Raw genomic sequence first — 89,288 nt, 5'->3', positions numbered from 1 at the left:
AAGTTATTCATCTGCTGCGGAGTACGCGCCAGTCCTACGGCAGGCACGGCGGTAGCCGGGTTCGAGATTATCTCCTTTGTGCCGTTAGCATAGCGAATCAGGAACACCTGCGTAGCCACTAGGTGCAGCGTGTCGGTGCTGGGCGGCTCGGTGGTGGGCACGTAGGCCACATCGGTGGGCGTGATGGCCAGCACGCGGGCTTTCACCTCGTCGCCATCGGTGCGCAGAATAGTGTCTTGGGCCTGCACACTCAGCGAGGCGCCCAGTAAGAAAAAACCAAGTAGAAAGGAGCGCATAGTGGTAAGTAGTAAGTAGATGAGGAGAGAGCTGCGCACTTAGCGCCGCCGTGAGTTGAAGCCGATCAGCAGGCTGAACCGGGCTCCGCCATTGCCGGGAACTACCGCGAAGTTCACCGGGAAGTTGATCCCATTGGACCGAAAAGAAGTCCCGACGGCCAGCGCCACGCCCGCACTTATAGGCGTCAGATTGGGGCCTACTCCAAATTCAAGTCCTTTGGGGCCGCGAATACCAATTAGCGCATTCAGGCTCGGAATAAATTTGCCCTGCTCCAGACCTCCTATGAGCGGCACAACTTCCAGCAAACCCGCCGTGCCGTTGGGCAGCCTAAAGATGCGGGTTTCAAACTGCCAGCCAAATTGGGTGATAAAAGGATTTAAATCGTGCAGGCCATCATTTCTCCGCGCTTTGTTCAGGACGCCCGATGAGAGTACCGTGAACCCGACGCGTGGGCCATTCAGATGCACTTCATCATAAGCCGACTCTTCGTCGCCGGGCACTATGGGGCCAGGCGGCGGAGAGGGTACGGCCGCGGCCTGGGGGGCATTTTGGTTGGGTCCAAACACTTCCTTCGTGCCCGAAGCGTAGCGAATCATAAAAACGTCGGTGCGGCGCACACTGATGAGCGGGCCGTCGGGATTATCAGTGCGCTTGTAGCGTACTTCGGTGGGCGTAATCTCCAGGACTTTAACCTGAAGCTCCTCGCCATTTTGCTTGGTGAGCAGGTCCTGGGCCTGCGCTGCAACGACCGCGAAGGCCAACATCAGCAGGGAAAGTAGAAAGCGTTTCATATAAGTAGGCTGTAAGGTGAAATCCTGTCCGAAGGTGCTCACTTCCCCACCAAAAACACGAACCACTTTTTTAGTTTTTCAGACTTTTATGCTTCTTATTTTAGCGATATAAGTTATTGATTTATAGACAAATTAGATATCATATTCTTAGACTTTATAAATTACCCCCAAGTCCCTATATTTAGCTTTATATCTATTCTTATGGATGACCTACGCACGACACTAACCACTTTCTCGCCCGAGGACCGCAAAGAGTTTGGCCGCTTTGTGCAGCGACAGCGCAAAAAAGTGAATGGCCGCATGGATCTGCGCCTCTTTGAGCTGCTCCTACATTCCAAAATCTATTCTACTGAGGAGCTGCTGACCAAACTTTACCCTGATGAGCCGAACGCGGTGGCTTACTATGCCTTGCGCAAGCGCCTTATGCGCCACCTTACCGATTATCTGCTGCTGCGCCAGCGCCAGCTCGATCCTACCACGGCTTCCTCGGTGCGCGGCCAGCTGACGCTGGCCCAATACCTTTTCGATGCGGGCGTGCCTCGCCTGGCCTGGAATATTCTGCGCAAGGCCGAAAAGCTGGCCCATCAAAACGAGCAATATGAGTTGCTAAACACTATTTATAATCTTCAGATTGCCCAGGCTGGCAGTGAGTACGCCGATGAGCTAACCGACATTATTCGCCGCCGCAACCACAATAAAAAGGCCGCCGACGAAGAGGAGCGCGCCGGTATTGCCGACAGCCTCATTCGGGAGCGGCTGCGCCAGGCCCGCGGCCGGGGGCGGGCGGGCGAGGCCTTCGATGGTATTATGCGCGAAGTGCTGCGCGAATATGACTTGCAGGAAGCCTTCGCGCGCAGCCCGTCGGTGCTCTACCGCCTCATGTCGATGGCCCGCAGCGCCATGCTGGTGCGCCGCGATTTTGTGTCGTTTGCGCCGTTCGTGCGCCGCTGCTATACGCTCATGGAGAAGCGCCACGGCTTCCGGCCCGCCCACCGCTACTACCAGCTGGGCCTGCTCTACATGATTGCCCATGCCCTGTACCGCTCGCGCCGCTTCACCGAGTCGGTGGCGTATCTGGAGCAGCTGCGGACTGCACTTTACGCGGGCTCGCGCAGCTACATGGCCGATTTTTATCCCAAATACATCTTCCTGCTGGCCGCTAACTATTCTTTTCTGCGCCGCAACTCGGACAGTATCAGCCTGCTGGAGAACCTCTTGCAGGGCCGCGAGGTAACCTTATCAGCCGCTGATCAACTCACGGCGCGGCTGGGACTGGGCTTTCATTACTTCGCCCAAAATCAGTTTGCCAAAACCAACCAGGTTCTCATCGGCATTGGCCGCTCCGACCATTGGTGCGAGCAGAAAATGGGCGTGGAATGGGTTTTTAATAAGAATATGGGCGAGATGCTGGTGCAGGTGGAACTTGGTAACCCTGACCTGGCCCTGAACCGCCTGCGCGCCATTGAGCGCGGCTTCCGCGAGCGGTTTGGCGAGGGTGGTGCCTATCAGTACGTGCTCTGCTATCTGAACCTAGTGCGCGAAATTCTGGACGACCCCACCGCCGCCAGCCATCCCAGCTTCCTGGAACGAGTCAGCCAGATGGCGGATGCGGTGCCCCTGGATAGCGAGCGGGAAGACCTGCACGCCATGAGCTTCTACGCCTGGCTCAAGGCCCGCGCCTTGGGCCGGCCCTACTACGAGGTGCTCCTGACGCTGGCCGGCGCTGGCCAGGCGGAGGAGAAAGAAATAATATAAGCACCAAAAAGCCCCCCAGACTTATTCTGGGGGGCTTTTCTAGGATACCCTAAGACGCAGAACTAGTTCTGCTTGGCTGGCACCTCTTCTACAAGCTTGTCAGCTTCCTTGTTCCGGACTACGGCGGTGTCGCCGGGCTCACGCTTCATATCGGCGTTCATGTCGGCAGCGGCATTGTCGGTAGCGTTCTCAACGGCGTCACCAGCGTTTTCAACGTTGTTGGCAGCATCGGTAGCAGCGCCTTCGGCGGTAGCTTCGGCATTCTTCTCCGTGCTCTCCGAGCAAGAAGCCAGAGCGAAAGGAGCGAAAGCGGCTAGAACGAGCAAGGATTTGAAAGTGGTTTTCATGGCTTGAAAGTATGGTGGTCGTGAGAGTAGATAATGGCTTCATACCGCTTTCTATAAAAAGTAACCCGCCTTTGCTCTAAAATTTCTAAAAAAGTGAACAGAAGTAGCAGCCAGCTTGCCCAAAAAAGCCAGTGGTAAAGCCAGCGGTAAAGCCACACGATTATTGGCTTAACTTTTAGGCGCTGATGCCAGTATAGCAAGAACGTTCTTTCCTGACTTGCCTCTCTGACCTATGGATTCCACCGCCCAAACTCCCCAAACGCCCCCCGCGCCTACCATTCCGCTGGACGTGACCGATCAGCAGAACGCAGCCCTGCTCGACGATACCCTGAAGCTGCTTAATGGCGGGGTACCCGACCAAAACGATAAGCACGGCTTAGCCGAAATTGACCGTTGGATCGAAGTGCTGCGTGCGTCTGAGCGCACTGGTCTGGCCAAAATACTGCAAGAGCTGAATACGCTCCGCAACCAGCTTGGCGAGGCGGACACAGAGCCCCACGCCATTGCCGAAACGCTGGCTATACTGGGTGCCGAAACCAATAAAGTAGCGGATGAGAGTAATAACCACTTCACCGCTTCTCTCAATCATTTAGGTAAAGTATTAATCAAATTGGGCTCGTCGCTGTCGCGCTAGGCTTAATTCAAGGCATAAAAAAGCCCCCCGGAGTGATTCTGGGGGGCTTTTTGTTTGCGCTGGTTTACGCGGCGGCCTCTGCCTAGAAGGGAAGAGCCGCTGAAGCAGCAAGACAAGAGCCAGCGCCTATTTTTGTAGCATCTATTCTGCTCTTGCCCTATGCCCACCACCACACCGCCTGACCTCACGCTTTACGATCCTTTTGCTCAGATGCAGTTTGGCGATCAACACTGCTTTTTGTGTGGCTCGTCCACCGATCCGGCTATTGATTCGGTGCCAGTGTTTGCGGATTGGCTGCAGGAGCGCTACGGCCTGGCGGAGCGACAGATTTTACTACTCGACCAAAGCATCCATTTCTATAAAGAGCTACTGATCCCGTGCTGCGCGCGGTGTCGTACGCAGTATGTTGAGCCCCTGGAGGCACAAATGGAGGAGACAAATAGGCTAGGGTTAAAGGGCTGGCAGGCGCTGCCCGAAAAAACGCTGTTTTTGTGGCTGGGCAAGATGTTTTACGGCATTCTGACCACCGAGCTGCTCACTGAGCTCGACCCGTTGGTGAAGCCGCGCTATCCGCTCGCCGAAAACGCGCAGATGTTCCGCCGCTTTCAGGCGTTTTTCCAAACGTTTCAGGCCCTGCGCGTGCCCATCGAGTTTGAGGACTTTACGCCGGCCTCCATCTTTATCCTGAAAACTGCCCCGTACGAAGACACCATCGCTTTTGAGTACGACGACGACCTGACCACCATGGTGTTCAGTATTAAGCTCGATAATGTGGTGCTGATGGCTTGCCTGATGGATAATGGCATCATTCAGCAGGCCATGCGCCAAGTGTACGCCGACGCGCAGCGTCCGCTTCATCCTATTCAGGTGGCCGAGTTCAAAGCGCGTGTGTACTACGCGGCCTATCTGTTCGGCGTTATACCCGATTACTTCGTGCGCCCGCAGCGGCCCGGCGACCAGCACCTGACCTACGATACGCTCATCGACGATGTGACGGGGGGCATTTTCGCGCCCTGGCTGAACTCGGCCTACGCCCAGTCGCTGCAGGAAATGTGGAAGCGCTGGCAACTACCCTACACTGCTGTTCTGAGCGACGCAGATGAGCCGTTAAGCTTTCTGTATCAGCCCGATGGGAAGCCCTACGAGATGACAATTTATACGCCTGAGCCGGAATAGAAAAAGGTGGTCTGGGGGGCAAAAAGAGTAGTCGCGGGCAACTTAGCTAGCCTGCCATTGCAGTTCAGGCTTGGCCACGCGGCTGATGCGCACGTTGTCCCATTTGCCGTAAAGCTTTTCGTTTTTGTTCACCAATAAATCAACGGTGCGTCGCAGACGACGGTTCATGGTGTCGTGCAGCACATACACGCCATCGAGAGTAGGCGAAATACCGCTCACTTCTACTAAGTCGCCGTACTTAAACCTGCCGCCATTCTGCTTAAGCATGTCCCGCGAGAGGGCTATCCAGCGGTCTTTGCTCGAATGATTGCGCTTGATACGAGAATTATCGGCCGTGATTAGCGGCTCGGAGTCGGTTTGTCCGGGTTCAGCCCAATACACGGTGGCCGTTACTTTATAACCGGGTAAGCGACGGGGCAACACAGCGGCGACGGGCGTTGGTGAGTCGAATAGTATGTGCCGGGGTGTCAGGTTGGCAACAACAGGAGTAAGCGGAAGCGGAGCGGAGGTACTGGTTTGCGGGGGAAAAAGGAGGGTTAGGATGAATAAGGCGATAGACATGACGGTTGATCTGGTGACTCTTCTACTCGCCCGAAGAGGATGGGCCGACTGCGCGTTAGCGCGGACGAAAAGGTCTAACCCTAAGTTATTGTAAAAGGTTGCTACAGGTTTTGGTTAATAGATGAACAGGCGTTTAGGGGGGATAAAATGGCTATTTTTGGTAGTAAACAAATTAATAATTGTCTTTATTTAATATTTAAGCTAAATATTATGATAAAAGGTTTTATCCAGTGCTTTAAGTATAGAAGTGGATCTAAGCTATCGGTGGATCGGATTTGCTGCCATTAAAAGGCTTGCGGCCTTAAAAATCTGACTAAGGTTAGCCCGTAAAGAAAAAGCCTGCCTGCTGGTGTAAAGCAGGTGGATTTGCTCCTTGTCCAGGCTTCCCACTCTTCCCTGAGTTACCAATTATGGTCATTACCATTTCTGCCAGCCTTTTGCGCTCAGCTGCACCTCTTTGTACTGGTTTGCTATTATTGGGCGCAGCTGTAAGCTGCTCGTCGCCTTCTGGTGAAACTGCTTCCCGTAGCACCGATTCCGACTCTACCACTACCACCCAAACCGCTGCTCTGGCCAACTCCCCACTGCAAGTAGTGGCTGAGTTCCGGGAGCCCCAGATTGTTGGGGTAGCCGTCGCACCCGATGGCCGGGTATTCGGCGTTTTCCCGCGTTGGGACAATAATCCCGTCAATCCCATCGCGGTCGTCGGAACCGATGGCTCCGTGAAGCCCTATCCCGATGCCAGCTGGTGCATGTGGAACGACTCCGTCCGCAATGAGCCCCAAAAGCATTGGATCTGCCCCCAGAGTGTGCACGTCGATCAGGCTGGTATGCTGTGGGTGCTCGATCCTGCCGCGCCCGGCTTGCAAGCCACCGTGCCCGGCGGTCCCAAACTGGTTAAAATCGACCCTAAGACCAATAAAGTTGTACAGAACATCAGCTTCCCAGCGTCGGTGGCACCGCGCAAGTCGTATCTGAATGATGTACGCATTGACACCCAACGCAACTATGCCTACATCACCGAGTCGGGCATGGGCGCTATCGTAGTCGTTGACTTAAAAAACGGGAGTTCGCGTCGTCTTCTGGCCGATCACCCTTCTGTACATCCTGAGCCGGGCCTGGCCCTGAAAGCCGACGGCCACCCTATGGTCGACCCGATGGGCAAGCCAATGGCCCTGCACGCCGACGGCATAGCCTTAAGTCGTACTGGCGAATACTTATACTGGTCACCGCTTACCAGTCACTCGCTCTACCGCATCAAAACGGAAGCGCTACGTAATGCAGCGTTGTCTTCGCCCCAGCTCGGTAGCCAGGTGGAAAAAGTGGGCACCATTCCCGCCACCGACGGAATGGAAATAGATGCTAAGGATAACGTTTACATAACCTCTTTTGAGAACAATGCCATCATGCGTCGGACACCCGCTGGCAAGATGGAAACGATAGCAAAAGAGTCCCGCTTGCAGTGGCCCGACACCTACGCTATCACTGCCAATGGTGATTTGTATTTCACAACTTCCGCCATCCATAAAACACCCACCTGGAACAAAGGCGTAGGCAAGCAGGATCAGCCTTACCGCATTTTTAAGACAGCACTTCCGCAATAAGTCTTGGGTAGTATAGGTTTAAGTTGAGAAAGCCTTTCCTCATACTGAGGGAGGGCTTTCCTTTTATTTTGAATAGATTGGCTACACCGCAAATCGTAACGATTGCAGCCGCGCAAATAATTGTTTGAATCACAGGCGTATTTGTAGAACCGAATATGTGTTTTTGGCTTCACGGGAAGCTGCTTACATTTGCCCTGACTCACTTAGCTCCTCACTCAATGGACGCTTACTCTTATATCGCCAATGCCCACGGCGACTACATAGATCAGCTTTACAAAACGTACCAGCAAGATCCTGAGTCGGTGGACTTCGGCTGGCGCAAGTTTTTTGAAGGCTTTGACTTTTCCCAGCAGTTTACTGATGATGATGGTCAAGCCTCTCAACCTGCTGGCTCGGGGGTGCTAACTACAACTGCTTCTACCAATGAGGCCGAAGCAGTTCGGGCCGTTGATACGGTAGCTGCTGATAAGGAAACGCAGGTTCGAAACCTGATCCACGCTTTTCGTAGCAGGGGGCATTTGCGCGCGCGAACCAACCCCGTAAGGGAACGAAAAGACCGCAAAGCCCGCCTTGATATTGCTGATTTTGGCTTAACTGAAGCTGACCTCAATACATCATTTAAGAATGGTGAATTGCTGGGCTTAGGCACCGACGCTAAACTTCGGGATATCGTGGCCGCGCTGGAAAAGATTTATACCCGCAGCATCGGCTTCGAGTACATGTATATCCGCGACCCTCAAATCCTGGACTGGTTTCGGGATAAGGTGGAAAAGGATTCACTGAGCTTCAACCCCGGCATTGAGTACAAAAAGCGCATCCTGCGAAAGCTGAACGAGGCGGTTGTATTCGAGAATTTTCTGCACACCAAGTTTTTGGGGCAGAAGCGCTTCTCGCTGGAAGGCGGCGAAACGACTATTCCTGCCCTGGATGCTATCATCAACAAGGCGGCCGATCTGGGGGTGCGCGAAGTAATGATTGGAATGGCCCACCGGGGCCGGCTGAACGTGCTGGCCAACATCATGGGCAAGACCTACGAGCAGATCTTCTCGGAGTTTGAAGGCACCGCCGTACCCGACCTGACTATGGGCGACGGCGACGTGAAGTACCATATGGGCTATTCGTCGGAGGTAGATACCGAAGCAGGGCACAAAGTAAACCTGAAATTAGCTCCCAATCCTTCCCACCTGGAGGCGGTTAATCCGGTGGTGGAAGGCTTTGTGCGCGCCAAGATCGAGCACCAGTACAACGACGATTACCACCAGATTCTGCCCATCCTGATTCATGGTGACGCGGCGCTGGCTGGCCAGGGCATTGGCTATGAGCTAACGCAGATGTCGTTGCTGGAGGGCTACAAGACGGGTGGTACTATTCATTTCGTTATCAATAACCAGGTTGGTTTTACCACCGACTTTGAGGACGCCCGCTCCAGCATTTACAGCACTGACCTGGCTAAGATTATCGACGCTCCGGTGCTGCACGTAAACGGCGACGACCCGGAAGCCGTGGTATTTGCCGTGCGCCTAGCCACCGAGTATCGCCAGCAGTTCCATGCTGATATCTTCATTGATATGGTGTGCTACCGCCGCCACGGCCACAACGAGTCGGACGAACCTAAGTTTACCCAGCCTACGCTCTACAATATCATCAGTAAGCACCAGAACCCGCGCGAGGTGTACAACACGATGCTTGTGCAGCGCGGTGATGTAGATGCGGAGCTGGCCAGCCAGATGGACCGCGAGTTTCGGGAGATGCTACAGGCTCGCCTGGACATGGTGAAGCAGAAGGCTTTGCCTTATAAGTATCAAGCCCTCGAAAACGAGTGGCGCACGTTGCGCCGGGCCACAAACGAGGACTTCGAGCAGTCCCCTGAGACGGGTATTAGCGAGGAAGTTATTGCCAAAGTGGGCAAAGCGCTAACCACGCTACCCGAAGGATTCCGGCCCTTGAAGCAGATTGAAAAGCTCACGGAGGAGCGCCGCAAGATGTTCTTCGAGACGCGCATTCTAAACTGGGCCGCCGCCGAGCTGTTAGCCTATGGCTCGCTGCTCCAAGAAAAACACATCGTGCGCGTAAGCGGACAGGACTGCCAGCGCGGTACCTTCTCGCACCGCCACGCCGTACTCCACGACGCGGAGACCTCGGCCCCCTATAACTCGTTAAACCACATAGAAGAAGGGCAAGAGAAGCTACGGATCTATAACTCTCTGCTGAGCGAGTATGCTGTATTGGGCTTTGAGTTTGGCTACGCTATGGCCAACCCCACGGCCCTGGTAGTGTGGGAAGCGCAGTTCGGTGACTTCGCCAACGGCGCTCAGACGATGATCGACCAGTTCATCGTATCGTCGGAGAGCAAGTGGCAACGAATGAACGGCGTGGTGATGCTGTTGCCCCACGGCTATGAAGGTCAGGGTCCGGAGCACTCCAACGCCCGCCCAGAGCGTTTCCTTCAGCTTTCGGCTGAAAACAACATCGTGGTAGCCAACATTACCACACCAGCCAACTTCTTCCATGCCCTGCGGCGGCAGCTGACGTGGAGCTTCCGCAAACCGCTGGTGATTATGTCGCCCAAGTCGATGCTGCGGCATCCGCTGTGCGTGTCGCCGGTAGAGGAGTTTACGGGGGGGCATTTCCGCGAAGTTCTCGGTGACGTGTACGCCGACAATAAAAAGGCGAAGCGCGTACTGCTGTGCTCGGGCAAGGTGTACTTCGACTTGTTGGAGGAGCAGCAAAAGTCTCAGCATAAAGACGTGGCTATCGTACGGCTGGAGCAGTTGCACCCGTTCCCCCAAAAGCAGCTGAGCGCAGAGCTAGCCAAGTACCCAAAGGCCAAAGTATACTGGGTACAGGAAGAGCCCGAAAACATGGGCTACTGGAACTACCTGCTCCGCTTCATGCGCCGCGAGCTGGAGGACGTGATTGCCCGCAAGCCTTCGGCGTCGCCGGCTACTGGCTACAACAAGGTGCATGTGAAGGAGCAGAAGGATATTGTGGCCCGCGCCTTCGGCATCGCACAGGCCGAGGTAGACGCCGAAAATATCAAGGGCACCGTAGAAGTAGCAAAGAAGCAGGACTAACTGAGTGCCGAACCAACCCTTCGCGCACGCAGTAGGTTCGTTGAAAAAGCCCTCTAACACTATATTTTTAACCTAATTGGCTTTTTTGTTTCATCAGTAATTGTGGCAGCGAGTACGTCGGCCGCCTAGACTATCACCCTCCCGAAACTCTTCAACCGTTCCACCTATGGGTCTGGAAATTAAAATCCCCGCCGTCGGCGAATCTATCACCGAAGTGACCATTGCCAAGTGGCTTAAAAACGACGGCGACGCCGTAAAGCGCGACGAGGTAATTGCCGAGCTGGAATCGGATAAGGCCACGTTTGAACTGCCCGCCGAGGCGGATGGTACCCTGCAAATTATGGTGGCCGAAGGCGAGACGATTGGTATTGGTACCGTCATTGCCAACATCGGTGGCGAGGGTGCTAATGCCTCCCCAGCCGCTGGTGGCGCAGCACCCGCCAAGGAAGCGACGCTGGCCCAGCCCCAGGCCGACCCCGTTGCGCCGGGCCAGAAAGAGTCGGGCAATAACGGTAGCCAAGGCTCATCGGCTGAAAAAGCCCCCCAGTCCGCACAAGACCCCATCACTCGGGGCGAGCAGAATCCTCAGGCAAGCGACCAGTCGGGCTATGGCGGCTCTACTGCCGGCTCGGCCGATACACCTACCGCGCCTGCTGCGGGCGATAGTGCCCCAGCCGCAAGCGGCGCTACTGGTGGTGAGGTGAAAGAAATGAAGATTCCGGCCGTGGGTGAGTCCATCACAGAAGTGACGGTATCGAAGTGGCTAAAGGCCGACGGTGCCCAAGTAGAGCGCGACGAGGTAATTGCCGAGCTGGAGTCAGATAAAGCGACTTTCGAGCTGCCCGCTGAGGCGGCTGGTACGTTGCGTCATGCCGCCCAGGAGGGCCAGACTATTGCCATTGGGACGGTAATTGCCCGCATTGAGGGCGGTAGCGGTACAACTCCGGCCGCACCGGCACCAGCCGCGGCCCAGGAGGCAAATGCAGCGCCGGCTCAGCCGGCCGCGGCCGCGTCGGGGAGTGCTACCTACGCAACAGGCACGCCTTCGCCCGCTGCCGGCAAAATACTCGGCGAGAAAGGCATTGCCACCGCCGACGTAGCCGGCACGGGCCGCGACGGACGCATTACCAAAGAGGACGCGCAAAACGCCCAGACTCGTCCGGCCGCGCCGGCCCCGCAAGCGCCAGCAGCGGCTCCTGCCGCGCCAGCCAGTAGCCAGCCAGCAGCCCCAGCCAGCGCGCAACCCGCCGGGGAGCGTAACCAGCGCCGCGAGCGGATGAGCAATCTGCGCAAGACCATTGCCCGCCGCTTGGTGGCCGTGAAGAATGAGACGGCCATGCTCACTACTTTCAACGAGGTGGATATGCAGCCCATCATGGATCTGCGCACCAAATACAAAGAAAAATTCAAGGAGAAGCACCAGGTAGGCCTAGGCTTCATGTCCTTCTTTACGAAGGCGTGCTGCGTAGCCCTGAAGGAGTTTCCCTCCGTGAATGCTCAAATAGACGGTACGGACATCGTCTTCAACGATTTCTGCGACGTGAGCATCGCCGTGTCGGCGCCCAAAGGCTTGGTGGTGCCCGTGATTCGCAACGCGGAGCAGCTGTCGTTTGAAGGAATTGAGCGCGAAGTCGTGCGCCTGGCCGGTAAGGCCCGTGATAACAAGCTCACCATTGAGGAAATGACCGGTGGCACGTTTACCATCACCAACGGCGGCATTTTCGGCTCCATGATGAGTACGCCCATCATAAATGCCCCCCAGTCGGCTATTTTGGGTATGCACAACATCGTGCAGCGCCCCGTGGCCGTGAATGGACAAGTAGTGATTCGCCCGATGATGTACTTGGCCCTGAGCTACGACCACCGCATCATCGACGGCCGCGAATCGGTGTCGTTCCTGGTGCGCGTGAAGGAGCTGCTGGAAGATCCAACCCGCTTGTTATTAGGTGTTTAGAGAACAAAACAATCAACACAAAAAAGCCCTCCAGAAATCTATCTGGGGGGCTTTTTTGTGTTCTTTAAGCTAAGGGAGTCTGGTTGTGGAAAGGGCGGAAAGTTACTCGATGGTGATGGTTATAGTCTGGGCTTTCACCTTGGCTTCTTCGGCCTTAGCACCCGCAAAATTCTCTTCTACGGCCTTATTAAATAAGCCAATCCACTGGCGCTGGTAAGATCCGCGGGCTGGCATAGCTAGTTGTTGAGGAATAGGCTGACCCGTACGGTTAGTACGACCAAACAGCGTGCTGCTCCAGTAGTCGTAGAGCGAAGTAAGATGATTGGGCCAATGCACGGCGGCCATAGCGCCAAAAATAGGTGCCAGCAACGCATCCTGATGCGCCTTCTGACAAAAGCAGTCTACCAAAAGCTTAATGTCGCCTTCATTACGAATATCGGGAAGAACTGTTGACATAGATAGCTGGCTAGGAGTGGGATGGTACATACGTCAAGATTTCAACACCGTTGCCCTGCTACTTTTAGCGCGACGAGTGCCCACAGTAAACATACATAATCTAAGATTATTAATTCAATTTAATGTTAAATGAATTATACTGTTGGGTCCAAAAAGCGTCTATCTTGCCTTAAGGGTGAAGCCAGCCTAGCGCATCTTTTTCGCTTCGAACTCAACTGTATTCTCCTCAATAGCTTTCGGCTGCTTTTTCCGGCCGCCCAGCACCACCAGCATCACCGCTAGTACAATCAGCGCCGCGCCACCGAGCATACTCACATTGAGTGCTTCGCCCGCGAAGGCCCAGCCCAGCAGCACCGCTACCACCGGATTGACAAAGGCATACGTGCCCGCTAAAGCCGGCTCTACTACCCGCAACAGCCAGATGTAGGCCGTGAAGCCCACAATGGAGCCAAAGCTGACCAGATAAGCATACGCCCACCAGGATTTCGTCGTGACCTGAGCCAGCTCAAATCCATTGGCTTCGCCTCGCAGCAGGCCCACTACCAGCATCACCAGGCCCCCGCAAATCATCTGCATGCCGCCAGCGACGAAAGGGGAAGCAGCAGCCTGTTTTTTCTTGGAATACAATGATCCAATGGCCCACACCAGGGCAGCCGTCAGCACCATCGTAATACCGATTCCCTGACGCCCTGGTAAGGCTACGTGCGATGCTCCTGGGTGACTGGCCAGCAGATAAACGCCCCCCAGTCCGAACACCAGCCCCAGCGCCACTAGTGCTGTCGGGCGCTGCGATACGCCGCTCATCCAGCCGAGTATCGCCAGAAACATAGGCACCGTAGCTACCAGCAGCGAGGCCATACCAGTAGGAATATACTGCTCGCCCAGGGTCACGCCGCCGTTGCCGAAGCCCAGCAAACAGACCCCGATTATGAACGCCGTAAGCCAGCCCTGCGCACTCGGGCGCGGGGCTCCGCGCAAGCGCATAAAGCAATAGAGCAGCACGCCCGCCAGTGCGTAGCGCGTGCCCGCCATCAGCAAGGGCGGGATGGAGTCGATGGCGAAGCGGATACCCAGATATGTGGAGCCCCAGATGATATATACCGCCGCAAAAGCGAGCACCAAGGACAGACGGGTAGGGGAGGAAGCAGAAGTTGACATGAAGCAGGACGAGAATGAGGCTGCAAACCTACGCCGGTTTTGGCGCGGTAGCTAGCTGGGCACTACTACGAAGCTCCGGGCTAGCCGCGTTTCGGTTAGGTTGGCGTTCTTTGAGCCGTACTCCAATTCCTTCTGCTGTGCGCTCTACCTTTCTACTTCTCCTCGCGGGCCTGCTGAGCTGCTCGCTCGGGGCCTCGGCTCAACTGCTGCGACCCAAGCCGGCCTTTACCCGCGCCGACTCTCTGCGTGGTACCCTCACGCCCCTGCGCACCTGCTACGACATCACCTATTATCACCTCAATGTAAAGCTGGATGTGGCCAACAAATCCATCAGCGGCTCCAACCTGTTTCACTTCACGGCCACGCAGGACTTCACGCGTTTGCAGTTCGATCTGTTTGCCAATCTGAAGGTGGACAAGGTGGAGTACCAAGGCAAATCGGTGCCGTACACGCGGGAGGCGAATGCCGTGTTCGTCACTTTCCCGGCTCCCATTCAGAAAGGCAGTCGGGCCGAATTCAGAGTGTTCTATTCGGGGCAGCCCGTCGTGGCCAAAAATGCCCCCTGGGATGGTGGCTTCGTGTTCACTCAGGATAGCAAGGGCAAGCCGTGGGTGGCTACTGCCTGTCAGGGGGTGGGCGCCAGCATCTGGTGGCCCACCAAGGACCACCAGGCCGACGAAGTGGACAGCATGCTCATCAGCGTGACGGTGCCCAAGGGCCTCAAGGATATTTCCAACGGACGACTACGCAAGATTACCAGCCTCAAAGGCGGCGCTACCCGCTTCGACTGGTTTGTGAGCAACCCCATCAACAACTACGACGTGGCCCTCAACGTGGCCGACTATGCCCACTTCACGGATGAATACGCCGGCGAAAAAGGCAAGCTGACTCTCGATTACTGGGTGCTGCCCGAGAACCTGGCCAAAGCCAAAACGCAGTTTTCGGCCAACGTGAAGCCCATGCTCAAAGCCATGGAAAACTGGTTTGGGCCCTATCCATTTTACGAGGATGGCTTCAAGCTGATTGAAACGCCCCACCTGGGCATGGAGCACCAGAGCGCCGTGGCGTATGGCAACAAATACCAGAACGGCTACCTCGGCACCGACCGTTCGGCCACGGGCTGGGGCCTGAAGTGGGACTTCATCATTATTCACGAAAGCGGCCACGAGTGGTTCGGCAACAGCATCACCAGCAAGGACATAGCTGATATGTGGATTCACGAAAGCTTCACCACTTACTCCGAAGCCTTGTTCGTGGAAAGCCAGTTTGGCAAGCCCGCGGCCCAGCAGTACATCCACGGGCAGCGCCGCAACATCCGCAACGTTGGCCCCATCATCGGTCCCTACGAGGTAAACCGGGAAGGCTCGTCGGACATGTACGACAAGGGCAGCAACCTGCTCCATATGATACGCACGGCCTACGTACCCGACGACGCGAAATGGCGCGAGCTGCTGCGCGGCCTGTCTACCACCTTCTATCACCAAACCGTGACCACGGACCAAATCATTGCCTATTTCAACAAGCAAACCGGCCAGAACCTCACACCTATTTTCGACCAATACTTACGCCACTCAGCTCTGCCCACGCTGGAAGTTCGCTTCGCGGGGGGCAAAACCGAGGCCCGCTGGATTGCCAACGTGCCGGGCTTTGCGCTACCTATTCGCCTGCGCTTGAAAGGCGGCGAGTATAGAACGTTGCCTCTCACCACTTCCTTTCAACCCATAAACATGCCCGGCCTCACCAAAGACAACCTGGAGGTAGACACGGAGAACTACTACATCGGCGTGCTGGTGGAGTAGGTGGTGAAATGGTGAGTTTGTGAAATGGTGAGTTTGACGTTCTTAAGGCGCATACTGCGTTGATAATGCAGCCAGAACATCAAACTCACCATTTCGCCACTCACCACTCACCATTTCACCACTCACCTTGCGTACCTTCGTGGCCGTTGATTTCCATTGAATTCACCTGCTGAATATGAACCAATACGACGTTACCGTTATCGGCTCGGGGCCGGGCGGTTATGTGGCGGCTATCCGCTGCGCCCAGCTCGGTCTCAAAACCGCTCTTATCGAAAAGTATAACACCCTGGGGGGCACTTGCCTCAATGTGGGGTGCATTCCGAGCAAGGCGCTGCTCGACTCGTCGGAGCACTACCACAACGCCCACACCGCCTTCCAGGAGCACGGCATCGAGTTGGAAAACCTGCGGGTGAATATGAATCAGATGATTGACCGCAAAGCGGGCGTGGTGAAGGCCAACGTCGACGGCATCGCTTATCTGATGAAGAAGAACAAGATCGACGTGCTCACCGGCGTTGGCTCGTTCGTAGATAAAAATCACATCAGCATCGCGCCCACGGCCGGCGGCGAGGCCCAGCAGATCGAAACCAAAAACGTCATCATCGCCACCGGCTCCAAGCCTACGGTCCTGCCCTTCCTTGCTCAGGATAAAGAGCGCATCATCACCAGCACCGAGGCCCTGAATATTCGCGAAATTCCCAAGCACATGATTGTGATTGGCGGCGGCGTAATTGGCCTCGAAATGGCCTCCGTGTATGCGCGTCTCGGCGCGAAAGTGTCGGTGGTGGAGTTCATGGACAGCATTATCCCCACCATGGACCGCGGCCTCGGCAAGGAGCTGCGCCGGGTGCTGGGCAAAATCGGCATCGAGTTTTTCTTCAGCCACAAAGTGACCGGCGCCACCCGCGATGGCGACACCGTGACCGTGACCGCTACTAACCCGAAAGGGGAGGAAGTGAAGTTTGAGGGCGACTACTGCCTCGTGGCCGTGGGCCGCGTACCGTACACCGCCGGCCTCAACCTGGAAGCCGCCGGCATCGAAATGGAAGAGCGCGGCCGCATCAAGGTGGATGAGCACCTGCAAACCAACGTGCCCGGCATCTACGCCATTGGCGACGTGGTGCGGGGGGCAATGTTGGCGCACAAAGCCGAGGAAGAAGGCGTATTTGTAGCTGAAACCATCGTGGGCCAGAAGCCGCACATCAACTACTTGCTCATCCCCGGCGTGGTGTATACCTGGCCCGAAGTGGCCGGCGTGGGCTACACCGAAGAGCAGCTAAAGGAGATGGGCAAAGAGTACAAAGTGGGTTCGTTCCCCTTCAAAGCCAGCGGCCGCGCCCGCGCCAGCGGCGACACCGACGGCTTCGTGAAAGTACTGGCCGACAAAACCACCGACGAAATCCTGGGTGTGCACATGATTGGGCCGCGCATCGCTGACCTGATTGCGGAAGCCGTGACTGCCATGGAGTTCCGCGCCTCCGCCGAGGACGTCGCCCGCATGAGCCATTCGCACCCCACCTACGCTGAAGCTATGAAGGAAGCGTGTTTGGCCGCTACGGAGAACCGGGCTATTCATATGTAATTTCGCACTTGCGGCAGAAACGCAAAAGAGGCTGAAGCTACGGGAGCTTTAGCCTCTTTTTTGTGCATAACTGGATGATAGTGTCGCTTACAGATTGCGAGAACGTCCAATCCACTTTTTGGTTTTCATTATTAGAATTAAGCTCGATTACATTAAGTGGACCTGAACAAAACCCCTGTCCGTAACCCTGATTATAGTTGCTTTCCTCATTGCCGTTATCATCAACGACAATAATGCGGGTAGAAATATTGTCGAATTCAGTTGAGGTGACGAGTATGTTATTAGTGGGCATTTCAATTTTTCGTGTCCACCAGGTATAATCAGGAAAAATAAATCATTACGATCTTTAATTGACAAAAACTGTCAAAACGCAAAGCCCTGCTTGTAACTAAGCGGGGCTTTGCGTTTTAGCTATATTTGAGTTTATAATTACCTACCCTTTTACCGTTGGGAAAAACAGGTGCGGTAGAGGTAACCATTGAGCACCTTCCCATTCTCCGTTACGCGGGCCCGGACAAAATAGGCGTCTACCGTGTCGAGCACTTGGACTTCGGAGTTTACGCTGAGGTTGGTGAGTTGGGTAGACTCTTTGGTCATGCCATCGTAAAGAATGCACTCCACGACCGTATTATGAGCTACCGGTTTTTTGTTAGTGCGCGAAGAGCTGAAGGCATCGTCGCGGATGGCGCTACACGAAGCAAACAAAGCGAGGCCTAATAGGCAAGGGTACAGTCTGTGCATAGGTCATGTTTAGGTTGGGGAAGATATAGAAATTTCAAGTTCGTCAAGGTTTTTCCCTGAAAAAACTTGCTTTTACTCATTTCGCCGCCCCCACCTGTTTGGGAACATTGCCCCTCCCCGCGGCGTTGTATAGCCAGAGTTAAGCACATACTTTGGTGAGCCTATTATAGGCCCTGGAGCGCGCCTGTCTCTTTCATTCAACCCTTCGCCATCTCATATGAACGCACTCACCCGATTATTCACCCGTCCGGCTGCTCTGGTAGCCGTAGGATTAGCCTTGTTGCTGGGCGCTACCAGTTGCTCTACTTCCCGCGTAGGGGTCACCTCCGACTACGACCACTCTGTTAATTTTCGCACCTACAAAACGTGGTCGTGGTATCCACAGCAAACGGCGGATGCGGAGGGCGGCCCAGCCCGTGGCTACAACTCCTTCCTGGACAAGCGTCTGCGCACCGCCGTTGAGCTGGAAATGAAAAAGCGCGGCCTGACCTACGCAGAGCAAAGCCCCGATTTGTTTGTGGCTTACAGCGCGAAGGTAGAAGACAAGCAGCAGGTCTCGCCCTATGCTGGAGGCTACGGCTACCCCTTCTACGGCTATGGTATGTACGGCCGCGGCCCGTATTCGCCCGTGACCCAATACAAGGCCGGAACAGTTATCATCGACCTCGTAGACGCTAAGCGGAAAGAGCTGGCGTGGCGCGGCCAGGGCCAGGCGCAGGTAGATAAGAACACCATTTCGGAGGAAGAGGTGTACCGCATCGTGGGGGGCATTTTGGAGAACTATCCGCCCCAGGATGGCGCTGATGCTAACGCTCGTCGTTAGCCTGCCTTCATGTTCTGAGTACAAAAGCCGCTTCCCCACACGGGGAAGCGGCTTTTTGCTTTTCACGCGGCTGAGAGTATTGTAGCGCTTAAGCATGGAGCGTACGCCGGCCGTTTTTTAAGGTCAGGACCGAAGCGGTTAGGGCCGGCGGTACCATCTACAAGCGGAATTCCGACTGCGAACAGATTTCCCACTATTGGCACTACCAGTAGCCACCACCACCAGCCCGTCAGGTTGGTATCATGTAAGCGTTTGACTGTTTGAATTATAACTAGCGCTGTAGTTATCACCACCATGAGCACCAGCGCCAGCACGGCCTGTTCTTTTTTATCAGCTTGATAATATACCAGGAGGTCAAGGCTGGCATAAGCAACCAGGAGCACGGCATAAAGGCACGTTACTCTACCCCAAAAAGCGCGCCGCCGCAGCCGCCCGCGAAACATAAAGAATTCTTTCACGCGGCAATCCGGGGTTGAGTGGTAAGAAAGTGAGTTTTCAAAACTATTGAATCTAGCTAATCCGCAGAAATACAATAAAGCGAAAGGCCCGACTCCATTTCTGATAGCCAGGCCTTTTGCCCTAGTGATGATGCTCACTCAATCAGATCGGCACGTTCACATGGCGCTCGGCGTGGTAGCTGCTGCGTACCAGCGGCCCCGCCTCTATGTACTTCAGGCCCCGCGCCAAGCCTTCCTCGCGGTAATGCGAGAACAGGTCAGGGTGAATAAATTCGGCCACTTCCAAATGGCGCTTGGTGGGCTGCAGGTACTGGCCCAGGGTCAGAATGTCGAGGCCATTGGCAGCCAGGTCGTCCATGGCCTGGTACATCTCGTCTTTTTTCTCGCCCAGGCCCAGCATAATACCTGACTTGGTGCGCTTACCGGCTGCCTTGGTCCGACGAATCTGCTCCAGGGAGCGGTCGTATTTGGCCTGCGGGCGCACCAGACGGTAAAGACTGCCTACGGTTTCAATGTTGTGCGACACTACCTCCTGGCCGCCGGCAATCATCGTATCTAGCGCCTCCCAGTTGGCTTTCACATCCGGGATAAGGGTTTCAATAGTTGTGGTTGGTGATAGTTGCTTCACCCGTACCACCGTTTCGAGCCAGATGCTGGCCCCGCGGTCTTTCAGCTCGTCGCGGTTGACGGAAGTAATGACAGCGTGCTTCACGCCCATCAGCTGAATGGCTTCGGCTACGCGGCGGGGCTCGTCGGTGTCATATTCATTGGGACGGCCGGTGGCCACGGCGCAGAACGAGCAGGAGCGCGTGCACACGTTGCCCAAGATCATAAAGGTAGCCGTACCCGCGCCCCAGCACTCGCCCATGTTGGGGCAGTTGCCGCTCTCACAGATGGTGTGTAGCTTATGCTCATCTACGAGCCGACGAACTTTAGCGTATTCGGGGCCTACAGGCAGTTTTACGCGCAGCCAATCGGGCTTGCGCGGCCGGGCCGGGGCCGCTGGCTCGGGCTGAATGATGGGTAAGGTCAGCAACAGTTCGTCCATGCTACAAAGGTAAGAGTCAGGCAGGAGTTAGCCGCACGTCGGGCCCAGCCCGCATCGCACATTTCTCACAGCTGCCGGTATAACAAACGAGAAGAAAATAAAGATGCCCCGCAACGGTCCAACAGGTTGGGTACCGCTATGGGGCAGTCATGGTGGGGGGCTTTTATGAGCCTCTATTCCTCCGTGTCAAACGTGGAAACAGGTTTAATTACGCGTTCCCAAGTAAATAGTCAGGTAGACCGAGGGGAAGAAGGTTTCGTTGAGTTTTGCGTCCGATATGCCTGTAGCCCGCAGAATAGTAGGGCGGCTTGGAAAATACTCGAATAAAAAACCGGTTTCAATGCCCGCTACGGCGTCGCGGTAGCGGCCATACTCGAAGCTGAGGGCTCCGCGCAAGTGAACACCGGCCGAGGCCTTCACGTCACTGGCACCACTAAACAAAGGGGCCCGATCGACGATAAACTGGGACTGACCGTGTATGGCTGGATCAAATTGCTCCGCCCGAATATCTTCAATTCCAACTGCTCTGCCACCAACGCGCTCGGTATAGTCGTAGTAGATTTGGTAAGGCATCAGCAAAGCCACCGATGGGCCACCACCTAACAGGGCATTTACCTGCACACCCGACTCCGGCGCTTTACGGAAGATAACGCGCTGAGCACCAAATGATGGCCGCAGCACGAACATGTAATTCGACTTGTTCAACACATAGGTGCCACCCGTAAACTGGTTGCCGACGCGCTGCTCCTTCGGGTGCTTTACCTCCACGCCCTCAATACTCCAGAAGCGCGACCATTTCTCGGTCAGCACGCGGGTAGAGCGCACGTTGACGCCCCCAATCAGGCCGCCTCTGGTGTTAAAGTTCACGCCGTACGTAAATTCCTTGCGATACGAAGGCGTCTCGTTGGGGGTAGCATCCTGGGCCTGGGCAGCCGATCCGGCTCCTAACAGCAGCAGGGCAATACCGAAAAAAAACAGAGGTCGTATGGGTAGCAACACAGCTATACAACTGAGAAATTCAAACGAAATTGGCCCCCTGACAGCGGCCCCACCGAAAGTACGTAAATTTGCGCTCAAAGTATTGCACTCTTTCTGACTATCTGACTATGAATACCGCCACCGCCCGATACACCGGCCAACTACGCACTGAAGCCACGCACAGCGCTTCCAGCAACGTCATTTTTACGGATGCTCCGCTTGATAACCACGGCCGGGGCGAGGGGTTTTCGCCAACCGACTTAGTAAGTACGGCGCTGGGCAGCTGCATGATGACCATTATGGGCATCGTAGCCGAGCGCAGCGGCCTCGACCTGACTTCAACTACTTTTTCCATGACCAAACACATGGCCAGCGAGCCCCGTCGCATCGCTCAGATCGACGTTGACTTTCGCATGCCCGCTACGCTCTCGGCTAAAGACCGCGCCGTGCTCGAAAACGCCGCGCGTACGTGTCCCGTGGCGCTCAGTCTGAACCCAGAAATTCGCCAGCAGGTCCACTTCTCTTACGAGTAGAGTATCCCAAAAACAGTCTGATCCGGCTGAAGCGATGCTTTAGCCGGATCAGACTGTTTTATAAGGTTCGCAGGCTTAGGCGCTGAACATACTTTTCACCTCACTGAGACGAATGCCCATGTGAGAGGCATTGTAGCTACACTCACCGTCCTGGATAAGCAAGAGCTGAGGCGATTCGTGGCGCACGCCAAACTTCTCGGCGATGGCCCCGGAGATGGGGCGAAAGCGCAACAAGTCAAGGTAATAGATCTTAACGTCGCTGAGGCCAGCGTCGGCCCACTGGCGCTCTAATTTGCCTTTTGCAGCCGCGCTGATGGAGCAGGTCGTGCTGTGCTTGAAGATGAGAACCGGCTGCTCATGCGACTCGCGGGCAATGTCCGTCAATTGGTCTTCTTGGGTAAGCTGTTGCCAAGGAATCATAGTTCGGGGGAAAGGTTATACTTTTTCTTCTTTCCTAGACGCAGATTCACGCGGGATGGTTCGCTTACTTTCGCGGTACCGGTGTGGTCGAACTGTAGACGCCCCCTGCCATCCTGCGGAAGGGCCCTGGTCTGGCTACGGCGCAAATCATGACGATTCACGGCCAAATGCGAGTCTTTGTACTCAGATTTGTACTTGCGGGATTCCCGCAGGGCTTTGCGATTTTCGGCACGCAAACGAGCCGGGCTGGGATCCACCGTCTGGGCCGATGCCGTGGTGATGGAGCAGCCAAGCGCAAATCCGACGAGTAACAGGATAACAACACGCATGGAAGTAATAAATAGGGCTAATTGTCGAGCCGGGTAAATTTACCCCCCAAGCACTCTGGTGCCGAAGAGTTTTCGATAGTATTCAATTATACGTAGAGTTGCGCTAGTCAGGCAATTCAGGTACGACTTACTGGAATGGCAGTGGCCGGCCAAAGAGCATTCGCTGCCCCACTTTACGCTTAACGCGACGGCGCTCGTACTTTTTCTTTTTCAACAAGCCATTCTTGTCGTAGCTGTTGCGCTGGCCTTTGAGCGCCGTAACCGGGGCTACGCCGCCGTTGTCGCCAGTATTGGTAGTGGCTTTGGGCTGCGGTGGGGCCGTCGGGCTCGGCAAGCGGTAAGGTCGGCAGGCGGTAGCAAAAGACAGAGCGGCCAGCACAAACAGCCAGCGGCAGCTAGGGGTGAACATGACTAAATACGTAAGAATACTCACTATTATCCCGCAATGGCAACCGGCCTCAGCAGGACTTCTAGCTCCCACTCCTCAATTATTAATCCAACGCGGCAGGCGCGTCCGTCTTGCGCCGTGGCGCGGCCGCGCCTCTGAAGTTGGCGGCCGCATTCGCCTGTTTGTTTCCTAGTAGGCCAGTAGCTTCTCTACCCGCTCGCGCAGGCGCTGCTGGGGCAGGAAAGCCTGCTCCAGCGGCGGAGAAAATGGAATAGCGGTATCCAGGGAAGCGACGCGTTGCACGGGGCCATCGAGGTGCTCGAAGCAATGCTCGGCTATCCAGGCCGCAATTTCGCCCCCCAGCCCGCCGGTGAGCGTGTCTTCGTGGAGCAGCAGCACGCGTCCGGTCTTTTCAACTGTCTGGCGCACGGCTTCTTCGTCCCAGGGCAGCAGCGTGCGCAAGTCGAGGATGTCGGCGTCGAGGTCCATTTCTTCGGCCAGGCGAGTAGCCCAATGCACGCCTAAACCATAGGTGATGATGCTGAGCGTGTCGCCTTCGCGTACCAGCTTTGCCTTCCCGATGGGCACTGTGTAGTACTCATCCGGCACGGGGCCGCTCACGGAACGGTAGAGCAGCTTGTGCTCAAAGTACATGATGGGGTTGGGGTCCTCAATGGCGGCATTCAGCAGGCCTTTGGCATCGTAGGGGTTGCTCGGGAAAACTACCTTCAGGCCCGGCGTGTGCACAAACCAGGCTTCGTTGCTCTGGGAGTGAAACGGCCCCGCCGCCGAGCCGGCACCGGTCGGCATACGCACTACTACATCGGCGTTCTGGCCCCAGCGGTAATGGCTTTTGGCCAGGTTATTCACAATCTGGTTGAAGCCGCAGGTCACGAAATCGGCGAACTGCATTTCCACCATGGCCTTTTTCTTCTTGATGGAAAGCCCCAGCCCGGCCCCGAGAATGGCCGACTCGCACAGAGGCGTATTGCGGACGCGCTCTTTACCAAACTGCGCCACAAAGCCATCCGTTATCTTGAACACGCCCCCGTAGTCGGCAATATCCTGGCCCATGAGCACCAGCTCGGGGTAGCGCTCCATGCTCTGGCGCAGGGCGTCGCTGATAGCATCAACGTAGCGTTTATCGGTCTGGGGGGCATTTTCGGCGGGTTCGTGGTCCGGGGCTTCGAATGAGCGGTACATATCGGCAATTTCCTCCGCTACGTTGGCCGTCGGCATGGGCACGGCATCAGCCACGCGCAAGCCTTCCTCTATTTCCCGCTTGATGGTTTCGCGGAAGCGCATCTTGGCTTCCTCATCCAGAATGCCTTCGCGCAGCAGCCACTGCTCGTAGGTAGTCACCGGATCTTTCCTGGTCCACTCCTCAAACAGCTCCTGGGGGACATATTTGGTTCCTGAGGCTTCCTCGTGCCCGCGCATGCGGAAGGTCAGCGCCTCTACCAGCACCGGGCGCGGGTTCTGACGCATATCCTCCGCCAGGCGGCGCACGGTGTCATATACGGCCAGCACATTGTTACCGTCTACCTGCACCGCTTCCATGCCGTAAGCGGGTCCTTTATCCACGAACGAGCCAAAGCGGAATTGCTCCCGGCTGGGCGTGCTGAGGCCGTAGCCGTTGTTTTCGATCATAAAAATGACCGGCAGCTGCCACACCGCCGCCACGTTCAAGGCCTCGTGGAAGTCACCCTCCGAGGCTCCACCGTCGCCGCTGTACACCAGCGTTACTTTGGGGTTTTTTTCGAGCAAATCGGCCAGGGCTATACCATCAGCTACGGCCAATTGAGGGCCTAAATGGCTGATCATGCCTACGATGTGGTGCTCATTAGTACCGAAGTGGAAGCTCCGGTCGCGGCCCTTGGTGAAGCCGGTGGTTTTGCCCTGCCATTGGGCAAAAAGCTGATCCAGCGGCACATTGCGCCCCGTGAACACGCCCAGGTTGCGGTGCAGCGGCAGAATATATTCGTCGGCTTCCAGCGCCAGCGTGCTCCCCACCGAAATGGCCTCCTGCCCAATACCCGAAAACCACTTGCTTACTTTGCCCTGACGCAGCAGAATAAGCATTTTCTCCTCAATGAGGCGCGGCTTCAGCAAGCCTTGATATAAGTGTAGCAGTACATCTTGGGTGTATTCTTTCCGGTCGAACTGAAGGGCGGGGGTAGCTACTGACATGAGAGGAAACAGAGGGAATGATAGCGGGGGGCAAAAGTACGGGTTTGGGCAGAAGAGCACGCTATCCTACTGCCAGTCTCCCCTATCTTTGCTCGTAAGTCCACTCAAATTGAGTTGGAGGCCAAGCATAAGGCCACAAGCTATGCATGGTTTTCCTGCTTCTGCCAGCTAAGCACCCCAGTAACGTCACGCTGATTGCACTTCTGTGTTTGTGTTGGGCTATTTTTTCAATTGCTGGTTTCTCACTCATCTTCCCGTGCAGGCAGTGTAGCTGCCTTAAAGCTATTTTCTCTTTTTGCCGCGCTCTATCTCTGCTCCCCCTTTTGCTCACCAACTGGCTCGGCTGCTGCTGGTGTTGGCCGTGTCCGCGTTGCCCCTGTTCTGGCTACTGGGTAGTTTGCCCGCCCAACAGTGGGATGAGGCCCGCACCGGCCTGAATGCGCTCGAAATGTTACGGAGCAACAACTGGCTGGTCCTTACCCACCGGGGCGAGCCTGACCTCTGGAACAGTAAGCCCCCGCTGGTCCCGTGGCTGATGGCACTTAGCTTTAAGCTCTTAGGCCCCACGGAAGTAGCCTTACGCCTGCCTTCTGCCTTGGCGGCCCTGGCTACGGTGCTGGTGGTATATTTTGCCGGCAGCCGCTGGCTGGGCAGCTGGCGGGCCGGGCTACTGGCAGCTTTGGTACTGCTAACCACGCAAGGCTACGTGACCCTGCACGTATCCCGCACCGGCGACTTCGATGCGCTGCTCACCCTCTGGACCACGCTGGGCACGCTGAGCTGGTTGGCTTACCTGACCACGGGCCGCGCCCGCCACGCCTGGGGCACGGGTGCCGCCTTCGCTTTAGCCGTGCTCACCAAAGGCATAGCTGGGCTGCTTTTCGGACCGGGGATTATTGTGGCGACACTCCTGACGGGACAGGTACGGCGGCTACGCCAGTTTGCCCCCTGGGGGGCTTTTTTTCTAATCCTGGGCGTCGCGGTCAGCTGGTATACGATTCGCGAGTTGGTTGCGCCTGGTTATCTGGCGGGGGTATGGCAGTATGAGGTAGGCGGGCCAGCCGGGGAGGAACTGGAAGGCCACGGCCACCACTTTTTCTGGTATGTAAGTAAGCTAGCCGAAACCAAGTTTGGAGCCTGGCTGGTGGCAGCACTGGGCGGCATAGGGCTAGGCTGGTGGCTACCGCGCCGCAGCCGGGGCTGGTGGCTGAGTCGGGTGCTGAGCACTGTGGCCGGAATGTTTTTGTTGGTTATATCACTGGTAAAAACGCAGCTGGATTGGTACGACGCGCCGGTATATCCGCTGCTGGCCTTGCTGGCGGCAGGCGGCCTGGTGTGGGTGGGCCGCGTCGTGGCGGCTCATTACCACCGTCGCCCGGCGGCGGCGGCGCGCCTGGCGGCGGTGCTGCTGGTAGCCGCGCAGCCCTACGGCGTACAAATCATGCTCACACGGCGCTCCACGGATGTGGCCCGGCGCAACTCATCCTTGCAGTACGGCCGCCATTTGCGGGCGCAGGCGCAGCAACTGCCCCACCTGCGCGAGTACCTGCTGGGCGACGACGGTTTTTTTAATGACAGCCCCGAGTTTTATATGGCTGCTATGACGGCGCAATATGGCCACCGCATCACGCGCGTGGGTCCCTGGCAGGTAGGCTGGGCCACTCCGCCCCGCGTTGTGACAACTTGCGGAGCAAAAGCCTGGAAGCCCTGGCAACAGTACTACCAAACCCGCGTTCTATTCCGCACTGACTCCTGCGTAACGTTTCGGCTGGAAGCCCGCCGCTAACGCTGGCCCGAACCGAACACCCTAGCTTGCGGTTTGCTATTTACCTTCTCATTCGACTTTAGCTCAGGTTTTAATGATACACTTCCAGGAATTTACCCTCGCCAACGGCCTGCGTTGCCTCGTGCACGAAGACCATTCCACACCGATGGCCGTGCTCAACGTGCTCTACAATGTGGGCTCGTGCGACGAAGACCCCAGCCACACGGGCTTTGCCCATTTATTTGAGCATCTGATGTTCTCCGGCTCGGTGAACATCCCGAGCTACGATGAGCCGCTACAGCGCGTGGGGGGCGAAAATAATGCCTTTACCTCCCCCGACATTACCAACTACTACCTTACCCTGCCCGCCGCCAATATCGAAACTGGCTTCTGGCTCGAATCGGACCGCATGCTGGGCCTGGCCTTCTCAGATAATGGCCTGGAAGTACAGCGTAAGGTAGTGATAGAGGAGTTCAAGCAAAACTACCTCAACCAGCCCTACGGCGACGTGTGGCTGCGCCTGCGTCCGCTGGCCTACCAGCATCACCCCTACAACTGGTCAACTATCGGCAAGGAAATCAGCCACATCGAAAATGCGGTGATGGATGATGTGCGTAACTTTTTTGCCAAGCATTATGCCCCTCAGAACGCTATTCTGGTGGTTGCCGGTGCCGTGTCGTTGGCCGAAGCCCAACGCCTGGCCGAAAAGTGGTTCGGCCCTATTCCCGGCGGCCTCAGCTATGAGCGCCAGTTGCCGGCTGAGCCCCGCCAAACAGAAGCTCGCTTTCTCGAAATAAAGGCGGATGTGCCCTTGAGCGCTTTCTATAAAGTGTACCACATGCCCGGCCGCGCCGACGACGCCTACACCGCCGCCGATCTGTTGTCTGATGTGTTGGGGCGGGGCAAATCCTCGCGCCTTTACCAGCGGCTGATAAAGGACCGGCAATTATTCAACGGCATTTCAGCTTCCTGCACGGGCTCACTGGAGCCTGGCTTGTTGGTTATCAGCGGTAAGTTGAACGTCGGCGTGAGTCTGGAAGAAGCCGACGCGGCCGTGGAAGAAGTAGTAGCCGAGCTTCGCGCTACACCCGTAACGGCCGAGGAATTGGAGAAAGTAAAAAATCAGGCCGAAGCCAGCATTGTGTTCAGTGAAATCGAGTTGCTCAACCGCGCCATGAACTTAGCTTACAGTAAGCTCATGGGTGATGCTAACCTGGTAAACGAGGAAAGCGCCCGCATTCAGGCCGTCACGCCCGAGCATGTATTGGAAGCCGCCCGCGAAATTCTGCGGCCCGAAAACAGCAGCACCCTGTATTATCGGGCACAACCTAAAGCCGTTGAGGAATTGGTAGTTGCTGAATAAAAGCTAATGGTTTTTTAATAGACATCACACACAAAAAAGCCCCCAACACCTGTGTTGGGGGCTTTTTTTACGTCAATCCTAGCTCTTACCAGTCACTCCCAGTTGGGGTTTCTTTAGCCGGAGCGGGAGCAGCGGCCGGCGGCGCTGTTTGGTTGCCCATCGTGTTGGTTGCTGGTGCGGGAGCCGGAACGGCTGGGGCATCTACGCGGCGCGCACGCTTAAAGGGCTTATTCAGAGGACGGTTTTGGTAATCGGTCATCACCCGGCGGGAAGGCGCAGCCGTAAAACCGGGCGCTATCTGCTGGCCGCCACTGCGCGATATGGGGTCGCTTTCGGCCTCATCGACGTAAGCCGCCGCCGCAATCCAAGAAGTTGGCGGTGCATCGGCTTTAGGTGCGGGCTGGGTCGCAGGCTGCGCCGCTTGCGTCGCGGGCTGCGCGGATTCGGGTGCGGGTTGTGCGGATTTAGACGCAGCCGGTGCGGGCTGTTGTTGGGCCAGCGCTTTGGTTCCACCCGCACAGGCAGTCAAAATCAGGGCTGAAAAAGCAAGTCGGAGCATAGCAAAGTAGGTTAGCGGTTACAGGTTGTAACGGCCCTAATACGATTTTGCGTACAAAAGTGCCTGAATAGTAGTCGATTATTCGAAAAACTATTCAGGCACCTTCAACTTTTGCTTTGAAAACCAAGGGGTTACTACTGCTTTTTAGTAATAACCGTCGACGTCTTTTTAATGGGTGTCTTATCCGAAGAAAGCGTTGATGAGCTAGAAGCAGCCTTGGCAACGGGCTTCTTCAGCGGGCGGCCCATGTAGTCGGTAGTGGGCGGGCTGGGCATGTTCAGGCGCAGGCCGGGCGCTAGCTTTGTCGTTCCCTCATTGCGCCGTCTAGACCTATCGTAGCGGGAGTAGGCACCGGCGCGGGACTTTGCGCGCACATTGCTGGTGCGGTGGTAGCCGTTCGCAGTTTTTTTGGTAGTTGTGGTGGTGGTTTTCTTTGTTTGAGCCTGGGCAGGCTCGGCTACAAACAAAAACACGAGGGCCACGACAGCAAGTAAACTAATTTTCATGGGGCAAGGGGTAGAAGTGAATATATAAGTAAAGCAAGGGGCAGCGGCCTAGCGCCGTCACCCCGTTACTCTCAAGTTTGCCCCCCGCATCGGGTACATTGTTCATCTTCTGCAGGGAGCATTTTTGTACGGACCGTGTCTTTGAAAAAGCAAACACAAGGCCAGTTAAACCCTTTGTATCATCACAATTAAATTCTTTGCGATGGTACTCTTGCCTTATACGCGCATTTTACTAGCCCGGACAGATGAGATTGAAAACCACCTTTAGCTGAAACAAGTGCTAAGCAGACCGCTGACTACCAAGAAGCTGGCATATCGTCGTCGGCGTTGGCGGGGGCAGAGGCAGGCTGAGCGGCCAGAGATGAGGAGGCTGAGCGGCGGATTTTGCGCTTCAACGGCCGGCCCCAATAATCGGTGCTCACGCCACGGTAAGGCGAGCTGCTCATACCAGGTGCCACCATTACGCCGGAGGAGCGCATCATAGGATCGGTTTCGGCCGCGGCTTCATTTTCTGTATCGGCGGCGGCCACAGTTGCGGCCTTTTTGGCGGCCTTCGCTTGCTTTTTCAGTGGGCGGCCCCAATAATCGGTGGTGGGCTTTTGGTGGGTGCTCAGGCTAATGCCGGGGGCACTCATCCAGCCAGTACGGTAGCCGGTTACTTCCTCGGCAGCGGCAGCCGGAGCGGCCGTAGTAGTTGGAGCGCTGCCCCAAGCGTCATCATCGGTAGAGGCCGGGGCCAACGACCCAAACCATTCATTGGTCGTTGACTGGGTGCTGTTAGTGGTTTGAGCTTGAGCGGAAGTATGGAAGATGGCGACCAGCGCCAAAGCAGATATCAAAAAGGATTTCATAGGAAGGGTGAGTTGGCGATGAATATCGGGCCAGAACCTCTGGCCACCGTCGGAGGACAAACGGGTGGCGCCCCACGTTTAGTCTTTACCCGTTTCTGTCTAGCTTTTTGCAGCAATCGTACCAATTTCCGCGAAGCCCGGATGTCATACATGCCGCAACGGGGCTCACCGGATTTTGAGCCGGACGCGTACCTTTGCCAGTATTATGCAGGAGACCATCACCCAGCTACGGGCGGCCATTGAAGCCCACGACCTTTCCACGCCTGAGCAACTGGAGCAGTTTCGCCTGGCCTTCACCGGCCGCAAGGGCCAACTGGCCGATTTGTTTGAGCAACTCAAAACCGTGCCCCAGGATCAGCGCCGCGCCGTGGGCCAGGAGCTAAACCAGCTTAAGCAGCTGGCCCAGGACCGGTTTGCCCAGCGCCAGCAGGAGCTGGAAGCGGCCCGCGAAAATGCCCCCCAGAACCCCGATTTCGACTATACCTTGCCAGCTGTGCCGCGAGCCCTGGGCACACGCCATCCGCTGAGCTTGGTGCGCGAGGAAATGGTGCGCATCTTCGCCCGCATTGGCTTCAACGTGGCGGAAGGCCCCGAAATTGAAGATGATTGGCACAACTTCACAGCGCTGAATTTTCCCGAAAATCACCCGGCCCGCGATATGCAGGACACGTTTTTCGTGCGCCGCAATCCCGCTGAGCCGAGGGAAGATTTTCTGCTGCGCACCCACACCAGCACCGTGCAAGTGCGCGTGATGGAGTGCCAGGCGCCGCCTATTCGCAGCATTATGCCCGGCCGCGTGTACCGCAACGAGGCTATTTCGGCCCGCGCCCACATGATGTTCCATCAGGTGGAAGGTATTTTTATTGACGAAGGCGTGAGCTTTGCCGACCTGAAGCAGACGGTTTATTACTTCGTGCAGGAGATGTTTGGGGCCGATATCAACATTCGGTTCCGGCCGTCGTTTTTCCCCTTCACCGAGCCCAGCGCCGAAATCGACATCACCTGCCTGATCTGCAAGGGCACGGGCTGCAACATCTGCAAAGGCTCCGGCTGGGTCGAGATTGGCGGCTGCGGCATGGTAGATCCTGCTGTACTCCAGCACTCCGGCATCGACCCCGAAATTTATTCTGGCTACGCCTGGGGCATGGGCATCGAGCGCATTACCATGCTGAAATATCAGATCAAGGATTTGCGTTTGTTCACGGAAAACGATCTGCGGTTTTTGCACCAGTTCGAGGGAATAATCTCTTAACAAATCCCTGACGATCAAAGCACTAAACTGCTGCTTCAGCCCAAATAGCATGCCTGCTTCTACCCTACTTTAGCCTGATTTGCTATGATTCCTTCCCCCGAAAATACCGCCTCCTCCGCGCAGCCGGCGGCTAGCGTATCGGTTCCGCAGCCCATCAAAACAATAGCGGTAGTCGGGGCAGGCACTATGGGGCTGGGTATCGCGCAGCTTTGCGTACAGCATGGCTTTCCGACCATCTTATTTGACCTGAACGCCGATATTCTGGCCAAGGCAGAGGTAGCCATCGCGGCTGGCCTGGGTAAGCTGGTGGAGAAGGGAAAAATGCCCTCCACAGAACGCGAAGCAGCCCTGGCCCGCCTCCGCCCCACCACCGACTTAGCCATCGTGCAGGCCGATTTGATTATCGAGGCCGTGGTTGAGAAGCTGGCTGTAAAGCATGAGCTGTTCCAGAATCTGGCGGCCCAAAATGCCCCCCAGACTATTCTGGCCTCCAACACTTCGTCGCTGCCGATAACGCGGCTAGCGGCAGCAGTTCCTCATCCGGAGCGCGTCGTGGGGATGCACTTCTTTAATCCGGCACCCCTGATGCCGCTGGTAGAGGTCATTAGCGGCGTGGCTACGGCCCCAGCAGTTGCTGATGCGGTGCAGGCTCTGGCTGAAAAGCTCGGTAAGCAGCCCGTGCGTGCCGCCGATGCGCCGGGGTTTATCGTGAACCGCGTGGCCCGGCATTTCTATGTCGAGAGCCTCAAGGTAGTGGAGGAGCAAGTGGCGCCCTTTGACGTAGTGGATGAGCTGCTGGAAGCTACTGGCTTTCGGATGGGCCCATTCCGCCTCATGGATTTAATTGGTGTGGATACCAACTTCTCGGTAACCAGCGCCATGTTCGAGGCATTTCACTTCGACCCCAAGTTTCGGCCCAGCCGTATTCAGCAGCAGAAAGTAGACGCGGGCCACCACGGTCGCAAAACGGGTAAGGGATTCTATGACTATTCTAGCTAAAAAAGCCCCCCAACGCGCCCTGATGAGCCTCGCTCTTGTGCTTGGCTTGAGCGGCTGTGGCGACTCCAGCAGCGCAGAGCCGCTAATCCCGTTTATTAGCTTTAATGAAAGCATCAGCGTACTGGATCAGCGCTACCCGCAGCTGCGCACCGACAACGGCGCGGCAGAGATACCGGGCGGCGTGCGCGGGCTTATCATTGTGCGCCAAAACGCTACTACTTACCTAGCTTTCGAGCGCAACTGCCCCTATCGCCCCTATGATGCCGCGTGCTCCACAGTGAGCATAGATGCCTCCCGCTTATTTCTGGCCGATGCCTGCTGCAGCTCGCAGTTTACGCTGCAAGGTCAAACGCGTGGTGGTCCCGCTCCCCGGCCACTCCGCCAATATGCTACTTCGCTTTCTGGTAATTTACTGACAATCACGAATTAATAAATTCAACTCAAAGAAAAACCAGAAAGCATTTGCGATTTTTAAGGCTTTGTCCTAACATTGCACCCGCAACGACTGATAAAGTCGGCATAACCGCTTCCTTAGCTCAGCCGGTTAGAGCATCTGACTGTTAATCAGAGGGTCCCTGGTTCGAGCCCAGGAGGGAGCGCCACTACTGAAAAAGGCCACTGGTAATCATATGATTACCAGTGGCCTTTTTTTGGTTTGCCCGTGAAGAGTAAATAGTCAATCCTTTTATGTAGTCAGCCACACCCTTCTAAGCCTTACTGGCTCGTTTTATGGTGCCTGATCCACGTCAATGCTGCTGATTCAAAAAGCGTATCGTTTGGAGATCAGGCACATCCTGATAGAGTTTGTCTAACGCCCGGTGGTAGAGGCGAGATGGCCTAGCTAAGCCAGCGAAAGAAGGAAGTGGATTTTGTGGTGGTTGGAGGCGGGGCCACTCCGGTCAACTGGCGTCGAGCGGGGTTGGTCGGGCGAAATCTCGCTCTTGCGCTCGTTATCTGGCCAAGCACTTGAAGGACGCGCTCTGCTTCGGTCTGCTTTCATTTGCACCATCTAGCAGGTGTATGTTACTTGAAATCCTGATAAACAGAGGCATGGCTAGCAGATGCGGGGCAGCTGTTCGCCGGTCAGCATATTGAGCATCCGCCGGCCGCCGATGCTGCTGGTGAGAATGACCTGCCTGGGGTGACTTACCGTAACGGCCCCGATGATGGCGGCATTCTGGCCAGTGCCCGTAGCGCGCAATACGTCCAGCACCTGCCCGGCCACGTCGGCCTGCACCACGGCAATGAAGATGCCCTCATTGGCCACATAGAGCGGGTCCAGCCCGAGCATCTCGCAGGCCCCTTCCACCTGCTCGCTCAGCGGAATGTCGTTTTGCACTAGATCAATGCCTAGGCCACAGTCCTGGGCAAGCTCGTTGAGCACGGTAGCCACCCCGCCGCGGGTGGGGTCGCGCAAGAAGTGGATGTCGGCCCCGAAGGCTTCGAGCAGCTGCTCCACGGCCGGGTAGAGGTTGCAGGTGTCGCTTTCCAGCTCGGTTTCAAATACCAGCCCCTCGCGCACCGACATGATGGCCATGCCGTGCGTAGCCACCTGTCCGCTCACAATGATTTTATCGCCGGCTCGCACGTTATCGGCGGCAATGTGGGCCTTGGGGTGGATTTCGCCAATACCGGTGGTGTTCACGAAAATCCTGTCGCCCTTGCCGCGCTCCACTACTTTGGTGTCGCCGGTTACTACCTGCACATTGGCCTGCTGGCAGGCAAACTTAATACTGACCAGGATGTCCCAAAATTCGGTCATCGGCAGGCCTTCCTCGATGATGAAGCTCAGGGACAGAAACCTCGGCGTGGCCCCGCACATGGCCAGGTCATTGACGGTGCCGTACACGGCCAGCTCGCCGATGTTGCCGCCGGGGAAGAACACCGGCGTGATGACGAAGCTGTCGGTGGTGAAGGCCACGGGGCTGCGCACGGGCAGGAAGGCGCCGTCGTGGTGCTGGTCGAGGTAGTCGTTTTTAAGGATGTCGAAAACGCCGCTGTTGAGCAGGTTGTGGGTGAGCACGCCCCCGCTGCCGTGCCCGAGGGTGATGATATCGAAATCGAGCTGCGGCATAGGGCACTGCAACTGCATAGCGGCTTTGCGGTCGAGTTCGGGCATGGGCAGGGCTTAGGCTTCCACGGGCGCGGTCGCGCTCAGGGCCGAATAGAAATGGTAGTAGGTGGCGCACGAGCCTTCCGACGACACCATGGGCGCGCCCAGCGGGTGCGCTGGGTGGCAGGTGGTACCGAAGTTGGGGCAGTCGAGCGGCTTTTTCAGCCCCTTCATGATGGCCCCGGCAATGCAGGTTTCGTCCTCCTTCGTGTCGGTGAGCGGCACGTCGAATTTGCGCGTAGCATCAAAGGCCACGTACTTGGCTTTTACTTCCAGGCCGCTGTGCGGAATCACGGCTAGGCCCCGCCACATCCGGTCGCTGACTTCAAAAATCTCCTCGATGGCCTGCTGGGCGGGCTGGTTGCCGTGCTCGCGCACCACGCGGGCGTACTGGTTTTCCAGGCGGGCCTCGCCCTTTTCCAGCTGGCGCACCACCATCAGAATGCCTTGCAACAAGTCGATGGGCTCGAAGCCGGTGACGATGATGGGCACCTGGTATTTCTCGACAATCGGGTAATACTCGCCGTTGCCCATGATGGTGCACACATGGCCGGCTGCTAGGAAGGCCTGCACCACGGTTTCAGGGTCGCCGAGCAACGCCTCCATGGCCGGCGGCACCAGCACGTGCGAGGCGATGATGGAGTAGTTGGTCAGCCCCAGCTGGTGGGCTTGGATTACCGACAGCGCATTGGCCGGAGCCGTGGTTTCAAAACCCACGGCGAAGAATACTACCTCGCGGTCGGGGTATTTTTGGGCCAGACTCACGGCTTCCAGCGGGGAGTAGAGGATGCGCACGTCGGCGCCTTCGGCCTTGGCTTGGAGCAGACTTTTTTCGGAGCCGGGCACGCGCAGCATGTCGCCGAACGAGCAGAGGATGACGCCGCACTCCAGGGCCAGGTAAATGGCGCGGTCGATAAGGTGGGTGGGCGTCACGCACACCGGGCAGCCGGGGCCGTGCACCATGGTGATTTCCGGGGGCAGCATTTGCAGCAGACCATACTTCACCAGGCTGTGGGTTTGCCCCCCGCAGATTTCCATGATGGTCCAGGGCCGGGTCACGGTGCGCTTGATTTCGGCCAGGTACTGCCCGGCCAGCACGGGGTCGCGGTATTCGGTGAGGTGCTTCATGACATCATGCGGTTGATGATGGCGTCGGCCTGGCGCGTGGTTTCTTCGGTGGGCTTCGCGCCTTCCTCGGGTGAGTTGTAGAGCTCGTCGAGCTCGTTCATCTGCTGCAAAAATTCCAGAGCGCGGGCGGCTTCCGCCTCATCCACCACGCTGATGGCCACCCCCACGTGCACCAGCACGTAGTCGTTTTCTTGGGCTTCGGGCACCAATTGCAGGTTGATTTCCTTCACGATGCCCCCCATCTCGACCCGGCCCATGCGCATGTGCCCCGTGCGCGGCGCTTCAATGGATTTAATTCTTCCGGGAATGGCTAAGCACATGGTCTTCGGGAATTAAAACGAATAAAAACCGGCGGGCTTTTACCGCAGCCTCGTACTAAACATACGCAATTTTAGGGAGCCGCCGCGGTTGCCGTGCGGGCGAACCATTGCAGCTGCCCAAATGAAATATTCTCATCGTTGGGGGGCAAACTCTGGTTGAAATACAAGCGGTGCCGCTCCCCCAGAATTTTCACTGCCAGGTCAACCAGCAAGCCGTTTTGAAACACCCCGCCGCCACAGCATACCGTATGACACTGGTGAATCGCGGCGGCCTGCCGGATGGCCACTACCAGCCGCACGTGAAACCAGGCGGCTATGGCTGCTTTCTCCGTCCCGGCCGCAATCCGGGTTACAACCGCCGCCATCAGAGATTGGGAAGAAAAAGCTGCCGGGGCCTGCTGCTCCAGCCAGCTTAGGGGAATAGTCGAGCTGTCCTTGAAATAGCTGAGCGCCTGCTCTTCCAGCAGCATGGCGGCCTCGCCCTCGAAGCTGGCTTTATCCAGCAAGCCCAGCAGGGAAGCCACGGCATCGAACAGCCGGCCCACGCTGCTGGTCTGAATACTTTTTTTCCCGCTGATCCGGCCGTAGTTGCGCCACTCGGCAGCGGAGAATTTCGGCCGAAGAAGCGCCGCCGCGTCATCCAGCTGATGGCCCAGTGAAAAGGCGGCGAGCCGGGGCTCAATGGCCATCTTGTCGCCCAGAAAAAGGTCGAAATAGCTGAAGTGCTGCCCCCGTGAGAACTGCCGGTGCTGGTAGACGAAGAATTCCCCGCCCCACATCTGTCCATCGGAACCCAGGCCGGTGCCGTCCCAAACTACCCCCAGAATGGGTTCGGCGGCAGCCAGTAAGTCATGCTCGCCCAGCACCGCCGCGAAATGCGCTTCGTGGTGCTGAATACGGACCAGCTGACTGCCGAACTCCCGCGCCAGCTGCTGGCCCAGGTGAGTGGTGAAGTAGTCGGGGTGCTGGTCGGTCAGCACCACGGCCGGCCGGGCCTGAAACAAGGCCAGCAAATGCCGCAGGGATGCCGCGTACACCTGTTGGGCGTCGTAGTTATCCGTGTTGCCCAGGCTTTGGCTGACGTAGGTGTTTGCGTGGTGCAGCAGCGTGAAGCTGCTCTTGAGTAGGGCGCCGGTGGCCAAAACCGTGGTCTGGGGGGCAAATGCGGGCCGGCTGTCGAGCAAAGGTGCCAGCCCGCGGGCGCGCCGGAGCACTATGCGCTGCCGGGCGTGCACACTGAAACTGACCACGCTGTCGTCCTGGGGCACCAGAATTTCCCGGTTGTGCGTCAGCACGTAGTCGGCCAGGGCACTCAGCTCCCGCCAGGCTGCCGCATCCGCATCCTGGTACACGATGGGCGCGCTACTGGCGTTGGCGCTGGTAGCCACGATGGGCTCGTTGAACGCCTGGAGCAGCAGCTCAAACAATGGCGTGTAGGGCAGCATCACCCCAATTGTTGACAGCCGGGGGGCAATTTCCGGAAGAGCCAAGCGGCTTTGGGCCGGCGCCAGCAAGGCTACCAGCACAATGGAAGCAGCTACGCTTCGCAATTCCCGCAGCTCGGCCTCGCCGACCGTGGCCTCCCTTTGCAGCCGCGCTACGCTGGGAAACAGGAGGGCCAAAGGCTTGCGCGGCCGGTGCTTCCGCCGCCGCAGCTCTTGAATGGCCGCCGGATTGGCCGCGTCACAGGTCAGCAGGTAGCCGCCGATGCCTTTGAGGGCCACTATTTTTCCTGCGGTCCACAGCGCACAAATCCGGGTAATAATGCTTGCCTGGTCGGCCTCAATCAGCTGCTCCCGGTTGTCAAACAACGTCATCCTGACCGGGCACCGCGGGCAGGAGTTGGTTTGGGAGAAATGCCGCCGGTTCAAGGGATCGTGGTACTCGGCCGTGCAGGCCGGACACATGACGAAAGGGGCCATGGTCGTATTCTCCCGGTCGTAGGGCAGCTGCCGGATAATGGAATAGCGCGGCCCGCACTGCGTACAGGTGGTAAACGCGTACCCATACCGACGATTTCTGGGGTCGTGTACTTCCTCAAGGCAGGCCGCGCACACTGCTAGATCGGGCGAAACCAGCAAAACCGGGTTCCCGCCGCTCTCACTGGCTAGGATGCGAAAGTCGTCATATCCTGCGGCCGCCGCCGCCGCCAAACGGTGGGCGGTGATACGTGCCAGGGCCGGGGCACCGGCTACGACGGCTTCGTAGAAACGGGTAGCCGCCGCCGGATCAGCATTGAATTCGACGTGCACCCCATCATCCGTATTATTTACCCAGCCGCATAACCCCGCCCGGCGGGCCAGCTGGTAGACATACGGGCGAAATCCCACGCCCTGCACCAGCCCTTGTATATGGATGTGCCAGGTGGGAAGCTTTTTCAAGACAGCCGAGTTAGTAAAGCCGCAGATTGGAATTGGCCGACAGCATCTTTAGCTCCTGCTGCGCCTCCGGGGTCAGGTAAGGAGCCATCAGCGACCACAGATCCGCCACGAAATCGTCCTCGCTCAGGTGGTCCTGCCCTCTGATTTTGCGGGCGTACACCCAGTTGTCCATCGTCATCCAGAACAGCCACGCCAGCTGCACGTACTGGCCCTGCCGGGAGGGCAGTTGGAACGTGTTGCGGTCCGTGTTAAACTGAAACATCCACTCAATCTGCTCCACCTGCCAGGCGATGTGCTGCTGGTGCTTTTTTTTGATGCACGGATAAGCCCGCAGCACTTCCAGGGTATCGAGGTAAAAAAACAGGTACTGTTGCTGGCAGTGAAAAATAGCGCGCAGCTGCCGGTCGATGTCCTCGAACAGGTGCGCCATCCGAAATTCGTACAGCGACACTTCCTGGGCCTGCCTCAGCTGCTCGTACAGCGCCTCCACCATGCACTTCTTGTCCATGAAATGATAAGCCAGGTGCCCCACGCTCACGCAGCCCGCGTCGGCAATATGTTGCAGGCGCACGTTCACGAAGCCGTTTTTATTGAACAGCTGCAGAGCGTTATCCAGCAGGTGCGCCTTGGTGTGTTTCATCGGCTGGGGGGCTTTTTCGGGGGCTAACGGTGGCGGATAAGCAAGAGGGGAAGGTAACGAAAATCAATACGCGAGTAGGTTCAGGCGGGCGGTTGAATTTGAATAATTGCCACGACACGCATGAGGTTCTTTTTGCACCCGGCTGCCTTCAACGCACCGATGAATCAGCTCTCTTTCAGGGCTATACACCAACCCAAATTAGAAAATGTTTTCTATAATGAAAAGTTGTTCGACAAGGTAATAATTCTAGCTTTATGTAAATAAATCCAGTCGCCATGGCCACTTCCCAACCTGCTGTAGTAGCCGACGCCCTCGACGAGATCCACGTATTCTGGCTGGCCGGCATGAGCTGCGACGGCTGCTCCGTTTCGACCGTGGGAGCTACCGCGCCCTCCGTTGAAGGCCTGCTCACGGGCAACATGCCGGGCCTGCCCAAAATCGTGCTGCACCACCCGGTGCTGTCAGTAGAAGCGGGCGATGAGTTCATGGAGCCTTTCCATCAGGCTATGAATGGGACCCTGGGCAAGCAGTTCGTGGTGGTGTACGAGGGCTCGATTGCCGACGAGCGCAAAAACGACGAAAACGGCGGCTACTGGGTGGCGCTGGGCCGGCACGAGGTGGATGGCGACATGCAGCCCTTCCCCACCGCCGACATCCTGCAGCTGATGGCCCCGCACGCGGCGGCCGTTATCGCCATTGGCACCTGCGCCACCTGGGGCGGCATTCCGGCCGCGGCGGGCAACGTCACTGGCTCCATGGGCCTGATGGATTTTCTGGGCGCGGACTACCGCAGCACGCTGGGCTTGTCGGTGGTGAACATCCCCGGCTGCGCGCCGCAGGGCGACAACTTCACCGAGACGGTGGCGGCCGTGCTGATGTTCTTGCAGGGCATCGGTCCGCTGCCCGAGTTCGATAGCCTGGGCCGCCCGGCCTGGCTCTTCACCGACACCGTGCACCAGACCTGCACGCGGGGGGGCTTTTATGAGGAAGGCATTTTCGCCAAAGAATTCGGCGACAAGCAGTGTTTGGTCGAAATCGGCTGCTGGGGGCCGGTAGTGCAGTGCAACATCAACAAGCGCGGGGCCATCAACCACGTGGGCGGCTGCATGAACGTGGGCGCGCCCTGCATCGGCTGCACCATGCCGGGCTTTCCTGACAACTTCTCGCCCTTCTACACCAAGCCGCCGGGCACCGTGGTGTCGTCGACGACCTCGAAAACTACCGGCTACTTTATCCGCAACCTGCGCCGCTTCTCCATGATGTACGGCAACCGCAGCAACCAATGGAACAAGCAGGGCCACGTCACTTCGGGCTGGGGCCACGTAGCGGAGCCGAGCGCCCTGCAAAAGGTCGCGCACTACTTCTACAGCGCCATGCAGTTCCGTGGCAGCGTGCGGCCCGGCTCCCGGCCCGAAAGCAAACCAGCCTTCATCGGCACCGGCTGGGGTGGGGCCAACGAGCAGGCCGGCGCCCGCCGGCCCAACGACAAGAGTACCCCGCCGGGCTTCCAACCGGATAGCACGGGCCCGCACGCAGATGCCACCAAGGAATTAACGCAGCAATAAGATGAACGACGCCGCCTACTACCGCGAGTTTTACATAGCGCTGGCGTTGGTCGGGGCCGTGGTGCTCATTGCGGCCACGCTGCTTATCCTGATTTGGGTGGCAGCCCGGCGCATTCTCAATCTGGCCACGGCCGCGCTGGGTATCGTGACAACCATCAAGGAAAACACGATGAGCATCTGGGGCCTGCAGGACACCAACCACACCGCCATCGACATTCTGCAGGAAGCCGACAAAATTGAAGAAAACGCCGGCGCGGTGGCGCAGGCCCTAGTCGAAACCGAACCTAAAAATCAACCCGAATGGAAACGGTAAGCACCGAAGCCCTGACCCGCGTCTGGATAATTTCCCTGGTCCTGGGCCTGGTGGTGACCCTTGTAGTAGCCTTCTTGCTCATCATGATTCGCAACACTGCCCGGAAAATTCTCGGTGGCGTGCAGCAAATCTGGACCGAGGGCAAGCTGGTGGCCAACAACACCATCCAGATACCCATCTACCTGACCGTGACCAACCAAGTGGTGGACCAGATTTACGCCACCGCAGTCAAGATTATTGGCGGCACGAAAGCCATTGAGCAGCACGCCGCCGGCTGCCCCGGCTGTCCGGCCTGCGTTTTTGAACACCGTAAATTCGCCTGATTATGTACACCTTGCTGATGGTTCTGACTGTGTTGCTGGTGCTGCTCTTCGTGGGCGCGCTGCTATATTTTGTGGCTGGTATTCACCGGCTGCTGGTGGACATCGGCGGCACGGGCGTGAGCTTTCTGGGCAAGCTGCGTATGGGCTTGCGGGCCATCGAAACCGAAACCGGCCACCTGCCGGTGCAGGTAACCAGGCTGAACACGACCCTGACCAATATCGGGGCCGGGCTGAAGGTGGTGAACACCAACCTGGAAGGGACTATTCAAAATGCGCTGCAACAAAAAAACGTATAGCCATGCCTTCTGTTGTTTACGTTCTCTGGATAGTGGTGCTGGCCGTGGCCGTGCTGCTGCTGCCTTTCATCATTCGCCTGCTGCACAAAACGCTGCTGGCCGCCATGAGCATCGAGCGCTACCTGCGTGAGATGAAAGAGGCCGGGCTGGGCATCGCTGGCAACACCGGCCACATCACGGCCCTGGACAGCACCATCAGCGTTGCCACCGACATCCTGGGCAGCGCCGGCAGCATCAATGCCAACGCCGAAACCATTAAAGTCACGCTAGCCGGCCGGGCCACTAAATTCAACTGACATGGGCGACTATCTTTTCCTCGCAACCCTCGTGGTGGTGGCCCTCGTGGTGCTGGTGCTGGTGGTGTACCTGGTCGGCGTCATCATCTATCTGTTCCGGGGCGCGGCGCACCTCCAGGCGCTGGCCGGCGGCCTGCAGCAGGTAGCCAACGATACCGCCCCGCTGGCGGGCAAGCTCACGACCATCAACGGCACGCTGGGCCAGCTGCACGGCGGGCTGTCTTCGGTCAATTCTCACCTGGTAGCCATTGCCGGCGTCCTGAAACTATAATCCTACCCCCGTATGTGTTTTAAAAACCTGCCGATAGAGTTCGACGCCGAGGGCAACGCCACGCTCAAGGAAGGGGTGAGCAACCCCTACTCCTACAACGTGGTAGACCTGGGCAAGAACGAGGACAAGCTCAAGGATCTGCTGGGCAAGAACGGCTTCCTGAAAAACGTCGATTACGACCCCGTGACCCGCATTGCCGGGGCGCTGGCGTTTCACAGCGTGGTCGATTTGAAGGAGAAGAAGGTTATTTCCAGCAACTCCATGGCGACGCTCTTTCGGGGGTACGAAATCATTTTGAAGGGCCGCAGCCCGCTCGATGCGGCCTACATCAGCAGCCGGGCCTGCGGGGTGTGCGGCGGGGTACACTCCACGGTGTCGGCCCTGGCCATCGAAATGGCACTCGACATCAAGCCGCCGCCCCTGGCCATTGTGATGCGCAACATTCTGCTGGCCGTGGAATACCTCTACGACCACCCGCTGCACCTGTTTCTGCTCTCCGGGCCCGACTATTCGGAGCAGCTGGTGAGCGAAACCAATCCCGAGATTGTGGAGCGCGCCAAAACCACGCCCGCTAATAACAGCGCGGCCCACGGTTACAAGCTCATGATTGACATCATGCGCGACCTCAACCCGCTCACCGGCAAGCTCTACATCGAGGCGCTGGAAATGACCCGCGTGGCCCGCGAAGCGTACGTGCTGATTGGCGGCAAGTACCCGCACCCGCAGTCGGTGGTGCCGGGCGGACTCTCGGTCACGGTCAACATCACGGTGCTGAACGAAGTCTACCAGCGCCTCATTAAGTTCTTTGACTACGGTCAGAAGGTGGTAGGGCTCTGGGACGACGTGTTCGACTTCTTCCTCGAATGCAACCCCGACTACGCCAAAGTAGGCGCCCGCCCCGCCACCATGATAGAAACCGGCGTGTGGGACCACCCCGACTACTACGACGCTTCCTACAAAAACTGCGACACCTGGGGCAACGCCCGCTGGTCGACACCGGGCGTGCTCATTGACGGCGAATTAGTCACCACCAGCCTCAAGCAAATCAACGTGGGCCTGGAGGAATTTGTGGAGCACTCCTACTACGAAAAGTGGGACGGCCACCGCTTCAAGGAAGACCTGGAGGGCCGCCCCTTGAGCCCCAACCACCCTTGGAACAAGGAAACCATCGCCAAGCCCGGCAAGCAAAGCTGGCGCGACCGCTACACCTGGGACACCTGCCCCACCTGGGACCGGAACTCGGTGGAAGCCGGGGCTTACGCCCGCCTCTACATCACGGCCAAAGCCAACAAGGTGGTATCGCGCCGCTTCGTGAACCCCACCGGCCACAGCATGATTCTAAACGTGCCCAAGCACAATATGCCCGCCGCGACGCTGGAATGGCACATCCCAAAGGTGTGGAACGCCTTCGAGCGCAACCGCGCCCGGGCCTTCTGCATCCCGTACTCGGCCCTGGTGGCGCTCGATAACTGGTACATGGCCATGGACTACCTGCGCCAGGGCGAAACCCGCATGAGCACCCCGTTCACCATACCCACCAAAGGCACGCACATCGGCGTGGGCTTCTGGGGGGCCGGCCGCGGCTTCCTCACCCACCACCTCATCATCGACGACGGCGCCATCTCCAACTACCAGATTCTCACCCCTTCCACCCTTAATGCCTCGCCGCACACGCCCTGGGGCACGCCGGGACCCTACGAGGAAGCGGTGCTCAACACGCCCATTCTGGAAAACGTAGAGCTGGACAACCCGGACAAGAAATTCAAGGGCATCGACATTCTACGGGCCATCCGCAGCTTTGACCCCTGTATGCCATGCACCACACACATTCAGGTAGCCGATAGCGACTACATGGTGACGCGGGAAGTGACGACTTGTGCCTGCGGGCTGGAGTAGAAGAAAGAAAGGAAAGAAATAAAAAGAACGTCATACTGAGCGAAGTCGAAGCATCTCTACCACGCCGTTAGATTGGCATTGCAACGAAGCGGTAGAGATGCTTCGGCTCCGCTCAGCATGACGTTCTTTCATGGAATTGACCTTTTACCCAAATAAACCCCCGCAACTAGTGCAATGAAACAGGTTATCATCGGCACCGTGGGCTACCACAACCTGTGCAATCATTCCATCGGCTCCGTGCTGCGCCCCGAGCTGCAAAAAATCGACTGGGCACCCGGTGTAGAAATAGATGAGCTGAACTGGGGCCCGATTGCCATCGTGCAGAAGTTTCAGGCCCGCACGGCGCCGTACCAGCGCGTGATTCTGCTCGCGGCCCTGGAGCGGCCGGGCCGGGCGGTGGGCGACATTTCGGTGTTTCGCTGGGGGGGCAGTTTGCCCGACGAGGAGCTGATTCAGCGCTGCGTGGGCGATGCGGTGACGGGCGTCACTTCGGTCGAGAACCTGCTTATCATCGGGGAGTATTTTAAGATATGGCCCAGCGAAACCATTTTGGTAGATGTGGAGCCCGGCCCGGAGCAGGCGGGCGAGCATTTCACCCCGGAAATGCAGGCCGCCATTCCCGACTTAATCCGCACGTTGCAGTACCTTACTGCAGCGGACAACGGCCAGCTGCTGACCTACGAGCCGCTGTATGGTGACACCCTAATCCAGGAAGCCTGATGCCGGACGCCCCCGACCCCACCAATCAGCTGGACGCCTTGTTCTGGCGCGAGGAAATCCTGCAGGTCCTCTACTGGATGGAGGGCGAAGGGCTGGCCGACGCCGTGCCCTTCGGCCGGCTGCTCTCCCTGCTCGATACCAAGCCCGACAAGCTGCTGCTGCACCTGCGCTTCAACATCGAGGCCGGCTACTTGCAAACCAAGGGCGACGAGCTGAGCGACTCCAGCGCCGTACGCCTCACGCCCATGGGCAAAAAGGAAGCGGGCAACATCTTCCGCAACGCCTTTGATGGCATGCAGAAGGGCGGACACGGCGAGTGCGGCCCCGACTGCGAGTTCTGCTACCACGAGGGCGAGAAGCTCGAAGACTGCGTGCACAACTGCGCCGACAGCCGCCACCAGCACCCCGCCTAACTCCCTAACTCATGGACCACATTTTCGTGTCGGACGCCGAGTACGAGCCCATGGTGGCGCGCCTGGAGGAAATGATGGGCGACCTGGAACGCCTGCCTTATCCCAAGGTCAAGGACGATATGCACGAGCTATTGCAGCACTTCGACCTGCTGCACCGCGAGGCGCTGACCCGGTTGTTCAAGGAAATCATTATCAACTACCCCGGCCTACGCCTGACCATGGCCGGCGACAAGGCCGTGAGCCTGCTTTTCAGCCTCTACGATTTGTTTCAGACCGATATTCAGAACGGCGTGGCCGTGCAGTCGGAGATCGGTGGGGGCAGCCGCAGCAGCCAGTACCCGCGCTGGATTCCGGTGGGCAACGCCCACACCCTCAAGGACGATACCACCTACAAGTACGCCGAGGACGACGAGAACATCCTCATCTGCAAGACCGACGGCCAGGTGTACGCCGTGAAAAACTGCTGCGGCCACACCGCCCTGCCGCTCGACGGCGCGGTGCTGAAGCACGGCGTGCTCATTTGCCCCTGGCACGGCTGTCCCTACCGCCTCGCCGACGGCGTGATGGAAACCAACGCCCTGCAACGGCTCAAAACTTACCCGGTGACCATCGGCGACGAAGGACAAATCCGTATTGGCCTTCATATGTAATGGGTATGCTGAATAAATACAGTGCTTCCGCCCTGCTTTTCACCTTGGTCGTTCTGGCTGGATGTCATGAACGAAGCACCGAAAAAAGCCCCCCAGCCGCTGCCGCGCTGCCTGTGGTCATGGACGACTCGTCCCGCGTCATCCTCGACCGGGCCATTGCCTACGCCGGCGGCTACGAGGCCTGGCAGCAGAAAAAAACCTTGTCTTTCGACAAAAAAGCCACCAGCTACGACTCCACTGGCAAAGTTGCCAGAGTGGTAAATCAGCACTTCGACTACCAGCTCAGGCCCGAGTTTCGGGCCAAAGTGACCTACACGCTCAACGACACGGCCATCACCCTGCTCCACGATGGTCAGCAGGCCCGCAAGCTCTTCAACGGCAAGGTTTCCACGAAGCAAAAGGACATCGACGGGGCCTGGAACTCCAGCTACGGATCAGAATACGTGATGTGTATGCCCTTCAAGCTAAAGGGCCCCGGAATCAAGGCCGAATACGTGGGGCAGGTGACACTGTCGGACGGCGACCCGGCCCAGGTGAAGGCCTCCTATAGCAAGGGGGCCGGCAGCAACCCCGACCATGTATGGTATTACTATTTCGAGCCTGGCACGGGCAAGCTGCTGGCCAATTCCCTGAACGGCAAAAACAACTACTGGGATTACACTCGCTACGAAAAGCTGGAAAAAGCCAACGGCCTGCTGCTCCCTGCCATGCGCAAAGGCTACGAGGCCGATACGCTGAACAAGCCGGGTAGGCTCATCTCGCAAAGTGAGCACGCCAACATGGCATTCGACCAGGAATTCGCGGCCGACCATTTCCGGATTCCTGATGCCCAATAATCCGCCGATTATCCTCATCGCCGGCGTCGGCAACGAGCTGCGTCAGGACGACGCCTTCGGGGTGCTGCTGGCGCAGGAGCTGCAGGAAGAGGGCGGGCTGCCCGCGTCCGTCAGAATAATGGAAATCGGTTCGGCGGGCCTGCACTTGGTGCAGCAGCTGTTCGACGGCTACGAGGTACTGATTCTGCTCGACATCGTGAAGTGGGGCGGCCCGGCGGGCACCATCCACTTTCGGGAGGTGGAAGTGAAGGACGTGGCCCAGCTGCCGGAGGATGAGAAGAACGACTTTCTAGCCGATATGCATTATATTAATCCCTTGAAAGCCTTGATGATGGCCAAAGCCCTGAAGGTTTTGCCGAAGCAGGTGCTCTTTCTGGGCTGCGAGTCGGTGGAGCACGAGGAAATTGGCATTGGGGTGAGTCCGGCAGTGGCGGCGGCCATGCCTGCCGCCTTGGCCCGCGTCCGGGAATGGGTGCTGGGCTCGTTGAAAAGCGCACCTATCATTGAAGAATAACTTTCACCCAATTGCCTGCCTGAAAAGCAATTGGCTACGTAAGCCAAAAAACGGCCAGCAAAATTTTGCCTCCACCTTTTAATCACTTCCGCTATGAAAGAGCCCTCCAAAACCCCTTATTCTCCGGGTGAGCGAAATCCGAAGCTACTCTGGGAGGCCGATCTGGCGGTCAAAGACCTGGTGCAGCCCCTCACGCTGCGGCGCATTCGCCTGTTTCAAACGGCGGGCGTTATCGTTCTGCTATTAGCTGCGGGCGTGGCGGGCTGGTGGCTGTTTCTGCGGCCCGAATCGGGCGAAAAGATGGTGAAGGATATGATTGCGGCCGCTGGGGGCATGGAGGCCTGGCAAAACGTTAAGGACGGTAGCTTCGTGCGTACCCACCGCCTCTACGACGAGAACGGCCGCGTTATCAAGCAGTCAAGCGAAGCTTTTTCCTTCCGCAACACCTCAGACGGCCACCAGGTGCTGATCAAGACCCGTACGCCCGAAGGCGGCCAGGTGCTGCTGGGCCGGGACAAAGGCGGTTACTGGGCCTCGCTGGATGAAAAAGAAGTGGACCCCAAAAAGATTGCTGAGGACATGGAGCTGATGTGCGACGACGAGGGCTGCTCGCCGCTGTGCGCCGTCGAAATGGCGCTCTACCGCATGTCATTTCCCTTCAAGCTGGCCGATGGTGGCGTGATTCCCCGCAACGGCGGCACAGCAGTGCTCAACGGCGAGAAAGTGCAGCTGCTGGACGTGACCTTCGACCCCAAAGTGGGCCACGACCGCTGGGTATTCTACACCGACCCCGCCACTAAGTTCATCCGCAAAATCGAGCACTACCCCTCGATGAAAGACAACGTGCAGCCGGAGGAAATCTTTCTGTCGGACTTTAAAAAAGAGGGCGGCATCGTGCTCAGCCACTCCAACAAATACTACCGCAGCAACGGCAAGTTGCTGGAAGAGTATCAGGTGTCCGACGTGAAATTTAACGCTTCGCTAGCCCCCGATATCTTTGACAAGCCCGCAGCGCTGGCGTCGAACTAATTGTCGGGCTTTGTAACTCGTAGCATGTCATGCTGAATCTGGCGTCCGCCGGCCGAAGCATGACATTCTTTTTTCGGCGGTGGTATAAAGCGAGGTGATTGACGGATTGCTATCAGAATCAATGTCTAGTTTAGGGGTGCATTAAGGAGCTTTCACAAACCTGACTGATTAAGCCTATCACCTCGCTTTATACCACCGCCAGATAATGTACACCCCAATAAAACGATACCAAAGAGAAAAGTGAAGCATCTTAGAAAAAGAATAATATAAGGGAGTAAAGGATGTATAAATATAGTATTGTACTTGAATATATAATTTTGCACTTCCTAATAGTTAATAATCCTCCACCCTTACTAATAGTAATGAAAGCCCGGATTGGCCTGCGGGATTAGCTGCTTGTCGATGACGATGCTTTTAACATCGAAGTACAGGGCCGTTTCGGAGTTGATATAGTGGCCGGGCTCGGTGGTCAGCTCCCACTCCGTAATCAGCACCCGATACGGCTTGACGCCCAGAATGGGCTTTACCACTACATGCTCAACACCTTGCGACCAAGCCGCCCGCAATTGCGCTTCGCGGGCTAGCAGCTGCTGGTCGTAGGCTGGCGCGCTGAGCAGTAGCTCCTGCCAGGCCCGGCGTGGTATGCCTAGTAGGCTAAATACGCCCACGTAAACCACTGGTCCCCAGCGCCAGAGCCAGGCCGGCAGCTGCCAGGCAACAGCAGCCGGACGCTGCGCCAGCGCCGCCCAGATAACCAGTAGGGCAGTTGGAAACAGAAACAGCAGTAAGCCATTGATGGCCCGATCGGGGGGCATTTGCCTCATCACCCCAAGGAACAGAAGCATACTGAGCGCGTAGCTGGCCAGCATAAAAAAAGCCCCCCAGGCCCACGGTAGCCGAATACTGGTGCCCAGCCATCCCCGGCGCTGCCAGTGTAAAATCGTGGGCAGCCAGAGCAGTGTAGGCAGTACAAGCTTGAGGGCCAGGCCGCGCCGCACCAGCAGCCGAGCCATAGCACCGGGCACGCCCGGCACAGCCGTAAGCACTTGGCGCACCAGGTTAGCCCTGCCCTGCTCTTTGGCGTACCCTTCAAACTGCATGCGGACGTAGTTGCCGGGCGCCACAACCGTAACTACGGCCACCACCAGCGTCAGCAGCAGCAGAGTGCTCCACCAACGCATCTGCGGCCATTGGCGGCGGTAGCCCTTCACTCCCAGCACCAGCGCCAACCCCAGCAGCAGATGCAGGAGCGTCATCTCATTGGCCGCTGCTGCCATGACGGCGCAGATGGCCGCTCCTGCCTGCCACCTGCGGCGCTGCCAGGTTTGCGTGGCCCACCGCGCCCGCTCCGAGGCAATAAACACGAGCAGTAAAGCCAGGCCGGCCACATGATAGACAATTGAGCCTGTAAACCAATAAATAGCCGAGTACGGCTCAGGAATCATGTGCAGGTAAAACAGCAGAAAAATAGCTGCCGCCAGGGCCGCCTGCGCGCGCGGCAGTCGTTGTTGACTAAGGGTGCGCAGACCCAGATACAGCGTGCCCAGCGTGGCCAACAGGGTAAGAGCCGGAGTCCAGCGAAATCCCTCGTACCAGCCGTAGATAATAGGGTTGGCGGCCGTAACGAGCAAAGAGGAAGAAAAGCGGCCGGTCCAACGCAGATATAGTTCGATCTGCTGAGCCCAAAGGCCGGTCGTGCGCACGTTGGCGGCATTGTAATAATCATCCATAAACGGATGATTGTAGTAGCTCAGCAGCAGGAAAGGAGCTACTGCCGCCCCGGTCAGCAGCACAAGGGCCAGGTAAGGCAGACGTGAAGACATCCGGGAGGTAAGGGCCATAAAGAGGCTCAGGTAGTGCAAAAAAAGGCTGTGCAGGCAACAGCACGGTACTAACCAGCTGCCTGCGAAGTGGGCAAGATACAACAAGCGAACCGTCGTACTTTTGCCCCCCAGCCAGTCATTAGCTCATGCCCGCAGTTCCTCAACCCCTCCAGCCCGGCGACTTCTATTACACTCCCGAAGGCTATCTGGTCTTCACGGAGCAGTACCACCGGCGGCGCGGCTACTGCTGCAAAAATAGCTGTCGGCACTGCCCCTGGAGTTTTGGGAAAGAGAAAAAAAGCCCCCCAGCGGCTCTATAAGCAGCTAACCAGCTATTTTTCAGCGAGCCAGTTTGTCGGTGTCGGACTTTTACCGATATTTGCGTCCCTTTTTCCAGTATTGAAACCTCTAAGTTCCTGATATTATGGCCCGAGTTTGTGATCTAACCGGCAAGCGTACCCGCGTAGGCAACAACGTGTCGCACGCCAACAACAAGACGAAGCGCAAGTTTTACCCCAACCTGCAGAAGAAGCGCTTCTATATTCCCGAGGAAGATTCCTGGGTTACGCTGAAAGTAGCGACCAGCACTATCCGCACCATCAACAAGAATGGCATCATGGCCACCTTGAAGAAGGCCAAGGAAAAAGGCTTCATCGTTTACTAAAGTTTTTTCGGCAGTTTTAGGAGCCGAAAGACGCGCCGGGCGAACCGCCCGGCCCAAGCGCAACGTTTGGGCGCTATCTGCGGTCTTTCCTACGTTATGCTCCTTCTATTGCTGAAAAATGCCCCCCGGCTGGTCCGTGTCGCTTGCGTAGCGACGCTGCTGGCGAGTTTTGCTCCAGAGGTGAGCGCCCAGCGCGCCACTGGCCCCGACCGCCCAGCCGATTTTATGGACCCCGCCTTTCACCGGCAACGGAGAGAGCTGCTGCGACAAAAGCTGCCAGCTCGCTCCGTTGCCGTTTTGTTTGCGGCCCCCGTCCGCAACCGGGCCAACGACGTGGACTTTCAGTACCACCAGAACCCCGACCTCTTCTACCTCACTGGCTACGACGAGCCCGACGCGGTGCTCCTCTTGTTCAAGGAGCCGCAGACCGTTGGGGGGCAAAGTGGCGTGACGGAAGCCCTCTACGTGCAGCCCCGCGACTCCAAAGCCGAACAGTGGACGGGCCGCCGCCTCGGTACCGAGGGTACCAAGCAGCAGCTCAAGCTGCAATACGTAGCCGACAATAAGGAATTTGCCGCCGCCAAGCTGCCTTGGAGCAGCTTCGAGCAAGTCCTGTTCCTAGATCAGCCTCAGGACGCCCGCGACGATGCTGCCAACCCCGGCGACGTGTACAGCTTAATCCAAACCTTTCGTCAGGGGGCAAATTTCCCGGCTGACTACAATCCTAGCCGCAACGAGGCCTACGCGCTAATCCGCAAGTATGTCGGCACGCCGGCCGCCGCTAATCTGACGCCTTACCTGACCAACCTCACCCAGGAGCAGCCCCAGCTCGCTTCCGACCGTTACCTGCAAGCCTATCTGAAAGCCACCACCGACGACGCCCGCAAGCAGGCGGTGTCTGCCCTGCCCACCTCGCGCTTCGACGGCTCGGCTTTATCGGCTTTGCTGGATGAAATGCGGGAAGTGAAAACGTCGGAGGAGATGAAGCACCTGCGCCGGGCCATTCAGATTTCGGCTGTGGGTCAGCAGGAGGTCATGAAGGCTATGAAGCCCAATATGACCGAGATGGAGGTGCAGGGCCTGCACGAGTTTGTGTATAAAAAGTACGGGGCTGAGTTTGAGGGCTACCCCAGCATCGTCGGGGCCGGCAACAACGCCTGCGTGCTCCACTACACCGTGAACGACAAGCCCCGCCTCGGCAACGAGCTGACACTGATGGATTGCGGTGCCGAGTACCACGGCTACACCGCCGACGTGACCCGCACCATTCCCGCCAACGGCAAGTTCACCACCGAGCAGCGACAGATATATGAGCTGGTGCTGGCCGCCCAACAGGCTGGCTTCGAGCAATGCAAGCCCGGCAACGCCTTTGCCGCCCCCGGCGAAGCCGCCCAGAAAGTCATTGCCGACGGTTTGCTCAAGCTCGGCATTATCAAGGACGCGAAGGAAACCCGCCGCTATTTCCCCCACGGTACTTCTCACTACCTGGGCCTCGACGTGCACGATCGAGGTACCTACGGCCCGCTACGCGCCGGTAATGTCATCACCGTCGAGCCCGGCATTTATATTCCCGCCGACAGCCCCTGCGACAAAAAGTGGTGGAATATCGGCGTCCGCATCGAAGATGACGTATTGATAACGGACAAAGGGTGGGAGAATCTTTCCAAAGATGCCCCCCGTACCGTAGCCGACATTGAAGCCCTGATGGCCAAGCCCAGCGCGCTGGATAAGTTTGAGCTGCCTGTTCTAAAATAAAACCAGCGCTGGTAACAAACACAAAACCCCACGCAAACCATTGCCGAGCTTGCGTGGGGTTTATCTTTAACTTATATTTAATTGCATTAATTAATACTTAGGCTTCCTGAGCTGAGTGCTGGCTATACAAACAGCAAGACTCCCGACGCCGGAGTCCCGACCTACCGCGCACAGGCCGGGCGTACCTATACAAATCAGCAAGAGCAGGGCTGGTTTGGAGTCTGGCTGCTCCCACCGAATACACTGGTGTTACTTTATTTTCCGGTACTAGCATGATTAAAAATCGCTTTAATAGGCTGCGCCATCTGGTGCGGCCCTGGCTGGCTGTGTGCGTTTTAGGCAGCTTGACTCTTACCGCCTGCGACAACGACGACAGTATTCAGAACATTCTCCGGCCTGTCACCACGTATGGCAATACCGTATCAATCGGCAATGGGGCGGCCCGGAGCTTTGTGACGGTAGATGCCTTTGGCAAGCCCACGGAGATTGGGATGCGCTTGAGCGAAGCAGCCCTGACCGGCTTACCGCCCGAGGATACCAACCCGCCTGCCTGGTATGTACTAAACCTGCCGGCCACGACTGCCCGACTACCCTTCAATCATCTTTCCTTCGATTGGAACTCCCACGGTCACGAGCCCGCCCTGATCTATGATACCCCTCACTTCGATATACATTTCTATATGATATCGTTGGCTGAGCGTCAGCAGATTATGCTAAATGACCCTAAAGGAGAAATAAACCCCGACAGTAGATACCTGCCCGCCAATTATATCGGTCCTCCCGGCGTAGTGCCGATGATGGGCAAGCATTGGGTTGATCCTACCAGCCGGGAGTTTAATGGGCAGGCCTTTACCCAGACGCTTATTTATGGCTCCTATAATGGCAATGTTATCTTTCAGGAGCCTATGATTACGCTGGCGTATCTGCAAGGCAAAACAACCCAGACATTTGCTCTGCCCCAGCCCCAGGCGTTTGCCCGGACCGGCTTATACTACCCCACTAAGTATACTATTGGCTATAATGCCATGTCACGAGAATATACCGTTATGCTGCATGATATGGTGCTGCGCTGAGGCGTAGGCTACCTAACGAGTTTCGTAAAAGCCTGTAGCTTAACCGGGAAGAATATCTTTCTAGCTAGACCACAGGCTTTTCTTATGTGGGGCCAACCAATACTTACGGCGCGTTCTGACTCTATGTCTGGTTCGAAAGAAGAATCTTGCTGACTGTTTGGTAATTCCGCAAAGGCTCGTACCTTTGCAGTCCTTAATCCAAAAACCCCAGTCGAGATGGCTAAGAAAGGAAACCGGGTGCAGGTAATCCTGGAGTGTACTGAGCACAAAAACTCGGGCCAGCCAGGCACCTCGCGCTACATCACTACGAAGAATCGTAAGAACACCCCTGAGCGCATTGAATTGAAGAAATTCAATTCCGTACTTCGGAAGATGACCGTTCACAAGGAAATTAAGTAAGCTGAGCAATGGCTAAGAAAGTAGTAGCAACCCTAAAAGTAGCGGGCGGAAAAGACTGGGCTAAAGTCATTCGCGCCGTCAAGTCGCCCAAGACGGGTGCTTACACCTTCCGCGAGGAAATGGTGCTCGTAGACAAAGTGCAGGAGTATCTGGCCTCCGGGGTCAAATAACTCTGCGCCGCGTGGCGTACCCGAAGTAAGTGAAGAAGTCCCGCCGGCAGTGGGACTTTTTTGCGTTGTATGTAGGGGCGCGTCGCACGCGCCCGTCGTTGAACCACCCGTTGAACGATTTTGAAACGGTAGCCATGCGGTAATTATCGTTCAACGCCGGGCGCGTGCGACGCGCCCCTACTTCCTCACTCATGGGACTTTTTGATTTTTTCAAAAAAGATAAGGAAAGCACGGAGCAGCAGGAGTCGCTGGACAAAGGGCTGGAAAAGTCCAAGGCCAGCTTCTTCGATCAGCTCAGCAAGGCCGTCGTCGGCAAAAGCAAGGTAGATGAGGAAGTGCTCGACGATCTGGAAGGCGTGCTGGTTCACGCCGACGTGGGCATCGACACGACCGTGAAGGTGATCAAGCGCATCGAGGAGCGCGTGGCCCGCGACAAGTTCGTGAGCACCGGCGAGCTGGACCGCATCCTACGCGAGGAAATTGCCGAGCTGCTCGCCGAAAACAACACCGGCAGTGCCATTCTCGACCGCCCCGATACGGGCGCCTACGCCGGGCCATTCGTGGTGATGGTGGTGGGCGTGAACGGCGTGGGCAAAACCACGACCATCGGCAAGCTGGCCCACCGCTTCCACGCGGCCGGCAAAAAAGTGGTGCTCGGAGCCGCCGATACCTTCCGCGCCGCCGCCGTCGATCAGCTCATCGTGTGGGGGCAGCGCGTGGGCGTACCCGTCATCTCGCACGGCATGAACACCGACCCGGCCTCCGTGGCCTACGACGCGGTCAAGAAGGGCCTTGAGATGCAAGCTGACGTGGTAATTATCGACACGGCCGGCCGCCTGCACAACAAGATCAACCTGATGAACGAGCTAACCAAGATCAAGCGCGTGATGCAGAAGGTAATCCCTGATGCCCCTCACGAAGTGTTGCTGGTGTTGGATGGCAGCACGGGCCAGAACGCTTTTCTGCAGGCCAAAGAGTTTACCCGCGCCACCGAGGTATCGGCCCTGGCCATCACCAAGCTCGACGGCACGGCCAAGGGTGGCGTGGTTATCGGCATCTCCGACCAGTTTAATATTCCGGTGCGCTACATCGGCGTGGGCGAGAAGATGACCGATTTACAGCTGTTCGACCGGCATACCTTCGTCAAGTCGCTATTTTCCAAGAAGTAAGGCATGGTGTAGCGCGCACTCTTAGTTCGCGTTTTGTCCGCGCCGCCTGAACTATCCCACCTACGCGCACCGTTCAACGATACGCAAACTAAAAGTTCGCGCTACAGCATCTACATGAAAGTCAGAAGTCAGGGGGCCAATAAAGTAAACGTTATCACGCTGGGCTGCTCCAAGAACGTGGTCGACTCGGAGGTACTCATGGGGCAGCTCCGGGCCAATCAGTTCGACGTAACCCACGAGGCGACGACCAACGACGCCAACATCGTGATTATCAATACCTGCGGCTTTATTGATAACGCCAAGCAGGAAAGCATCGACACCATTCTGCGCTACGCCGACGAGAAGGAGGCTGGCCGCCTGGAGAAGCTCTACGTGACCGGCTGCCTGTCGCAGCGCTACAAGGCCGATTTGGAAGTAGAGATTCCGCAGGTCGATGCCTATTTCGGCACCCTGGAGCTGCCCCAGCTGCTCAAGACGCTGGAGGCCGACTACAAGCACGAGCTGGTGGGCGAGCGCCTGATCACGACGCCTTCGCACTACGCTTACTTCAAGATTGCCGAGGGCTGCAACCGGCCCTGCTCGTTCTGCGCCATTCCGCTCATGCGTGGTAAGCACGTAGACCGGCCCCTGGAAGACCTGGTACGCGAGGCGAAGCGCCTGGCTTCCATGGGCACCAAGGAGCTGATTCTCATTGCCCAGGACCTGACCTACTACGGTCTGCAAGCCTACGGCGAGCGGAAATTGGCTGATCTGCTCCGCAACCTGTCCGACGTAAACGGCATCGAATGGATTCGGCTACAGTACGCGTATCCGTCGCAATTTCCGCTGGATGCGCTGGATGTAATGGCCGAGCGCTCGAATATTTGCAAGTACCTGGATATGCCCTTGCAGCATATTTCGGATAACATGCTGAAAACGATGCGGCGGGGTATTAGTAAGCGCCGCACAATAGAACTGGTAGATACGATGCGTCAGCGCGTGCCGGATATCGCCCTGCGCACTACACTTATTGCCGGCCACCCCGGCGAAACCGAGCAGGATTTTGACGAGCTGTACGACTTCGTGGAGCGTACGCGCTTCGACCGCCTGGGCATTTTCACCTATTCGCACGAGGAAAATACCCACTCTCACTCCCTGGCCGACGACGTGCCCGCCGAGCTGAAGCAGGAGCGCGCCGACCAGATCATGGAGTTGCAGCAGGGCATTTCGATGGAGCTGAACGAACAGAAAGTTGGCCAGACCTACAAGGTGCTGTTTGACCGCAAGGAAAGCGGCTACTTCGTGGGCCGCACCGAGTTTGATTCGCCCGAAGTAGACAACGAAGTACTGGTAGCCGCCACCCCCGATACGCACGTACGCCTAGGCGACTTCGCGCCGGTGCTCATTCACGACGCTTCGGACTTTGATTTATATGGCACGCTGGTGCGTTAAACTGGCCCGCTAAACCGCGAATAAAAAGCCCCCCGGCATCAGTAAAAGCTCTTAGCTACTTTTCGCCTGCCACCGAAGCTGGTGCCAGGATAGGCTTGGCGGCTGATGGGATGGGCGTGGCGGTGCGCGACCGGCCTTTCAGGCGCAGGAAAGGCGTTTCGAAGTAATGGTAGCTTACCCAGGCCATGGCGGCGCTGATCAGCAGCGCGAGCAAAGAGTAAACCAGTACGAAGCCCAGATCCTCGGGGCCGGGCCAGAAGCGGCGCACCGCTATCAGCGCTATTTGCAGGCCAATAGGGTGGAGGCAATAGAAGCCATACGTATAGGTGCCCCAATACGTGAGGAAACGGTTGCGGCTCATCTTATAGAAAGATTCCGTGGCATAGTTCTGCTCCAGAACTACAAACACGAAGAATAAGCCCAACACTACCCGGCGCCCGGTCAGCAGCACAGGCCCGGTCAGTACGTGCTCCTGGGCCAGAATGAGAGCTATTCCTACCAGGTAGCCCACCACGATAGCCAGCCGGGACCAGCTGCTCACCCAGGCCCGAAAACCCGGCCGGTGGAAAGCCAGCCAGGCCGCGCCTCCACCCATAACCAGGTCGGAGAGAACGGAAAAGGTGTGCTGGTAAAGCACGTCGCCGTCCAGGCGGTACAGGTAGCGGAAGGCCAGGGATGAGGCGATAAGCAGGAAAAATAGCGCCGGCCGGGCGCGGCGAAATAGCAGCAGGAGTAGGGGCCAGAACAGGTAAAACTGTTCCTCAATGGCCACCGACCACAGCACACTCAGATTGAAGGCCGTAGCATCGCCGCCATCGTGAAACAGCGCCATATTAGCCAGAAAGGTGAGGTAGTAAAGCGGGCTGGCAACCTCGTTCCAGTCCTGCCCACTCCTGATTTTTATCCAGGGCATCACCAGAAAGCCAAAGGCTACACAGGCGTAATACAAAGGCCAGATGCGCACAATGCGGCGACGATAAAATGCCGGGATATTGTAGCGGCCCCAGTTGTTTTCCTCATCCAGAAGCAGATAGGTGATGAGAAAGCCGGACAGCACGAAGAAGAAATTGACCCCCACATGGCCCGTACTCAGCGCATTCAGACCGTAGCGGTAGGCTGCCGTCGACTGCACCTCCGGGCTGGGCAGGTTGATGAAGCTGTGCAGAAGGAAAACGGCCAGGCACGCCACCGTCCGTAAGCCGTCGAGGTTGGGAAAGTAAGGACGTGGAGCCATGCAGCGAGACAAAATGGGCTAAAGACGAGGCTAATTTACTGAAGGTCGAATACAGCGTTGATATACTTGTACGAATAAATGGCTGACGTTTCGAGGCGCTGGTAACCGAATTCGGGTGGTTGGCCCGGGCAACTCCGGAAATAGCCCGTTACTTTGTCGGGCTTCGCTGGTTAAACCAGCTTATCAGGACTTCAACCATGCATGTGACCACCCTTCCTTACGTCGCCACCGGTGCTTTTTCCGCGTTAGTTACCGATTATTTGGCCCAGCACGCGGCGCTACAGCCTTTTTACCACCGATTTCCCTCTTTAGAGGCTTTTGGGGGGCAAATGGAGGAAAAGCAAGCCAGCTACTCCGCTGACAGCCGCGCCCGGCTGGTGGCCAGCGTACGGGAGCAGTACCGGGGGGCAGATTTGCCCCCCACCGTGGCCACCAGCCTTGATTTGCTGGCCCAGCCTACTACGTTCACCGTCACCACGGGCCATCAGCTCAACTTATTCACCGGGCCGCTGTATTTTATTTACAAGATCATAACCACCATCAAGCTCAGCCGGCAGCTAAAGCAAGCGTACCCGCAGCACGACTTTGTGCCCTTGTACTGGATGGCTACTGAAGACCACGACTTCGCCGAAATAAACCACTTCACCCTGTTTGGCAAGCGCTACGCCTGGGAGAGCGACAACGTAGGCGGCCCCGTCGGCCGGATGCCACTCGACGGCCTGAAGGATCAGGTGCTTAGCCAGCTGTCGGCCGACGTGCCGGCCGCTTTTGCCGGAGCGTACCAGACGGCTCCCACGCTGGCCGCCGCCACCCGCCAGCTCGTGACGGAGCTATTTGGCGACACGGGCCTGCTGTGTCTGGATGCCGACGCGCCCGCGCTCAAGCAGGCCCTGGTACCCGTGTTGGAGCAGGAAATCAGAGCGCAGGCGTCGTTTAGGGCAGTGCAGGCCACCAACGAGCAGCTCACGGCCGCCGGCTACAAGCCCCAGGTGTACGCTCGCCCACTCAACCTGTTTTTTCTGACCGACGAAGGCCGGCGGGAGCGCATCGAGCCCGACGGCGACGAGCTGGTAGTGCGCAATACCGACCGGCGCTACCATCCCGACGAGCTGCTGGCCCTAGCCCGTGAGCAGCCCGAGTGCTTCAGCCCTAATGTGGTGCTACGGCCGCTGTATCAGGAGCTGCTGCTGCCCAACCTGTGCTACATCAGCGGCGGCGCGGAAGTGGCTTATTGGTTTCAACTCCGGCAGGTGTTTGCCGATAATAAGGTGCCGTTCCCAGTGCTTTTGCTGCGCAATTCGGGCCTGTACGTGAGCAAGCCCAACGCCGGCAAGCTGCGCAAGCTGGGGCTGACGGCCGCCGACTTATTCCAGCCCTTGCCGGAGCTGAAAAAGCAGGTGGGGGGCAAATTGGGCCAGGAAGAAGTGAGTCTGACAGTGCAGCAGGAGGCGCTGGGGGGCATTTTTAAGGAAATAACCGACCTCGCGCAGCGCCTCGACCCTACGCTGGTAAAGACCGTGGCCGCCGAAGCGCAAAAGGCTGCCGCCGGCCTCGGCAACCTGGAAAAGCGCCTGAGCAAAGCCGCCGAAAACAAGCACGAGACGGTGTATAATCAGCTTACCGCTCTCAAAGACAAGCTTTTCCCTAACGGCGACCTGCAGGAGCGCGCAGACAACGTGCTGAGCATTCTCATCAACAACCCCGCGTTTATCCAGCAGCTTCTCGACGCCTTCGATCCGCTGGCGCTGGAGTTTACGGTGCTGGAGGAAAAGTAAGCCTCGAATCAGGAAACCAGTTGTGTTTGAATGGGCCTGGGTAGCTTTTTGCTTGTTTATTTATGCTAAAAGCCGAGATTCGACGCACATTCTTAGCTCGCCGCCGGGCGCTGTCTGCGGCAGAAGTAGAGCGGCGGAGCACCTTGCTCAGTCAGCAGTTTTTCAGCGGTTTTCCCGTGGCGGGGTGGCGTTGGCTGCACGTATTTCTGCCCATCGCGCAGCAGCACGAGCCCGATACCTGGCTTATCATTCAACGAATCTGGGCTGAGTTTCCGCTAGTGCAGCTGGCCGTGCCCGTGGTGCAGAATGATGGCAAAACCCTGCGCCACTACCACCTTACACCCCAGACGCCGCTGGTTGCCAATCACTGGGGAATACCGGAGCCGGTAGATGCTGCAGAAATGCCCCCCACAGCCTTCGATGCGGTGCTTGTCCCGCTGTTGGCCTGCGACCTGGCCGGCAACCGGGTAGGGTACGGCAAAGGCTTCTACGACCGTTTTCTACAGCAGTGTCGCCCGGATGCGCAGCGTATTGGGCTGTCGCTTGAGCCACCCATTGCTCAGATTACGGATATAGACCCCAACGACCAGGCGCTGACGGCTTGTGTCACCCCGGAACGAATATGGCAGTTTAATTAGCGACGCGGTGTAGCCAAGCTGTCTGAAACAATTGTTTTTACCCCTGTAATGCGGGCCTGACCCCAGGGAGCAATACTAATATTGACAAGCAGGGGCTTGCGAGCCCCGCGGCGCTCCAGCTCCCGGCCGGTGCCTTCGGGCACGTAATAGCGCTCCAGGTTGTAGCGAATGCGCAGCGTGCGCCGCCACCCGTCGGCTACCCAGCCGCGCAGCACTACCTGGTCGGCGGGCACGTCGGGTTTTTTAGCGTACACCCGCACCGCTTCGTACGCCTCGCCGGCCGGCCGAAGTACGACGTACACGGGGTCGCCACGACGCGGGCGCGGGCCGGGCTCCCGCCATAAAGAGGCAGGTAGCTGACTGATGGTATAATTTAGAATGACATAATCGCCGTAGAGCAGGTCGCGCGGATCGATGGGCGTGGTGCGCAGCCTAATGGTGCGCCCGTAGGCCGTGGTAGCGTAGCCCGCCGCCGCTACGGCCACGATAAACAGCACCTGCGCCAGGATCGTCAGCATCAACAAGCGCCGCCGCCGGGCTAGGGGTACCTGATCAGATAAAAGCGAGAACATAGCCGGGAGTTGGTAAAGTGAATTATCGGCTGCTGGCGCGGGCATTGCGCCGCCGTAGGTACCAGCTCAATCCTAGCAAAAGCACGCCGCCGCAGAGGAAGAAGAGCGACTTATCCATGAATTCCCAGGTCAGCTTGAAGTAGGCAACCATCGTGGTCAGGATAAATAAAATGGTCCCCAGCGTCACGCGGTCGGGGTTCTGCTCGGCTTGCGCCCGCCACAATACGGCCCCGGAGTACGCGTACAGCACCACCAGCGAAGCCACGGCCAGCGGCAGGCCGCCCGGCAGATAGAAGCCAGGCAGCAGCAGCAGCCAATCGGTAGCGCTGCCCATTCGGTCCCGGGTCCGCTTGCCGGTCAGGGAGAGAGCCAATACCAGCAGCAGCGCCACCAGATACGCCAGCAGCGGCGGCCGCAACATGCCCGCGTAGCTGCCTACCTCCCCATAAAGGGCCAGCCCCAGCATAAACAGAAAGGCGGTAATCAGGGGCGGACCTTGCAGGGCGCGGCCGGCTGGCCGGTCGGTTTGCCAGTCGCCGGCGGCGTAAATGAGCATGGCCGGCACAAAAAACCAGGTGATTTTGGCGTGCAGATGCCCGATAAGCAAGCCCGTCTGCCAGAGCAGCCCGCTGGCCAGCACGCCGCCCAGCACCACATCGGGTCGTCGCCACCAATAGTAGCCCAACCCGCCGGCCGTGAGCACCGCCGCCGCGTAGCTGAACGCGCCCAGTTGGCCGGTGGTGTAGCCCTGCACCACGCCGCCAATCACCACGGTCAGCACAAACAAGAAGCGGCTGCGGTACAGATACGTGAGCAGCGTGCCCGCTACGGCCCAGGCCACCAGCCCGGTTACATCGTAGCCAATGAGCTGGTACATCTGCCCGGTCAGGATAATGGCCGCGCCGAACAAGATCAGGCCAAGCCCCACCAAGCCCATGCCCACGGAGCTGTTGCCGCGCCGCAGAAAAAACTCGCCGCTGGCATAAGCGCCCAAAAAGCCCCCCAGCAGCAGCCCAATCCGCAGCCACTCCGGTAACCCCTGCCAGTTGGCCGCTACCAGACTCAGCGCGCTCAGGCCCACCAGCAAACTGCCCAGCAGTGGCAGCAAACCAATGGCCTGCGCATCATCGGGGTATAGCTCCAGTAGCTGCCGATGCTGCTCGGAGCTGATGATTCCCCGCTTTACCCAGTCCGGCCCATCGGTTTCAAGGAGTTTGCGACTCATAGGGGCAATGGGTGAAGGTTATGAGATAGGGGTAATACCTAAAAACTATATTTAATTTGATCAAATTCTGTCTCTGTCAGACAATCTTTATAAAGCTCGTTCACTTGCCAAAGACCGCTTACTCTTATTTTTTCTTTTGTTGAATGTCTCCCCAACCATTCTTGAGATGCTTCTATATCTTTAGCCTTCGCTAAAGTTGAAATCATTCTGCTTTCCCAAAAAAGCCTTTCATCCTTGTTATTTATTTGAAGTACGCAAAACGAAAAATTATTTTGGATATAATGACTTATTCTTTCTTCTAACTGTTTTTCAAATATATTATCTATAAAATTCTCATTCACTTTTCTACTTAATCTCGAAGTAGTGTCAATTTCCCAATATTTTAAATAAGGGTTTTGTTCCTTATTTAAAAAACACCTACCAATATTTTTTCTAAAAATGCTTCCGTTTTTCTTCGGTATTAAGAAATGTTGATTGAGACGGGTCGATAGCCGATTTGGGCCATTATGAGTTCCTACTCTAACCACTCTATCAAATTCTTTGTATGTTTCTCCTTTTTCGAAAAGAAAATATATTCCATTATTCGGTATTCTGTCTATATTTTTTTTAAACGGAAAATAAAATCTTTCGCGTTCACTAAGTAGTTGATGCATCTCTAAGACGACGTTTCTCATATTAAACAGTTTTTCAGGTGTTTTAACCTTTGTCCAGGCTTGAGGCCCTCTAGAGGATTTTTGAAATTTTCAATACTATTTTTAAGTGGTTTAATGTATTCTTGGCCAGCTAAAAATATGAATTCGTCATTGCTTAAGTTCGTATGCTCAGATAACTGCTTCAGAACATGTATTCCCCATTCTGTCTTCTGATCTGAATTTAGGACAATAAGACCATCTTTCCTTTTATTTTCTGGGATTTTACTTAGTGTTGTATTGTAGTGCTCAATAACATTATCTAGTTTAAGTAGATGATATTTAGCAGAGAGAATAAAAATTTTATCAGGATTCAAACTTTTAGCATACGCAAGGCTAGCCCTAAAAATTTGACTTATGTACAAGTCCTGAGCTTCTGCTTTGTGCTTCAGCTTCTGAGAGGCGCAGGAAATTAATACAATGGTCTTTTTCATGATTCTATGATTTGATTTATACGTTCAAGTACGCTAATAATCTCTACCATTCACTCATTGCCCTTCCTGGCCCGCGTCATCTCACGCTTGCCGGGCGGCCCCGGAATTTTCTCTACCGCCCAGCCCGCCGCTTTCAGGCTGCGCCGGAAGCTGCCTTTGGCGCAATAGCTCACCAAAATGCCCCCCGGAGCCGTAGCAGCGGATAGCTGGCTAAAAACCGCGTCGGTCCACATATCGGGCTGCTTTTCGGGGGCGAAGGCGTCGAAGTAGATAACGTGATAGTGCGTGGCCGGCAGCTGAAAGTCCTGCAAGGCCGCGTGAATCTTGCGTAAGGTGAAACGGGGCGTGATGCGCACGGCTTCAGTCCAGGGCGCGGCGTGCAGCTGGTAATGAAACTCCTGCAGCTCAGGATTCAGGATGTAGCGCTCCACGCCTAAATCAGTAATAACGCTTGGCGGAAGGGGGTGTTTTTCCAGCGTATCATAGTGCATATGCTGGGGGGCAATCAGGCTGCGCTGCAACGTCAGGAGGGCGTTCAGGCCAGTGCCGAAACCGATTTCCAGCACCCGAATTTGCCCCCCGGAAGCCGCCAGCGCCAGCTCTAGGCCCGCCGCCAGATATACATGCCGCGCCTCCCGCACGGCCCCGTGGGTGGAGTGGTAGTGCTCATCCAGTGCCGGCACGTACAGCGTGCTGGAGCCGTCCTGCGTTATCCGAACTTCTAAATCAGACATAAGTACAGAGAGGTGAGATTAGGGTTGAAAAGTAGATGACAAAACGAATCTTGTTAAGATTGCTGGTCGCGCATAGTCTCATGTCTCATCTCTCTGTACTCACTTCTACCCAAAAATGGCCCGCGTAAAAGTAGCCCTACCCGACGCATTCCCACTTACTATCCAGATTCCGGTACGTATCACCGACCTCAACTACGGCGCTCACCTCGGCAACGACGCCCTACTCAGCATTCTGCACGAGGCCCGCGTGCAGTTCCTGCACCATTGCCAGCTGCCCGAATTCGACCTGGCTACCAAAACCGGCCTCATCATGGCCGATGTAGCGATGGAGTACAAGGGCGAAGGCTTCCACGGCGACGTGCTGCACATTCAGCTCGCCGCCACCGATCTGCACCGCTACGGCTTCGATGTAGTGTATTGGGTTAAAAACCAGGATGGTAAGGAAATAGCCCGCGCCAAAACCGGGATGCTGTGCTTCGACTATAACACGCGAAAACTTCGCGCGTTAACTCCTGAACTAGGCGCACAGCTTACCCCAACTCCCGCTCACAATAGCTAGTTTTAATATCAACATTTATCCTAATTCCTATGTGTTACCATTCACGGGCGTTTAGCCGGCTACTCTTAATGGTGGGTTTACTGCTAGCAACAGTAGGGGCGGCAGTAGCTCAGCCTTCTGCGTCATCAAAGCCCATTCAAGAAAGCTGGTCCAACGAGTGTACAAAAGCATACACTTATGTGGAAAATATGCCTGTTTATCCAAGAGGCAACTTGAAAGTCCTGACCGCAGACTTATCTCGTGAATTTCAAGCAGCTAGCACGAAAGCTGGCTGCTCGGCTCCTTTCCCGGTCTTTGTCAGGTTTGCTGTTGACTCCAGTGGTGCCATCTACAACGTTGCAAGTGTCAATAATTCTGAAAATATCCCACACCCAAAGCTATCTGCGGCGTGCGAAGCTGCTCTGGTAGCAGCAGCCCAGAAGCTACCTCACTTTAAACCAGGCATGCAAAATGGGCGCCGCGTAGCTGTTAGCTACACATTGAAGCTCGTCACAGCTCAATACTAGGCACAGAAGTCTATATTCTGGAACCCAAGCGCCTGTCAGGTTGTATCTTTGCCCTATGATATCCTTGCCCGTACTCACCAAGCGCGACATCCGTAAACTCACCCCCGACGAGCTCAAAGCCTTTATGGTGGAGCACGGCGAGAAGCCCTTTCGGGCCAAGCAGGTGCTGGAGTGGCTCTGGAAAAATACGGCCTCCTCGTTTGAGGAGATGAACAATATCTCGTTGGCCACCCGCGAGCTGCTGGCCCAGCACTTCGTTATCAACGGCGTGACGGTGCAAAATCAGCAGCTTTCCAACGATGGCACTATCAAATCGGCGTTTCGCCTGCACGACGGCAATATTGTAGAAGGCGTGCTTATTCCGCACGATACGCGCATGACGGCCTGCATCTCTTCGCAGGTGGGCTGCTCGCTTACCTGTAAGTTTTGCGCCACGGGCTACATGGAGCGCAAGCGCAACCTCGACGCGGCCGAAATCTATGACCAGGTAGTGCGCATCCGGGAGCAGTGCGAAAGCCAGTACGGCACCCCGCTCACCAACATCGTGTACATGGGTATGGGCGAACCGCTGCTGAACTACGCCAACGTGGTAAAAAGCGTGGAGCGCATCACCGCCCCCGACGGCCTGAACATGGCCCCGCGCCGCATCACCATCAGCACGGCCGGCATTGCCAAGATGATCAAGAAGCTGGCCGACGACGACGTAAAAGCCAATCTGGCCCTGAGTCTGCACGCGCCCAACGACACCAAGCGCAACGAAATCATGCCCATCAACGAAGCTAACTCGCTGGCTTCGCTGAAGGAGGCATTGCAGTACTACCATCAGCACACAGGCCGCAAGGTCACCTACGAGTACATCGTATTCGAGAACTTTAATGACACGCTACAGGACGCCGAAGAGCTGTTTCAGATTACGAAGTGGCTGCCCTGCAAGGTGAACCTGATTGAGTACAACCCCATCGAAAACGCCGACTACCGCAACACCGGCGACGAGAAGCTGATGGCCTTCCTCAAGTACCTGGCCGACCGTGGCGTGCAAACCAACCTGCGCCGCTCGCGCGGCAAAGACATTGATGCGGCTTGCGGACAATTGGCGGTGAAGGAAAAGCCAGTAGCTGCTTAACTTTATGAAGGCAGCCAATAAAAAGCCCCAACAACTCTGGGGGGCTTTTTATTGGCTGTTTGCTTCTCTACTACAGCTTGTTAGTTGGAAGGCCTTAACAGTATAAGAGTGTTAGGACACTGATGCGCCATAGATTCAGTGAGTCTGACGCCCATTATTTCTACAATTTGTGGGCTATTACTAACTGGTCCGTATAGCTGTATTGTTTGCGGGCCGTGAGCGGAGAGCGACGCGGTAAATCCCCCATGAAAAAGCTCAGTGCGCTTTGCCGATGATGTCTTTCCTTGAAAGTGGCCTTGCGCATTCAACGTGGTCAGCTTCTGGCACAGCTCATTTCCCCAGGAGTCAAGAAATGACCTTTTCGCTTCAGAAAGGGTCATTTCTTTGCTTGCATAAGCTATAAAATTTCTCTTGCCCATATCGTAAGCCAGTTCTGATCCTTCTTCAAAAGGTACATATTGGCAATACTTAAATTATACCATAAGAAAGCGCTTTTTATATAAATTGAAGCCTTCTACTTGACCTTCCCAAATCGATAAGTGACTTCTAAATAAGCGGGCACAACTGTTCCGTCTTCGCCATTGGTGCCATATAAGATGCCAAGGCTGCCGCTCAGCCGGGCCGCGGCAATCCGAATGCCCGCCAGACCACCGAAGCCGCCAGCAACAATATAGGACTCATTCAGAAGTGATACTCGCCGCGATACACGCGTAGCACCACCGATTACCACTACCGGACTGCTTTCTACTTCGCCGTCGGCGAACAGATAGCCCAGCCCGAGCGTGAAATGGTCATCAGCCGTGCCATAGGTGCCTAGGCCGTAGCCAATACCGCCCGTATCGCCAAATACACTGGCAAATAAGACGCCCGCGCCTACGCTAAACTTCTCCGTCACGGCAAAGCCAACTTTGGGCGTCACGGCCAGAATATTCAGTCCCGCGTTTGGAATCAACCCCACCAGTCCGCCGATAGATATGTTGTTGGTAATGCCGTAGTTGGCCCCCACAAAGAAGATATTTATGTCCTGTAAGTAGCCCTCGCCCTGGCGAAGGGTGCGGGCGGTAGGTGCGAAAAAGAGGCGAGTACCATTACCCACAGGCTCCCAGCCCCTTCCGGCCTGATCGGCAGTCAGCGGCTGCATGCTTTTTATGTTTGCCTGCTGCACCGTGATGCGTCCTACGTCCGTGGTCTGAAACTCAAACTCCCCGGCCCGCTTGGCTATAAGTCTGCCTATAAAAGAAGTGCCCGTGCGAAGCTCAACGGAGTACATCTGGCCCAATGAATCAAGTGTTCCAATTCCTCCCGTGGTAAAGCCAGGGGTAGCGGCTAGTACCTTCTGTCGCTCTTCGATGCTGGCGCGCACGGCCCGGAAGTCGCTGATAGTAAAAGGGCGCTGCTTGATGCTACCGTCGAGCATAGTAGCCTGAAGAGTAATCGTGCTATCAGGCGTAAGTCGTTGAATGAAACGCGCCTCGCGGAAGTCATCGAACGAGTAGAACGGGAACAGCCCGTAGGTGATCTTTTCCTGCTTGTCAATTGTCTCCCCCACTATCGGGCTTACCGTTAGCACCCGCAGGGTTTGGGGCGTAGTGGGCTGCTGAGCCATGGTGGTGTGCGGCGCAAAAAAGCCCCCCAGACTGAGCAGGGATAGTAGAAGATTATAAAGTAGGTTTCATGCAAGCGAGTACATTAGGGCAGTGCCGTAAACGTACTGGTTTGCGCGAATATTTAACTACTTCTACCTCTTGATAAGAGGCTTAAATTTAACTTCGCCAGCGGCCCTGCGCACGCGGCCGGCCAGTAGCTATTTCCTCCTTCGATTCGCCGATTGGCACTTCGCGTACTTCCGTGCGCACGGCGTGCGCTTTTGGCTGTACCTTCTGGCCAAAAGCATCGGCGAACTCCTGGGTAAACTCAGCCCCGAAGAAGATAATGAGCGACGAGTAATTGATCCACAGCAACAAAATAATAACTGAGCCGGCCGCCCCGTAGGCCGAAGCCGGTTCGGCCTTCGCGATGTAAAAAGCAATCAGGAATTTGCCCAACACAAACAGCGCGGCTGTAATGAAAGCACCAATCCACACATCACGCCACCGGATAATGGCATCGGGCAGGAAGCGATAAATGAGGGCAAACAACGTAGTGGTAATAGCCAGCGATAGGGTCAGATCGAGCAGACGAATAAAAAATACTGCGACGCCGGGCAGCAGTTGCTGTAGATAATCGGTGAAGGCCGTGAGCACGGCACTCACGACGAAGGATATGAGCAGGAGCAGGGCCACACTCAGGATCAAACCGAAGGAGAGGAGCCGGTCGCGGACAAACTGCCAGATGCCGTTGCGGGGCTTCACCTTCAGGTTCCAGATATCATTGATGCTCTCCTGCAGGGTAACGAAGAACGTGGTAGCGGCGAAAATCAACGTGGCAATGCCGATCAGCGACGATAAGCCGCCCTGCTGCTGCTGGTTGAACTTGTTGATAGAATTCTGAATGAACTTGGCTTCTTCGGTTCCTACCACCCCCCGGATCTGCTGAAAAAGCTGTCCCGTAATTGCCTCAGGGCCAAGCACGGCGCTGGCCGAAGTGATGACAATAAGCAGCAGCGGCGGCAACGAAAAAATGGTGTAGTAAGACAGGGCCGCCGCGTGCCGAAGCGAGTTGTTCTGCATAAATTCGCCAGCCGTGGATTTGAAAATGGCGACGATGTCAGAAAAGCGATAAGGCGTCATAAGAATGGGAAATCGAAGTATAAGTCTAAGGTGTAAGCTAGTAGTACGGGCGACTACTACTGTACGTTCGGTAGAGGTTCGTATGACCGCCTGTCCATGCTTCGCGTATAGAAGCGCCCGCACCTCAACCATAAGGCTTGGCGCAGCGCTAAGTCGGCAATGTTCTCCTCCTCTTTCTTTCTACTAATGAAAGCCTTTACTCCCTTGCTCCGCACGGTCTGCTGCTGCCTCGCGGTTGTTTTTTCGCTTTATGCAATGAGCTGCCAGCGCATTCGGGAAGTAGCCACCATCAGCGCTACACCCGCTTATCCGGCGGGCCAGGGTTTCGACCTGGCAGGCTCTGATGCTCGCGCCATTGCCATTGCCGATACTGTAATGGCCCGCATGGGCGGCTTCCAGAACTGGCAGAATACCCGCTACTTAGCCTGGAGTTTTTTTCGGGGCCAATACCAGATCTGGGACAAATACACCGGTGATTTTCACTGGGAACAAGACAGCTTAGTGGCTAACTACAACCTGCTCACCCGCACTGGCAAGGCGTACAAAGGCGGCAGGGAAATAACGGATACGCCTGGTGGACAGGAGCTGCTGGAAAAAATGTATCCGCTTTGGGTAAATAATTCGTGGTGGCTGATTATGCCCTTCAAACTCAAAGACTCAGGCATAACCCTCAACTATCGCGGCCTGGGCACCACCTTTGAGAATGAGCCCGCTGATATATTGCAGATGACGTTCAAAGACGTGGGCGTGACGCCGGAAAACCGTTACGAGATTCGCGTTCTACGCAACAGCGGCCTCGTGCAGGAGTGGTCGTACTTCGCCAAAGCCGCTGACCCGCAGCCGGCCTTCCGCCGCCGCTGGAGCGACTATGCCCAGCACGGTAACATCTTGCTCGCCTCCGACCGTAGCGACCCTACCAAGCCAGCCCGTATCGCCGATATTGCGGTTCGCCAAACGGTGCCAGCTGGCCTCATGGATAGTCCCGTGCCGGTGCAGAAGCTGCAGAGCCAGCCTTGATTTAAGGGTGAAATAGTGAAAGGGTAAGCCCATACTGTTCGCAAATTCACCTTTCACCATTTCACTTCTTCGCCAGCTCCCACCGGAGCGTCTCAATTGGGGCTTCGCGCAGGTGCGCGGCCAGCTCCGCGTCATCCTTGAACTGAAGCTGAGCCAGCAGGCTGGCTTCCACGCTCAGCGTGAAGCTCGAGGCAAAGGGCCAGGGGGTGATGATAACCGGGCCATCGGGCGCGGAGCGGGCCACATCGTAGCGCTTTCCGTCGGGCCCTTGGCTGATTTCGAGGGTGCGGCCCATTTCGGGTAGCTCCTGGCGGCAGAGAATCAGGGAGAGGCGGTCGCACCACTGCATGAGAGCATAGGCTTGCTGGGCGTCGGCTTTGCTAACTTTCAGCCCTTTGCGCCACCGCTGCTGATTGGCTTGCTGCTCATCCAGAAAAGCGTCGATTCCCTTTTTTTGCCCCCGGAGCGACTCGTACAAAAAGCTTAGGTGCATGCTAGTGAGCAGGCTACGCCATTGGCCCTGAAACCGGGCGGTTTTGAGTACGCCCGTGGCCTGCTCCATGGAAAACTCCTGCATGGTGAAGTCGGCCGGGGCACCGGTGGCCGTCAGGCTGTAATCAACATCCCAAGAGCGTTGCTCGTCGTCGTGCTGGGCAATGGCGGCCAGCAGGCCCACCCAGCGGTCGGTGGGGCCGAAAGGCGGCCACTGCCAGGCCAGCTGCGCCGCCAGCAGGGCATGAGATTGTTGGTAAATAATCTGCCAGCCGGCAGTGGTGTAGTTGACAATCATTTGCTAACGTCAGGTTCCCACAGAGGTACGCGGAGGTCGCGCAGAGGTTGACTATCGTCTTCCTTCCAGTCGCGGCGGACATGGACTACGGCAGTCAGAACACTGCGAACCTCCGCAAAAACCTGACATTAAAGCAAAAAAAGCCCCCCAGAAAATCTCTGGGGGGCTTTTTCTAAAGAAGCACTTTTAACGGCTTACGGCCACTTGTGGCTCGGCCTCGTGCAAATGCAGAAGCATATCGGCCGTCATTTTATCTAAGTCAAACTCGGGCTGCCAGCCCCAATCCTGGCGGGCGCGGGAGTCGTCGATGCTGGCGGGCCAGGAATCGGCAATCTGCTGGCGCGAATCGGGCTTGTACGTTACTTCAAAATCCGGCTCGTGGCGCTGGATCGAAGCTGTGATTTCGGCAGGCGAAAAGCTCATCGCGCCCAGGTTATACGAGGAGCGAACCTTGATTTGCTCGGCCGGAGCGTGCATCAAATCCAGCGTGGCTTTGAGCGCGTCGGGCATGTACATCATTGGTAAGTACGTGTTTTCCTGCAGGAAACACTCATATGACTGGCCCGCCACGGCTTTGTGATAGATGTCTACGGCGTAGTCGGTGGTGCCGCCGCCGGGCAGGGTTTTGTAGCTGATCAGGCCGGGGTAGCGCAGGGAGCGAACGTCGAGGCCGTGGTTTTTGTGGTACCACTCGCACCACTGCTCCCCGGCCAGCTTGCTGATGCCGTATACCGTGCTGGGATTCATAATGGTGAGCTGGGGGGTGTTTTGGCGGGGCGTATCGGGCCCGAACACGGCAATGGAGCTGGGCCAGTACACCTGCGCTACTTTATACTTCACCGCCAGGTCCAGCACGTTCAGCAAGCCATCCATGTTCAGTCGCCAGCCAAACTCCGGGTTCTTCTCCGCCGTGGCCGAAAGCAGCGCCGCCAGGTGATAGATCTGTTTGGGGCGATACTGCTCAATAAGGGCTTCGAGGCGGGGCCGGTCGAGCACGTCGAGCAGCTCGAAGGGGCCGGCTTCCTGCAACTCTGGCTGCTGGGGCGGGCGCACGTCGGCGGCAATCACACGGTGGGCGGCGTAGCGCTGGCGCAGGGCGTGGGTCAGCTCAAAGCCGAGCTGCCCGCAAGCACCAATAACGAGAATGGTATCGCTGGGGGTGGTTTCCATGCTGAGAAAAGGGAATGTGGGTGGGGTGGGGCTACAAAGATACCGGGTCGGGCGGTTATGCCAGTATACTTGCCCGGAAGCAAGCTCGGCCGCACCCGCTCCGCAACTCCCGTGCCCAGCCGCCAGACGCTACGCCTAATAGATAATCAGGAAGGAAGAATGAGTAATTTCGACCTGTTGTTTTGCTACCTATGACTTGCTTTTCCCTTCTCATCAAATGCGGCGTCCTGCTATTGGCCATGTGTTGCAGTATAGCCTGCCTGGCTCAGGGACAAACAACGGTACCTGTTACCTACCGCAACCTAGTGATGGAGGGCGGCGGGATTCGTGGTATTGCGTACGGGGGCGCTTTGGCGGAGCTGGAAAAGCAGGGAATTTTGGCGGGTATTCAGCGAGTGGGCGGCACCTCGGCGGGGGCTATTCAGGCGGCTTTGCTAGCCGTGGGCTACTCGCCCCAGGAAATTATTGAGGTGGTGAACAATACGCCCGTGCAGCGGCTCAATGATGGCCGGCTAATATTCTTCGGGGGTAGCACCCGCCTGATTAAGCAGTACGGCTGGTACCGCGGCGACCAGTTCACGAAGTATCTCAGCGACTTGGTGGCCCGCAAAACGCAAAATCCTGACCTGACTCTCGGTCAGCTCCACGCGCTGGCCCAGCAAGGCAAGGGCCGCGACCTGTACGTGACGGGCACTAACCTCACTACCCAGCGCACCGACGTATTTAGCTACGAAACCCACCCCCACCTGCGCGTGGCCGACGCCGTGCGCATCAGTATGAGCATTCCGCTCTACTTCCGGGCCGTGTTGCTTGATGAGCAGGGTCAAGTCGTGCACAAACCTACCAAAGGCCAAAAGGTGAATGTATTAGTAGACGGCGGCCTGTTAGCCAACTACCCGCTCAACTTATTCGACCACGCCCGGTATTTGCCCCCCAATACCACGGCTCCGGACGCTGGGGGGCTTTTTGTCAATCCTGAAACCCTGGGCCTGCGCCTCGACCGCGCCGAGCAGATTGCCTATGACACCCTGCCCGACGGCCGCCGCCAGCTCGCACCCTACGCCATTCACGACTTTGGCAGCTATATGGGTGCCTTCTACACCCTGGCCATCGAAAACCTGAACGCCACCGCCGCCACCGACTGGCCACGCACCGTAAGCATCAATACCTTGGGGTTTAATCCCAAAATCAAACAGGTATCGGCGGCGCAAAAGCAGTCGTTAATGGATAGCGGCCGGCAGGGCGTACAGAAATTTTTCGCTCGATTACCCCACCCCAACCTCTCACCTCCGGGAGAGGGGCGCTAGCTTTAGTTTCCAAATTCTAGAACTAGAGCCCCTGTCCCAGAGGGCTCTGCACATCCAGCGGCGTAGGGCGGGGCTGGGTACCTATCTTTGCTATTAATCAACCATTTCCATCCTATGTACACCACCCTCCAACCCGACCTCGAAAACCAGCTGGCCGAGATAAAAGCCAATGGCCTGTTCAAAAAAGAGCGTATTATCACCTCGCCTCAGGGGGCAAAAATCGAAACCGACGAGGCCGGAGAAGTGCTGAACTTCTGCGCCAATAACTATCTGGGCTTATCGTCGCACCCCGAGGTAATTGAGGCGGCCAAGGCGGCCATCGATAGTCACGGCTACGGCCTGTCGTCGGTGCGCTTTATCTGCGGCACTCAGGATATTCACAAGGAGCTGGAGCGCAAGCTGGCCGAGTTTCTGGGCACCGAGGATACGATTTTGTACGCGGCGGCTTTTGATGCCAACGGCGGCGTATTCGAGCCTTTATTCAACGAGCAGGACGCCATTATCTCCGATGCGCTAAATCACGCCTCCATCATCGACGGGGTGCGCCTGTGCAAAGCTCAGCGCTACCGCTACGCCCACAACGACATGCAGGACCTGGAAAAGCAGCTCCAGGACGCCCAGCAAAAAGGCAGCCGTCACCGTATCATCGTCACCGACGGTTCCTTCAGTATGGACGGCACTATCGCCCGCCTCGACCAGATCTGCGACCTCGCTGATAAGTATCAGGCTCTGGTAATGGTGGATGAGTGCCACTCCACGGGTTTTCTGGGCAAAACTGGCCGTGGTACGCATGAGCTGCGCGGCGTGATGGGCCGCGTGGATATCATCACCGGCACGCTAGGCAAAGCATTGGGGGGCGCGATGGGCGGCTTCACTACGGGCCGCAAAGAAATCATTGAGATGCTGCGCCAGCGCAGTCGGCCGTATCTGTTTTCTAACACTCTGGCCCCGGCTATCGTGGGCGCTTCGCTGCGGGTGCTGGAGCTCCTGAATGAAAGCACCGAGCTACGCGACCGGCTGGAGGAAAATACGAAGTACTTCCGCGAGAAAATGACTGCCGCTGGCTTCGATATCAAGCCCGGCGAGCACCCCATCGTGCCGGTAATGCTGTATGACGCTAAGCTGGCCCAGGAATTCGCGGCCAAAATGCTGGCCAAAGGCATTTACGTCATCGGCTTTTACTACCCCGTGGTGCCCCAGGGCCAGGCACGTATTCGGGTGCAGCTGTCCGCTGCTCATTCGCGCGAGCATCTGGACAAGGCTATTCAGGCCTTTATCGAAGTAGGTCGGGAGCTCGGCACGCTGAAAGATCGGAGCGCCGCGCGGCCCGAGGCCGGCCAAGTAGTAACGAACACACCGTAAGTAGCATTTCCATAAAAAGCCCCCCTGAGATTATCTGGGGGGCTTTTTATGTTTATAAGAATAGGTGCCGACATTCGCGGCGGGGTAGGTTGCTAAAGCAAAAGCCGCCCTCATCGCCACCGACCGAATCTGCTGAAGCCAACCTCTTGTTGGTGCTTCTACGTAGGCTGTCCCTAAGCTTTACGTGCAGTTTCCCCTTTCTATGTCGGTATATAACATTGTCCTCGTGTTGGTCGGAGTGGCCATTCTGGGTGTAGCGTGGCTGCCTTCCTTGCTGGAAAAATATCCGCTTTCCTACCCTATACTATTTATTGGGTTGGGGATGGCAGCCTATACGCTACCGCTTGGCTTGCCGCCCGCCGACCCGTTTGAGCACCCGAAGCTGGTGACGCATTTGTCTGAGCTGTGCGTGATCATCGCCTTAACGGGCACAGGGTTGAAGATAGACCGTCCATTCTCTCTTGCCATCTGGCGAACGCCTCTTAAACTGGTGCTGGTGCTGATGCTGCTGACCATCGCGGGCATCACGCTGGCCGGCTGGACATTGGCTGGGCTACCTCTGTCCTCGGCTGTACTGCTGGCCGCCTGCTTAGCACCCACCGACCCCGTACTGGCGAGCGATGTGCAGGTAGGCGACCCTGGCGAGGGCCGCGAAGACAATGTGCGGTTTGCCCTCACCGGTGAGGCTGGCCTCAACGACGGCCTGGCGTTTCCTTTTGTGTATCTGGCCTTGGCGCTGCTGCCGGCTGCCTTACCCTTGGCTGACCGAATGATTCACTGGCTATGGCTGGATTTGCTGTACCGCGTGGCGGCGGGCGTGGTGCTGGGCTGGCTATCGGGCCTGTTGCTATCCTACCTTATTTTTAATCTTCCCAAAAAACTCAGCCTAAAGCCGAGTGCCTATGGGTTTGTGGCCTTGGCCGTCACGCTGACCAGCTACGGCGTAACCGAACTGCTGCATGGCTACGGGTTCCTGGCCGTGTTCGTGGCGGCTGTCACGCTACGCGGGCGGGAGCGAAAGCACGAGTATCATAAGCAGATGCACGCCTTTACCGACCAGATGGAGCGCCTGCTGATCGTGATTATTCTTATTATGCTTGGCGGAGCTATTGTAGACAGCTTGTTGGCGCCACTCACTTGGTCGGGCGCGATGGTAGGCTTGCTGCTGTTGCTAGTGCTGCGGCCACTGGGGGGCTTGTTGACGCTACTAGGAGCCAAACGGGTGAATCTGGCGGAACGTGGTGTAATCTCCTTTTTCGGTATCAGGGGTATCGGCTCCATTTTTTACCTGGCTTACGCGCTGGATAAGGCCGAATTTCCGCAAGCGCGGCTGCTGTGGGCTATCCTTGGCTTCACCGTGCTGGTTTCAGTTGTGCTGCATGGTGTATTGGCAACGCCGGTTATGAATTGGCTGGACCGCCGTCACGGCCGAAAAATAGCCGCCGAACTTAGTGAAAACGAGCCGGTAAAGGTCGCGGCTGAGTAAATAAACCTCGTCGTTCAGGCCGCTACTTCCGTCTCGGCTGAGGCTGCTGACGCGGGAGTTTTAGCGGCCACGTCAAATAGCATATCGTTTAGCTTGGCGCGTAAATCCGACGAAGAGAGGTTGCGAAACACCTCCCCGGCGCGCACCAGTGAAATCTGGCCGGTTTCTTCGCTTACGACCAACACCACGCTATCCGTTACCTCCGTGAGGCCAATGGCGGCGCGGTGACGCAAACCCAGCGAAGCTGGCACATCGGGGTTTTCGCTGACGGGCAAAATGCAGCGTGCCGCTTTGATGCGGTTGTTGGCAATAATAACGGCGCCGTCGTGCAGTGGGCTGGTTTTGTTGAATATGCTCATCAGCAATCGTTTGCTGACCGCGGCATCAATCAGGTCGCCAGACTCGGCGTAGAACTTCAGCTCCGAAGTCATAGTAAAGGCAATGAGGGCACCGGTATTTTTGCCCGCCAGGCTTTTGGCCGCTTCAACAAACGGCGTAATGCTCATGCGCTCCGCGGCTTGGTCGCGGCGCCAGGGGAACACGCGGACTCTATCGAAAGCGGTAGCCTTGCCAATGGTGAGCAGAAAGCGCCTGATTTCCTGCTGAAACAGGATAATGCCGGCCAGCACGCCCACGCTCATGAATTGACCCAGAATGTTGGTCAGCAGCTCCATGCCAGCGGCTTTCACCACCAGATACAGCAGGTAGATAGACATGAAGCCCAGAAAAACCTTCAGCGCCACGCTCCCCGTCAGCAGCTTATACAGCTGATAAAACAATACCGTGACCAGCAAGACGTCAATCACGTCTATCCAGCCGATACGCAGGAAGCCGACGGAGAACGAGCCAATCACGGGGAGGATGGAATGAAGGTTTGCTGCACGAGCCGTACCGTGTGCACGGCTTCTGCTACATCATGTACGCGCAATAATTGGGCACCGTTGAGCAAAGCGACAGTATTAGCGGCAATAGTACCGGTAAGTGCGGTATCAGGCGAGAGACCTAGCGGCTTATAAACCATCGACTTGCGCGAAAGGCCTGCCAGCACCGGCAAGCCCAGCAGCGCTAGCTCGGGCAGGCGGCGCAGTATCTCGTGGCTTTGAGCCGGCGTTTTGGCAAAGCCAAAACCAGGATCGAGGATTACATCCGTTACGCCAACGGCATATAAGGCCGCCAGCTTGTCGCGGAAGTAGCGCACCAGCTCCGTTACGATATCGCCTTCATAGTGCATTTGCTGGGCCATATTCTGGGGCGTGCCGCGCATGTGCATGAGCACGTAGGGCACCCCGAGCCGCCCAGCCGTGGCAAACATGCCGGCATCAAGCGTGCCGCCGCTCACGTCGTTGATGATGTCGGTACCGATGGCGATGGCCTCAGCTGCCACATCGGCCCGGAAGGTATCGACGGATAAAAATGCTTCAGGAAAAGCCCCCCGCACGGCTTCCAGCGCGGGCAGCACGCGGGTTTTTTCTTCTTCAGCCGAAATATCCTCAGCGCCCGGCCTCGTAGAATAGCCCCCCAGATCGAGAATGGCCGCGCCCGCTTGCAGCATGGCTTCAGCCCGGCGCAGCAGCTCATCAGTAGTGGCGATGCGATTGCCGGCGTAGAACGAATCGGGGGTCAGATTGAGAATGCCAATGACCTGGGGCCGGCGCAGATCCAACACGCGGCCACCATGGCAACGCAGGGTTTGCCTCGGGGAAAAACACGTATCTTTCGCGGCGGTCTGGAGCATACTTATCTAGGGTCTGAGCGCTTAGGGACTTGGTTTTAGGCAAAAAGCTGCATGGTTTCGGGCTTCTTTCAGCGGAAGTCAAAGCGAAACAAGCTCGCGCCTCAATTGGCCCTAGTTCTCACCGCCAGCCTATCTTCCAGGCGCCCACGTTTCCACGATCCGAAGTTCCTTAAATCTAGAGTGAAAATCTTGCAAACCCAAACCCAGCAGGAATACGACCAGATTATTGAGCAGTGCCGGGCGCTCTTTCTGGCCAAAACCCACGACTACGGCACGGCTTGGCGCATCCTGCGTCTGCCCTCCGTTACGGATCAGCTGTACATCAAAGCCCAGCGCATTCGCTCCATCCAGGAAAAAGGCACGCAGCTGGTGGCCGATGGCGTGAATGAGGAATTCGTGGCCATTATCAATTATTGCGTCATCGCGCTGATGCAGCTGCACTTGCCTGCCGACTCGCATCCGGATTTGCCCCCCACGGAAGTCGCCGCCGCCTACGACCGCGAAATACAAGCCAACCGGGATTTGTTGTTTGCCAAAAACCACGATTACGGCGAGGCCTGGCGGCAAATGCGCGTGCCGAGCATCACCGATATTATCCTGATGAAATTACACCGTACCAAGCAAATTGAGGATTTGGGGGGCAAAACCTATGTGTCGGAAGGGGTGGAAGCTAACTACCGCGACATGCTGAACTACGCTGTATTTGCTTTGATCAAGCTGGAAGGGCAGAACGAATAGTAGCGCGGAACGGATTTCCGCGCTAGGCTGCTACTTCCCCCAACCTTTTGTTTGCGTATGGTTTTTTAACCCCCAACTTAGTAGCCGAACCTTAGCACCTTAGCGCCTTGAAGCCTGCCAGACCCAACCAATTCATGAAACTTATCACGCATATCTGCTGGGTGCTGCTCGGCGCGGTTTTTATTTTTTCGGGATTGATAAAGCTCAACGACCCGGTGGGTATGGGCTTGAAGCTGGAAGAGTATTTCGAGGTGTTTGCCGAAGATTTTGGCTCTTTCTTCCTGGTTTTCAAAGGCTTTGCCCGCACGATGGCCATTTTGCTCAGCTCGTTGGAAGTGGTGCTGGGCGTGGCCTTGCTGCTGCGCTGGCACCTGCGCAAAACGCTGCTGACGCTGCTGGGCCTGCTCGTGTTTTTCGGCTTTCTGACGTTCTATTCCGCCGCCTTCAACAAAGTAACCGACTGCGGCTGCTTCGGCGATTTTATTAAGCTCACGCCTTGGCAGTCGTTCTCCAAAGACCTGTTCCTATTGGGCTTATGGGCTGTGGTTTTCTTTAATCAGCGCTACCTGCGGCGCGTATTTGCCAAGGGTACTTTGGGCGTGATGTACATTACGGTGGCCTCGGCCGTGGCAATTGGTATTGGCGTGCGAGCCCTCGGGCACTTGCCTTACTTCGATTTTTTGCCTTATAAAGTGGGTAATGATATCGGTGCCTTGATGAAGCCTAAGGAACAGGCGCGCTATAAGTACGTGCTGGAGCGCAACGGGCAAACCCAGGAATTTGACCAATACCCAACTGATACTACCTGGAAGTACAAAAGCATGGAGGTGCAGAACCCCGAAGCTTCCCGCCCCATCATCACCGACTTTGCCATCTTCGACGGCGACGGCAAGGACCACACGCAGGAGATATTAAAGGGCAACAAGCTGCTGCTCATCGTGCAGAACACGAATAAGTCGGACCGCGACCGCTACAACCTGCTTAATGCGCTGATTAACAGCACGGGTAAGTCGCCTAACAAGATCACGCCGCTTGTCATTACCAGTAGCAGTCCCGCCGATTTCGACGCCTTCCGCCATGATGTCAACCTGGCCGCGCCCGTCTACTACGCCGATGCTACCGTGCTCAAGTCCATAATCCGCTCCGATCCGGGCATTATAGTTCTACAGAATGGAGTAGTAAAAGGCAAGTATCATTACCACGATATTCCTGACCAGGAAACAGTAGATCATCTTTTGTAAGCCGATAATTATCTTGTCGTGCACAACGCAGTGCAGCATCTGGCGTGCTGATGTGTGATTAGTAACCCAGCTAAACACGCGAGATACTTCGTTCCTCAGCATGATCGCCTTTTTGCCCCCCAACCTATGTTTTCCTTTGTACTGCGCCGCTTAGGACAAGGTATATTGATACTGGCCGGCGTAGCGCTCACCGTATTTTTCCTGTTCGCGGTGTTGCCCGGCGACCCGGTCGCCTTGCTCGCTGGTCAGCGCTCCGACGTGGCCACCCGCGCCGCAATTGCCGCCGATCTGGGCCTCGATCAGCCGCTGCCTACGCAGCTTATCGGTTACCTCAACGACGTATCGCCCCTGGGCCTGCACCCGCGCGACTCAGCGGGCGTGGCTAAGTACGGCGGCACGGCTTTGCTGCCGCTGGGGGGCAAAAATGCGCTGGTGCTCAAAACGCCTTACCTGCGCCGCTCTTTTCAAAGCAACAAAGACGTGCTAAGCATCCTGCTCGACCACTTCACGGGTACGCTCTGGCTGGCGCTGGCTGCTATGCTGATTGCCGCTGTGCTGGGTATTCTGTTCGGCGTAATCGCCGCCGTGCGCGCCCATTCCTGGCTTGACCGCACGTTGATCACTACGTCCGTGCTGGGTATTTCGGTGCCCTCGTTTGTAGCCGGTATTCTCATTGCTATGACGTTTGGCTTCTACTGGAGTCACTGGACGGGCCTTAACCTGACCGGCCAGCTCTACGAAACCGATCCGTTTACGGGGCGACACCTGGTGCTGCGCAACTTGCTGCTGCCAGCCTTTGCGCTCGGCATCCGCCCCCTAGCCGTTATTACCCAGCTCACCCGTTCCTCTATGCTCGACGTATTGAGCCAGGATTACATCCGTACGGCGCGCGCCAAGGGACTTTCCAACTACCAGACTGTTGTGGGTCACGCGCTCAAAAACGCGCTGAATCCGGTTATTACAGCGGTGTCGGGTTGGCTGGCTTCGCTGATGGCGGGGGCCTTTTTTATCGAATATATCTTCAACTGGAAAGGCCTAGGCACCGTAACGCTGCGCGCCGTCGAGAACCTGGATTTTCCGGTCGTGATGGGTGCCACCATCTTTATTGCCTTTCTCTTCGTCGTCATCAACATTGTCGTCGATGTGCTGTATGCCGTACTTGATCCTCGCGTGAAAATCAGCTAATCATTTATCACGCGGTTGTAGGCAGTCCCTTATCCGGCAACTTTTTGCCATACTAACGCTGAGCTTAATGCCGTGACGGGACAGATAACGCCTATACATATTTCCGTAACTGACCGTTAAATGATAAATGGTACCTGCTAAATGGTAAATGAAACCCGTGTTTACCTGATCGGAATGCCGGGCGCGGGCAAAACAACGCTGGGCCGAGCCCTGGCTACGTGCCTCGAAATGCCTTTCCGTGATCTGGATGAAGAGATTGTAGCCCAGGAAAAACGGAGTATTCCCGACATCTTCGCGGCCGAAGGCCAGGACTACTTTCGGGAAGTGGAAGCGGCAGTACTGCGCATAGTGGCAGCTAACCAGCCCCGAATGGTGCTGGCCACGGGCGGCGGCACGCCGTGCTTTCATCAGAATATGGACTTCTTGCTCGCCACGGGCACTCCGCTGTATCTGGCCGTGTCAGTGCCCGAACTGGTCCAACGGCTGCGCCTATCTCTCAGCCGCCGCCCTCTCCTGACGGATATTCCCGATGAAAAGGCCTTAACGGCCCACATAAGTGAAACCTTAGCTCTGCGCCAGCAGTTTTACGACCGTGCGCCCTTGCGCTGCGAAGGAACATGTACGGTGGAGGCAATGTGGCGTTTGCTGCATATGTATTACACCACTTGCTAGTCAGTTGACCCTTTGCCAGCCCATAGTGCTTTGTTTTGCGCTGTGGTTTGTACTTTTGCTCTGAATAAGAAGCTTATTTGTATATGAATACCGCCCCCGCTCCAACACCTGATCTACAGCCAACTCCGGTAAAAACACCCGGTGCTCTAAAGCCCAAGCATAAAGGCTCGGCTCGGCTGTTTGAAAACCCGGTACTGGAAAGACTCACCCATACGCATATTGCCTTGCCCGTATCAATTTTCATGATTACGGCGTTGGGAAGCCTTTATTATGGGCTTATACGGGGCTTTATCGCGGGTTTTTCGGCCTTCGGGCTGTTCCTGCTGGGCTGGTTTATGTTCACCTTCGCGGAGTATGCTATGCACCGCTACCTCTACCACTTGCCAGCTACTACCCCTAAGCGCGCCAAGTTTCAGTACACCATGCACGGGGTACACCACGAGTTCCCGAAAGACAAGTCCCGCCTGGCTATGCCGCCCATTGTATCAGTGTTCGTAGCCTCATTGCTTTTCTTCGTGTTTCGATTTGTGTTTGGCAGTGCCGCCTTCGGCATTCTGTCGGGCTTTATTTTTGGCTATGCGCTCTATCTGTTTGTGCATTATGCCATTCACGCCTACGCCCCGCCGAAGAACTTTTTAAAAGTATGGTGGCATCACCACGCCCAGCACCACTATCGGCAAGATGAAATTGCCTTTGGCGTAAGCACTACTATCTGGGATCATATCATCGGCACTATGCCTGACCAGAAAACCAACAAGTAGTACTATTAGCAAAAAGCCCAGCAAGAAAAAGCCCCCCAGACGTTGGTCTGGGAGGCTTTTTCTTGCTGCCGCGCAGCCTAGCGCCGCATCTTGCGCACCAGAAATGCGATGAGCACTACTACGATAAAGATGCCGATCAAGGCGGTCCAGGCACCGGCTTGGAAAATGTCACCTATCACATCGCAACTGCTCAGCGAGAAAGTGAGCACCGCGAGAAAGGCAAAGAGGAAAGGACGAATGTTTTTCATGGGAGATTAGGCAGAAGAGGGAGAAAAGCCAGCCCGAGGCCAGACTATCTGATGATACTATTATGGCGCGCAAAAGGTTGAGAAGCGCCTCCTGAAAATAAAGGCTCTGGCGAGATGGTCTAGCTAAGCCGGCGAAAGGTTAAGAGTGGGGCAACTCCGCTCAACTGGCATCGTGCGTTGTTTGTCGGGCGAAACCTCGCTCTTGCGCTCGTTGTCTGGCCAAGCAGATGAAGGACGCGCTCTGCTTCGGTCTGCCTTCATTTGCCACAGGGCTGTTATGTGCAACATGGCTACGACATTAAGCATGGTGCTGTTCCTGCCCCCTGCCTACCTTAGGCTACTTTTTTCTTTCCGTGTAAAAGGTGCTTTCAATAGTGTGAAAAGCCCCTGAACTGGATGACCAGCACGGGCAAGATGAGGGCGGCCAGCAGCAGTGGATAAGGCAGCTTGCGGCTTTCAATGACTTGGTAGGAAACCCCGTGCACGACCACCAGCACGTAAAACAGGTAATTCCAGCGCTGCCAGTACTTCCAGCGTGGGGCCTTGAGCTTACGCAGAGAGAGGTCGTTGGAAAGGGCCAGCAGCAGGACCAGGATAATCCCGCCGGCCAGCCCCGTGTAGTTGGCAAACCCAAACAGGTCGGCCCGCAATGACAGCTCCTTGGTGAGCTTGTCCTCTTCAAAGAAATAAAGCAGCATGTTGCCCATGTGCACCTGCCAGCCAATGGCCACATGGGCCAGGCCAACGATGCCGCTCCAGATGCCGATGTCGCGGCGCAGGTCGGTTGACACCGGGTTGCGTTGTCGACGCAGAATATTAAGCGGACCAGTCAACAACGTCGCCCCCAAAAGTAGCAGCGAAACGTAGGCTGTACTCATGCTCCACTTATACTTGACATCGGGTGATTCTACCGCGAAGTAAAGGCCCCCCAGTAGCAGTATATTGAACAGCACTAATACACCATGGTGAAAGAAGCGGTTACTTATTCGGGAATCGGGGGTGAACTTCATCATTGGCAAAGCAGGTTTTGAAAGGTAGGGAGGATAGGGCTGCGAATAGGCAAGGCAATAATACCGGTTTAGGGCTGCCCAGATGACCTATGCTATACCTATCAAGCAAAGTGCCACGGCACGTGCGCAAAATAGATTCGTATCTTGGTTGCAGCCTTTTATTGCTGCACCTTCTTCGTCTTTCCTTTCAACATATTCAGACAAGCCCTATGAAAATTGCAGTATGCGGCAAAGGCGGCGTGGGCAAAACCACCATCAGCGGGCTGCTGTGCCGGACGCTGGGCCGGCGAGGTATCTCCGTGCTGGCCATCGACGGCGACCCCAACCCCAACCTGGCGCTCACCCTCGGAATTGCCCCCCAGGCCGCTATGCCCAAGGCCCTCACCTCGAAATTGCTGGAAGTATACGAGAAGGAAGACGGGAAAAAGTATGCCAAGCTGAAAGTGTCGCTGGCCGAGGTGATGGACACCTACGGCATCCAGACCAACGACAACGTGACACTGCTGGCCGTGGGCCAGCCCGAGCACGCGGCCACCGGCTGCATGTGCGGCACTCATACCACCGTGCGGGAAATCATCCATACGGCCCTGGAAGAAAGCGAGCAAGTCACGCTGCTTGACCTGGAGGCGTCCCTGGAGCAGATGAAGCGCGGCACCTCCAAGTACGTCGATGTGCTTCTATGCGTGGTGGAACCCTATTATCGTTCCATGGAGGCGGTGGCCCGCTTCCAGCGGCTGGGCCAGGAGTTGGGGATAACGAACATCGTGGCCGTGGCCAACAAGGTCAAGAATGCCGCGGATGAGGAAGCCATCCGGCAGTTCTGCGCCCAGACCGCGCTACCCGTACTAGGCATCATCCCCCTGGACGCCACCATTTCCGAAGCTGATAAGAACGGCTCGCTGCAAATAGACGACATCAGCCGCTCGCCCGCGCTCCAAGCCATCAGCCAGCTGGCCACCGATTTGCTGGCCTTGCCCAAGGCATAAAATAAGAATTCCCTGTGAGGCAAAATGGGCGGTGGTATAAAGCGAGGTGATAGGCTTAATCAGTCAGGTTTGTGAAAGCTCCTTAATGCACCCCTAAACTAGACATTGATTCTGATAGCAATCCGTCAATCACCTCGCTTTATACTACCGCCCATTTTTTGTCTTGTTTCTTCGGGAGCAATGGCTCAGAAGTTAACTACTGCTTCACTAGCTAACAATGCTCCTACCGATCAACCAATAAGTCTGGTCGGTACAGAAGCTGGCAATGAGCTTAGAGCATTTGATTCCCTACTTGCACCGGCCGTAAAACAAGCTCGTAAAACACTACCACAAGCCAAAAAGCGCTTCCTGCTTGGTCTTCCTTCTGGTGAGTCATTCTTTCTTACAACCCATATTTTTGATACGGACGGCAAATTCGAGCAAGTGTTTGTGCGCGTTACGAGTTGGGAGAGTAATAAAGTAGTGGGCACTATTGCCAATGACCTTGTAACAGTCAAACAATACCAAGTGAATCAATCTATTGAGTTCCCCGAGAAAGCAGCCTTAGACTGGACCATTGCTAAACCTGACGGTAGTGAAGAGGGCAACTATGTAGGCAAATTCATCGATGCTCTCCAGAAATAACTATTTTACTTCGGGATATTCTTCAACTCCTTGAGGGTGCCCGTGCTGCTGAAGTTCAGGTCCAGGTCTTTCGGGTTCTGTTTGCCGGCGGCAATAACCGCTTTGCCTTCCAGCTTGTACTCGGTTTGCTTGGCTCTGAATAAGGTTTTGAACACAACTTTGGGCAGCTTTTTGGGCTGAAACTTCACCCGAATGGGCACAATCTCGGTGCCTTTCTTTCGGAAGGAAATGTTTTTTTCCTCTACCCCGCGCACGTCCAGATCGTCGCCGCCCACGCGGAAGCGGTAGCTCACTCGCTTGATGGTAATCGGGGCAGGATTGTAGTTCGTGATTCGCAGGCGCACCACGGCTTCCCCATTCCTCAGGCCCATATCGGTAATGTCAACGTCGGCGACTTCTATCTTGGGCAGCTTGGGCACGTACACTTTCTTGCTGACCGTGACGGGGATACGCTCAGCCCCTACGACAGGCAGGTGGGTGTAGAGAATCATGGTCATCTGCACGTCTACGCAGTCCTGCTCTACCTCTTTTATCTTCTTGGCCACCTTGCTCAGGTCCACGTTTACGGGCACTTCTACTCGGCTCATGCCCTTAGATTTCACGACCGTGGGCTCATTCTTATCGCCACGGGCTAGCAGCTCGCCATCGAGGCGGGTGATGTAGCTGAAGCTGTCCACGCGCATCGTCACGGGCACGTTGTTGCGCAGCTCTACGGCCATCGTAGCCTTCAGCGAGTCGGGCGTGATGTTACCAATCTGCATGGAGGCGTTGGACAAGGTAGGCAGCAGCTTTTTGCCTCCATCGGTGGCTACGTAGGTGATGCCCAGCCCAAGCCCGAGCAATAATAACAGGCCGAGCAGCACGGAAAGCACCGGATGGCGGCGAAAGAAGGATTGGGTAGCCATTAACACGTAGGATGAGCAGTCGTAGAATAGTGCCGAGCATAGGGCTAAGCAATAGCAGCCTGATCGGGGGCCTGCTTGTAGCAGTACGGGTGGTTGCCTGCCAGTTGTTATGGACGAGCTTTGCCAAGAAGCCCCCCAGTACCCTTCCCGGCGTTTTTGCGTAATTTTAAGCCTGGAAATTATTTCCGCCCTTTACCTCAACTCTGCCCTTCTTATGGAAACCACGCCCGCTACCGCCCACCGCAGCCAGGAGTTTATGACCCTCGAAGACCGCTACGGCGCCCACAACTACCACCCATTGCCAGTAGTACTGAGCCGGGGCGAAGGCGTGCACCTCTGGGACGTGGAGGGCAAGCAGTACCTCGATTTTCTGTCGGCGTACTCCGCCGTAAACCAGGGCCACTGTCACCCGCGCATTATCGGGGCGATGGTGGAGCAGGCTAAGCGCCTTACGCTTACCTCGCGCGCCTTCTTCAACGACCAGCTTGGGCCGGCCGAGAAGCAGCTGTGCGAGCTGTTCAACTACGACAAAGCCCTACTGATGAACTCCGGGGCCGAGGCCGTGGAAACGGCCCTCAAGCTGGCTCGCAAGTGGGGCTACCAGGAGAAAGGCATCGCGCCCAATCAGGCCCGTATCATCGTGGCCGAGCACAACTTCCACGGCCGCACCACCGGCATCATCTCCTTCAGCACCGACTCCGATAGCACCGGCGGCTTCGGTCCCTATAACCCTGGCTATCAGGTAGTACCCTACGACGACCTGGAGGCACTGGAAGAAGCCGTGCAGGATACGCACGTCTGCGCTTTCATGGTGGAGCCCATTCAGGGCGAGGCCGGCGTGGTGGTACCGTCCGAGGGGTATCTGGCCAAGGCGCAGGCATTGTGTCGGGCGCACAATGTGCTCTTTATTGCTGATGAAATTCAGACCGGCCTGGGCCGCACCGGCGAGTGGCTGGCTAGCTACTACGAGGGTGTGCACGCCGACATTCTGATCTTGGGTAAAGCCTTGTCGGGGGGAGCTATGCCGGTGTCGGCGGTGCTGGCCCAGGACGCAGTAATGCTCACCATTCAGCCGGGACAGCACGGCTCCACGTTTGGCGGCAACCCGCTGGCCTGCGCCGTAATGCGGGCTTCGCTGGATGTAATTCAGGACGAAAATCTGGTTGGAAATGCCCGCGTTCTGGGCGAAGTATTCCGTGAGCGGATGCGCCAAGTGCAGCAACAGCGCCCCGACGTAGTGGAGCTGGTGCGCGGCAAGGGCCTGCTCAACGCCGTCATCATCAAGCCCACCGACGACGGCCGCACGGCCTGGGACGTATGCGTGACACTAATGGAGCGCGGCCTGCTGGCCAAGCCCACCCACGGCGACATCATCCGTTTTGCCCCCCCGCTGGTTATCACTGAAGAGCAGCTGCATGAGGCCTGCGATATTATTGAAGCGGTGCTGCTAGCGTTTTAAAATCAGTTTTCCTACTCTCTGCAAGCGGACTTCTCAGGGCTGGGAAGTCCGCTTGTTTTTAATTTTCGACTTATGAGTTTGAAATATTGGTGGTGCTGGGGGGCATTTTTGTTGCTGCCATTTATCAGTTGCCGAAGCGAGAAGCCCGCCTTCATTTTTCGGCCGACCCCGACAGAAGCGAAGCCTGCTGCTTCCGCTAGTGTGGCGCAATACCGGATGCCTGCTGTTGCCGTAGCAGCGCACGCAGCCCGGACGGCTGAGTTGCCGGGCGCTCCGTCGTTTTCGACTAGCTCCGGCCGCAAGCCCACTGGTACAAAGCCAGCTATTCTCAAGAGGATAAGTCAAGCCCCCATTGCTGCTTTCAGGCTTAAAAACAGGTCATCAGTGGCTATGAGACAGCAGGCCGCGGACAGCAGGGGCAAGTTTCATCTCGTGTTGGGCGCAGGACTGATTATAGTCGGAGTCGTGGCGGGCTTGCTGATTGGGGGCTGGCTGGGCTTCGGCGTGGGCGCGCTGATTGTATTGCTGGGAGACTATTTCCTGATCTTGGGCATAGGAGGTCCGCACGCGTGGACAGAAATCTTTCAGGAGTTTTTTAACCTCTAAGTCTCGGGCACAAGCGGAGCATTTACCTGTAGCGGCCTGACTGCTGGTTTTACTTTCTCCTTTAGCAGCTGGGGGGCAAATTCACTTTAACATACCGGCAACCTTACCTTTGTGGCAGTTGTTCTGTCCCGTCTTAATCCTTGAAAACAACCTATGGCGCTTATTCCCACGCACCGCCCCCGGCGCAACCGCAAGTCTGAAGTTATTCGCGAGTTGGTGCAGGAAACCAACCTCGCCACCCACGATTTCATTTATCCGCTTTTTCTCACCGAAGGCCAGAATCAGCTGGTAGAGGTGAAGTCCATGCCGGGCATTTTCCGCTATTCCGCCGACCGCATCATCGATGAGATTGGTGTCTGTGTAGAGTTGGGAATCAAAGCCTTTGCCCCGTTCCCACAAATTAAGGAGGAACTGAAAGACCATTTGGCCCGCGAAAGCGCCAACCCCGATGGCCTGTACCTGCGCACGGTGGCCGACATCAAGCGCCACTTCCCCGAGGTGGTGCTGATGACCGACGTGGCCATGGACCCGTACAGCTCCGACGGCCATGACGGCATTGTGGATGCCGAAAGCGGTGAAATTCTGAACGATGCCTCGCTGGAAATACTCGGCCAAATGGCCCTGGCCCAGGCCCGCGCCGGCGCCGACATTATCGGTCCTTCCGACATGATGGATGGCCGCGTGGCCTTCATTCGCGACGTGCTCGACCGCAATGCGTTTCAGCAGGTGAGCATCATGAGTTATACGGCCAAATATGCCTCAGCCTTCTACGGTCCCTTCCGCGATGCCTTGGGCTCGGCCCCCAAAAAAGGCGACAAGAAAACCTACCAGATGAATCCCGCCAACCGCCGCGAAGCCTTGCGCGAGCTGGCCCTCGACGAGCAGGAAGGCGCTGATATGGTGATGATTAAGCCCGCCCTAAGCTACCTCGATATTATCCGGGAAGTACGTAATGCTACCACCTTGCCCGTAACGGCTTATAACGTATCGGGCGAATACGCCATGATAAAAGCCGCCGCGCAAAATGGTTGGGTAGACGGCGAGCGGACGATGATGGAGGTGCTGCTCAGCATCAAGCGCGCCGGCGCCGACGCTATCCTGACCTACTTTGCCAAAGAAGCGGCGCAGGTGCTGCGTCGCGGCTAGAACCAAGATATTTCCATTACAAAAAAGCCCACACTACTACGGT

92 protein-coding genes, 1 tRNA gene and 1 pseudogene are annotated in these 89,288 nt (G+C 56.6%); 55 read left to right on the top strand and 39 right to left on the bottom strand.

From position 1 onward, the window contains the following. Window positions 1-296, bottom strand: a pseudogene (locus tag B9A24_RS10350) (hypothetical protein); the annotation flags it as partial. Window positions 297-335: 39 nt separating this feature from the next. Then, window positions 336-1,088, bottom strand: a complete 753-nt coding sequence (locus B9A24_RS10345; RefSeq protein ID WP_084445323.1) for a hypothetical protein — start codon at window positions 1,086-1,088, stop codon at window positions 336-338. A 201-nt stretch (window positions 1,089-1,289) separates the two neighbouring features. Between B9A24_RS10345 and B9A24_RS10340 the strand changes: the two genes are divergently transcribed. After that, a complete protein-coding gene (locus B9A24_RS10340) occupies window positions 1,290-2,843 on the top strand; it encodes a hypothetical protein (RefSeq protein WP_084445321.1) in 1,554 nt (517 codons plus the stop codon). A 62-nt stretch (window positions 2,844-2,905) separates the two neighbouring features. Here the strand turns inward: B9A24_RS10340 and B9A24_RS10335 are convergent, their stop codons facing one another. Continuing rightward, on the bottom strand, window positions 2,906-3,190 hold the full coding sequence (locus tag B9A24_RS10335; RefSeq protein ID WP_084445319.1) for a hypothetical protein: 285 nt from the start codon (window positions 3,188-3,190) through the stop codon (window positions 2,906-2,908). A gap of 232 nt (window positions 3,191-3,422) precedes the next feature. On the opposite strand from B9A24_RS10335, the gene B9A24_RS10330 reads away from it, so the two are divergent. Beyond that, complete coding sequence (locus B9A24_RS10330) at window positions 3,423-3,824, top strand: hypothetical protein (RefSeq protein WP_084445317.1); 402 nt, start codon at window positions 3,423-3,425, stop codon at window positions 3,822-3,824. A gap of 159 nt (window positions 3,825-3,983) precedes the next feature. Next, window positions 3,984-5,000, top strand: coding sequence for a hypothetical protein (locus B9A24_RS10325; protein WP_084445315.1), 1,017 nt, complete (start codon window positions 3,984-3,986; stop codon window positions 4,998-5,000). A gap of 42 nt (window positions 5,001-5,042) precedes the next feature. On the opposite strand, the gene B9A24_RS10320 is transcribed toward B9A24_RS10325, so the two are convergent. Continuing rightward, the gene (locus B9A24_RS10320) at window positions 5,043-5,561 is read right to left on the bottom strand and encodes an RlpA-like double-psi beta-barrel domain-containing protein (RefSeq protein ID WP_143434894.1); all 519 of its coding nucleotides are present in this window, start codon (window positions 5,559-5,561) and stop codon (window positions 5,043-5,045) included. 476 nt (window positions 5,562-6,037) lie between these two features. Here B9A24_RS10320 and B9A24_RS10315 point away from each other — a divergent pair, with 476 nt between their 5' ends. The 3 genes from B9A24_RS10315 to odhB all read left to right on the top strand — a co-directional run bounded on the left by B9A24_RS10315 (window position 6,038) and on the right by odhB (window position 12,193). After that, window positions 6,038-7,165 (top strand): major royal jelly family protein, encoded by a 1,128-nt coding sequence (locus B9A24_RS10315; RefSeq protein WP_234997180.1) that lies wholly within the window; start codon window positions 6,038-6,040, stop codon window positions 7,163-7,165. 218 nt (window positions 7,166-7,383) lie between these two features. Further along, window positions 7,384-10,239, top strand: coding sequence for a 2-oxoglutarate dehydrogenase E1 component (locus B9A24_RS10310; protein WP_084445309.1), 2,856 nt, complete (start codon window positions 7,384-7,386; stop codon window positions 10,237-10,239). A 166-nt stretch (window positions 10,240-10,405) separates the two neighbouring features. Then, a complete protein-coding gene (odhB, locus tag B9A24_RS10305; protein WP_084445307.1) occupies window positions 10,406-12,193 on the top strand; it encodes a 2-oxoglutarate dehydrogenase complex dihydrolipoyllysine-residue succinyltransferase in 1,788 nt (595 codons plus the stop codon). A gap of 102 nt (window positions 12,194-12,295) precedes the next feature. Here the strand turns inward: odhB and B9A24_RS10300 are convergent, their stop codons facing one another. Together B9A24_RS10300 and B9A24_RS10295 are read right to left on the bottom strand one after the other, a co-directional pair. Beyond that, on the bottom strand, window positions 12,296-12,649 hold the full coding sequence (locus B9A24_RS10300; RefSeq protein WP_084445305.1) for a group III truncated hemoglobin: 354 nt from the start codon (window positions 12,647-12,649) through the stop codon (window positions 12,296-12,298). A 186-nt stretch (window positions 12,650-12,835) separates the two neighbouring features. After that, window positions 12,836-13,807, bottom strand: coding sequence for an EamA family transporter (locus tag B9A24_RS10295; protein ID WP_084445303.1), 972 nt, complete (start codon window positions 13,805-13,807; stop codon window positions 12,836-12,838). Window positions 13,808-13,944: 137 nt separating this feature from the next. On the opposite strand from B9A24_RS10295, the gene B9A24_RS10290 reads away from it, so the two are divergent. Together B9A24_RS10290 and lpdA are read left to right on the top strand one after the other, a co-directional pair. Continuing rightward, a complete protein-coding gene (locus tag B9A24_RS10290) occupies window positions 13,945-15,606 on the top strand; it encodes a M1 family metallopeptidase (RefSeq protein ID WP_084445301.1) in 1,662 nt (553 codons plus the stop codon). A gap of 175 nt (window positions 15,607-15,781) precedes the next feature. Beyond that, window positions 15,782-17,188 carry a dihydrolipoyl dehydrogenase gene (gene lpdA, locus B9A24_RS10285; protein WP_084445299.1) on the top strand — a complete coding sequence of 469 codons (1,407 nt, stop codon included), beginning with the start codon at window positions 15,782-15,784 and terminating at the stop codon, window positions 17,186-17,188. Window positions 17,189-17,629: 441 nt separating this feature from the next. Here lpdA and B9A24_RS10275 read toward each other — a convergent pair whose 3' ends face one another. After that, the gene (locus B9A24_RS10275; RefSeq protein WP_143434893.1) at window positions 17,630-17,929 is read right to left on the bottom strand and encodes a hypothetical protein; all 300 of its coding nucleotides are present in this window, start codon (window positions 17,927-17,929) and stop codon (window positions 17,630-17,632) included. A gap of 217 nt (window positions 17,930-18,146) precedes the next feature. On the opposite strand from B9A24_RS10275, the gene B9A24_RS10270 reads away from it, so the two are divergent. Next, the gene (locus tag B9A24_RS10270) at window positions 18,147-18,752 is read left to right on the top strand and encodes a DUF4136 domain-containing protein (RefSeq protein ID WP_084445293.1); all 606 of its coding nucleotides are present in this window, start codon (window positions 18,147-18,149) and stop codon (window positions 18,750-18,752) included. Window positions 18,753-18,814: 62 nt separating this feature from the next. Here the strand turns inward: B9A24_RS10270 and B9A24_RS23225 are convergent, their stop codons facing one another. From B9A24_RS23225 to B9A24_RS10255, 3 genes are all read right to left on the bottom strand, one after another. After that, entirely contained in the window at window positions 18,815-19,195 is a 381-nt protein-coding gene (locus B9A24_RS23225; protein ID WP_394334636.1) for a DUF805 domain-containing protein, read from the bottom strand. Window positions 19,196-19,352: 157 nt separating this feature from the next. Next, a complete protein-coding gene (lipA, locus tag B9A24_RS10260; RefSeq protein ID WP_084445331.1) occupies window positions 19,353-20,246 on the bottom strand; it encodes a lipoyl synthase in 894 nt (297 codons plus the stop codon). Window positions 20,247-20,462: 216 nt separating this feature from the next. Then, window positions 20,463-21,257, bottom strand: coding sequence for a hypothetical protein (locus B9A24_RS10255; protein WP_084445289.1), 795 nt, complete (start codon window positions 21,255-21,257; stop codon window positions 20,463-20,465). 107 nt (window positions 21,258-21,364) lie between these two features. Between B9A24_RS10255 and B9A24_RS10250 the strand changes: the two genes are divergently transcribed. Beyond that, the gene (locus tag B9A24_RS10250) at window positions 21,365-21,769 is read left to right on the top strand and encodes an OsmC family protein (RefSeq protein WP_084445287.1); all 405 of its coding nucleotides are present in this window, start codon (window positions 21,365-21,367) and stop codon (window positions 21,767-21,769) included. 75 nt (window positions 21,770-21,844) lie between these two features. Here the strand turns inward: B9A24_RS10250 and ytxJ are convergent, their stop codons facing one another. From ytxJ to B9A24_RS10230, 4 genes are all read right to left on the bottom strand, one after another. Further along, window positions 21,845-22,189 carry a bacillithiol system redox-active protein YtxJ gene (ytxJ, locus tag B9A24_RS10245; RefSeq protein WP_084445284.1) on the bottom strand — a complete coding sequence of 115 codons (345 nt, stop codon included), beginning with the start codon at window positions 22,187-22,189 and terminating at the stop codon, window positions 21,845-21,847. After that, window positions 22,186-22,518, bottom strand: coding sequence for a hypothetical protein (locus tag B9A24_RS10240; protein ID WP_084445282.1), 333 nt, complete (start codon window positions 22,516-22,518; stop codon window positions 22,186-22,188). Before B9A24_RS10240 ends, ytxJ begins: the two co-directional genes overlap by 4 nt. Before the next feature lie 127 nt (window positions 22,519-22,645). Further along, complete coding sequence (locus B9A24_RS10235) at window positions 22,646-22,927, bottom strand: hypothetical protein (protein ID WP_084445279.1); 282 nt, start codon at window positions 22,925-22,927, stop codon at window positions 22,646-22,648. A gap of 168 nt (window positions 22,928-23,095) precedes the next feature. Beyond that, entirely contained in the window at window positions 23,096-25,096 is a 2,001-nt protein-coding gene (locus tag B9A24_RS10230; RefSeq protein ID WP_084445277.1) for an alpha-ketoacid dehydrogenase subunit alpha/beta, read from the bottom strand. A 295-nt stretch (window positions 25,097-25,391) separates the two neighbouring features. Here B9A24_RS10230 and B9A24_RS10225 point away from each other — a divergent pair, with 295 nt between their 5' ends. After that, window positions 25,392-26,882 carry an ArnT family glycosyltransferase gene (locus tag B9A24_RS10225; RefSeq protein ID WP_084445275.1) on the top strand — a complete coding sequence of 497 codons (1,491 nt, stop codon included), beginning with the start codon at window positions 25,392-25,394 and terminating at the stop codon, window positions 26,880-26,882. A 73-nt stretch (window positions 26,883-26,955) separates the two neighbouring features. Further along, window positions 26,956-28,224, top strand: coding sequence for a M16 family metallopeptidase (locus B9A24_RS10220; protein WP_084445273.1), 1,269 nt, complete (start codon window positions 26,956-26,958; stop codon window positions 28,222-28,224). An 85-nt stretch (window positions 28,225-28,309) separates the two neighbouring features. On the opposite strand, the gene B9A24_RS10215 is transcribed toward B9A24_RS10220, so the two are convergent. The 3 genes from B9A24_RS10215 to B9A24_RS10205 form a co-directional block, all read right to left on the bottom strand. Beyond that, on the bottom strand, window positions 28,310-28,783 hold the full coding sequence (locus B9A24_RS10215; protein WP_084445271.1) for a hypothetical protein: 474 nt from the start codon (window positions 28,781-28,783) through the stop codon (window positions 28,310-28,312). 134 nt (window positions 28,784-28,917) lie between these two features. After that, a complete protein-coding gene (locus tag B9A24_RS10210; RefSeq protein WP_084445269.1) occupies window positions 28,918-29,289 on the bottom strand; it encodes a hypothetical protein in 372 nt (123 codons plus the stop codon). A gap of 296 nt (window positions 29,290-29,585) precedes the next feature. Further along, entirely contained in the window at window positions 29,586-30,140 is a 555-nt protein-coding gene (locus B9A24_RS10205) for a hypothetical protein (RefSeq protein ID WP_084445267.1), read from the bottom strand. 205 nt (window positions 30,141-30,345) lie between these two features. Here B9A24_RS10205 and pheS point away from each other — a divergent pair, with 205 nt between their 5' ends. From pheS to B9A24_RS10185, 4 genes are all read left to right on the top strand, one after another. Then, on the top strand, window positions 30,346-31,392 hold the full coding sequence (pheS, locus tag B9A24_RS10200; protein ID WP_084445265.1) for a phenylalanine--tRNA ligase subunit alpha: 1,047 nt from the start codon (window positions 30,346-30,348) through the stop codon (window positions 31,390-31,392). A gap of 84 nt (window positions 31,393-31,476) precedes the next feature. Further along, entirely contained in the window at window positions 31,477-32,391 is a 915-nt protein-coding gene (locus B9A24_RS10195; RefSeq protein ID WP_084445263.1) for a 3-hydroxyacyl-CoA dehydrogenase NAD-binding domain-containing protein, read from the top strand. Then, the gene (locus tag B9A24_RS10190) at window positions 32,375-32,821 is read left to right on the top strand and encodes a hypothetical protein (RefSeq protein ID WP_143434891.1); all 447 of its coding nucleotides are present in this window, start codon (window positions 32,375-32,377) and stop codon (window positions 32,819-32,821) included. The genes B9A24_RS10195 and B9A24_RS10190 overlap by 17 nt, the downstream gene beginning before the upstream one ends. A gap of 95 nt (window positions 32,822-32,916) precedes the next feature. Next, a tRNA-Asn gene (locus tag B9A24_RS10185) sits at window positions 32,917-32,993 on the top strand. Between the two features lie 452 nt (window positions 32,994-33,445). Here B9A24_RS10185 and hypE read toward each other — a convergent pair. The 5 genes from hypE to B9A24_RS10160 all read right to left on the bottom strand — a co-directional run bounded on the left by hypE (window position 33,446) and on the right by B9A24_RS10160 (window position 38,973). After that, on the bottom strand, window positions 33,446-34,510 hold the full coding sequence (hypE, locus tag B9A24_RS10180) for a hydrogenase expression/formation protein HypE (protein ID WP_234997175.1): 1,065 nt from the start codon (window positions 34,508-34,510) through the stop codon (window positions 33,446-33,448). Window positions 34,511-34,519: 9 nt separating this feature from the next. Next, a complete protein-coding gene (gene hypD / locus B9A24_RS10175; protein ID WP_084445259.1) occupies window positions 34,520-35,632 on the bottom strand; it encodes a hydrogenase formation protein HypD in 1,113 nt (370 codons plus the stop codon). Next, window positions 35,629-35,952, bottom strand: coding sequence for a HypC/HybG/HupF family hydrogenase formation chaperone (locus B9A24_RS10170; protein WP_084445257.1), 324 nt, complete (start codon window positions 35,950-35,952; stop codon window positions 35,629-35,631). Before B9A24_RS10170 ends, hypD begins: the two co-directional genes overlap by 4 nt. A 71-nt stretch (window positions 35,953-36,023) precedes the next feature. Beyond that, on the bottom strand, window positions 36,024-38,333 hold the full coding sequence (gene hypF / locus B9A24_RS10165) for a carbamoyltransferase HypF (RefSeq protein ID WP_159452021.1): 2,310 nt from the start codon (window positions 38,331-38,333) through the stop codon (window positions 36,024-36,026). Window positions 38,334-38,343: 10 nt separating this feature from the next. Continuing rightward, entirely contained in the window at window positions 38,344-38,973 is a 630-nt protein-coding gene (locus B9A24_RS10160) for a TetR/AcrR family transcriptional regulator (RefSeq protein ID WP_084445253.1), read from the bottom strand. A 275-nt stretch (window positions 38,974-39,248) separates the two neighbouring features. On the opposite strand from B9A24_RS10160, the gene B9A24_RS10155 reads away from it, so the two are divergent. From B9A24_RS10155 to B9A24_RS10095, 13 genes are all read left to right on the top strand, one after another. Next, a complete protein-coding gene (locus B9A24_RS10155) occupies window positions 39,249-40,538 on the top strand; it encodes an NADH-quinone oxidoreductase subunit B family protein (RefSeq protein ID WP_084445251.1) in 1,290 nt (429 codons plus the stop codon). Window position 40,539: 1 nt separating this feature from the next. Further along, on the top strand, window positions 40,540-40,851 hold the full coding sequence (locus B9A24_RS10150; protein WP_084445249.1) for a hypothetical protein: 312 nt from the start codon (window positions 40,540-40,542) through the stop codon (window positions 40,849-40,851). Beyond that, window positions 40,839-41,174, top strand: a complete 336-nt coding sequence (locus tag B9A24_RS10145; protein WP_084445247.1) for a hypothetical protein — start codon at window positions 40,839-40,841, stop codon at window positions 41,172-41,174. Before B9A24_RS10150 ends, B9A24_RS10145 begins: the two co-directional genes overlap by 13 nt. 2 nt (window positions 41,175-41,176) lie before the next feature. Then, complete coding sequence (locus tag B9A24_RS10140; protein ID WP_084445245.1) at window positions 41,177-41,470, top strand: hypothetical protein; 294 nt, start codon at window positions 41,177-41,179, stop codon at window positions 41,468-41,470. Window positions 41,471-41,472: 2 nt separating this feature from the next. Continuing rightward, on the top strand, window positions 41,473-41,766 hold the full coding sequence (locus B9A24_RS10135) for a hypothetical protein (RefSeq protein ID WP_143434890.1): 294 nt from the start codon (window positions 41,473-41,475) through the stop codon (window positions 41,764-41,766). A gap of 1 nt (window position 41,767) precedes the next feature. Beyond that, the gene (locus B9A24_RS10130; protein WP_084445241.1) at window positions 41,768-42,037 is read left to right on the top strand and encodes a hypothetical protein; all 270 of its coding nucleotides are present in this window, start codon (window positions 41,768-41,770) and stop codon (window positions 42,035-42,037) included. Window positions 42,038-42,049: 12 nt separating this feature from the next. Further along, window positions 42,050-43,933, top strand: a complete 1,884-nt coding sequence (locus B9A24_RS10125) for a nickel-dependent hydrogenase large subunit (RefSeq protein WP_084445239.1) — start codon at window positions 42,050-42,052, stop codon at window positions 43,931-43,933. Window positions 43,934-44,107: 174 nt separating this feature from the next. Beyond that, window positions 44,108-44,653: a hypothetical protein gene (locus B9A24_RS10120; RefSeq protein ID WP_084445237.1), complete on the top strand. Its 546-nt coding sequence runs from the start codon at window positions 44,108-44,110 to the stop codon at window positions 44,651-44,653. Next, window positions 44,653-45,066, top strand: a complete 414-nt coding sequence (locus B9A24_RS10115) for a hypothetical protein (protein ID WP_084445234.1) — start codon at window positions 44,653-44,655, stop codon at window positions 45,064-45,066. Before B9A24_RS10120 ends, B9A24_RS10115 begins: the two co-directional genes overlap by 1 nt. Before the next feature lie 11 nt (window positions 45,067-45,077). Next, the gene (locus B9A24_RS10110; RefSeq protein ID WP_084445232.1) at window positions 45,078-45,716 is read left to right on the top strand and encodes a Rieske (2Fe-2S) protein; all 639 of its coding nucleotides are present in this window, start codon (window positions 45,078-45,080) and stop codon (window positions 45,714-45,716) included. A gap of 119 nt (window positions 45,717-45,835) precedes the next feature. Next, the gene (locus tag B9A24_RS10105; protein ID WP_143434889.1) at window positions 45,836-46,552 is read left to right on the top strand and encodes a DUF6503 family protein; all 717 of its coding nucleotides are present in this window, start codon (window positions 45,836-45,838) and stop codon (window positions 46,550-46,552) included. Further along, a complete protein-coding gene (locus B9A24_RS10100; protein ID WP_084445228.1) occupies window positions 46,542-47,066 on the top strand; it encodes a hydrogenase maturation protease in 525 nt (174 codons plus the stop codon). Before B9A24_RS10105 ends, B9A24_RS10100 begins: the two co-directional genes overlap by 11 nt. Before the next feature lie 93 nt (window positions 47,067-47,159). Next, window positions 47,160-48,095: a hypothetical protein gene (locus tag B9A24_RS10095; RefSeq protein ID WP_084445226.1), complete on the top strand. Its 936-nt coding sequence runs from the start codon at window positions 47,160-47,162 to the stop codon at window positions 48,093-48,095. Between the two features lie 353 nt (window positions 48,096-48,448). On the opposite strand, the gene B9A24_RS10090 is transcribed toward B9A24_RS10095, so the two are convergent. Beyond that, window positions 48,449-49,936 (bottom strand): DUF6056 family protein, encoded by a 1,488-nt coding sequence (locus B9A24_RS10090; protein ID WP_084445224.1) that lies wholly within the window; start codon window positions 49,934-49,936, stop codon window positions 48,449-48,451. Window positions 49,937-50,064: 128 nt separating this feature from the next. Between B9A24_RS10090 and B9A24_RS22070 the strand changes: the two genes are divergently transcribed. The 8 genes from B9A24_RS22070 (at window position 50,065) to rimO (ending at window position 56,579) form a co-directional block, all read left to right on the top strand. Beyond that, on the top strand, window positions 50,065-50,238 hold the full coding sequence (locus tag B9A24_RS22070) for a C1orf53 family protein (RefSeq protein ID WP_159452020.1): 174 nt from the start codon (window positions 50,065-50,067) through the stop codon (window positions 50,236-50,238). 104 nt (window positions 50,239-50,342) lie between these two features. After that, entirely contained in the window at window positions 50,343-50,582 is a 240-nt protein-coding gene (gene rpmB, locus B9A24_RS10085; protein WP_084445221.1) for a 50S ribosomal protein L28, read from the top strand. Window positions 50,583-50,678: 96 nt separating this feature from the next. Next, a complete protein-coding gene (locus B9A24_RS10080) occupies window positions 50,679-52,337 on the top strand; it encodes an aminopeptidase P family protein (protein WP_084445219.1) in 1,659 nt (552 codons plus the stop codon). Window positions 52,338-52,609: 272 nt separating this feature from the next. Beyond that, window positions 52,610-53,410, top strand: a complete 801-nt coding sequence (locus tag B9A24_RS10075) for a DUF5602 domain-containing protein (protein WP_084445217.1) — start codon at window positions 52,610-52,612, stop codon at window positions 53,408-53,410. A gap of 216 nt (window positions 53,411-53,626) precedes the next feature. Further along, window positions 53,627-53,809 (top strand): 50S ribosomal protein L33, encoded by a 183-nt coding sequence (gene rpmG / locus B9A24_RS10070; RefSeq protein WP_084445215.1) that lies wholly within the window; start codon window positions 53,627-53,629, stop codon window positions 53,807-53,809. 8 nt (window positions 53,810-53,817) lie between these two features. Next, on the top strand, window positions 53,818-53,979 hold the full coding sequence (locus B9A24_RS10065; protein WP_084445213.1) for a DUF4295 domain-containing protein: 162 nt from the start codon (window positions 53,818-53,820) through the stop codon (window positions 53,977-53,979). Window positions 53,980-54,170: 191 nt separating this feature from the next. Beyond that, window positions 54,171-55,148 (top strand): signal recognition particle-docking protein FtsY, encoded by a 978-nt coding sequence (gene ftsY, locus B9A24_RS10060; protein WP_084445211.1) that lies wholly within the window; start codon window positions 54,171-54,173, stop codon window positions 55,146-55,148. A gap of 114 nt (window positions 55,149-55,262) precedes the next feature. Continuing rightward, entirely contained in the window at window positions 55,263-56,579 is a 1,317-nt protein-coding gene (gene rimO / locus B9A24_RS10055; protein WP_084445209.1) for a 30S ribosomal protein S12 methylthiotransferase RimO, read from the top strand. Window positions 56,580-56,634: 55 nt separating this feature from the next. Here rimO and B9A24_RS10050 read toward each other — a convergent pair whose 3' ends face one another. Further along, a complete protein-coding gene (locus tag B9A24_RS10050; RefSeq protein ID WP_084445207.1) occupies window positions 56,635-57,813 on the bottom strand; it encodes an acyltransferase family protein in 1,179 nt (392 codons plus the stop codon). Window positions 57,814-58,010: 197 nt separating this feature from the next. Between B9A24_RS10050 and bshC the strand changes: the two genes are divergently transcribed. Next, the gene (bshC, locus tag B9A24_RS10045; RefSeq protein WP_084445205.1) at window positions 58,011-59,588 is read left to right on the top strand and encodes a bacillithiol biosynthesis cysteine-adding enzyme BshC; all 1,578 of its coding nucleotides are present in this window, start codon (window positions 58,011-58,013) and stop codon (window positions 59,586-59,588) included. A gap of 62 nt (window positions 59,589-59,650) precedes the next feature. Continuing rightward, on the top strand, window positions 59,651-60,226 hold the full coding sequence (locus B9A24_RS10040; protein ID WP_084445203.1) for a 5-formyltetrahydrofolate cyclo-ligase: 576 nt from the start codon (window positions 59,651-59,653) through the stop codon (window positions 60,224-60,226). On the opposite strand, the gene B9A24_RS10035 is transcribed toward B9A24_RS10040, so the two are convergent. The 5 genes from B9A24_RS10035 to mnmD are packed head-to-tail and all read right to left on the bottom strand — an operon-like array spanning window position 60,223 to window position 63,880. Beyond that, on the bottom strand, window positions 60,223-60,798 hold the full coding sequence (locus B9A24_RS10035; protein WP_159452019.1) for a GDYXXLXY domain-containing protein: 576 nt from the start codon (window positions 60,796-60,798) through the stop codon (window positions 60,223-60,225). The two genes, B9A24_RS10040 and B9A24_RS10035, sit on opposite strands and share 4 nt — an antisense overlap. 22 nt (window positions 60,799-60,820) lie before the next feature. Beyond that, window positions 60,821-62,023 (bottom strand): DUF2157 domain-containing protein, encoded by a 1,203-nt coding sequence (locus B9A24_RS10030; protein ID WP_084445199.1) that lies wholly within the window; start codon window positions 62,021-62,023, stop codon window positions 60,821-60,823. Between the two features lie 38 nt (window positions 62,024-62,061). Beyond that, on the bottom strand, window positions 62,062-62,697 hold the full coding sequence (locus tag B9A24_RS10025; RefSeq protein ID WP_084445197.1) for a GIY-YIG domain-containing protein: 636 nt from the start codon (window positions 62,695-62,697) through the stop codon (window positions 62,062-62,064). After that, window positions 62,694-63,146, bottom strand: coding sequence for a DUF6884 domain-containing protein (locus B9A24_RS10020; RefSeq protein ID WP_084445195.1), 453 nt, complete (start codon window positions 63,144-63,146; stop codon window positions 62,694-62,696). Before B9A24_RS10020 ends, B9A24_RS10025 begins: the two co-directional genes overlap by 4 nt. A 50-nt stretch (window positions 63,147-63,196) precedes the next feature. Continuing rightward, window positions 63,197-63,880 carry a tRNA (5-methylaminomethyl-2-thiouridine)(34)-methyltransferase MnmC2 gene (gene mnmD / locus B9A24_RS10015; RefSeq protein ID WP_084445193.1) on the bottom strand — a complete coding sequence of 228 codons (684 nt, stop codon included), beginning with the start codon at window positions 63,878-63,880 and terminating at the stop codon, window positions 63,197-63,199. 115 nt (window positions 63,881-63,995) lie between these two features. Here mnmD and B9A24_RS10010 point away from each other — a divergent pair, with 115 nt between their 5' ends. The 3 genes from B9A24_RS10010 (at window position 63,996) to rlmN (ending at window position 66,068) form a co-directional block, all read left to right on the top strand. Then, entirely contained in the window at window positions 63,996-64,439 is a 444-nt protein-coding gene (locus tag B9A24_RS10010) for a thioesterase family protein (protein ID WP_084445191.1), read from the top strand. A 68-nt stretch (window positions 64,440-64,507) separates the two neighbouring features. Then, complete coding sequence (locus B9A24_RS21665) at window positions 64,508-64,945, top strand: energy transducer TonB (RefSeq protein ID WP_159452018.1); 438 nt, start codon at window positions 64,508-64,510, stop codon at window positions 64,943-64,945. Between the two features lie 55 nt (window positions 64,946-65,000). Next, window positions 65,001-66,068, top strand: a complete 1,068-nt coding sequence (gene rlmN / locus B9A24_RS10005) for a dual-specificity RNA methyltransferase RlmN (RefSeq protein WP_084445189.1) — start codon at window positions 65,001-65,003, stop codon at window positions 66,066-66,068. Window positions 66,069-66,582: 514 nt separating this feature from the next. Here rlmN and B9A24_RS10000 read toward each other — a convergent pair. Together B9A24_RS10000 and B9A24_RS09995 are read right to left on the bottom strand one after the other, a co-directional pair. Next, entirely contained in the window at window positions 66,583-67,674 is a 1,092-nt protein-coding gene (locus B9A24_RS10000; RefSeq protein WP_084445187.1) for a hypothetical protein, read from the bottom strand. A 157-nt stretch (window positions 67,675-67,831) separates the two neighbouring features. Next, the gene (locus tag B9A24_RS09995; RefSeq protein WP_084445185.1) at window positions 67,832-68,797 is read right to left on the bottom strand and encodes a YihY/virulence factor BrkB family protein; all 966 of its coding nucleotides are present in this window, start codon (window positions 68,795-68,797) and stop codon (window positions 67,832-67,834) included. Window positions 68,798-68,983: 186 nt separating this feature from the next. Here B9A24_RS09995 and B9A24_RS09990 point away from each other — a divergent pair, with 186 nt between their 5' ends. Beyond that, window positions 68,984-69,814, top strand: a complete 831-nt coding sequence (locus B9A24_RS09990; RefSeq protein ID WP_143434887.1) for a hypothetical protein — start codon at window positions 68,984-68,986, stop codon at window positions 69,812-69,814. Between the two features lie 61 nt (window positions 69,815-69,875). On the opposite strand, the gene B9A24_RS09985 is transcribed toward B9A24_RS09990, so the two are convergent. After that, window positions 69,876-70,604 carry a DUF3891 family protein gene (locus tag B9A24_RS09985; RefSeq protein WP_084445181.1) on the bottom strand — a complete coding sequence of 243 codons (729 nt, stop codon included), beginning with the start codon at window positions 70,602-70,604 and terminating at the stop codon, window positions 69,876-69,878. Window positions 70,605-70,790: 186 nt separating this feature from the next. Further along, window positions 70,791-71,774 carry an NAD-dependent epimerase/dehydratase family protein gene (locus B9A24_RS09980; protein ID WP_084445178.1) on the bottom strand — a complete coding sequence of 328 codons (984 nt, stop codon included), beginning with the start codon at window positions 71,772-71,774 and terminating at the stop codon, window positions 70,791-70,793. A 191-nt stretch (window positions 71,775-71,965) separates the two neighbouring features. Here B9A24_RS09980 and B9A24_RS09975 point away from each other — a divergent pair, with 191 nt between their 5' ends. The 3 genes from B9A24_RS09975 to B9A24_RS09965 all read left to right on the top strand — a co-directional run bounded on the left by B9A24_RS09975 (window position 71,966) and on the right by B9A24_RS09965 (window position 75,929). Beyond that, window positions 71,966-73,081, top strand: coding sequence for a patatin-like phospholipase family protein (locus B9A24_RS09975; protein WP_084445176.1), 1,116 nt, complete (start codon window positions 71,966-71,968; stop codon window positions 73,079-73,081). A gap of 114 nt (window positions 73,082-73,195) precedes the next feature. Next, entirely contained in the window at window positions 73,196-74,443 is a 1,248-nt protein-coding gene (kbl, locus tag B9A24_RS09970; RefSeq protein WP_084445175.1) for a glycine C-acetyltransferase, read from the top strand. Window positions 74,444-74,645: 202 nt separating this feature from the next. Beyond that, window positions 74,646-75,929 carry a cation:proton antiporter gene (locus B9A24_RS09965; RefSeq protein ID WP_084445173.1) on the top strand — a complete coding sequence of 428 codons (1,284 nt, stop codon included), beginning with the start codon at window positions 74,646-74,648 and terminating at the stop codon, window positions 75,927-75,929. Between the two features lie 14 nt (window positions 75,930-75,943). Here B9A24_RS09965 and cdaA read toward each other — a convergent pair whose 3' ends face one another. Then, window positions 75,944-76,783: a diadenylate cyclase CdaA gene (gene cdaA / locus B9A24_RS09960; protein ID WP_084445171.1), complete on the bottom strand. Its 840-nt coding sequence runs from the start codon at window positions 76,781-76,783 to the stop codon at window positions 75,944-75,946. Next, entirely contained in the window at window positions 76,780-77,664 is an 885-nt protein-coding gene (gene folP, locus B9A24_RS09955) for a dihydropteroate synthase (protein ID WP_084445169.1), read from the bottom strand. Before folP ends, cdaA begins: the two co-directional genes overlap by 4 nt. A gap of 189 nt (window positions 77,665-77,853) precedes the next feature. Between folP and B9A24_RS09950 the strand changes: the two genes are divergently transcribed. From B9A24_RS09950 to B9A24_RS09930, 5 genes are all read left to right on the top strand, one after another. Beyond that, window positions 77,854-78,402, top strand: a complete 549-nt coding sequence (locus B9A24_RS09950) for a DUF1599 domain-containing protein (RefSeq protein ID WP_084445328.1) — start codon at window positions 77,854-77,856, stop codon at window positions 78,400-78,402. A gap of 134 nt (window positions 78,403-78,536) precedes the next feature. Further along, a complete protein-coding gene (locus B9A24_RS09945; RefSeq protein WP_084445167.1) occupies window positions 78,537-79,643 on the top strand; it encodes a BT_3928 family protein in 1,107 nt (368 codons plus the stop codon). A gap of 126 nt (window positions 79,644-79,769) precedes the next feature. Beyond that, entirely contained in the window at window positions 79,770-80,828 is a 1,059-nt protein-coding gene (locus B9A24_RS09940; RefSeq protein ID WP_084445165.1) for an ABC transporter permease, read from the top strand. Between the two features lie 141 nt (window positions 80,829-80,969). Beyond that, window positions 80,970-81,500, top strand: coding sequence for a shikimate kinase (locus B9A24_RS09935; protein WP_084445163.1), 531 nt, complete (start codon window positions 80,970-80,972; stop codon window positions 81,498-81,500). An 83-nt stretch (window positions 81,501-81,583) separates the two neighbouring features. Continuing rightward, complete coding sequence (locus tag B9A24_RS09930; protein ID WP_084445160.1) at window positions 81,584-82,261, top strand: sterol desaturase family protein; 678 nt, start codon at window positions 81,584-81,586, stop codon at window positions 82,259-82,261. Between the two features lie 77 nt (window positions 82,262-82,338). Here the strand turns inward: B9A24_RS09930 and B9A24_RS22320 are convergent, their stop codons facing one another. Further along, on the bottom strand, window positions 82,339-82,509 hold the full coding sequence (locus B9A24_RS22320; protein WP_200813903.1) for a hypothetical protein: 171 nt from the start codon (window positions 82,507-82,509) through the stop codon (window positions 82,339-82,341). A 368-nt stretch (window positions 82,510-82,877) separates the two neighbouring features. After that, the gene (locus B9A24_RS09925; RefSeq protein WP_084445158.1) at window positions 82,878-83,522 is read right to left on the bottom strand and encodes a ferric reductase-like transmembrane domain-containing protein; all 645 of its coding nucleotides are present in this window, start codon (window positions 83,520-83,522) and stop codon (window positions 82,878-82,880) included. A gap of 206 nt (window positions 83,523-83,728) precedes the next feature. On the opposite strand from B9A24_RS09925, the gene B9A24_RS09920 reads away from it, so the two are divergent. Both B9A24_RS09920 and B9A24_RS09915 read left to right on the top strand, forming a co-directional pair. Then, window positions 83,729-84,505, top strand: a complete 777-nt coding sequence (locus tag B9A24_RS09920; RefSeq protein ID WP_084445156.1) for an ATP-binding protein — start codon at window positions 83,729-83,731, stop codon at window positions 84,503-84,505. Between the two features lie 180 nt (window positions 84,506-84,685). Continuing rightward, on the top strand, window positions 84,686-85,129 hold the full coding sequence (locus B9A24_RS09915; protein ID WP_084445154.1) for a DUF2314 domain-containing protein: 444 nt from the start codon (window positions 84,686-84,688) through the stop codon (window positions 85,127-85,129). 5 nt (window positions 85,130-85,134) lie between these two features. Here the strand turns inward: B9A24_RS09915 and B9A24_RS09910 are convergent, their stop codons facing one another. Continuing rightward, window positions 85,135-86,034: an LEA/WHy family protein gene (locus tag B9A24_RS09910; RefSeq protein WP_084445152.1), complete on the bottom strand. Its 900-nt coding sequence runs from the start codon at window positions 86,032-86,034 to the stop codon at window positions 85,135-85,137. A gap of 214 nt (window positions 86,035-86,248) precedes the next feature. Here B9A24_RS09910 and rocD point away from each other — a divergent pair, with 214 nt between their 5' ends. After that, window positions 86,249-87,493, top strand: coding sequence for an ornithine--oxo-acid transaminase (gene rocD, locus B9A24_RS09905; RefSeq protein ID WP_084445326.1), 1,245 nt, complete (start codon window positions 86,249-86,251; stop codon window positions 87,491-87,493). Window positions 87,494-87,874: 381 nt separating this feature from the next. Here the strand turns inward: rocD and B9A24_RS22065 are convergent, their stop codons facing one another. Then, window positions 87,875-88,060 (bottom strand): hypothetical protein, encoded by a 186-nt coding sequence (locus tag B9A24_RS22065; RefSeq protein WP_159452017.1) that lies wholly within the window; start codon window positions 88,058-88,060, stop codon window positions 87,875-87,877. A 192-nt stretch (window positions 88,061-88,252) separates the two neighbouring features. On the opposite strand from B9A24_RS22065, the gene hemB reads away from it, so the two are divergent. After that, a complete protein-coding gene (hemB, locus tag B9A24_RS09895; RefSeq protein WP_084445147.1) occupies window positions 88,253-89,245 on the top strand; it encodes a porphobilinogen synthase in 993 nt (330 codons plus the stop codon). Window positions 89,246-89,288: the final 43 nt, after the last annotated feature.

This window comes from Hymenobacter roseosalivarius DSM 11622 (genome assembly GCF_900176135.1).
Classification (GTDB): domain Bacteria; phylum Bacteroidota; class Bacteroidia; order Cytophagales; family Hymenobacteraceae; genus Hymenobacter; species Hymenobacter roseosalivarius.
This window is presented reverse-complemented; position numbering and strand designations above follow the sequence as displayed.

Bases quoted from the DNA above. Each gene is read 5' to 3' on its own strand.
- B9A24_RS10345 (WP_084445323.1), bottom strand. From the start codon at position 1,088: ATGAAACGCTTTCTACTTTCCCTGCTGATGTTGGCCTTCGCGGTCGTT.
- B9A24_RS10340 (WP_084445321.1), top strand. From the start codon at position 1,290: ATGGATGACCTACGCACGACACTAACCACTTTCTCGCCCGAGGACCGC.
- B9A24_RS10335 (WP_084445319.1), bottom strand. From the start codon at position 3,190: ATGAAAACCACTTTCAAATCCTTGCTCGTTCTAGCCGCTTTCGCTCCT.
- B9A24_RS10330 (WP_084445317.1), top strand. From the start codon at position 3,423: ATGGATTCCACCGCCCAAACTCCCCAAACGCCCCCCGCGCCTACCATT.
- B9A24_RS10325 (WP_084445315.1), top strand. From the start codon at position 3,984: ATGCCCACCACCACACCGCCTGACCTCACGCTTTACGATCCTTTTGCT.
- B9A24_RS10320 (WP_143434894.1), bottom strand. From the start codon at position 5,561: ATGTCTATCGCCTTATTCATCCTAACCCTCCTTTTTCCCCCGCAAACC.
- B9A24_RS10310 (WP_084445309.1), top strand. From the start codon at position 7,384: ATGGACGCTTACTCTTATATCGCCAATGCCCACGGCGACTACATAGAT.
- odhB (WP_084445307.1), top strand. From the start codon at position 10,406: ATGGGTCTGGAAATTAAAATCCCCGCCGTCGGCGAATCTATCACCGAA.
- B9A24_RS10300 (WP_084445305.1), bottom strand. From the start codon at position 12,649: ATGTCAACAGTTCTTCCCGATATTCGTAATGAAGGCGACATTAAGCTT.
- B9A24_RS10295 (WP_084445303.1), bottom strand. From the start codon at position 13,807: ATGTCAACTTCTGCTTCCTCCCCTACCCGTCTGTCCTTGGTGCTCGCT.
- lpdA (WP_084445299.1), top strand. From the start codon at position 15,782: ATGAACCAATACGACGTTACCGTTATCGGCTCGGGGCCGGGCGGTTAT.
- B9A24_RS10275 (WP_143434893.1), bottom strand. From the start codon at position 17,929: ATGCACAGACTGTACCCTTGCCTATTAGGCCTCGCTTTGTTTGCTTCG.
- B9A24_RS10270 (WP_084445293.1), top strand. From the start codon at position 18,147: ATGAACGCACTCACCCGATTATTCACCCGTCCGGCTGCTCTGGTAGCC.
- B9A24_RS23225 (WP_394334636.1), bottom strand. From the start codon at position 19,195: ATGTTTCGCGGGCGGCTGCGGCGGCGCGCTTTTTGGGGTAGAGTAACG.
- B9A24_RS10250 (WP_084445287.1), top strand. From the start codon at position 21,365: ATGAATACCGCCACCGCCCGATACACCGGCCAACTACGCACTGAAGCC.
- ytxJ (WP_084445284.1), bottom strand. From the start codon at position 22,189: ATGATTCCTTGGCAACAGCTTACCCAAGAAGACCAATTGACGGACATT.
- B9A24_RS10240 (WP_084445282.1), bottom strand. From the start codon at position 22,518: ATGCGTGTTGTTATCCTGTTACTCGTCGGATTTGCGCTTGGCTGCTCC.
- B9A24_RS10235 (WP_084445279.1), bottom strand. From the start codon at position 22,927: ATGTTCACCCCTAGCTGCCGCTGGCTGTTTGTGCTGGCCGCTCTGTCT.
- B9A24_RS10230 (WP_084445277.1), bottom strand. From the start codon at position 25,096: ATGTCAGTAGCTACCCCCGCCCTTCAGTTCGACCGGAAAGAATACACC.
- B9A24_RS10220 (WP_084445273.1), top strand. From the start codon at position 26,956: ATGATACACTTCCAGGAATTTACCCTCGCCAACGGCCTGCGTTGCCTC.
- B9A24_RS10215 (WP_084445271.1), bottom strand. From the start codon at position 28,783: ATGCTCCGACTTGCTTTTTCAGCCCTGATTTTGACTGCCTGTGCGGGT.
- B9A24_RS10210 (WP_084445269.1), bottom strand. From the start codon at position 29,289: ATGAAAATTAGTTTACTTGCTGTCGTGGCCCTCGTGTTTTTGTTTGTA.
- B9A24_RS10205 (WP_084445267.1), bottom strand. From the start codon at position 30,140: ATGAAATCCTTTTTGATATCTGCTTTGGCGCTGGTCGCCATCTTCCAT.
- pheS (WP_084445265.1), top strand. From the start codon at position 30,346: ATGCAGGAGACCATCACCCAGCTACGGGCGGCCATTGAAGCCCACGAC.
- B9A24_RS10195 (WP_084445263.1), top strand. From the start codon at position 31,477: ATGATTCCTTCCCCCGAAAATACCGCCTCCTCCGCGCAGCCGGCGGCT.
- B9A24_RS10190 (WP_143434891.1), top strand. From the start codon at position 32,375: ATGACTATTCTAGCTAAAAAAGCCCCCCAACGCGCCCTGATGAGCCTC.
- hypE (WP_234997175.1), bottom strand. From the start codon at position 34,510: ATGCCCGAACTCGACCGCAAAGCCGCTATGCAGTTGCAGTGCCCTATG.
- hypD (WP_084445259.1), bottom strand. From the start codon at position 35,632: ATGAAGCACCTCACCGAATACCGCGACCCCGTGCTGGCCGGGCAGTAC.
- B9A24_RS10170 (WP_084445257.1), bottom strand. From the start codon at position 35,952: ATGTGCTTAGCCATTCCCGGAAGAATTAAATCCATTGAAGCGCCGCGC.
- B9A24_RS10160 (WP_084445253.1), bottom strand. From the start codon at position 38,973: ATGAAACACACCAAGGCGCACCTGCTGGATAACGCTCTGCAGCTGTTC.
- B9A24_RS10155 (WP_084445251.1), top strand. From the start codon at position 39,249: ATGGCCACTTCCCAACCTGCTGTAGTAGCCGACGCCCTCGACGAGATC.
- B9A24_RS10150 (WP_084445249.1), top strand. From the start codon at position 40,540: ATGAACGACGCCGCCTACTACCGCGAGTTTTACATAGCGCTGGCGTTG.
- B9A24_RS10145 (WP_084445247.1), top strand. From the start codon at position 40,839: ATGGAAACGGTAAGCACCGAAGCCCTGACCCGCGTCTGGATAATTTCC.
- B9A24_RS10140 (WP_084445245.1), top strand. From the start codon at position 41,177: ATGTACACCTTGCTGATGGTTCTGACTGTGTTGCTGGTGCTGCTCTTC.
- B9A24_RS10135 (WP_143434890.1), top strand. From the start codon at position 41,473: ATGCCTTCTGTTGTTTACGTTCTCTGGATAGTGGTGCTGGCCGTGGCC.
- B9A24_RS10130 (WP_084445241.1), top strand. From the start codon at position 41,768: ATGGGCGACTATCTTTTCCTCGCAACCCTCGTGGTGGTGGCCCTCGTG.
- B9A24_RS10125 (WP_084445239.1), top strand. From the start codon at position 42,050: ATGTGTTTTAAAAACCTGCCGATAGAGTTCGACGCCGAGGGCAACGCC.
- B9A24_RS10120 (WP_084445237.1), top strand. From the start codon at position 44,108: ATGAAACAGGTTATCATCGGCACCGTGGGCTACCACAACCTGTGCAAT.
- B9A24_RS10115 (WP_084445234.1), top strand. From the start codon at position 44,653: ATGCCGGACGCCCCCGACCCCACCAATCAGCTGGACGCCTTGTTCTGG.
- B9A24_RS10110 (WP_084445232.1), top strand. From the start codon at position 45,078: ATGGACCACATTTTCGTGTCGGACGCCGAGTACGAGCCCATGGTGGCG.
- B9A24_RS10105 (WP_143434889.1), top strand. From the start codon at position 45,836: ATGGACGACTCGTCCCGCGTCATCCTCGACCGGGCCATTGCCTACGCC.
- B9A24_RS10100 (WP_084445228.1), top strand. From the start codon at position 46,542: ATGCCCAATAATCCGCCGATTATCCTCATCGCCGGCGTCGGCAACGAG.
- B9A24_RS10095 (WP_084445226.1), top strand. From the start codon at position 47,160: ATGAAAGAGCCCTCCAAAACCCCTTATTCTCCGGGTGAGCGAAATCCG.
- B9A24_RS10090 (WP_084445224.1), bottom strand. From the start codon at position 49,936: ATGGCCCTTACCTCCCGGATGTCTTCACGTCTGCCTTACCTGGCCCTT.
- B9A24_RS22070 (WP_159452020.1), top strand. From the start codon at position 50,065: ATGCCCGCAGTTCCTCAACCCCTCCAGCCCGGCGACTTCTATTACACT.
- rpmB (WP_084445221.1), top strand. From the start codon at position 50,343: ATGGCCCGAGTTTGTGATCTAACCGGCAAGCGTACCCGCGTAGGCAAC.
- B9A24_RS10080 (WP_084445219.1), top strand. From the start codon at position 50,679: ATGCTCCTTCTATTGCTGAAAAATGCCCCCCGGCTGGTCCGTGTCGCT.
- B9A24_RS10075 (WP_084445217.1), top strand. From the start codon at position 52,610: ATGATTAAAAATCGCTTTAATAGGCTGCGCCATCTGGTGCGGCCCTGG.
- rpmG (WP_084445215.1), top strand. From the start codon at position 53,627: ATGGCTAAGAAAGGAAACCGGGTGCAGGTAATCCTGGAGTGTACTGAG.
- B9A24_RS10065 (WP_084445213.1), top strand. From the start codon at position 53,818: ATGGCTAAGAAAGTAGTAGCAACCCTAAAAGTAGCGGGCGGAAAAGAC.
- ftsY (WP_084445211.1), top strand. From the start codon at position 54,171: ATGGGACTTTTTGATTTTTTCAAAAAAGATAAGGAAAGCACGGAGCAG.
- rimO (WP_084445209.1), top strand. From the start codon at position 55,263: ATGAAAGTCAGAAGTCAGGGGGCCAATAAAGTAAACGTTATCACGCTG.
- B9A24_RS10050 (WP_084445207.1), bottom strand. From the start codon at position 57,813: ATGGCTCCACGTCCTTACTTTCCCAACCTCGACGGCTTACGGACGGTG.
- bshC (WP_084445205.1), top strand. From the start codon at position 58,011: ATGCATGTGACCACCCTTCCTTACGTCGCCACCGGTGCTTTTTCCGCG.
- B9A24_RS10040 (WP_084445203.1), top strand. From the start codon at position 59,651: ATGCTAAAAGCCGAGATTCGACGCACATTCTTAGCTCGCCGCCGGGCG.
- B9A24_RS10035 (WP_159452019.1), bottom strand. From the start codon at position 60,798: ATGTTCTCGCTTTTATCTGATCAGGTACCCCTAGCCCGGCGGCGGCGC.
- B9A24_RS10030 (WP_084445199.1), bottom strand. From the start codon at position 62,023: ATGAGTCGCAAACTCCTTGAAACCGATGGGCCGGACTGGGTAAAGCGG.
- B9A24_RS10025 (WP_084445197.1), bottom strand. From the start codon at position 62,697: ATGAGAAACGTCGTCTTAGAGATGCATCAACTACTTAGTGAACGCGAA.
- B9A24_RS10020 (WP_084445195.1), bottom strand. From the start codon at position 63,146: ATGAAAAAGACCATTGTATTAATTTCCTGCGCCTCTCAGAAGCTGAAG.
- mnmD (WP_084445193.1), bottom strand. From the start codon at position 63,880: ATGTCTGATTTAGAAGTTCGGATAACGCAGGACGGCTCCAGCACGCTG.
- B9A24_RS10010 (WP_084445191.1), top strand. From the start codon at position 63,996: ATGGCCCGCGTAAAAGTAGCCCTACCCGACGCATTCCCACTTACTATC.
- B9A24_RS21665 (WP_159452018.1), top strand. From the start codon at position 64,508: ATGGTGGGTTTACTGCTAGCAACAGTAGGGGCGGCAGTAGCTCAGCCT.
- rlmN (WP_084445189.1), top strand. From the start codon at position 65,001: ATGATATCCTTGCCCGTACTCACCAAGCGCGACATCCGTAAACTCACC.
- B9A24_RS10000 (WP_084445187.1), bottom strand. From the start codon at position 67,674: ATGGCTCAGCAGCCCACTACGCCCCAAACCCTGCGGGTGCTAACGGTA.
- B9A24_RS09995 (WP_084445185.1), bottom strand. From the start codon at position 68,797: ATGACGCCTTATCGCTTTTCTGACATCGTCGCCATTTTCAAATCCACG.
- B9A24_RS09990 (WP_143434887.1), top strand. From the start codon at position 68,984: ATGAAAGCCTTTACTCCCTTGCTCCGCACGGTCTGCTGCTGCCTCGCG.
- B9A24_RS09985 (WP_084445181.1), bottom strand. From the start codon at position 70,604: ATGATTGTCAACTACACCACTGCCGGCTGGCAGATTATTTACCAACAA.
- B9A24_RS09980 (WP_084445178.1), bottom strand. From the start codon at position 71,774: ATGGAAACCACCCCCAGCGATACCATTCTCGTTATTGGTGCTTGCGGG.
- B9A24_RS09975 (WP_084445176.1), top strand. From the start codon at position 71,966: ATGACTTGCTTTTCCCTTCTCATCAAATGCGGCGTCCTGCTATTGGCC.
- kbl (WP_084445175.1), top strand. From the start codon at position 73,196: ATGTACACCACCCTCCAACCCGACCTCGAAAACCAGCTGGCCGAGATA.
- B9A24_RS09965 (WP_084445173.1), top strand. From the start codon at position 74,646: ATGTCGGTATATAACATTGTCCTCGTGTTGGTCGGAGTGGCCATTCTG.
- folP (WP_084445169.1), bottom strand. From the start codon at position 77,664: ATGCTCCAGACCGCCGCGAAAGATACGTGTTTTTCCCCGAGGCAAACC.
- B9A24_RS09945 (WP_084445167.1), top strand. From the start codon at position 78,537: ATGAAACTTATCACGCATATCTGCTGGGTGCTGCTCGGCGCGGTTTTT.
- B9A24_RS09940 (WP_084445165.1), top strand. From the start codon at position 79,770: ATGTTTTCCTTTGTACTGCGCCGCTTAGGACAAGGTATATTGATACTG.
- B9A24_RS09935 (WP_084445163.1), top strand. From the start codon at position 80,970: ATGGTAAATGAAACCCGTGTTTACCTGATCGGAATGCCGGGCGCGGGC.
- B9A24_RS09930 (WP_084445160.1), top strand. From the start codon at position 81,584: ATGAATACCGCCCCCGCTCCAACACCTGATCTACAGCCAACTCCGGTA.
- B9A24_RS22320 (WP_200813903.1), bottom strand. From the start codon at position 82,509: ATGAAAAACATTCGTCCTTTCCTCTTTGCCTTTCTCGCGGTGCTCACT.
- B9A24_RS09925 (WP_084445158.1), bottom strand. From the start codon at position 83,522: ATGATGAAGTTCACCCCCGATTCCCGAATAAGTAACCGCTTCTTTCAC.
- B9A24_RS09920 (WP_084445156.1), top strand. From the start codon at position 83,729: ATGAAAATTGCAGTATGCGGCAAAGGCGGCGTGGGCAAAACCACCATC.
- B9A24_RS09915 (WP_084445154.1), top strand. From the start codon at position 84,686: ATGGCTCAGAAGTTAACTACTGCTTCACTAGCTAACAATGCTCCTACC.
- B9A24_RS09910 (WP_084445152.1), bottom strand. From the start codon at position 86,034: ATGGCTACCCAATCCTTCTTTCGCCGCCATCCGGTGCTTTCCGTGCTG.
- rocD (WP_084445326.1), top strand. From the start codon at position 86,249: ATGGAAACCACGCCCGCTACCGCCCACCGCAGCCAGGAGTTTATGACC.
- hemB (WP_084445147.1), top strand. From the start codon at position 88,253: ATGGCGCTTATTCCCACGCACCGCCCCCGGCGCAACCGCAAGTCTGAA.